93 protein-coding genes (2 of these 93 running past the window's edge) are annotated in these 115,343 nt (G+C 65.6%); 41 read left to right on the top strand and 52 right to left on the bottom strand.

Annotated features, from left to right (window positions below):
- On the top strand, positions 1–239 hold the 3' end of the coding sequence (locus FHS74_RS19240; RefSeq protein WP_184803636.1) for a TonB-dependent receptor. It extends 2,158 nt beyond the left edge of the window; 239 of the gene's 2,397 nt are visible here — the last part of the coding sequence; the start codon falls outside the window, past its left edge; the stop codon is at positions 237–239.
- Positions 240–277: 38 nt separating this feature from the next.
- Here FHS74_RS19240 and FHS74_RS19235 read toward each other — a convergent pair whose 3' ends face one another.
- On the bottom strand, positions 278–1,042 hold the full coding sequence (locus FHS74_RS19235; protein WP_184803634.1) for a hypothetical protein: 765 nt from the start codon (positions 1,040–1,042) through the stop codon (positions 278–280).
- A 260-nt stretch (positions 1,043–1,302) separates the two neighbouring features.
- On the opposite strand from FHS74_RS19235, the gene FHS74_RS19230 reads away from it, so the two are divergent.
- From FHS74_RS19230 to FHS74_RS19220, 3 genes are read left to right on the top strand one after another with little or no spacing between them, the layout of a single operon-like run.
- Positions 1,303–1,533, top strand: a complete 231-nt coding sequence (locus FHS74_RS19230) for a biotin/lipoyl-containing protein (protein WP_184803632.1) — start codon at positions 1,303–1,305, stop codon at positions 1,531–1,533.
- 33 nt (positions 1,534–1,566) lie between these two features.
- Positions 1,567–2,565: a thiamine pyrophosphate-dependent dehydrogenase E1 component subunit alpha gene (locus FHS74_RS19225; RefSeq protein ID WP_184803630.1), complete on the top strand. Its 999-nt coding sequence runs from the start codon at positions 1,567–1,569 to the stop codon at positions 2,563–2,565.
- Entirely contained in the window at positions 2,565–3,554 is a 990-nt protein-coding gene (locus FHS74_RS19220) for an alpha-ketoacid dehydrogenase subunit beta (protein ID WP_184803628.1), read from the top strand. The genes FHS74_RS19225 and FHS74_RS19220 overlap by 1 nt, the downstream gene beginning before the upstream one ends.
- Positions 3,555–3,572: 18 nt before the next feature.
- On the opposite strand, the gene FHS74_RS19215 is transcribed toward FHS74_RS19220, so the two are convergent.
- From FHS74_RS19215 to FHS74_RS19200, 4 genes are read right to left on the bottom strand one after another with little or no spacing between them, the layout of a single operon-like run.
- The gene (locus FHS74_RS19215) at positions 3,573–4,904 is read right to left on the bottom strand and encodes a hypothetical protein (protein WP_211106411.1); all 1,332 of its coding nucleotides are present in this window, start codon (positions 4,902–4,904) and stop codon (positions 3,573–3,575) included.
- A complete protein-coding gene (locus FHS74_RS19210) occupies positions 4,897–6,969 on the bottom strand; it encodes a hydantoinase/oxoprolinase family protein (RefSeq protein WP_184803626.1) in 2,073 nt (690 codons plus the stop codon). The genes FHS74_RS19215 and FHS74_RS19210 overlap by 8 nt, the downstream gene beginning before the upstream one ends.
- A gap of 11 nt (positions 6,970–6,980) precedes the next feature.
- A complete protein-coding gene (locus FHS74_RS19205; RefSeq protein WP_184803624.1) occupies positions 6,981–8,801 on the bottom strand; it encodes a hydantoinase B/oxoprolinase family protein in 1,821 nt (606 codons plus the stop codon).
- 29 nt (positions 8,802–8,830) lie between these two features.
- Positions 8,831–9,061, bottom strand: coding sequence for a hypothetical protein (locus FHS74_RS19200; RefSeq protein ID WP_184803623.1), 231 nt, complete (start codon positions 9,059–9,061; stop codon positions 8,831–8,833).
- A gap of 355 nt (positions 9,062–9,416) precedes the next feature.
- Between FHS74_RS19200 and FHS74_RS19195 the strand changes: the two genes are divergently transcribed.
- The 6 genes from FHS74_RS19195 to FHS74_RS19170 all read left to right on the top strand — a co-directional run bounded on the left by FHS74_RS19195 (position 9,417) and on the right by FHS74_RS19170 (position 16,211).
- Complete coding sequence (locus FHS74_RS19195; protein ID WP_184803620.1) at positions 9,417–11,495, top strand: PQQ-dependent dehydrogenase, methanol/ethanol family; 2,079 nt, start codon at positions 9,417–9,419, stop codon at positions 11,493–11,495.
- 25 nt (positions 11,496–11,520) lie between these two features.
- Complete coding sequence (locus FHS74_RS19190; protein WP_184803618.1) at positions 11,521–11,841, top strand: hypothetical protein; 321 nt, start codon at positions 11,521–11,523, stop codon at positions 11,839–11,841.
- A gap of 36 nt (positions 11,842–11,877) precedes the next feature.
- Positions 11,878–12,363 (top strand): (2Fe-2S)-binding protein, encoded by a 486-nt coding sequence (locus FHS74_RS19185; RefSeq protein ID WP_184803616.1) that lies wholly within the window; start codon positions 11,878–11,880, stop codon positions 12,361–12,363.
- A complete protein-coding gene (locus FHS74_RS19180; protein WP_184803614.1) occupies positions 12,356–14,623 on the top strand; it encodes a xanthine dehydrogenase family protein molybdopterin-binding subunit in 2,268 nt (755 codons plus the stop codon). Before FHS74_RS19185 ends, FHS74_RS19180 begins: the two co-directional genes overlap by 8 nt.
- A gap of 143 nt (positions 14,624–14,766) precedes the next feature.
- Complete coding sequence (locus FHS74_RS19175; RefSeq protein ID WP_184803612.1) at positions 14,767–15,081, top strand: Rieske (2Fe-2S) protein; 315 nt, start codon at positions 14,767–14,769, stop codon at positions 15,079–15,081.
- 143 nt (positions 15,082–15,224) lie between these two features.
- On the top strand, positions 15,225–16,211 hold the full coding sequence (locus FHS74_RS19170) for a helix-turn-helix transcriptional regulator (protein WP_184803610.1): 987 nt from the start codon (positions 15,225–15,227) through the stop codon (positions 16,209–16,211).
- Positions 16,212–16,272: 61 nt separating this feature from the next.
- Here the strand turns inward: FHS74_RS19170 and FHS74_RS19165 are convergent, their stop codons facing one another.
- A complete protein-coding gene (locus FHS74_RS19165) occupies positions 16,273–17,031 on the bottom strand; it encodes a 2-oxo acid dehydrogenase subunit E2 (RefSeq protein ID WP_184803608.1) in 759 nt (252 codons plus the stop codon).
- A gap of 106 nt (positions 17,032–17,137) precedes the next feature.
- Complete coding sequence (locus tag FHS74_RS19160; protein ID WP_184803606.1) at positions 17,138–19,642, bottom strand: TonB-dependent receptor; 2,505 nt, start codon at positions 19,640–19,642, stop codon at positions 17,138–17,140.
- 381 nt (positions 19,643–20,023) lie between these two features.
- On the opposite strand from FHS74_RS19160, the gene FHS74_RS19155 reads away from it, so the two are divergent.
- Both FHS74_RS19155 and FHS74_RS19150 read left to right on the top strand, forming a co-directional pair.
- Positions 20,024–20,341 (top strand): 2Fe-2S iron-sulfur cluster-binding protein, encoded by a 318-nt coding sequence (locus FHS74_RS19155; protein WP_184803604.1) that lies wholly within the window; start codon positions 20,024–20,026, stop codon positions 20,339–20,341.
- 3 nt (positions 20,342–20,344) lie between these two features.
- Positions 20,345–21,577, top strand: a complete 1,233-nt coding sequence (locus tag FHS74_RS19150) for an NAD(P)/FAD-dependent oxidoreductase (protein ID WP_184803602.1) — start codon at positions 20,345–20,347, stop codon at positions 21,575–21,577.
- Here the strand turns inward: FHS74_RS19150 and FHS74_RS19145 are convergent.
- Complete coding sequence (locus tag FHS74_RS19145) at positions 21,564–23,207, bottom strand: AMP-binding protein (RefSeq protein WP_184803600.1); 1,644 nt, start codon at positions 23,205–23,207, stop codon at positions 21,564–21,566. The genes FHS74_RS19150 and FHS74_RS19145 overlap by 14 nt on opposite strands.
- 243 nt (positions 23,208–23,450) lie before the next feature.
- Between FHS74_RS19145 and FHS74_RS19140 the strand changes: the two genes are divergently transcribed.
- The 9 genes from FHS74_RS19140 (at position 23,451) to FHS74_RS19100 (ending at position 32,894) form a co-directional block, all read left to right on the top strand.
- Entirely contained in the window at positions 23,451–24,587 is a 1,137-nt protein-coding gene (locus FHS74_RS19140) for an acyl-CoA dehydrogenase family protein (protein WP_184803598.1), read from the top strand.
- Positions 24,587–25,525, top strand: coding sequence for an acyl-CoA dehydrogenase family protein (locus FHS74_RS19135; protein ID WP_184803596.1), 939 nt, complete (start codon positions 24,587–24,589; stop codon positions 25,523–25,525). The genes FHS74_RS19140 and FHS74_RS19135 overlap by 1 nt, the downstream gene beginning before the upstream one ends.
- On the top strand, positions 25,512–26,327 hold the full coding sequence (locus FHS74_RS19130; protein ID WP_184803594.1) for an enoyl-CoA hydratase/isomerase family protein: 816 nt from the start codon (positions 25,512–25,514) through the stop codon (positions 26,325–26,327). Before FHS74_RS19135 ends, FHS74_RS19130 begins: the two co-directional genes overlap by 14 nt.
- A gap of 117 nt (positions 26,328–26,444) precedes the next feature.
- A complete protein-coding gene (locus tag FHS74_RS19125) occupies positions 26,445–27,530 on the top strand; it encodes an AraC family transcriptional regulator (protein ID WP_184803592.1) in 1,086 nt (361 codons plus the stop codon).
- A gap of 98 nt (positions 27,531–27,628) precedes the next feature.
- Complete coding sequence (locus FHS74_RS19120) at positions 27,629–28,615, top strand: acyl-CoA dehydrogenase family protein (RefSeq protein ID WP_184803590.1); 987 nt, start codon at positions 27,629–27,631, stop codon at positions 28,613–28,615.
- 55 nt (positions 28,616–28,670) lie between these two features.
- Positions 28,671–30,119, top strand: a complete 1,449-nt coding sequence (locus FHS74_RS19115; RefSeq protein ID WP_184803588.1) for an NAD-dependent succinate-semialdehyde dehydrogenase — start codon at positions 28,671–28,673, stop codon at positions 30,117–30,119.
- An 11-nt stretch (positions 30,120–30,130) separates the two neighbouring features.
- Entirely contained in the window at positions 30,131–30,928 is a 798-nt protein-coding gene (locus FHS74_RS19110; protein ID WP_184803586.1) for an enoyl-CoA hydratase/isomerase family protein, read from the top strand.
- On the top strand, positions 30,928–32,085 hold the full coding sequence (locus FHS74_RS19105; protein WP_184803584.1) for an acetyl-CoA C-acetyltransferase: 1,158 nt from the start codon (positions 30,928–30,930) through the stop codon (positions 32,083–32,085). Before FHS74_RS19110 ends, FHS74_RS19105 begins: the two co-directional genes overlap by 1 nt.
- A gap of 47 nt (positions 32,086–32,132) precedes the next feature.
- On the top strand, positions 32,133–32,894 hold the full coding sequence (locus FHS74_RS19100) for an SDR family NAD(P)-dependent oxidoreductase (protein ID WP_184803582.1): 762 nt from the start codon (positions 32,133–32,135) through the stop codon (positions 32,892–32,894).
- A 42-nt stretch (positions 32,895–32,936) separates the two neighbouring features.
- Here FHS74_RS19100 and FHS74_RS19095 read toward each other — a convergent pair whose 3' ends face one another.
- The 6 genes from FHS74_RS19095 to FHS74_RS19070 all read right to left on the bottom strand — a co-directional run bounded on the left by FHS74_RS19095 (position 32,937) and on the right by FHS74_RS19070 (position 38,816).
- Entirely contained in the window at positions 32,937–34,094 is a 1,158-nt protein-coding gene (locus tag FHS74_RS19095) for an acyl-CoA dehydrogenase family protein (protein WP_343066953.1), read from the bottom strand.
- Positions 34,095–34,199: 105 nt separating this feature from the next.
- Complete coding sequence (locus tag FHS74_RS19090; protein ID WP_184803578.1) at positions 34,200–34,475, bottom strand: hypothetical protein; 276 nt, start codon at positions 34,473–34,475, stop codon at positions 34,200–34,202.
- Positions 34,476–34,513: 38 nt separating this feature from the next.
- On the bottom strand, positions 34,514–34,756 hold the full coding sequence (locus tag FHS74_RS19085; protein WP_184803576.1) for a hypothetical protein: 243 nt from the start codon (positions 34,754–34,756) through the stop codon (positions 34,514–34,516).
- Positions 34,757–34,761: 5 nt separating this feature from the next.
- Positions 34,762–35,598, bottom strand: a complete 837-nt coding sequence (locus tag FHS74_RS19080) for an SDR family oxidoreductase (protein WP_184803574.1) — start codon at positions 35,596–35,598, stop codon at positions 34,762–34,764.
- Positions 35,599–35,935: 337 nt separating this feature from the next.
- The gene (locus FHS74_RS19075) at positions 35,936–36,379 is read right to left on the bottom strand and encodes a MarR family winged helix-turn-helix transcriptional regulator (protein ID WP_184803572.1); all 444 of its coding nucleotides are present in this window, start codon (positions 36,377–36,379) and stop codon (positions 35,936–35,938) included.
- A gap of 145 nt (positions 36,380–36,524) precedes the next feature.
- Complete coding sequence (locus FHS74_RS19070; RefSeq protein ID WP_184803570.1) at positions 36,525–38,816, bottom strand: TonB-dependent receptor; 2,292 nt, start codon at positions 38,814–38,816, stop codon at positions 36,525–36,527.
- A gap of 491 nt (positions 38,817–39,307) precedes the next feature.
- Between FHS74_RS19070 and FHS74_RS19065 the strand changes: the two genes are divergently transcribed.
- The 9 genes from FHS74_RS19065 (at position 39,308) to FHS74_RS19025 (ending at position 53,005) form a co-directional block, all read left to right on the top strand.
- Positions 39,308–40,711, top strand: a complete 1,404-nt coding sequence (locus FHS74_RS19065; protein ID WP_184803568.1) for an FAD-binding oxidoreductase — start codon at positions 39,308–39,310, stop codon at positions 40,709–40,711.
- 27 nt (positions 40,712–40,738) lie between these two features.
- On the top strand, positions 40,739–42,007 hold the full coding sequence (locus FHS74_RS19060) for a (Fe-S)-binding protein (protein WP_184803566.1): 1,269 nt from the start codon (positions 40,739–40,741) through the stop codon (positions 42,005–42,007).
- Positions 42,004–43,689 (top strand): FAD-binding oxidoreductase, encoded by a 1,686-nt coding sequence (locus tag FHS74_RS19055; protein ID WP_184803564.1) that lies wholly within the window; start codon positions 42,004–42,006, stop codon positions 43,687–43,689. The genes FHS74_RS19060 and FHS74_RS19055 overlap by 4 nt, the downstream gene beginning before the upstream one ends.
- The gene (locus FHS74_RS19050) at positions 43,686–45,191 is read left to right on the top strand and encodes a class I adenylate-forming enzyme family protein (RefSeq protein ID WP_184803562.1); all 1,506 of its coding nucleotides are present in this window, start codon (positions 43,686–43,688) and stop codon (positions 45,189–45,191) included. The genes FHS74_RS19055 and FHS74_RS19050 overlap by 4 nt, the downstream gene beginning before the upstream one ends.
- Positions 45,192–45,233: 42 nt before the next feature.
- Positions 45,234–46,658: an aldehyde dehydrogenase family protein gene (locus tag FHS74_RS19045; RefSeq protein WP_184803560.1), complete on the top strand. Its 1,425-nt coding sequence runs from the start codon at positions 45,234–45,236 to the stop codon at positions 46,656–46,658.
- 234 nt (positions 46,659–46,892) lie between these two features.
- The gene (locus tag FHS74_RS19040) at positions 46,893–47,252 is read left to right on the top strand and encodes a hypothetical protein (protein ID WP_184803558.1); all 360 of its coding nucleotides are present in this window, start codon (positions 46,893–46,895) and stop codon (positions 47,250–47,252) included.
- Positions 47,253–47,376: 124 nt separating this feature from the next.
- A complete protein-coding gene (locus FHS74_RS19035; RefSeq protein ID WP_184803556.1) occupies positions 47,377–48,648 on the top strand; it encodes a TolC family protein in 1,272 nt (423 codons plus the stop codon).
- Positions 48,645–49,892 carry an efflux RND transporter periplasmic adaptor subunit gene (locus tag FHS74_RS19030; RefSeq protein ID WP_184803554.1) on the top strand — a complete coding sequence of 416 codons (1,248 nt, stop codon included), beginning with the start codon at positions 48,645–48,647 and terminating at the stop codon, positions 49,890–49,892. Before FHS74_RS19035 ends, FHS74_RS19030 begins: the two co-directional genes overlap by 4 nt.
- Positions 49,889–53,005, top strand: coding sequence for an efflux RND transporter permease subunit (locus tag FHS74_RS19025; RefSeq protein WP_184803552.1), 3,117 nt, complete (start codon positions 49,889–49,891; stop codon positions 53,003–53,005). Before FHS74_RS19030 ends, FHS74_RS19025 begins: the two co-directional genes overlap by 4 nt.
- Before the next feature lie 155 nt (positions 53,006–53,160).
- Here the strand turns inward: FHS74_RS19025 and FHS74_RS19020 are convergent, their stop codons facing one another.
- Positions 53,161–54,159 carry an MBL fold metallo-hydrolase gene (locus tag FHS74_RS19020; RefSeq protein WP_184803550.1) on the bottom strand — a complete coding sequence of 333 codons (999 nt, stop codon included), beginning with the start codon at positions 54,157–54,159 and terminating at the stop codon, positions 53,161–53,163.
- A 167-nt stretch (positions 54,160–54,326) separates the two neighbouring features.
- On the opposite strand from FHS74_RS19020, the gene FHS74_RS19015 reads away from it, so the two are divergent.
- Complete coding sequence (locus FHS74_RS19015; RefSeq protein WP_184803548.1) at positions 54,327–55,223, top strand: LysR substrate-binding domain-containing protein; 897 nt, start codon at positions 54,327–54,329, stop codon at positions 55,221–55,223.
- A gap of 64 nt (positions 55,224–55,287) precedes the next feature.
- Here the strand turns inward: FHS74_RS19015 and FHS74_RS19010 are convergent, their stop codons facing one another.
- Positions 55,288–56,322 (bottom strand): GlxA family transcriptional regulator, encoded by a 1,035-nt coding sequence (locus FHS74_RS19010; protein WP_184803546.1) that lies wholly within the window; start codon positions 56,320–56,322, stop codon positions 55,288–55,290.
- A gap of 268 nt (positions 56,323–56,590) precedes the next feature.
- Between FHS74_RS19010 and FHS74_RS19005 the strand changes: the two genes are divergently transcribed.
- The 3 genes from FHS74_RS19005 to FHS74_RS18995 are packed head-to-tail and all read left to right on the top strand — an operon-like array spanning position 56,591 to position 58,304.
- Positions 56,591–57,292: an alpha/beta fold hydrolase gene (locus tag FHS74_RS19005; RefSeq protein WP_184803544.1), complete on the top strand. Its 702-nt coding sequence runs from the start codon at positions 56,591–56,593 to the stop codon at positions 57,290–57,292.
- A gap of 41 nt (positions 57,293–57,333) precedes the next feature.
- Entirely contained in the window at positions 57,334–57,966 is a 633-nt protein-coding gene (locus FHS74_RS19000; RefSeq protein ID WP_184803542.1) for an FMN-dependent NADH-azoreductase, read from the top strand.
- A 26-nt stretch (positions 57,967–57,992) separates the two neighbouring features.
- Positions 57,993–58,304 (top strand): YciI family protein, encoded by a 312-nt coding sequence (locus tag FHS74_RS18995; protein WP_184803540.1) that lies wholly within the window; start codon positions 57,993–57,995, stop codon positions 58,302–58,304.
- A gap of 292 nt (positions 58,305–58,596) precedes the next feature.
- Here the strand turns inward: FHS74_RS18995 and FHS74_RS18990 are convergent, their stop codons facing one another.
- Positions 58,597–60,213, bottom strand: coding sequence for a right-handed parallel beta-helix repeat-containing protein (locus FHS74_RS18990; protein ID WP_184803538.1), 1,617 nt, complete (start codon positions 60,211–60,213; stop codon positions 58,597–58,599).
- A gap of 176 nt (positions 60,214–60,389) precedes the next feature.
- The gene (locus FHS74_RS18985; RefSeq protein WP_211106407.1) at positions 60,390–62,564 is read right to left on the bottom strand and encodes a TonB-dependent receptor; all 2,175 of its coding nucleotides are present in this window, start codon (positions 62,562–62,564) and stop codon (positions 60,390–60,392) included.
- A 267-nt stretch (positions 62,565–62,831) separates the two neighbouring features.
- Here FHS74_RS18985 and FHS74_RS18980 point away from each other — a divergent pair, with 267 nt between their 5' ends.
- Positions 62,832–63,944 carry a substrate-binding domain-containing protein gene (locus FHS74_RS18980; protein ID WP_184803534.1) on the top strand — a complete coding sequence of 371 codons (1,113 nt, stop codon included), beginning with the start codon at positions 62,832–62,834 and terminating at the stop codon, positions 63,942–63,944.
- A 181-nt stretch (positions 63,945–64,125) separates the two neighbouring features.
- On the opposite strand, the gene FHS74_RS18975 is transcribed toward FHS74_RS18980, so the two are convergent.
- The 4 genes from FHS74_RS18975 to FHS74_RS18960 are packed head-to-tail and all read right to left on the bottom strand — an operon-like array spanning position 64,126 to position 68,702.
- Positions 64,126–64,563 (bottom strand): EF-hand domain-containing protein, encoded by a 438-nt coding sequence (locus tag FHS74_RS18975; RefSeq protein WP_184803837.1) that lies wholly within the window; start codon positions 64,561–64,563, stop codon positions 64,126–64,128.
- Between the two features lie 34 nt (positions 64,564–64,597).
- Complete coding sequence (locus FHS74_RS18970; RefSeq protein WP_211106406.1) at positions 64,598–65,527, bottom strand: nuclear transport factor 2 family protein; 930 nt, start codon at positions 65,525–65,527, stop codon at positions 64,598–64,600.
- A 50-nt stretch (positions 65,528–65,577) separates the two neighbouring features.
- Positions 65,578–66,411, bottom strand: coding sequence for a nuclear transport factor 2 family protein (locus FHS74_RS18965; RefSeq protein WP_184803532.1), 834 nt, complete (start codon positions 66,409–66,411; stop codon positions 65,578–65,580).
- A 29-nt stretch (positions 66,412–66,440) separates the two neighbouring features.
- Positions 66,441–68,702 (bottom strand): TonB-dependent receptor domain-containing protein, encoded by a 2,262-nt coding sequence (locus FHS74_RS18960; protein WP_184803530.1) that lies wholly within the window; start codon positions 68,700–68,702, stop codon positions 66,441–66,443.
- Positions 68,703–69,095: 393 nt separating this feature from the next.
- Between FHS74_RS18960 and FHS74_RS18955 the strand changes: the two genes are divergently transcribed.
- Positions 69,096–70,181 carry a LacI family DNA-binding transcriptional regulator gene (locus FHS74_RS18955; RefSeq protein WP_184803528.1) on the top strand — a complete coding sequence of 362 codons (1,086 nt, stop codon included), beginning with the start codon at positions 69,096–69,098 and terminating at the stop codon, positions 70,179–70,181.
- Between the two features lie 2 nt (positions 70,182–70,183).
- On the opposite strand, the gene FHS74_RS18950 is transcribed toward FHS74_RS18955, so the two are convergent.
- On the bottom strand, positions 70,184–71,137 hold the full coding sequence (locus FHS74_RS18950; RefSeq protein WP_184803526.1) for a LysR family transcriptional regulator: 954 nt from the start codon (positions 71,135–71,137) through the stop codon (positions 70,184–70,186).
- A gap of 319 nt (positions 71,138–71,456) precedes the next feature.
- On the opposite strand from FHS74_RS18950, the gene FHS74_RS18945 reads away from it, so the two are divergent.
- Positions 71,457–72,065, top strand: a complete 609-nt coding sequence (locus FHS74_RS18945) for a heme-binding protein (RefSeq protein WP_184803524.1) — start codon at positions 71,457–71,459, stop codon at positions 72,063–72,065.
- 33 nt (positions 72,066–72,098) lie between these two features.
- On the opposite strand, the gene FHS74_RS18940 is transcribed toward FHS74_RS18945, so the two are convergent.
- The 7 genes from FHS74_RS18940 to FHS74_RS18910 form a co-directional block, all read right to left on the bottom strand.
- A complete protein-coding gene (locus tag FHS74_RS18940) occupies positions 72,099–72,947 on the bottom strand; it encodes a hypothetical protein (protein WP_184803522.1) in 849 nt (282 codons plus the stop codon).
- Positions 72,944–73,267, bottom strand: a complete 324-nt coding sequence (gene trxA / locus FHS74_RS18935; protein ID WP_184803520.1) for a thioredoxin — start codon at positions 73,265–73,267, stop codon at positions 72,944–72,946. The genes FHS74_RS18940 and trxA overlap by 4 nt, the downstream gene beginning before the upstream one ends.
- 15 nt (positions 73,268–73,282) lie before the next feature.
- Complete coding sequence (tldD, locus tag FHS74_RS18930; RefSeq protein ID WP_184803518.1) at positions 73,283–74,734, bottom strand: metalloprotease TldD; 1,452 nt, start codon at positions 74,732–74,734, stop codon at positions 73,283–73,285.
- The gene (locus FHS74_RS18925) at positions 74,731–76,089 is read right to left on the bottom strand and encodes a TldD/PmbA family protein (protein ID WP_184803516.1); all 1,359 of its coding nucleotides are present in this window, start codon (positions 76,087–76,089) and stop codon (positions 74,731–74,733) included. Before FHS74_RS18925 ends, tldD begins: the two co-directional genes overlap by 4 nt.
- Positions 76,083–77,858: an ABC transporter ATP-binding protein/permease gene (locus FHS74_RS18920; protein ID WP_184803514.1), complete on the bottom strand. Its 1,776-nt coding sequence runs from the start codon at positions 77,856–77,858 to the stop codon at positions 76,083–76,085. Before FHS74_RS18920 ends, FHS74_RS18925 begins: the two co-directional genes overlap by 7 nt.
- A 25-nt stretch (positions 77,859–77,883) precedes the next feature.
- Entirely contained in the window at positions 77,884–80,148 is a 2,265-nt protein-coding gene (locus FHS74_RS18915; protein WP_184803512.1) for a TonB-dependent siderophore receptor, read from the bottom strand.
- Positions 80,149–80,409: 261 nt separating this feature from the next.
- Positions 80,410–81,348, bottom strand: a complete 939-nt coding sequence (locus FHS74_RS18910) for a LysR family transcriptional regulator (protein ID WP_184803510.1) — start codon at positions 81,346–81,348, stop codon at positions 80,410–80,412.
- A 276-nt stretch (positions 81,349–81,624) separates the two neighbouring features.
- Between FHS74_RS18910 and FHS74_RS18905 the strand changes: the two genes are divergently transcribed.
- Positions 81,625–81,906: a hypothetical protein gene (locus FHS74_RS18905; protein WP_184803508.1), complete on the top strand. Its 282-nt coding sequence runs from the start codon at positions 81,625–81,627 to the stop codon at positions 81,904–81,906.
- Between the two features lie 380 nt (positions 81,907–82,286).
- On the opposite strand, the gene FHS74_RS18900 is transcribed toward FHS74_RS18905, so the two are convergent.
- From FHS74_RS18900 to tagH, 22 genes are all read right to left on the bottom strand, one after another.
- Complete coding sequence (locus FHS74_RS18900; RefSeq protein WP_184803506.1) at positions 82,287–82,742, bottom strand: hypothetical protein; 456 nt, start codon at positions 82,740–82,742, stop codon at positions 82,287–82,289.
- 19 nt (positions 82,743–82,761) lie between these two features.
- A complete protein-coding gene (locus FHS74_RS18895) occupies positions 82,762–83,193 on the bottom strand; it encodes a hypothetical protein (protein WP_184803504.1) in 432 nt (143 codons plus the stop codon).
- Positions 83,194–83,210: 17 nt separating this feature from the next.
- Entirely contained in the window at positions 83,211–84,161 is a 951-nt protein-coding gene (locus FHS74_RS18890) for a hypothetical protein (protein ID WP_184803502.1), read from the bottom strand.
- Between the two features lie 140 nt (positions 84,162–84,301).
- A complete protein-coding gene (locus FHS74_RS18885; RefSeq protein ID WP_184803499.1) occupies positions 84,302–84,802 on the bottom strand; it encodes a hypothetical protein in 501 nt (166 codons plus the stop codon).
- A 51-nt stretch (positions 84,803–84,853) separates the two neighbouring features.
- Positions 84,854–85,765: a hypothetical protein gene (locus FHS74_RS18880; RefSeq protein WP_211106405.1), complete on the bottom strand. Its 912-nt coding sequence runs from the start codon at positions 85,763–85,765 to the stop codon at positions 84,854–84,856.
- A 90-nt stretch (positions 85,766–85,855) separates the two neighbouring features.
- Complete coding sequence (locus FHS74_RS18875; protein ID WP_184803495.1) at positions 85,856–86,332, bottom strand: Hcp family type VI secretion system effector; 477 nt, start codon at positions 86,330–86,332, stop codon at positions 85,856–85,858.
- A 147-nt stretch (positions 86,333–86,479) separates the two neighbouring features.
- A complete protein-coding gene (gene tssH, locus FHS74_RS18870) occupies positions 86,480–89,161 on the bottom strand; it encodes a type VI secretion system ATPase TssH (protein WP_281384671.1) in 2,682 nt (893 codons plus the stop codon).
- 211 nt (positions 89,162–89,372) lie between these two features.
- The gene (tssG, locus tag FHS74_RS18865; protein ID WP_184803491.1) at positions 89,373–90,446 is read right to left on the bottom strand and encodes a type VI secretion system baseplate subunit TssG; all 1,074 of its coding nucleotides are present in this window, start codon (positions 90,444–90,446) and stop codon (positions 89,373–89,375) included.
- The gene (gene tssF, locus FHS74_RS18860; protein WP_184803489.1) at positions 90,443–92,260 is read right to left on the bottom strand and encodes a type VI secretion system baseplate subunit TssF; all 1,818 of its coding nucleotides are present in this window, start codon (positions 92,258–92,260) and stop codon (positions 90,443–90,445) included. The genes tssG and tssF overlap by 4 nt, the downstream gene beginning before the upstream one ends.
- Positions 92,253–92,744 (bottom strand): type VI secretion system baseplate subunit TssE, encoded by a 492-nt coding sequence (tssE, locus tag FHS74_RS18855; RefSeq protein WP_184803482.1) that lies wholly within the window; start codon positions 92,742–92,744, stop codon positions 92,253–92,255. Before tssE ends, tssF begins: the two co-directional genes overlap by 8 nt.
- A 3-nt stretch (positions 92,745–92,747) precedes the next feature.
- Positions 92,748–93,572 (bottom strand): type VI secretion system accessory protein TagJ, encoded by an 825-nt coding sequence (locus FHS74_RS18850; protein WP_184803480.1) that lies wholly within the window; start codon positions 93,570–93,572, stop codon positions 92,748–92,750.
- 14 nt (positions 93,573–93,586) lie between these two features.
- A complete protein-coding gene (gene tssC, locus FHS74_RS18845) occupies positions 93,587–95,038 on the bottom strand; it encodes a type VI secretion system contractile sheath large subunit (RefSeq protein WP_184803478.1) in 1,452 nt (483 codons plus the stop codon).
- Positions 95,038–96,528, bottom strand: a complete 1,491-nt coding sequence (gene tssC, locus FHS74_RS18840) for a type VI secretion system contractile sheath large subunit (protein WP_184803469.1) — start codon at positions 96,526–96,528, stop codon at positions 95,038–95,040. The genes tssC (FHS74_RS18845) and tssC (FHS74_RS18840) overlap by 1 nt, the downstream gene beginning before the upstream one ends.
- Positions 96,528–97,037 carry a type VI secretion system contractile sheath small subunit gene (gene tssB / locus FHS74_RS18835; protein WP_184803449.1) on the bottom strand — a complete coding sequence of 170 codons (510 nt, stop codon included), beginning with the start codon at positions 97,035–97,037 and terminating at the stop codon, positions 96,528–96,530. The genes tssC (FHS74_RS18840) and tssB overlap by 1 nt, the downstream gene beginning before the upstream one ends.
- A gap of 76 nt (positions 97,038–97,113) precedes the next feature.
- Positions 97,114–98,271 (bottom strand): type VI secretion system protein TssA, encoded by a 1,158-nt coding sequence (gene tssA / locus FHS74_RS18830; protein WP_211106404.1) that lies wholly within the window; start codon positions 98,269–98,271, stop codon positions 97,114–97,116.
- Positions 98,268–99,539 (bottom strand): serine/threonine-protein kinase, encoded by a 1,272-nt coding sequence (locus FHS74_RS18825; protein ID WP_184803445.1) that lies wholly within the window; start codon positions 99,537–99,539, stop codon positions 98,268–98,270. Before FHS74_RS18825 ends, tssA begins: the two co-directional genes overlap by 4 nt.
- The gene (gene tagF / locus FHS74_RS18820) at positions 99,536–101,104 is read right to left on the bottom strand and encodes a type VI secretion system-associated protein TagF (RefSeq protein ID WP_184803443.1); all 1,569 of its coding nucleotides are present in this window, start codon (positions 101,102–101,104) and stop codon (positions 99,536–99,538) included. The genes FHS74_RS18825 and tagF overlap by 4 nt, the downstream gene beginning before the upstream one ends.
- Positions 101,086–104,685 carry a type VI secretion system membrane subunit TssM gene (gene tssM / locus FHS74_RS18815; RefSeq protein WP_184803441.1) on the bottom strand — a complete coding sequence of 1,200 codons (3,600 nt, stop codon included), beginning with the start codon at positions 104,683–104,685 and terminating at the stop codon, positions 101,086–101,088. Before tssM ends, tagF begins: the two co-directional genes overlap by 19 nt.
- Positions 104,682–106,052 carry a type IVB secretion system protein IcmH/DotU gene (gene icmH, locus FHS74_RS18810; RefSeq protein ID WP_184803439.1) on the bottom strand — a complete coding sequence of 457 codons (1,371 nt, stop codon included), beginning with the start codon at positions 106,050–106,052 and terminating at the stop codon, positions 104,682–104,684. The genes tssM and icmH overlap by 4 nt, the downstream gene beginning before the upstream one ends.
- Positions 106,052–107,395: a type VI secretion system baseplate subunit TssK gene (tssK, locus tag FHS74_RS18805; protein WP_184803437.1), complete on the bottom strand. Its 1,344-nt coding sequence runs from the start codon at positions 107,393–107,395 to the stop codon at positions 106,052–106,054. The genes icmH and tssK overlap by 1 nt, the downstream gene beginning before the upstream one ends.
- 10 nt (positions 107,396–107,405) lie before the next feature.
- On the bottom strand, positions 107,406–107,966 hold the full coding sequence (tssJ, locus tag FHS74_RS18800) for a type VI secretion system lipoprotein TssJ (RefSeq protein WP_184803435.1): 561 nt from the start codon (positions 107,964–107,966) through the stop codon (positions 107,406–107,408).
- A gap of 75 nt (positions 107,967–108,041) precedes the next feature.
- Complete coding sequence (gene tagH, locus FHS74_RS18795; RefSeq protein WP_184803433.1) at positions 108,042–109,655, bottom strand: type VI secretion system-associated FHA domain protein TagH; 1,614 nt, start codon at positions 109,653–109,655, stop codon at positions 108,042–108,044.
- A 948-nt stretch (positions 109,656–110,603) separates the two neighbouring features.
- On the opposite strand from tagH, the gene tssI reads away from it, so the two are divergent.
- The 3 genes in view from tssI to FHS74_RS18780 are tightly spaced (at most 17 nt apart) and all read left to right on the top strand, a layout consistent with a single transcriptional unit that may run on beyond the window.
- Positions 110,604–113,186: a type VI secretion system tip protein TssI/VgrG gene (gene tssI / locus FHS74_RS18790; RefSeq protein WP_184803431.1), complete on the top strand. Its 2,583-nt coding sequence runs from the start codon at positions 110,604–110,606 to the stop codon at positions 113,184–113,186.
- Positions 113,183–114,001: an ankyrin repeat domain-containing protein gene (locus FHS74_RS18785; RefSeq protein ID WP_184803429.1), complete on the top strand. Its 819-nt coding sequence runs from the start codon at positions 113,183–113,185 to the stop codon at positions 113,999–114,001. Before tssI ends, FHS74_RS18785 begins: the two co-directional genes overlap by 4 nt.
- A 17-nt stretch (positions 114,002–114,018) precedes the next feature.
- Positions 114,019–115,343: the 5' portion of a type VI secretion system Vgr family protein gene (locus FHS74_RS18780; RefSeq protein WP_184803427.1), read on the top strand. 394 nt of this gene lie beyond the right edge of the window; the window shows 1,325 of its 1,719 coding nt (coding positions 1–1,325); its start codon is at positions 114,019–114,021; the stop codon falls past the right edge of the window.

The raw sequence follows: 115,343 nt of genomic DNA, 5'->3' as shown, positions 1-115,343 counted from the left end.
CCAACGCCGCCGGATCGATCGCCCCGGGTACGCGCCTGCCGGGCTACGCATTGGTCAACGCCCGCGTAAGCTGGAGCAACATCCTGGGCAGCGATCTGAGCGGGGCGCTGTTCGCCAAGAACCTGCTGGATCGCGCCTATTTCGTCGGCGGCATGACGCTGGCCTCCGCACTGGGCCAAAACGCGGCGGCCGTGGGCGAGCCCCGCACCTATGGCATCGAGCTGTCGGCGAAGTTCTGAACGCGAGCGGGGCGGCGGTGGAACGCCGCCCCCCCTTTTCAGCCCCGCCCCGGATAGACGGCCATGTCGCCGGCATAGGCGACGCCGCCATCCCAGAAGGTGGTGCCGCTGATCTTACGGAAATAGTGCACGGTCCGGGCGAAGGACCCGGCGTCGGATCGCGGCGCCATGGCGATGCCGCTGGGGCTCTTGCCCTGAGCGCGATCGCTGAACTCCTTCACCGTGAAGGCCAGGTCATCCGTCTGCTGGGCGCAAAGCACCAGCTGGTCGCCCGGGCAAAAGTGGCGCGGCTCGATCTGCAGGGCGGAAAGCTCCCCCCGCTTCATGGCCACATGGCCAGGCACGTTCGTCACCTCGACGCTGTGAACCTCATCGTACCAGGTGTGGTATTCCGCCGCCCGCCCCGCCACGTAGTTGCCGAGAATGACACTGACACCTGAGAAGGGCTCGGCCGGGCGCCAATTGGGGCTGCCTTTCCAGTCCGAATACATGCGGTAGCTGTGGATGCGTTCCGTCCCGTCATCGGCGATCAGGCCGCCATCCCGCGCGTCGGCCAGCAAAGGCCCCAGCGCCGGCAGGTCGATCGCCGGGTTCGGCAGGTCGAAGTCATAGACGCTGAGGAAGCGCCAGGGCTGCGGGATCATGTACATGACCTGCTCCGGCGTCACCTCGAACCGGTCCGCCGACCGGAAGCCGCGCAAGCGCGCCAGGTCCGCCCGATGCGGCCTGTCAAACCAAGCGGCATACTCCCCGCCCCGGTCGGCGGGTACGTTGTGAAGATGGATCGTGGTGTAAAGCGTCATCGGTCCCGTCCCGTTCAGCCGTGAGGCGACAGGCCGGAATGATCATGGGCGCCACCGTCATCCGCAACGCCGCCCCCGCCGCCGCCCTCAATCATCGCTCCGCCGATACGCCGCATCGCGCCCGCGATGAGTGCGCGGGGCCGGTCCCTTCACACCCCCAACGCCGGCCCACGATGTTAAGGATCATGCGGGTTTCGCCACGCACAGCCGCGCCGATCCCCCAGCCATAACAGCCCCCAACGGAAAGGACGTCGTTCACCATGGCCATCGAAATTCTGCTTCCGAAGATCGGTTTCTCCATGTCCGAGGGGCAGATCACGGAATGGTTGGCCGACGACGGCGCGGCGGTGACGGAAGGCCAGGCGATCTTCCTGCTGGAGGCCGACAAGTCGACGAACGAGGTGGAGGCGCCGGCCACCGGAACGCTGCGCATCCTCAAGCCGGCCGGTGAAACCTACGAGGTCGGCACCGTCCTCGGGATGATCGACTGATCGATACCGTCCAAAGAAAGGGTGGGACACGCCATGCAGCAAACTCCCGTATCGAACCGGCCCCTTCCGGGACCGGAGGTGCAGCGCGATATCTATCGGCGCATGGTCCGCATCGAGCGCAACGATGAGGCCATACGCCGGGCCATCAAGCTGGGGCGGCTGCAGATGCCGTATTACTCGGCACGCGGGCAGGAAGTCATCCCCTCAGCGGTGTCGGTCAATCTGAATCAGGATGACACGATCTGCACCATTTACCGCGGCATCCACGACATGGTGGCCAAGGGCATGCCCCTGCGCCCCTTGTGGGCGGAGATCGCCGGCCGCATCGACGGCACCTGCAAGGGCAAGGGCGGGCCCATGCACCTGACACATCCCGAAAGCGGCGTGATGGTGACGACCGGCATCGTCGGCTCCTCCATGCCCATCGCCAACGGCCTGGCCTGGGCGGCGAAGCTGGATGGCAGCCAGCGGGTGGCCATCGCCTATTTCGGCGACGGCGCGTCCAACATCGGCGCCTTCCACGAAAGCCTGAACCTGGCATCCGTCTGGAAACTACCGGTCATCTTCGTCTGCCAGAACAACCGTTTCGCCGAACACACCCGGTATGAGGTCGGCACCTCGGTCGACCGCATCGCCAAACGGGCCATCGGCTATGGCATGCCTGGCGTCACCGTCGACGGCAACGATCCCGTCGACATGTACGCGGCCGCGTTCGAGGCCGTGGAACGGGCCCGCGCCGGCGAAGGCCCCACATTGATCGAAGCGCTGACCTTCCGCTTTTTCGGCCATGTCTTCGGCGACGACGACAAATACATGACGAAGGAAGAGAAGGCGGCGGCCATGGAACGGGATCCCCTGCCGCTCTTCCGCGCCCGCCTGATCGCCGATGGCATCGCCACGGAGGGGGCGCTGGCGGACATGGAAACGGCGATCGCCGCCGAGGTGGACGACGCCATGCAGTTCGGCCTGGCCAGCCCGCTACCGCCTATTGACGAACTGCGCCGCGACGTTTTCGCCACGGAGATCGCGTGATGACCGCAACGACAAAACTGAACGGCATCGCCGCCGTGAACGCCGCCATCGCCCGGGCCATGGCGCAGGATCCCAAGGTCATCGTGCTGGGCGAGGATGTGGCCGACCGCGAGGGCGGCGGTGTCGTCGGCACCACCCGGGGCCTGTCCACCCGCTTCGGTGACGAGCGTGTCAAGTCCACCCCCATTTCCGAGCAAGCCATCATCGGCGCCGCCATCGGTGCCGCCATCGGCGGTTACAAGCCGGTCGCTGAGATCATGCTGATGAATTTCACGACGGTGGCCATGGACATGATCTTCAACCACGCGGCCAAGCTGCGCTTCATGTCGGGTGGCCAGACCAGCGTGCCCCTCACCATCCACACCCTGACCGGCGCCGGCGTCTCGACAGCGGGCCAGCACGCCGATCACCTGGAGGCTTGGTTCGCCCACGCCGCCGGCATCAAGGTCGTGGCACCCTCGACGCCCAGCGATTATTTTGGGCTGATGCTGTCCTGCATCGACGATCCTGATCCCTGCCTGATGATCATGAGCGCCATGACGCTGCGGACGTTTGAAGAGGTGCCGAACGACCTGGCCCCCATCCCGCTGGGCAAGGCCAGGATCGTGGAAGAGGGCGGCGACGTCACCATCGTCGCCTATTCCGCCATGGTGCTGACAGCCCGCAAGGCCACCGAGGCGCTGAAGGCCGAGGGCGTGTCGGTCGAATTGATCGACCTGCGCACGGTAGCGCCCTGGGACCGGGAAACCGTGCTGGCGTCGGTCAGGAAGACCGGCCGCGCCGTGATCGTGCACGAGGCGTTGCGCAACCATGGCGTCGGCGCGGAGATCGCGGCGACCATCCAGGAAGAACTGTTCGGCGCGCTTAAGGCGCCCATCCGCCGCCTGGGTGCGCCCTATTCCCCTGTGCCCTTCTCCAAACCGCTGGAGGCCGCGTACCTCGTCCAACCGGACGACATCGTGGCCGCCGTCCGCTCGGTTCTGGGCTGACGGGCCTTGGACTGACGGTCATGCCACGCTGGCCGGGAAACCGGCCAGCAGGCGGCCGAAATCGTGCCGCTCCCATAGCGTCAGGAAATTGGTCAGCATGTGCAGCTGGGTGCGCGCCACCTCGTTTCCACTGAAACAGGCGGCGTAGCGATCCCACGCCGGATCCAGGGCGGGCAATTCACGCCGGATCAGCGCGGGCGCGTCCATCAGCCAGGCCAAGCCCATGGTGGCGACGTAAAGGAACAGCCGCTCCCTCAGCCGTTCCACGGCATGGGCGCCACCCCCGGCCGCCGCCAATTCCGCCAGGAAAAGGCCAAGCAGCGCATCCAGATGGTTGGCCAGCAGGTCCGGCTCCGCGGCGCTCAACGTACCCCAGAGGGCCAGGGCAACGTGCATCTGCCCCACCCGCCCCCAATCCATCAGGCCGCACCGCAGGTGCCCCGCGGCATCCCGCCAGAACCAGGCGTTGTCCACGTTGCCGTTCCAATGACAGAGCGAGACGAAGGCCGTATCCCCGGCCAGGAAGCGCTTGACCGCGCCCGCGCGCGCCACGGCCTCGGGCATATCATCCGCCAGGCGCGCCAGGAAGACTGGCGCGCGGAGCCGTTCGGGCAGCAGCCTGGGATAGTCCCGCACGAAATCGGCCAGCCGGCCGACGCGGCCCTGCAGGCGGGCGGCATCGTACCGGATGGGGTCGCGGGCGGCTGCCCCCTCCGCATCGTACGGGAACAGCGCCCGAACCTCATCGGCGAGGGCTCCGGCCTGGCCGGCTCCGGCCAGGCGGCCCAGCGCCGTGACGATCGCGGAATAGTGCGCCAGCGGATCGGGCATCAGATAGTCCAGGCACTTTTCGTGATGCCGTTCGATGCCGCCGACCCCGAACGCCACCCGTTCGGTGATCAACAATCCCGTGCCCGACGCCGCCTCATAATCCCCGAACAGGGTGCGAGGCACGGCGATGGGAAAGGCGGGATGCCGCGACAGCTCCGCGAACCGCACCTCCGGCGCCAGCTGGTCCTTGGCGCGATCGCGGATCGGGTCGTCGAAATCACGGGAGAATTTGACGAACAGATCCGTTGGCAGGCCGGCGGCCGGCTTTTCATAAGTCAGCCGCAGGAACAGCTTGCGCCCGGTGCTGCCGCCCGGACAATCCTCCACCGCCGCGATTTGCGTGACGCGATTGTCCGCCGCCAACGCGCCGGCGGCCTGGAAGGCCCCGGTGAGGAAGCCGTCACCCGCGACAAGCAGGGCCTCGGGGTGCGCCGGAATGGCCAGGCCGGTCCGGTCCCCCCTGACCCAATGCCGCTCCGCCTCGCAGCCCAGCGCCGTCGTCGCGGGTCCTTCAGACACGGTTCAATTCATAGTCGCCGGCATCGTCGACGACCGCCCGCCAGCCCGGATAGACCACAATGGTGGTGAAGGTCTCATCGATGATGGCGGGTCCGGCAATCTCATGCCCCGGTTTCAGGTCGCCGCCCTGGAAAACGTCCGTCACCTGGAATCCCCGGCCCAGATTGGCCCGCCGTGTCTTGGCCGGCGTGGGCCGCGCCCGCGGCGCGTCGAAGCCGGCGGCCACGGGGGGCGAGGCGGTGGCCACATGGGAGGCGAGGCGCACGCCGATGACCTCCGGCGTCTCGAACTCCCGGATATGGTTGTATTCGGCCATGTGGCGCTCATTGAAAAGGGCGACAGCCCTTTCCCCAAGCGTGGCGTCGATGAAATCGAGATCGTGCAGGCGCCCGTCGGCCCGCACATCGAAGGTCAACGCGAAATTCTGCCCGGCATAGCGCATGTTCATCTGGTAGTTCGCCACCACCTGGTCCGTCCGGAAGCCGGCGTCGGCGAAATACCGCTCGGCCCGGCCGGCCAGTTCAGCCCACAGCGCCTTCAGCTTAGACAGATCCAGCGCGTCGGCCTTGGCGATACAGGACCGTTCCTCATCAATGCTGGGGTTGGCCACCAAAGTGCCCAAGGCCGAGAAGGTGGGCGACGCCTTGGGCACCAGCACGCGGCCGATGCCCAGATCCTCGGCCTGGATGCCGGCAAAGGCCGGGCCGTTGCCGCCGTAGGCCAGCATGACGAGGTCCTGAGGGGCGATGCCCTTGCCGGCCGTGGTCCGCCGCACGCCCTGGCTCATGTTCGCGTTCACGACGCGCCAGCAGTCGAACGCCGCCGCCTCGGCCGAACAGCCCAGCGCGGCGCCGATCTCGGCGAAGGCCTCTTCCACGCCGGCGCGCGTCAGCCGGAAGCTGCCGCCGGCGAAGCCCTCATCCGTGGACAGGATGCCCAGCATGACCAGCGCGTCGGTGACGGTCGGGCGCGTGCCGCCCCGGCCGTAGCAGATCGGTCCTGGTTCCGATCCGGCCGAGGCCGGCCCCACCTGAAGCGCACCGCCGTTGACGTGGCAGATGGAACCGCCCCCCGCCCCCAGCGTCTCCACCTTCACCATCGGCACGCCGATCAGATAGCGGTGGTGCATGTTCCAGCCCGCCTCCGCCGGCGCGGCACCGTTGAGCACCAGGGACATGTCGTAGGACGTGCCACCCATGTCGACGCACAGCAGGTTGGGATGCCCCTTGGCGGCCCCGACGTGGGCCGACCCCACCACCCCGCCGGCCGGTCCGGAGGCCAGCACGCGGATGGGTGAGCCCGCGATATATTCCTTGGTCATGACGCCGCCGGACGCCTGCATGACCATCATCTGGCGGCGGTAGCCGGCCCCCTTCAGCCGCGTGACCAGGCTTTCCAGGTAAGAGGTCACGCGCGGCGCCACATAGGCGTTCACCACCGTCGTACTGGTCCGGTCATATTCCGGCGACCGCGGCAGCACCTGGTGGGACACGGACACCTGCACGCCCGGCATCTCCTCCGCCACGATTTCCGCCACGCGCTTTTCATGCGCCGGGTTGACGAAGGAGAACAGCAGCGAAACCGCCACGGATTGCACCCCCTGTTTCGCCAGGCGGCGGCAAGCCTCGCGCACCGCGGCGTCGTCCAGCGCCTTGTGGACGGTCCCGTCATGCAGCATGCGCTCGGGCACCGTGAGGCGGCGGCGGCGCGGGGTGATCTGCTTGGGCGGTTCCAGGCGAACGTCCCAGATGTCCTCCTTGAACCCGCGCCGGTACTCGATCTCGTCGCGGAAGCCTTCAGTGGTGATCAGGCCGGTGAGCGCGCCATTCATCTCGATCAGTGTGTTGTCGGCCACCGTCGTGCCGTGAACGATGGCATCGCATTGGCCCAGGAAGTCTGCCAGATCCAGCCCCTCCTTCCCGGCCAGGGCGGCCAAGCCGTTCATAACCCCGACCGAGCGGTCCTCGGGTGTGGAGAGGTTCTTGTGAAGGATGACCTGGCCGCCCTTCAACATCGCGAAGTCGGTGAACGTGCCACCAACGTCGATACCCACGCGATACGTCATGAAATCCCCCTTCACGCCGCAACCGCACGCAGCGCGCGCATCCGGGCCCGCAGCACTTCGGTTGCGACGGCATCAACCGTCAGGTCATAGTCGTCAAGGCGGCCGGTCAGCACGACGCCGTACCGGTCCCGCGCCGCCTCCACGCTGACGTATTCATCCAGCACATCCTCCTTGACCGCCTCCGGATCGCGATCCAGGGCAAGGCCAAAACCGGCGCCACCGCCGTGCTGGTAGGCGATGACGGCGCCGGCCGGCAGTTGCGCCTGGGCCGTCCGCTCGATCTTGTATTCGCGCTCCGTCCCCACCTCGAACCGGTTGCTGTAGGGAATGGCATCATCACCGCCGCACACGCCGCGCAGCGGATGGTCGGCGGAGACCATCCAGGCCATCGCCATGGTCGGCACCAGGACCTGTTTGACGTTCAGGCTGCCGGGCGCACCGCGCCATTGCCCCGCGCCACCGCCATCGGTGGTCATCTCGCGGCCGATGTTGAGGATGGGGAAGCGCACTTCCGCGTCCTCGGCTTCAGACAGGATCAGATTACCCAGGCTGACGGGGCAGGATCCCCAGCCGTCTATCCCCTGGACGGCGGAGACATCCATGGAGCGGCAGTCGACGCCCTGGTCCATCCACATGCCGCCCTTGGCGTCGAAGCCGATGACCGCGTTCGGCATGCCGATCTTGTAGAGCTGCGGAGCGGAGCGCTCCGGCACCACTCGGGATAGGGCCAGGCAGACGGCTTCGGTGATCTCGCACGCCGGATGGAAGGAACCCAGGGCCGCGGGCTTGTTGGCGGGCGGCTGGGCGATGCAACCTTCGGGGATGACGATGTCAATGGCGTCGAACATGCCCTCGTTCTTCACGATGGTGGGATCGACGGCCGCGCATACTTGGATCATGACGTAAGAGCGGCTGTTGGCATAAGTGTTCCAGACACCCACCAGGTTGGGCCGGTCGTCCGTGCCGGTCAGGTCGACCGTCAGCTGGTCGCCCTTCACGGTGCAGGTGACATGCACCTTGACGTCCTTGGTGCCCACGGTGTCGTGATCGATCAGGACGGTGGCCTCGTAACTGCCGTCGGGCCACCGCGCCACCTCTTCCCGCACTCGCCGCTCCGTCTGCTCGATCGACAGGTTGATGGCCGCCTTGACCGTGTCGGAACCGTAGCGGCGGATGAGGGCCTGCAGCGAGCCCGCCGCCTTCTGCACCCCGCCGATCATCGCCGCCAGATCCCCGGCGAAGGTGGCGAAACGGTTGTTGCGTTCCACCATGCGGATCACGTCCATGCGCTTTTCGCCCCGATGCGCCAGCTTCAGGCAAGGAAACGAAACGCCCTCGGTGAATATGTCCGTGGCTTCCAGGGTGAAGCCGCCGGGGTCCTTGCCGCCGGTGTCGCCCTGATGGGCCTGCAGGCTCTGGAACAGGATCAGTTCGCCGTTATCATCGAACACGGGGGCATAGACGCAGTAGTCCGGCAGGTGCCCGCCCCCATGGTCCGGATCGTTGGACAGCAGCACGTCGCCCGGGCCGATGTCGTACTCCTTCAGGTTCATCAGGGCCCAGCGCACCATCATCTGGTTGACGAAGGTGAGGTGCGGCGTGCCGATGGACCCCATCGCCAGCCGGCCGTGCGCATCGACGATCGCCGCGTTGCGCTCATTCGACTGGTTGATGATGGGCGAGGACGCGGCCCGGCCCAGGTAGGTGGCGGCCTCGAAACACACGGTCTCGAAGGCGCCACGGATGATGGCGGCCGTCACCGGATCGACCGTCGCCGTGGTCGGAAGCGGTGGGCGCCGGGCGGCAAGCCTGCGATTCAGTTCATAGGACATGGGGGCGGCCTCATTCTCGGAACGTCTTGTCAATGTTCGGTGACGGGGGGAGCGATGACATGGGGGAGGACTGGCGTGGACGCCTTGTCCCCTTCCCGTCGCGGGGGGCGGCGGCTGGCCCCGTAGACCGTGACGGCCATGCCCACATCCAGCTGCTGACCTTCCAGCATCCGGTCCTCTTGCACCTGGATGTCCGGCGTGTCGCCGGCGGTGCCGGGCACGATCACTCCCGAACCGGCGCGCCCTGGGCCCTGGGGCATCCGTTCCTCCCATAACCCGTGTTCGCGAATTCCGCCTATTTGGTTAGGCGCCGCCGAACCGGCCCGCAAGCGCCGGGGAGCCAAGATGCAGTCCACGGCAATCCTGGATTCACCCCAGGCACAGCTGAGCCCGCGTGGGGATCGCGGCAGCGATATCGCCCGCCTTGGCTGGTCAAACATCCACTGGCGTTGACCGGACGGCGTGAGGCACTTATGATCCACTGTATATCATAAATGTGCTCGCGTTCCATCGACGGCCTATGCCCGGTGGTCGCATCGCCGACAAGGTGGGGTCGGTCCGCAATAACCGGCCCACACGGCGGGGGAAGGAAACCATGACCCGGAGTGAGCGACGGTGACCGGCCGCGCCTTGTTTTCCACGGCGTGCGCCGTGCTGCTTCTAGTCACCAGCCCGTCCGCGCGGAGCGCAACGGCGGACCAGGCCGGAGCGGGGGAGAACTGGACCACCCATGGCGGCGGCGCGGACGAAAGCGGCTACAGCCGCCTCACCGCCCTGACGGCCAAGAACGCGGGTCGGCTCGGGTTGGCCTGGTCTTTCGATCTGCCGGACGAGGTGACGCTGGAGGCGACGCCGCTGGCAGTCGACGGTGTGCTCTATTTCACGGGCAGCCGCTCGGCCGTCTACGCCGTTGATGGGATCAGCGGCCGGTTGGTCTGGAAGTATGATCCCGAGATATGGCGGGTGAACCCGGCCAAGCTGGGCCAGGCCCTTAGCGTCAACCGCGGCGTCGCCTATGACAACGGCAAAGTGTTCGTCGGCGTCCTGGACGGCCGCCTGGTGGCCCTGGACGCGAAAAGCGGCCGGACACTGTGGACCGTCAACACGCTGCCACCCAACACGCTGCACACCATCACCGGGGCGCCGCGCACCTTCAACGGCAAGGTGATCATCGGCAACGGCGGCGCCGACGCCAACGCGCGCGGTTTCGTCTCCGCCTACGACCAGGTCACGGGCGCCTTGGCATGGCGGTTTTACGTGACGCCAGGAAAGCCGGAGGACAACGCCGGCGACCCGGTCATGGAAATGGCGGCGAAGTCCTGGGGGGGCGACTATTGGAAAGTAGGCGGCGGCGGGGGCACCGTGTGGAACGGCATCACCTTCGACCGTGAGCTGAACCGCATTTATCTCGGCACCGGCAACGGCGGCCCCTATGATCCCCGGCAGCGCAGCCCTGGCGGCGGGGACAACCTGTTCCTGGCCTCCATCGTGGCGCTGGACGCCGACACCGGGAAATACCTCTGGCACTATCAGGAGAACCCGGGCGAAAGCTGGGACTACAAGGCCACCGCCAACATGATCATGGCGACCCTGCCCATCGAGGGCAAGCCGCGCAAGGTCCTGATGCAGGCGCCCACCAATGGCTTCTTCTATGTGCTGGACCGGGAAACGGGAAAGCTGATCTCCGCCGACAAGATCGGCAAAGTCACCTGGGCCGACCATATCGATCTCGCCACCGGGCGGCCGGTGGAGGCGCCGAACATCCGGTATGAGACCGGCGAGAGCATCATGTACCCCAGCATGCTGGGGGCCCATAACTGGCAGGACATGGCCTACAGCCCGGCCGCCGGCCTGGTCTACATCCCCTACATGCAGATGGGGGCCCGCTATTCCACCCATCCTCAACCGTCGGACATTCCCATAAGCGGCGTCGCCATCACGCCCCATCTGGCCGACAAGGACGACGGCAAGGGCGCGCTGCTGGCCTGGGATCCTGTGGCGCGGACGGCCCGCTGGAAGGTGGCGCATCCCACCATCTGGAACGGCGGCACCTTGGCCACCGCAGGGGGCCTGGTCTTTCAGGGCACGGCCGACGGCTGGTTCAGCGCTTATGACGCCCGGACGGGCGACCGCTTGTGGAGCTTCGACGCCGGCCTGGGCATCGTCGGCGCCCCCATCAGTTATGCCGCCCGCGGTCGGCAATATGTATCGATCCTGGTGGGGTATGGCGGAACCACCGCCGCCGTCTCCAGCGTCCTCAACGTCGGCTGGAAATACGGCGCCCAGACCCGCCGGCTGTTGACCTTCGCGCTGGATGGGCGGAAGCGGCTGCCGCCGTCACTGGCGCCCGACATGGTGGTCCACGCCGTCGACGACCCCACCCTGGTCATCACCGACAAGGCGGTGGCCAAGGGCCATGCCCTGTCCATCATGTGCCTGGCCTGCCATGGCATGAACATGCAGGGCGCCGGCTCACCCGCACCTGACCTACGGGAATCCGCCATTGCCCTGTCGGAGGACGCGTTCTGGAACGTCGTGCACGATGGCGCGCTGCTGGAACGCGGCATGCCAGCCTTTCCCTCCCTGACCCGGGATCAGGTCCGTTCCCTGCGGGCCTATATCCGCGCCGCCGCGCGCGACGCGCTGAGTAGCCAAGCATCCACCCCACTCACCGGCACCCCCGCCCTTCCATGACCCACAGCCCCCGAAAGGAAGCATCATGAAGACGTCCCTATTCGCCGCGATGGTCGCCGCCGCCCTGCTGATGGCCGGTGCCGCCGGCGCCGCCCCGGCCACCACCACCACGGCTGCCGCCCCCGCCTACTCGACCTCGGAAACCGATATCGGCACCCTGCTGGACAACGCGCAGACCAAGGCCGTGCTGGTGAAGTTCATTCCCGACACCGTGGCCAATCCGCAGTTCGAGCAGGCCCGGGCCATGACCCTGAAGCAGGTCCAGGCCTATGCCCCGGACAAGTTCTCGGACGATCTGCTGGTCAAGATCGACGCTGAATTGGCAAAGGTGACGCCCAAACCCTGAACGCATGCACCCACCCTGATCGAGAAAGGGGCCGGAATGACCGTCATAAGGTTTCGCGTGAACGGCACGGCACGCACGCTGGATGCCCATCCATCGACGCCACTGCTCTGGGTTCTGCGCGATCATCTCGGCCTCACCGGCACCAAATACGGTTGCGGCATTGCCCAGTGCGGCGCCTGCACAGTGCACCTCAACGGGCAGGCGGTGCGGTCCTGCCAGGTGCCTCTGGAAACGCTGCGGGGCGCCGACGTGGTCACCATCGAGGGGCTTTCCCGCGATGGTGACCACGTCCTGCAGAAGCTGTGGGCCGAGATGAACGTGCCCCAGTGTGGCTATTGCCAAGCCGGAATGCTGATGACGGCGGCCGGCCTGCTGAAGACCTCGCCCCACCCGACGGACGCCGAGATCGACAATGCCCTGTCGAACATCTGCCGCTGCGGCACCTATCCCCGCGTGCGGGCGGCGCTGCGGCGGGCGGCCCAGCAGCCGCCGGGAACCGGCGGGAAGGTGAGCCATGGCTGATACCGCGCCTGACACGGCAATGGGGGCGGCGCTCAGCCTCAGCCGCCGCGCCTTTCTTCTGTCCGTGTCCGCCACGGCGGGCGGCATGGCGCTCGGCATCATGCCCCCCGCCGCCAGCGGCGCCGATGGCGCGGGGGCCGAGTTCTCCGCCTGGGTGGTGATCGGCCGCGACGATACCGTCATCATCCGTGTGCCGACACCGGAAATCGGCAACGGCGCCATGACCCAGGTCGCCATGAATGTGACCGAAGAACTGGCCTGCGCCTGGTCCCGGGTCAGGGTCGAGTTCGGCGCCATCCATCGGGACTATCTGGAAAAGGGGGTTTACAGTGCCGGCTTCCTGCCTTTCTTCGCCGGGCACGGGACGGACCGCCAGCGCATGAAGCGAGCGCTGCAACTGGGCGCCAGCGCGCGGGAACGGCTGAAGGTCGCCGCCGCCACCCGCTGGAAAGCCGCTGCGGCCGACATCGATGCCCAGGACGGCGTGCTGACCCATAAGCCGACCGGCCGCCGGCTGCGCTACGGCCAAGTGGCGGCGGAGGCCGCCAGGGTCGAACTGGCGGTCGAGCCGACCCTGAAACCCGAGAGCGACTGGACCTTCCTGGGCAAGGCGTCGCCGGCCAAGCTGAACACCCCTGACATCGTAACGGGCCGTCTGGTGTTCGGCATCGACGTCCGGCAGCCGGGCATGGTGCACGCCGCCCTGCGGCAACCACCGGTGCACGGCGGCAAAGTAAAAAGCGTCGACGCCGACGCCGTGCGCGGCATGCCGGGCGTGCGCGCCGTGGTGATCATCGATCCGGCCAACACCAAGGGGGCGCCGATCAGGCCGAAGGCCACCTTCACCCTGGGTGACACCACGGCGCAATGGGGCGTTGCCGTGATCGCCGATCATTACTGGCAGGCGAAGATGGCCCTGGACGCCCTGCCCGTAGACTGGGACGCCAATCCCGCCGCCGCCGCCTTCGCGACGGTGGAGCATATCCGTGCGGCGGTCGACGCCCGCCTGGACAAGGCGGAGGGCCGCGTCCTGCGCAAAGCCGGCGATGTGGCGGCCACCAGCGGCGCCCGCGTGGTCGACGGCGTCTACGCCACGCCCTATTGCGAAAACGCCGCGATGGAGCCACTGAACGCCACGGCGCTGGTGACGGCCGACGGCGCGGAAGTGTGGTGCCCGACGCAGGACCAGCAGCAGGCCTATTGGGTGGTGATCGATGAGACCGGCCTGCCGCCGGAAAGCGTCAAGCTGCATCAGACCTTCGTCGGCGGCGGCTTCGGCCGGCGGACCCAGGCCGACGACGTGCGCATGGCCGTGGCGGTGGCCAAGGCCTATCCGGGCGTGCCGGTGAAGACCATCTGGTCCCGTGAGGAATGCTTCCGCCAAGGCCGCTATCGCACGCCCATCACCAGCCGCTTCCGGGCGGTGCTGGATGACGGCACCGGCCTTCCGGCGGCGGTGGAAGCGGAGGCCTGCTTCACCGGAAGTCGCCCGACCTTCCACCTGACCATGGGCTTCGATGATGTGCCGTATTTCACCAGCGGCATCGTGCCCAACGTGCTGATCCGATCCAGCGCGCAGCCCGTTCACGTGCTGAACGGGGCTTGGCGTGGCCCCTGCTACAACTCACACGCCTTCATCGTGGAGACCTTCATCGACGAATGCGCCCACGCGGCGGGCGCCGATCCGCTGGACTATCGGCTGCGGCTGGTGAACACGTGGGACCAGTCCTGGAGCGACTGTCTGCGCACCGCCGCCCGGCACGCCGGCTGGGGGCGTCAGCTGCCGCGCGGCGAAGGCCTGGGCATCGCCATTTCCGGTTGGCCCCAGGCGGCGGTGCACGCCATGGGCACCATTGTCTGCACCGTCGCGCATGTCGCAGTCAGCCCGGCGGGCGAGATCCGGGTGAAGAAGATCGATGTCGCTTTCGACTGCGGCCGGGTGGCCAATCGCGACGCCGTCGCCGCGCAGCTGGAGGGGGGCACACTGTTCGGCCTGAACGCCGCCCTGCAGGAGGAACTGACGCTGGTGGACGGCGCCGTCGTGGAGGCCAACTTCGACCAGTACCCCATGCTCCGCCTGGCCGACACGCCGCCCATCGACATCCATTTCGACGCCTTGTCTGGCCATTCCCGGATGGACATCGTCGGAGAAGCGCCGGTGGGCCCGGTCAGCGCCGCGGTGGGCAACGCGATCTTCAGCGCCATCGGCAAGCGGGTACGCGGCACCCCGTTCAGCAGGCATGATCTGCGCTGGATCTGAGCCCTCTTGCTGAGAGTCCCCCAACCAAGCCAGACAAGATCGATCACGCGTACCGTCATTCGCGGGCCGGCGCCTGGATGCTATTCAAAATCACAGGCGCCCGTCCCGGGCGCCGGTGTGCCGGGAGGCAGAAAAAGACCGTCATGACTTCGGAAAGCTTTGTGCGCGCCTTGCCCGCGGACGAGGTGCCCCACGGCGCCAAGAAAGCGGTGGAGATCAACGGAAAATCCATCCTGATCTGTAACTGGAATGGCCAGTTGCATGCCGTTTCCAACATCTGCTCGCACGCGGACGAGAAACTGGAATGCGGACGCCTGGGGAACGGCTGGATCGCCTGCCCCGTCCATGGCGCCCGGTTCGACTTGGCCACCGGCAAGGCCAAGAACCCGCCAGCCAAACAACCCATCCAGGTCTACGCCGCCCGCATCGTCGACGCCTGGATCGAGGTCGATGCCTGATAGTGGGGACGGGTGGCTGTTGACACCCGGTACATATCGCTCAAGCGATTCCACGTTTCTGGACCTGCGATCCAGCTTGTCCGTGAAAGCCATCCTCCTATGATGGGGATCGCCGTAAAGGCTCCCGCAGAAGAAAGGGTAGGATGATGCCCGTCTTGGCTTTCGACATGAATACGGCCAACCATGAAATTCGTCGGCATGAGTTCAGAGGAAAGAACAACGCCGATTATTACGAAGGCGACCTCAAGCCTTTGTCGACACGGGAAGTCGACATGCGCATCGAAAAAAGCGTGGCGGGCGAATACGGCATCTACAAGCTGACCTCCCGCTCCGGCCTCGCTTTCCGCCGATCCTGGTCGCACATCCGCAGTGACAAGACCAACGTGACCGTCTTCTGGTTCGTGCGTCGCGGGCAGGTCATCATCTCCTACCCCGGCGCCAAGCACACCATCAATCCAGATGAATGCACCATCACCCGGTCCTGCCGCCCGTTCTACATGGAGCTGATGCCCGACCAAGGCGGCTGTCTGGAGGTGATGCATGTGGTGGTGCCCGCGCACCGCCTGTACGCCATCATCCCCGACGCGCTGGAGGCCGGAAAGCCCTTTCCCACCTTCAAAGGCGACCTTTTCCTGGCCGAACGGATATTCACCCTGCTGTTTGAGGGCGGCGACCAGATCGACACCGACATCGCCGAACAGCTGGTCCAGCCCCTGCTGACCGGCCTTGGCCGATCGATAGCGCGGGAGGCCGGCGACCTGGGCCACCGTAGCTCCATCGTGGAACGGCGGCTGTCCGACATCACCCTCTACATCAGCCAGCACTTCGCCAACCCGGATCTGAACGCCAAAATGGTCGCGGACCGTTGCGGCATCTCTCTGCGGTATTTCTGCCAGATCCTGAAGAAGAACGGGCTGTCCTTCTCCAACCTCGTCTGGGAGAGGCGGGTGGAAATGGCTCAGGCCTGGCTCCGGGATCCCGCGATGAAGCAGCACCTCGTCTGCGAGATCGCCTACCAGGTCGGCTTCAAGAGCAGCGCCCATTTCAGCCGCATGTTCAAGACCAAGTTCGGCGTGGCGCCGAAGGAATATCGCGAACGCGAACAGGAATTGGCCGCCAAGGTTGCCTGACGCCGTCAGCTCATCGTCACCCGGTCAACAGCCACCCACAATTTCCTTGTCTTCACCAACCTCATGAAAACTCGGGCGCGGCCATCAGCGTGTTGGCGACATGGCGGGTGAAGCGGGCCGCGTCCGCGCCATTGATCACGCGGTGGTCGTAACTGAGCGACAGCGGCAGCATCCGCCGCCAGATCACCGCCCCCCCCTCACCGGGCGCGGGGCGGTCGATGAGGCGGGTCAGGCCCAGGATCGCGACCTCGGGCGCGTTGATGATGGGCGTGAAGGTGGTGCCGCCGATATGCCCCAACGATGTGACGGTGAAACAGCCGCCAGACATGTCGGCCATCGGCAGGCCCTTGGTCCGGGCCCGCTCGGACAGGGTGGACAGTTCCGCCGCGATCTCGGTCACCGGCTTGCGATCACAATCCCGGATCACGGGGACGAAAAGACCGCCGGGGGTGTCGACGGCGACGCCGATGTGCACATATTTCTTGAAAATCAGCGCCTTGCCACCGTTCTCTATTGAGGCGTTGAACTGGGGGTGCGCGGCAAGCGCCGCCGCGACCGCCTTGATCAGCGGCACCAGCAAGGTCAACTTGCGATCGGGATGGTCCCGGTTCCAGGATGTGCGCGCCGCCTCCAGCGCCGTCACATCGGCCTCGTCATTGTGGGTGACGTGGGGTATCGCAACCCAATTCCGCGCCAGGAAGCCACCAGTCAGTTGCTGGACGCGGCTGAGCGGCCGGCGTTCCACAGGACCGAACGCGGCATGGTCCACCTCGGGCCATGGGGGCAGCCCGTCCAGCAAGCCGGTTCTGTTCTCGCCCATCACCCCTATCCTTTCCCAACGCGCCGCCCATCCTGGCGGTATTCCGAAAAAGGCCGGCCAACAGTGCTGGCCGGCCCCCTGTCGTGAAGCGTCCTTAAGCCGCCGGTCAGCGCGAACCGAACGAATACCGGAGGCTGAAGCCGAACACGCGAGGCACCGTCGTGGTGATGCCGGTATAGGACCCATTCGCCGCCGCCGCTGTGGAGGTTAAGTTGGAAACGTTGACCACCTGGTAGGCCGTCGACAGCTGGCCGTTGCTGCGGGTCAGCACCTTCTCCACCCCGGTCAGGTTCTTCGCGAACAAAGACAGCTCCCAGGCGCTGTCGGGCGCGCGGACGCCGAAATAAAGATCCAGCAGCGCATAGGAGCCCAGATCGTCATAACTGTTGGTCGGATCGTTCTGCGATTCACCTTTCCAGCTCAGCAGGCCGCGTACGAAGCCTTGGACGTTGTTGCCGAGCGACTGCGAATACTCCGACTGGAGCGTGCCGCTCCAGGGCGAGGAGGACGAGGAACGGTAGTTGACCTTGCACGAGGAGAGGTTGTTGGCCCCCACCACGGCCCGCAGCTGGGCCAACGTCGGCGCCGCTGTCAGGTTCGTGTCCGGGACTCCGTCACCGTTCAGGTCGTTACACGGCACGACGCCGTTCTGGATCCGGCCATCGGCGTAGTTCAGCGTGCCGGCCAGGAACCAGTTCGGGACGGGGCGATAGGCCAGTTCGGCCTCGACACCATAAACCCGAACCGGCACCGCGCCGGCGAAGTTGAACTGCGACACGTTCTGCACCAGCGCGTTCGAGACGTAGCTGGTATTGATGAAGTACACGCCGTTCCCACCCACCCGGTACGGGTAGTTGTCGAAGTCCTGCAGATAGGCGGCCAGGTTCAGCGTGACCTTCTTGTCGAACCATTCGGATTTCAAGCCGGCCTCATAGGAGGTCGACGTCTCGGGTTTCAGGCTGATGAAGCTCTGTTCCAGCGGCGAAGCGGCGAGATTGAAGTCGCCCACCACGAAGGCGCCGGGACGCCAGGAAGTGCCCACGCTGAGATAGCCCATCAGGTTCTCATCGAAGCGCTGTTTCAGGGAGGCGTTGAAGATGGCGTGGGTATAGTCGGCGTCACGCGTCGCGTAGGGGATTTGCGTGCCGTCCACGGCCAGGGACGAAACATCCTTGTACTGGATGAGGCGGGCGCCGCCGGCCAGTTCCGTGTTGTCCCATAAGTAGGCGGTGAGGTTGCCGTAGAATGAGGTTTCCTCGGTCCGGTCGCGGCTGGCCACTTCGGTGGTGTGCACCATCGAGCCGACGTTCGCGAAATACGGGCTGCCGGCGATAGGATAATAGCCCAGCACCAGCGGGGTATCGCGCGCGACGTCGTTGGGCGTCCGGCTTGTGCGTGTAAAGAAGCCGGCGACATAGTCGAACATGCCGAAGAGGCGTTCCTCGTTCTGTAGGCGCACCTCGTGGCTGGCGTTCTTCTGCTGGGCGTGAACACGTTGGCCGAAGGTCAAATCGGACACCGGCGCGCTATTGACCCCCAGGACGTTCTTGCCGTCGAAAAAGTTCGCGGAATCCCCATTCTCAAAATTATAGAGGTTCTGCTGCATCCAGGAACCGACGTACGTCAGCGTCTGGTCCAGCGCGTGCGCGGTCGCCTGCCAGGTGAAGATGTTGTTGTCCTGCGTCACATCGAAGGGCGCGTCGTAGATCGACTTACGATCGGCGGCGGTGATGAGCACCGGGCTGGCGGCCGCTGTCGACGAGCTTTGACTGAAGGACTCCACCTGCTGGAAGTCGATGGCATGGCTCCAGAGACGCTCATAGGTCGCGTCCAGTTCCAGGAAGTCCGTCGGCGCCGCGGCGATGCTGATGCGGCCGCTCTTGGTCCGGGACTTGGGCTTGGCGCTGTTGTCGAGGCTGGTGACGCTGTTGGCGTCGTTGTCGTCATAGGCGGCGGCGACACGCACGGCCAACTTGTCGGGAATGATGGGAACGTTCAGGGCGCCCTGCCGGTTGAAGCCACCTTCCGTGTTCACCGTCAGGTTCGCATAGCCACCGAATTCCGACAGGTCGGGCTTGTGGGTCGCGATGGTGATGGAGCCGGAGGGCGAGGCCCGGCCGCGTAAGGTCCCCTGGGGACCGCGCAGAACCTCCACCTGAGCCACGTCGTACAGGGAGGCGAAGATGATGGTCGATGAAATCGGCGCGTCGTTCAAATAGAACTCGACCGTCGCGTTGTTCGCGCTAGCCACCACGTCGAAGTCGACACCGCGCATCGTGGCCGCGGCGCCGTAGCCGTTGATGTTCTGCGACATCGTCAGGCCGGGGACGATCTTCTGGACGTCACTGAGATTGGTCACGTTGTACTTTTCAATGGTGTCGACCGTCAGGGCCTGAACGGACAGCGGCACATCCTCAAGGGATTCGAACTTGCGCCGGGCGGTCACCACGATCTCATCGATCTGGTAGGGCCCCTCGGCGGCTTGCGCCTGCGGTTGAGGCGCGGTCGCGGCCTGCGGCGACTGCGGATCATCCGCGGCCCGCGCACTGTTGGCGCAAAGAAGTGCCACCAAACTGACACCGATGCAGGTCCGCCCGAGTTGCCGTTTCATCCCACTTCCCTCCCTCACCGACGGTCATTCTTTGTGAAACCGTATGCGGCGCTCTTGTTGATTATGGAGGAAGACTTGGCCGGCCAATTGGTTTCGGTCAAACCCATTTGCCGTTCCGATTGTTACTTCCGGGCGATATCGCGGCCGCGATTTCGGCCCGATAATCGCCTCGCTCAAACAGGGTCAAGCCGACGTGCACACCCAATGATGGTGACGGTTCCGGCGACATATCGCCGGCCCGATATGTCGGTCCGGACCCGCCGCACCCACCGGACCATACCGTGCCGTGGGACCAGGACGATGCTAGAAGTTCCGTTAGGATGGCGCGACGGGGGGGCCTGTTGCCGACTATGGCTCGTCGCCGAAGATGGAGAGTGCAGATTGCCGACGCTGATCGTCACGACGCTGGATGGAACGGAGCATCGCGTGGAAGGCGTGACCGGCCGGCCGGTCATGGAAATCATTCGGGACAACGGGTTCACGGACATGCTGGCCCTGTGCGGCGGGGCACGGTCCTGCGCCACCTGTCATGTCTATGTCGGCCCCGACCAGTTGGCGCTTCTGCCCGACATGTCGGAGGATGAGAATGAGCTTCTGGACAGTTCCAGCCACCGGAAAATCAATTCGCGGCTGTCCTGCCAGATCGTCTTCAATGGCGCGTTGGATGGACTGCACGTGACGATCGCGCCGGAGGATTGAGGGATGCCCCGCGCCTATGACGTCGTGATCGTCGGTGGTGGGCACGGCGGCGCCCAGGCCGCCGCCCTGCTGCGCCAGTCGGGCTTCGAAGGGACGGTCGCCATCATCGGCGACGAACCGGAGCCGCCCTATGAGCGGCCCCCCCTGTCCAAGGAATACCTCGCGGGCGAGAAGCCGTTCGACCGCATCCTCCTCCGACCACGGGTTTTCTGGAGCGACCGGGGGATCGAGCTCTTGACCGGCACCCGGGTGACCGCGATCGACCCCCTCACGCGAACCGTGGCGGCGAACGGCGACACCATCGGCTATGGCCATCTGATCTGGGCCGCCGGGGGGCAACCACGCCGGCTCAGTTGCGAAGGTCACGCCCTTGCCGGTGTCCTCACCGTGCGCACCAAGGCGGACGCGGACGCCATGAAGGCGGCCATGGACAGGGTGGACGCCGCCGTGGTTGTGGGCGGCGGCTACATCGGCCTGGAGGCCGCCGCCGTCCTGTCCAAGTTCGGCAAGAAAGTCACCGTGCTGGAGGCGCAGTCCCGCGTCCTGGCCCGCGTCGCCGGCGAACCGCTGTCACGCTTCTATGAGGCGGAACACCGGGCCCATGGCGTGGACATCCGGTTGAACGCGCAGTTGCGACGCATCCTGGGTACCGACGGCTCGGTCAGCGGCGCCCAGCTGGCGGACGGCGAGGTCATCCCCTGCCAGCTGGTGGTGGTGGGCATCGGCATCCTGCCGTCGGTCGCCCCCCTGATCGCCGCCGGTGCCGCCGGCACGAACGGCGTGGATGTCGACGCCTATTGCCGGACGTCCCTCCCGGACGTCTACGCCATCGGCGACTGCGCCGCCCATGTGAACATGTACATGGACGGCCAGAGGATCCGGCTGGAGTCCGTCCAGAATGCCAACGACCAGGCGGCAACCGCCGTGAAAGCCATCCTCGGCACCCCCGCCCCCTACACCGCCACGCCCTGGTTCTGGTCCAACCAGTACGATCTGCGCCTGCAGACCCTGGGTCTGTCGACCGGCCACGATGATTTCGTCATCCGGGGAGATCCCGCCACGCGCAGCTTTTCCGTCATCTATTTCCGCGGCGGCCGCATCGTCGCCCTGGACTGCGTCAACGCCACTCGCGACTACGTCCAGGGCCGCAAACTGGTCGAGGCCGGGGCGACCGTGGACCGGGCCCGGATAGCCGACACGACCAACGCGCTGAAGGACCTGCTCACCGCGGCGTGACGGTTTCCATCAGCACGTCGCGTATCGTCTGCTTCAGCACCTTGCCGACCTCGTTCCTGGGCAGGGCGTCCCAGACCACGACCCGCTCGGGAATCTTGAACCGCGCCACGCCGCGCGCTTCAAGGAAGGCGCGCAGACTGGCGACGTCCGGGCCGGGCGCCCACGCCGGAACGACCACGGCGCAGGCGCGCTCCCCGGTCCGGGGATCGGGCAGGCCGACGATGGCGATTTCCCGGACCATCGGGTGGCCCGCCAGCAAATCCTCCACATCCTTGGCTGAAATGTTTTCGCCATTGCGGATGATGATGTCCTTGATCCGGCCGGTGATGACCAGATAGCCACCAGGAATGCGGCGGGCCAAGTCCCCCGTTCGGAAATAACCGTCATCGTCGAAGGCGCCGTCCTCATCGTCTGCGCGGTGATATCCCACCAGCATCTGCGGGCCACGAGCGCGAACCTCGCCCACCTCACCGGCGGACTGGCCGTCGTGGGCATACAAGCGCACGTCCGCGATACCGGCGCGGCCGTCCGTATCGGCGGCATGGGACAGGTCGCCGCGGGCCGTCGCACCCACCGTGGTCACCGGCACCTCGGTCGAGCCATAGACCCGCGTCACCATCGCGGAGCGGAACTGGTCGGCCGCGGCGCGGATCAGCGCGGGAGGAACAGCCGCGCCACCGCAGATGAAAACCTTGAGATGCGGCAACACCTCTCCCGCACGGCGGGCCGCAGCCACCAAATGGTCCAGGAAGGGCGTGGCGCCGGCCATGTGGGTGCAGCCTTCCGCCCGCATCAGGCCCAAGGCGGCGTCCCCGTCCCATTGGTCCATCAATACCGCCCGCGTCCCCAGCAGCAACGGGCACTCGAAGGCGTAGATGGAACCGCCGATATGGCTGATGGGCGAGGGAACCAGGAAAGTGTCCCCGGCCTCCACCCGCCAGTGCCGGCCGATCTGGCGGATCAGGGCGTGGATGGAGTTGTGGCTGTGCATCACGCCCTTGGGCCGGCCGGTCGTGCCCGAGGTGTACAGGATCATGCGCACGGCGTCGGGGTCGAGACGCGGAAACGACCGCTGGCCGACCGTGGTCAGCAGGGACTGATATGGCGTGTGTCCGCCGGCGTCGCCCCGCAGGACGACCACCTCCGGTGGCTTGGGTAGCGCGGACGCGACCCGGGCCAGCATGGCGCGGTAGTCGAAATCCCGAAGCCGCGCGGGAATGAAGACAAGGCGGCTTTCGGAATCCCGCAGCAGGAAGGAAAGATCGGCATCGCGCAGGGCGGGCGGCAGGGGATGGGCCACCATCCCGGCCAAGGTGATGCCCAGGTAGATGGCGGCGGCCTCGTGCCAGTTGGGCAGCATGAACGACACCACCTGGCCAGGCGGAAAGCGATCCATCAGGGCCGCCGCCACCCGCGCCGCGTGGTCGTGCAGCGTCCGGATGTCCAGGCGCGTCTGGCCATCAACGACCACGACGCGATCCGGCATCGCATCCAGGGCCCGCGCCAAGGCGTCGGCCAGGGTGTCGCGGCACCACCACCCCTGGGCATAGGCGTCGGCGGCCATGGCCGCGTTCCACCGGATGGAACGGCCGGCGATCTCCCGGCGCTGATGGCCCGTCGGCAGCGTCATGGCGGCCCCCTTTTGCTTCTCCGCTTCAGGGAATAGGGGCCGGACGCCCGCGCCACAAGCGCCGAGCCGGGCCCCGGACGCCGATATCGCCGGCAGGATGACGCCTGTCGCCCGGCGTCAACATTATGTCGTGGTTCCCGCCGCCCCGCCCTTCTACTGGTTCAGGAACACGGCTTCCCAGAGCACGGGAACCGGGCCGCGCAGGGCCAGTGGCGCGCCCGCCCAAGAAATGGAACCGCACGCATGGACTTCAGCTGGAACGAGGAACAACGGGTGTTCCGTCAAACGGTCCGTGATTTCCTGGCCCGGCATCTGCCGGCCGATTGGGAAAGCCTGGCCCATGGCCCCGGATCGGCCTCGCAAACCGCCTTTTCCCGGAAATTCTGCGCCCATCTGGCCAGCGCGGGCCTGTTGATCCCCCACTGGCCCGCGCGCTGGGGCGGCCGTGATGCCGACCCTTGGACCGCCTTCCTCTTGGCGGAGGAGATGTGGGCGGCCGGAGAACCACGCGGCGGCCAATACATGAACGTGAACTGGATCGGCCCCACCTTGATGCGCTTCGGCACGCCGGAACAGCAGGCGCGCCACATCCCCCCCATGGCGCGGGGCGAAACGCTGTGGTGCCAAGGCTTTTCCGAACCCGAAGCCGGATCGGACCTGGCGTCCCTGCGCACGCGGGCCGAGCCGGTTGACGGGGGCTATCGCATCAACGGCCAGAAAATCTGGACCTCCTACGCCGGGGAGGCCGAAACCTGCTTCCTGCTCGCGCGGACCGCCCCGGGCAAGGGCGGCATCTCCATCTTCCTCATCCCCATGGACACGCCCGGCATCACCGTGCGCCAAATCCCCAGCGTCATCGGCGAGGGCGATATCCATGAGGTCTTCCTGGATGACGTGTGGGTGCCCGCCGACGCCATGCTGGGAACGGAAGGACAGGGGTGGTCCATCGTTGGCGCCGCCCTGTCGCTGGAACGGGTCGGCATTCCCCGGTTCGCGCTGGCCGCCCGCATGCTGGACCGGGCTGTGGGCAAGCTGAAACGGTCGGGCGCCTTCGTCGGCGGCGTGCCTACCCAGGCGGCCAGGGCCAAGGCGGCATGCGACATGTCCAGGCTGTGCGCCTACGGCATCATCGATCGGCGCCGCCACGGCGTCCCCGCGGGCCCCGAAGCCAGCGCCGCCCGCTACGCCACCGTCCTGGCGGAACGGGCCGTCGCCGAGTTCGTCGTGGAACACTGCCCTGACGCGCTGGCCGGAGGCGACCCCATGTTGCTGGCCCATCACCAGCGCGCCATCGTCGCCGGCATCGCGTCGGGTGCTGCGGAAATCCAGCTGAACCTGATCGCCACCGATCTTTTACAGTTACCGAGGGAGCCGCGCTGATGGATTTCCGGCTCAACGATGACCAACTGACCCTTGCCACGGCGCTGGACCGCCTGGCGGATGGATATCGCGAAAAGCCCATCGAGTTCCACGGCTTCGCCCTGAGCGCCGAGGGGTTGGACCAGGATCTCAGCGACGCGGAGTTCTTCGATATCGCCACCTTCCCCGACCTGGGGCCCGTGGCCGCCGCCCTGGCGGTGGAAAGGCTGGCGCGCCTGCCCTACGCGGCGGAAACGGCGCTGTCGATGCTGGTGCGCCCGCATTTGCGCGGCGGCACCCTGCCCCGCCCCTTCGCCCTGGTGGAAAATGGCCAGGCGGGACGCTTCGTCGCGCAAGCCCGGACCCTGCTGATCCGCACGGGCGAAACGTGGGAGATCGCCCACCCGGGTTCCGGCGACGTGACGGCGGTGGAAACGATCTTCGCCTATCCGATGGGCCGGCTGACCGGTTCGGTGGGACGCTTGCCCCTAAGCCCGGCGGAAGCGGCGACAGTGCGGCGCTGGGTGCGTGTCGCCATCGCGGCGGAGGCGGCGGGCCTGATCCAGGCCGCCATTGACAGCACCGTCACCCACCTCAGCGACCGCAAGCAGTTTGGGCGGCCATTGGGCAGCTTCCAGGCATTGCGCCACCGTATGGCGGAATGCGCCGTCCTGGTTGGCGGCCTACACTGGCTGGCCCTGCGCGCCGCCGCCACCGCCGACGACGGCGACGCGGCCCTGGCGGCATTCCAGGCCCAGGATTGCGGGGCGCGCGTCGCCTATGAGCTCCACCAGATGCTGGGCGCCATGGGAATGACACTGGAACACCCGCTGCACCTCTGGACCTATCGCCTCAAGGGGCTGCTGTCGCTGATGGGTGGACGGGAAGCGCAAGCCGGCGCGGTCGGTATCCATTGCTTTCCCTCAGAAACTCAAAGGAACGGTCATGGCGCAGGATGATCCCGGGGCGCCGCTGTTGGTCACCGTGACGGACGGCGTGGCACTGCTGACCCTGAACCGCCCCGAACGGGGCAATTCCTTGAGCCCCGACCTGTTGCTGGCCTTGGAACAGGCATGGCGGCGGGTGGATTCCGACGCCGACATCCGCGTCGCGGTCATCACCGGCGCGGGCGACCGGCATTTCTGCACCGGCGCCGACGTGTCGGCCCTGAAGGTCGGCATGGGCGGCTTGCAGAACCAGCCCTATGCCGTGGCCAATCGCTTCTCCCCCCGCATGTGCCGGTTGGCCAAGCCGGTGGTCTGCGCCGTCAACGGCTTGGTCAATGGCGGCGGACTGCATTTCGTCGCCGACTGCGACATCGTCGTCGCCGGCGCCCACGCCCAATTCATGGACACCCATGTCTCGGTGGGCCAAGTGTCCGCCCTGGAATCGCTGGGCATCGCCCGCCGGGCGGGGCCGGGCGCGGCGCTGCTGATGGCGCTCAGCGGCCGGTCGTATCGCATGACGGCGGACCGGGCGTACGCCCTGGGCATGGTCGACCTGCTGGAACCCGACGCCCCCAGCGCCTTGAAACGGGCGTTGAGCCTTGCCATAGGCATCGCCGCCAATTCTCCACAAGCCACCGCGCTGACCAAACGCGCCATCTGGGCGGCCACCGAACTACCTGATCCGGCCGCGGCCGAGTTCGGCTGGGAATTGCTGAAGTCGCACTGGAGCCACCCCGACTTCACCGAAGGTCCCATCGCTTTTCAAGAAAAGCGCCAGCCCGACTGGAACCCTGATCCCAACGCCCGCCGTTGAACTTGCCTGTGGATGCACTGCCCCCCGGGCCCGATTGCCAGCCCCGCCCCCTGTCGCCATCATGGTCCGACAGCGGCCACGGAGCATGCTCAGGGAAGGGCCGGGAAGGGGAGATCGATGGAAACCCACGCGACGGGAGAAGAGCCCGCTGGCACGAGGGCGCGCGCGCCAGAAGCCCGGTTCGACGCCCTGAATTCCCAATCCTTGCGGTTCCTGCCCGACTTGGTGCGTGACCTGGGCGGCGATCCCACTGCCCTGTTCCGCAAGGCCCGCATCAGCCCGCAGGTAGTGGATCGCCGCGACTCCACCATCGCCTACCGGTCCTTCGTGCAGATGCTGGAACTAGCGGCGGCGGACCTGAAACGCCCTGATTTCGGGATGCTTCTGGCCCAGCGCCAGAGCGGGCACAAGGTCATGGGGCCCATCGGCATCGTCATGAAGAACTCCGCCACCGTGGGCCAGGCGCTGGGTTATTGCGCCAAGCACATCCACGCCTATTGCCTGGCGACACGCGTGCGCTTCGAACCAGACCGGCGCCAGCACATCCTGTTCGTGCGGCTGGAGGTCCTGCTGGATGGGTTGCCGCAACGAACGCAAGCGGTGGAGCACGCCCTGTTGCTGGCGCACCGGAACATCATCGAGATCTCCGGCGGCCGGGCCGCGGTACGGCAGGTCCGTTTCCAGCACGAACCGCACTCCAGCCCGGCCAGGTACCGGGAGCATTTCGGTTGCGACGTCCGCTTCGGCCAGCCATCGGATGGCATCCAGGTGACGGAGGACGATCTTCTCTGCCCCGTGCAGGAAGCGGATGAACAGATCTATGAGATGGCGACCTCCTACATCGACAGCCACTTCCCCCAAGGCGCGCCACCGACCCACGCCCTGGTACGCGAATTGATCCGCCGTCACCTGGCCGATGAGAATTGCCGCAACGAATTCATCGCCGCCGAACTCTGCATGCACGCCCGCACGCTGCAGCGTCGCCTGAAGGACGAGGGCACCACGTTCGAGGATCTGAAGGATGAGGTGCGCCGGGGAATGGCGCTGCATTACCTGCTGAACAGCGGCCTGCCCCTAGCCCATGTCGCGGAAAAGCTGGGATATGCCGACACGTCGGTGCTGACGCGCAGCTGCAACCGCTGGTTCGGCACATCCCCTCACCTGCTGCGCCAGCAGGACCGCACCGGTTCCGTGGCCCACTGAACAGCCGGTGTCGCCTGCTGTCGACCCTTCGTCACCTAAAGCGAAGGGGGCCGGGCGTATGATCCCACCAGCGAAATCAAGGAAGGCTGCATCGCATCATGGACGCGAGCGAGCGGTATCATCCCGCCCCGGACCAGCGCGCCCTGGTGGGTGCCCTGGGCGACACGCTGGCGGACCTACTGCCCCTGGCCCGCCTACACGGCACGCCGGAAGCGAACGGGGGGGAGGAAAGCGCCGCCGCCTGGTCCGCCCTCCAGGAGCTGGGCCTGTTCGGCATCGCCCTGGCCGAGGATCGAGGCGGCAGCGGATTGGGCGCCGTGGAAGAGGCGCTGATCGCCCGGGAACTGGGGACGCGCCTGGCAGCACCCACCATCTTTGCCACCCTCGGCGCCGCCCATGCGCGCGGGCTCGACGGCCTGCAGGAGAAGCGGATCACGACCGGATATCGGCGCGACGATCATCTTGTTTTCATCGCGGATCGGAACGCGTCCCTGGTGCTGCTGCGCGACGGCGACGCCAGCCGGATCGTTCCGGTTCCGGGTGAAGGCCAGCTGCTGGACGGACAGCATTGGCTGGCCGAGATACGCCAGGCCGCGATCCCGGAAGCGGCCGTCGCGATCTTCGACGATGCAGGCGTGCTGCGTCTGCGGCTGAACGATGCCGCCGCCTTGGCCGGCATGGCGCAACTGGCGACCGACATGGCAGTGGACTACGCCAAGCTGCGCACACAGTTCGGCCGCCCCATCGGCAGCTTCCAGGCCGTGAAGCACCATTGCGCCAACATGGCCATCGCCGCGCGCACCGCCGGCGACCTCATCGGCTTCGCCGCTGTGGCGCTGGATGACGGGCGACCCGACGCCGCCTTCCAGGTTGAAAGCGCCCTGCTGACCGCCGGGTCCGCCGCCATCGGCAACGCCGGCCTGAACATCCAGATCCATGGCGGCATGGGCTTCAGCGATGAGGCCGATCCGCATCTGGTGCTGAAACGGGCGCGGCTGCAACTGGCCCTCGCGGGCGGGCTGGAGGCGGCGAACCATCGCCTGGCGGCCTTGCCCCCAATGCCGGGCGCGCCCGGTCACATGTGACCCAAAAAAGCGGCCCAAGCCCTCCCCGCCTTATCGCCCCGGAGCCTTATCCCCAATGACTTGGAATTTGCGTGATCCCGACCTGCTGCGCGAGGCCTGCCTGATCGCGGGCCGCTGGGTCGGCCAGGGGGCCATCCCGGTGCGGGATCCGGCCACCGGCGGCGTTCTTGCCCATGTGCCGGATTGCGACGGTGAAAGGGTGGATGCCGCCATCGTGGCGGCGGCAGACGCCTTGCCCGCCTGGCGGGCCCGCACCGCCGCCGACCGGGCTCGCATCCTGCGGCACTGGTTCGATCTGGTGACGGCGGCACGGGAGGATCTGGCGCTGATCCTGACCAGCGAGCAAGGCAAGCCCTTGGCCGAAGCCCGGGGAGAGATCGGCTATGCCGCCGCCTACATCGAATGGTTCGCCGAAGAAGCGCGGCGCCTTTACGGTGAGGTCATACCCAGCCCCCGCGCCGATGCCCGCATCATCGTGCTGCGGCAACCGGTGGGCGTGGTTGCCGCCATCACTCCCTGGAATTTCCCGGCCGCGATGGTGACGCGCAAGGTGGCCCCGGCCCTGGCGGCCGGCTGCACCTTGGTCCTGAAGCCGGCGAGCCAGACACCCCTGACCGCCTTGGCCCTGGCGGTGCTGGCCGAAAGGGCCGGGCTGCCGGCCGGGGTCCTGAACGTCGTCACCGGCGCGGCGCGCGTCGTTGGGGCGACGCTGACGGCCAGCCCCCTGGTGCGCAAGTTGAGTTTCACTGGCTCCACCGCTGTCGGGAAGCACCTGATGGCCCAATGCGCCCCCACCATGAAGCGGCTGTCGATGGAACTGGGCGGCAACGCGCCCTTCATCGTCTTCGACGACGCGGACATCGACGCGGCCGTGTCAGGCGCCATCGCCTCCAAATACCGCAACAGCGGCCAAACCTGCGTCTGCGTGAACCGCTTCCTGGTCCAGCGGGGTATCGCCGATCGCTTCGCCGAGAAGCTGGCGGCGGCGGCCAGCGCACTGGCCGTCGGCGACGGGCGGCGGGACGGCACAGCCCAAGGGCCACTGATCGACCAGACCGCCGTGGCCAAGGTCGAGGAACATATCGCCGACGCGCTGGCCCGAGGGGCCACCCTGTTGACCGGCGGCCGGCGTCACGCGTTGGGCGGTGGCTTCTTCGAGCCGACGGTACTGTCGGGCTGCACACCGGACATGCTGGTGGCATCGGAAGAGACGTTCGGCCCCCTCGCCGCCCTATTCGCCTTTGACACCGAGGATGAGGCCATACGGCTGGCCAATGACACGGAGGTCGGCTTGGCCGGCTATTTCTACACCCGTGACCACGCGCGGATTTGGCGGGTGGCCGAGGCGCTGGAGGTCGGCATGGTCGGCATCAACAGCGGGATGATCTCAACCGAGGTCGCCCCCTTCGGCGGCATCAAGCAATCGGGAATGGGGCGAGAGGGCTCCCGTCATGGGATCGAGGATTACACCGAATTGAAATACCTGTGCGTGGCCGGGCTTTAGGGGAGGATTCCATGACACAACCGTTGCTGTTTGAACAAAAAGGCCCCGTCGCCCACCTGACTTTGAACCGGCCGGACGTGGGCAACGCCATCGACGTGCCTTTGGCGCGGGCGCTGATGGAAACCGCCATCCGATGTGACGAGGACGACACCATCCGTTGCGTGACCTTGCGCGGCGCGGGGCGCTGCTTCTGCGTCGGCGGCGATATCGCGGGTTTTTCCCAAGCCGGCAACGCGTTGCCCGGCCTGCTGAAGGAATTGACGGCCTATGTCCACATGGCCGTCAGCCGCTTCGCCCGCATGCCCAAGCCGCTGCTAACCATCGTCAATGGCGCCGCCGCCGGCGCGGGCATGAGCTTGTCGTTGCTGGGCGACATCGTGCTGATGGCGGCATCGGCCCGCTTGACCCCCGCCTATGGCGGGGTCGGCCTGTCCCCCGACGGCGGCCTCAGCTGGGTGCTGCCGCGCCTGGTCGGCCTGCGGCGGGCGCAGGAGATCATGCTGGGCAACCGCGCGATCGAAGCTCGCGAGGCCGAGGCCATCGGCCTGGTGACCCGGGCCGTGGCCGATGCGGACCTTGCGGACGAAAGCGCGGCGATGGTCGCCCGGCTGGCCGCAGCGGCGACGGGAGCAGCCGGGCGGACACGCGTCCTGCTGCGCGACAGCTTTGACACCAGCCTGGAGCGCCATCTGGAGGCGGAGTCTCGCGCCATGGCCGATACCGCCAAGTCGGCGGAGGCGCAGGAAGGTGTCGCTGCCTTCCTGGCCAAACGCAAACCCGTGTTTCACGCCCTTGAAGGAGAGCTTTGATGCCTGAGGCCTATATCGTGGCGGCCGTGCGCACCCCGGGTGGACGCCGTGGCGGGAAGCTGGCCAGCTGGCACCCGGCTGACCTGGGCGGCCTGGCCCTGTCCCAGGTGGTGCATCGCGCCGGCATCGATCCGGCGGCGGTGGACGACGTCGTTTTCGGCTGCGTCAGCCAAATCGGGGAACAGAGCTTCCACATCGGGCGCAATGCCGTCCTGGCGTCCAGCCTGCCCATCAGCGTGCCGGCCGTGTCCATCGACCGCCAATGCGGATCATCGCAGCAGGCCATTCATTTCGCGGCCCAGGCCGTACTGTCCGGCACCCAGGACGTGGTCATCGCCGCCGGCGTGGAAAGCATGACCCGCGTGCCCATGGGCACGCCCACGCGGCTGGCCGAGGAGGCGGGCCTGGGAGGGCCCTGGCCATCGACCATCCGCGACCGCTTCCGCGTGGACGGCTTCAGCCAGTTCACCGGCGCCCAGATGATCGCCGACAAATACGGCCTGAGCCGCGAGACGATGGACCGCTTCGCCCTGTCGAGCCACCAGAAGGCGGCGGCGGCCATCGCCGCGAACGCCTTCGCGGACGAATTGCTGCCCGTGCCCATCCCGAGCGGCGTGCACACCCAGGACGAGGGGGTCCGCCCCGACGCCTCTTACGAGGCCATCGCCGGCCTGAAGACCCTGGTTCCCGGCGGTACGCTGACGGCCGGTAACGCCAGCCAGATGTGCGACGGGGCGGCCGCCGTGCTGGTGGTGGGGGAGCGGGCGTTGAAGGACCATAGGCTGACCCCGCTGGCCCGCATCCACACGCTGACAGTTGTGGCGGGCGACCCGGTCACCATGCTGGAGGAACCGATACCCGGAACGGCAAAGGCCCTGGCCCGCGCCGGGCTTTCAATGGCGGACATCGACCTGTTTGAAGTCAACGAGGCCTTCGCCTCCGTCGTCCTGGCCTGGCAGCAGGCAACCGGCGCCGACCCGGCGCGGGTCAATGTCAACGGTGGGGCCATCGCCCTGGGCCATCCCCTGGGCGCCACGGGGGCCAAGCTGATGACGACGCTGGTCCACGCGTTGCGCGCGCGGCGCGGCCGCTATGGCCTGCAGGCCATGTGCGAGGGCGGTGGCATCGCCAACGTCACCATCGTGGAGGCCCTTTGACCGTCCCCTCCCATTTCCCGGCCCCGTAGAATTTGGAGCGTATCGACATGCAGATCACAGGACTGGCCGCCATCGTCTCCGGCGGCGCTTCCGGCCTTGGGGCCGCGACGGCGGCCATGCTGGCGCGCAACGGCGCCAAGGTCACTCTGTTCGACCTGAACATCGAGGCCGGCCGACAAACGGCGGCGGCCCTCGGCGGCCACTTCATCGCGGTGGACGTCACCGACGACGCCCAAGTGGCCGCGGCCGTGGCGGAGGCGGAAGAGCACAACGGCAAGGCCCGCATCCTGGTCAATTGCGCCGGCGTCGCCCCACCCGCCAAGACGGTGAACCGCGAGGGACAGCCCCATTCGCTGGATGTGTTCCGCAAAGTCATCGCCATCAACCTGATCGGCAGCTTCAACACCCTGTCCAAGGTCGCGGCACGCTTGGCCGACGCGGAACCGCTCGGCGAAGAACGTGGCGTGCTGATCAACACCGCCAGCGTCGCCGCCTATGACGGGCAGATCGGCCAGGCGGCCTACGCGGCGTCTAAGGGCGGCGTGGTCGGGATGACCTTGCCGATCGCCCGGGATCTGGCGCCCCTGGGCATCCGGGTCATGGCCATCGCCCCCGGCATCTTCATGACGCCCATGCTCGCCGGCCTGCCGGTCGCAGCCCAGGAATCACTGGGCAAGCAGACCCCCTTCCCCAGCCGCCTGGGCCATCCGGACGAATACGCCCAACTGGTGGAAAGCATCATCCGAAACCCGATGCTGAACGGGGAGGTCATACGCCTGGACGGCGCCATCCGGCTGGCACCGAAATAAGAGGTGGCGGACCGTTCGATGCCTGGCCGAACGGTCGCCTATTCAACGTGGTCCCTTGGGTAGGCCCAGCAGCCGTTCACCGATGATGTTGCGCTGGATCTCGGCCGTGCCGCCGGCAATGGTCTCGGAGAAGGCGTCCAGGTAGGCATGGGCCAAGCCATGGGCTCCCACGACCCCAGGCGCGTCCAGGCCATATAGATCCATAGCGGCGGCCGTCACCCGCTGGGCGAATTCGGCGAAACCCACGCGCACCATCGATCCGCCGGCGTCCGGCACGGAATCCGCGGACTCCAAGGCCAGACGGTAGGCCATGGCCCGTAACGCCGCACCCTCGGCCCGCAGTTGCGCCAAGCGGGCCCGCAGTGCCGCGCGATCCACGTCGCAATCCGTCAGCAGCCGCTCCACCGTCAACGTCAAGCCGATCAACAGGGCCAGGCTGGCCGTGCCGCGTTCAAACGCCAGGGTCGACATGGCCGTCGCCCAGCCGTTGCCGACACCGCCAACGACGTTGCTCAACGGAATGCGGACGTCGTCATAGAAAACCTCACAGTATTTGCGGGGACCCGCCATGGTGCGGATGGGCCGGACGGTGATACCAGGCGTGTCCATCGGGCAGATGACCCAGGTCAGGCCGGCCGATGGTTTGTCACCGGCGCCGGTGCGCACCAGCAGTTCCTGGAAATCCGCGATGTCGGCGAAACTGGTCCATATCTTCTGGCCGTTGACGATCAGGTGATCACCTTCGATCCGTGCCTTCGCCTTGATGCCTGCCAGGTCGGAACCGGCGCCGGGTTCAGAAAATCCCTGGCACCAGATGACCTGCCCTTTCAGGATGGGCGGCAAGTGGCGGGCTTTCTGGTCCGGCGTGCCACAAGCCATCAACGTCGGGCCCGCATGGTTCAGGCCCACGAAAGAGGCGTCCAGCGGGCTGGGCGCGCCGGCGCGGGCGTATTCCTCGTACCAGATGATCTGCTCCAGCACGGACGCCCCACGACCGCCGAAATCCCCTGGCCAGGATATGCCGGCCCATCCACCCTCGGCCTGGCGACGTTGCCAGGCCAGAACGAAGGCGCGCTGCTCCGGACCGTCCGCCGGCGGCGGTTCTGTCGGAACATTGCCAGCCAACCAGCGGCGCGCCGCCAGCCTGAATTCAGAAGCGGTTGCGTACAAGGGGGGGCCCTTTGCGGAAAATAATCTCACGCCAACAGGGTATTGGATGGCGTCGCCGTCGTCTGCGGCCCGGGGCGACAAGGTCTGTACAGTTGGTGACAAGGCCGCACCGGGGACAGCGGCCGGGGGAATCCCTCAGGAGCGGCGGCGGGGCCCACCGGGGCGGCGCAGGTTTAGGAAAAGCGCAGCCATGGCCGCCCCCGCGCCCACGAAAGGCGCGCCTATGAACCAGATCATGAAGAACGCGTACTGCGACATCCCAATGAGCAGCAGGAACAACGCCAGCGCGGCGATGGCCCCGAGGGCGGCCAAGGCCATGGACCAGCTGACGACGGACAGGGACACGATGGAAGGATCACCATCTTCCATCGGTTCCAGATCGCTATTTCCACCATCCCCATCGTCCGCCATGCCACCCCCTGCCGATACCCCCTGAACCGCCGGGCCTTCTAACGGCGCTCGCCGGATAGCCGCAGATCGGCGTAAGGGGAATGATCGATCCCGACCTGGAAGTTCGTGGCCACCACCAGCCCCGCGCGATGCGCCGCGTGCCGGGCCCACGAACCCGCGCCGGCCAGTCCGGCCCCGTCCAAGCCGGCACGATCCAGCAAGGGCGGCATGACCAGCGCGCTGATGGAAAATGAGGTCACAAGCGCCAACAGCCCCGGCAGGATGGAATTCGCCCTCATCATGCCTTTCACCCTCCCCGTTGGCGCATGAACGCGACACCCCCGCCGTCCACCCGAAGATCGCACCCGGTGATGAACGACGCCTCATCACTTGCCAGGAAGCGCGCGGCCATGGCGATGTCCGTCGCGCGTCCCGGCCGCCCGGCCGGTGTCGCCTCGGCGAATTGCCGTGTGCCCGGCGTTTCGGCCAGTTCCCTGCGACCCATGGGGGTGAGGATGACCCCGGGCGAAATTGAAACGATGCGCGCGCCCCGCCGCGCCCACGCCACCGAATGACGCTCGACCAGGCGGATCACCGCCCATTTGCTGAGCGTGTAGCTGAGGCCCGCGGCACCGGCGGCGCCACCGGTCCCCATGTCGTCGATGGCCGCCATCGTCCGATCGAGAAAGCCGGCAGCCAGCGGATCATCCAAAAGAGCCGAAATATCGCGCGGAGGCGCCGCCATATGGCCGGCCATGGACGCGACGACGATGGCAACCGAGCCCAGCGACAAGATCGGTTCCATCCCGCGTAACAGTCTCTCCGTCGCCACCAGGTTTACGGTCATGATGGTACGGGCGTCCGCCTGCGCGGGCGATAGACCCGCGGTGTGAATCAGCGTCACCGGCGAACCGGTGCCGAGCGCGCCCATCATATCCGCCAGCAGCGCCTCATCCCCCAGATCGCCGGCGTGGGTGGCCAGGACCGTATAGCCCTCCTCCCGCAGATCGCCCGCCAAGGCCTCGAGCCTCGTCGCGTCCACATCGGTCAGCACTAGGTCCTGGGTCGCACCGAACAGCCGGGCGCACGCTTGCCCCATGCCGCCGGCGGAACCGGTGATCAAGACCCTGCGTCGGCTCTGCATGACATCCCCTTCTTCCGCGCCCGGTACCCACACCATCCGCCATGATCCCCCGCCGCGCACACCAGGAAGGCTGCCGCGCACCTCCGAGAACCACGTCGGATTATACGGTACGGAAGGAAGGTCGTCCGGGGCTCCGCGCGACAAGCTTTCCACAATTGGCGACATGATGCCGTCGGTTGTCGGGCTGGTAGGTCTCCCGGCCGCCGCTGTCGGGGGCGGGACTGCCCGACCCCGGATGATCATCGACTTTCCACCGCGCTCTCGAACGCCAACTCAAAATGGGCACGACCCGACGATGACTACAATCCCGAGGACAAATGGTTGAACCTCGTCACGGTTACGGTTCGCCCCAGTCAAGATTGAGGGCGATGCGCAAGACCTCGAGGCGATCGCTGCCGATTATTGCCGACAGGCGCGCCTCCAGATGTTCCATGGCCTCAAGTACCAGATGAACGCTTCTATCATTTTCCGGGTTCAGACTGAGAAGCACACCGCGCTTGTCGTCGGGGTCTTCGCTTGAAATGATGGCACCTTGGCTTACAAGTTCGCTCACCATTTTACTCACGGCCTGCCGGCTGATCCCCAGATTCGCGGCCAACTGGTTGGGCTTCTTCACGCCCATGGCCACGTTGGCGATCAACATCGTTTGGGATCTAGGGTGCGCTTTCGTACCGTGCTCATCAAAATATTTTCTGATTCCTTCATCGAACCAGTAAAGAGCCTTCAGTATCTGAAGGATTATCGGTGGTCTCTTCGAGAAGACTTCCGGTCCGTCCGTCATTATCCACAATCTTTCAAGCGTCCATCGGATCGCAATCCACCACTTCTTTTGCGAGCCAGCGGATGCGACCGGCGGCGGACAAGCGCCATCGACAAGGACATCCGCTGGTGCGCAATCTATAGTCAGTTCAAAAAGCGAACCAGGGTCAATATTTGACGGTGGCGCGTAGACCGTAGGTGCGTGGCGCCCTGATGTTGGCATAGTTCAGGCCATTGCCGAACGCCTGGTTGGGCTGCAGGCTGCTGGCGACCACCGCCTGGTTTTCGATGTTGTTGATGTACGCGGTGACGGACCATCGATCATCGGCCGCGTTGTAGGTCAGCCTGGCGTTGGACATGTGGTAGCCGCCCTGCACCTGCTTGGACAGGTAATCGTAGGACGTGTCGTAAGAGGCGGACAGATAGACGTCGGCCGCCGCCGTCAGGCCGGAACCATCGGCGAAGGCGAACTCATGTTCATAGCCAAGGTTGGCCGTCCAGCGCGGGGCGTTGGTCGCGGGCTTGCCGCTGCAATTCACCGAGTAGATGGCTGACGGCGCCACGGGCGCGGGGGAGGCACCCGCCGAGGCGTTGGTGTACGCGCACCCCACGGAGGGAGGGGCGCCGAAGGTCGAGAAATAGCTGTAGGTGAAGCTGGTGTAACGGCTATCGGTGTATTGCACAGTGGCCGTCAGCAGATCCTGCGCCGTGGCCTTCCACCGGCCCTCAACTTCAAAACCCCGGATCCGTGACCGGCCGACATTTTGCGTCACGAAGATGGGCGCGTACGGATTGCTGGATGAGCCCGTGACCGTCGGCGCCAGATAGTTGATCTGTTGATCGCGGTATTCGTAGTCGAAGGCTTCGACGTTGATCTGCACCGTGTTGTCCAGGAAGCGGTTCTTCATGCCCACGCTGTAGGCGGTGAGATGCTCCGGGTTGTAGGTGTCCGGCCCGACACTGGCGTAGAAACCGCCCGCTTTGAAACCGGTGCCGATATTGGCGTATAGCAGGGACTGGGGCGCCAGATCGTAGTCAACCCCCACCTTCCAGGTCGCGGCGTTCCAGATGCGGTCGTCGGCGCGCGACACCAGGTCGGGCTTCAGGGGGGAAAAGACCGACGTGCCGAATTGGCTGTCCTGGCTTTTTTCCTCATGCGTGAAGCGACCGCCGCCGGTCAAGCGCAGACGATCGGTCACCGCGTAAGTCAACTGGCCGAAGGCCGCCATGGTCTCATCAGTCAACTTGCTGTCCACGATCGATTCCGTGACCCAGCTATTATAGTCTTGATTGGCCGCAACATCCTCCGTGAAATAATAGACGCCGGCCAGCCAAGTAAGGGGGGACGATTCACGGGAGGAGAGGCGCGCCTCGATGGATTTCTGCTTTCCGTCCGACGTGACCCGCGTGGAGCCGGGTGCGTAGGTCAGATAATCCTCCTCCACTTGACGGTAGGCGGGGATGATGGTCAGGGTCGCGAAGCTGAAATCGTGGGTGATCTCCGCGTGGGTTCCCCAGAACTGGTTATCGACAAAGCCGTCCGTCTTGGCGTTGCTGATCAAGGGGTTGTACGCGGAGACGGCGGGCAGGCCGGCGTAGTAGGCGGCCACCGACCGGCTGTCGGCCGGACCTATCCAGGGATTGTCGCTATCGACGAAGGGGTACTGCACGAATGCCGATCCCTTGCCCCCGCGATGGTAATAGTCACCGGAGAGGCGCACCCGCCAGTCCTCGGTCGGCTCCAGCAGCAGTTGCAGACGCCCGGCCTGGCCTTTGTCGTCATTATACCCATCGGAAAGGTAGCCCTTGCGGTCGATGACCATGCCGGAGGCACGTAAGGCGGCCTTGTCGCTGAGCGGCACGTTGACATAAGCGTCGCCCTTGCGCAGGTCGTAGTTGCCGATCTCCAGGGTGGCCGCCGCCGACAGTTTGTCCAGCTGCGGTGTTTCAGGCAGCACGTTGAGGGCGCCGCCCGACGCATTGCGCCCATAAAGCGTGCCTTGGGGGCCTTTCAGCACTTCCACCCGCTGGACGTCATAGAAGACACCGTTGGCGCCAGCCGGGCGCGAGATGTAGACTCCGTCGAGGTTGAACGCCACGGACTGTTCGGCGTAGGCGTTGGACGCGAAGGTGCCCACGCCGCGCAGGTAAATCTGGGGCACGCCGCCGACCGCGGGGGCGATCACCACGGACGGCACGCTGCGCGTCAAGTCGGACACGTCAGCCACACCGCTGTCCCTCAGCGCCGTTCCCGCCAAAGCGGACACCGCGATGGGCGCGTTCTGCAGGCTTTGCTCCCGCCGCTCCGCCGTGACCACGATCTCATCCAACTGGGTGGTGGGGCCGTTCGCCGGCGTTGCGGTGGATGGCACGCCAGCGGATTGGGCCACTGCGTCCAGATTTGAGCAGGCGAGTGCGATGGCGACGCCCGACGTCGCGAGGCGCGTAAGCTTGCGCATGTTTCCTCCCTGATGCGGCTTCTATTGGCCAGTCCCCGGGCATAGGACGTCCTGTGCCGGAAACGTCCGGCGCGCCACCATGTGGCGTGCTGGAGCGATCTCAGGCATACCAGATTGTCAACTAAGATGACAAGCTTCTGGTCCGCTTCCGCCAGTGGATCGTATCGATGGATATGTATTGAAATTTTCAATATAGGGCTGTGACTCAGCATACCGCGCTGTATATGGTGAAAAATCTTATCTTATTCGCGCTTGCCTTTGCATTAGAGAACTCCGCGACGCCGAACCATAAAGTAAACTAAGTTGACAAAAATGGCGACTGGGCCTTAAGATCCGCGCCATCGGATGGCCCCGCCGCCCCCGGAGGATGATGATGCAGGGCGGATGTGAGGCTCCGGCAAAACCGGGAGGATACGGGATTGAAGGCAGAATCGCCTGTGGCGCCGCCGCCAGCACCAGCCGCGCCGATCAGGAGAGTTTCCGCGCCAACCATGGCAGCGCCGATCGCCGCCTATGCGGGCGCGCACGCGACCGGTAGCGAAGCGGAACCGCTGGCGGTGCATAAGCCCCAAGACGTTGAACAAATTCAGGCGCTGATCAAGCGCTGCCGGGCCGCCAAAACCCCCATCACCACCTTCAGTTCATCAGGACCTGGACGCAGACGGGGGGCCACCTCTTCCAGGAAGTCAGTGTTCCTGGACCTGTCGGCGATGAAACGCGTCTTCCATATCGACGCCCAGGATGCGGTTGCCGTCATTGAACCAGGCGTCACCTTCGCGGAACTGGATGCGGCCCTGGCGCCGCATGGGCTCAGAACTTTCAAGCCCTTGGCCCCCCGCCCCGGTAAATCGGTGATCGCCAGTTATCTGGAACGCGAGCCCATCCTCAACGTCAAAGAGCAATGGGACGTCCTTGACCCGCTCGGCGCGGCTGAAGTCGTTTTCGGCACGGGAGAGACCTTCCACACGGGAAGTGCCGCCGCCCCCGGGACCATGGATGAGCATTGGCGGGCCGGCATGCGCTACCTGACAGCCATGGGGCCGGTCGGCACCGACTTCATGCGTGTACTGCAAGGCGCCCAAGGCACTTTGGGCGTGGTTACCTGGGCCGCCGTCTTTTGCGAACGGCGGCCGACCATTGAGAAAAGCTATTTCATCGGCGCGGAAGAAATCGAGCCGTTGATCCAGATCTGCTCCGAGTTGAATTATCGCCGCCTGGGCGGGGCGATGTTCATCATGGATAGGAGTGAAATGGCCTTGCTCATGGTGGATGCGGCCAATTCCTATCAAGACGTCGCCGATCAGCTTCCCGCCTGGGTCCTGTTTGTGAGCCTCGCCGCCGCCGCGGAGTTCCCCCAGGACCAGATTTCGTATGAGGCGGCAGACCTGGCGGCCATCGCGGCGAAACAGGACTTGATGCCCGTGACCAGCCTCCGCGGGGTCGCGGCGGACGATGTCAGAACCCGGCTGGAAACGTCGTCCTCGCACGATCACCGGGCGGCGGCGGGGCGGGCCTACCGCGAACTCTTCTTCCTGACCCAAATCGACCGGGCACCGGGCTTCATCGCCAGGGTCAAGGCGCGCGTCCAGTCTGGCGCCAGCACCCCGATGCGCCTGGGCGTCTACCTGCAGCCGCGGCTGCAAGGGCGCAATTGCCATCTGGAATTCACGCTGGGTTACGGTGCTGCGGCCCCCAGGGTCGCCCAAATGGCCGCGTTGACCGCGACCGCCTTGGCTGAAGAGTGCGCGAAAGCCGGCGGCCTTTTCAGTCGGCCCTATGCGCCGTGGACCAAGATGGCGTTCGAAAACCACCAAGCCCTGGTGCCCTTCCTTCGACATACCAAGCAGATGTTCGATCCCGACGGCATCCTCAATCCAGGCCGCCTCTGCTTCTGACGCGCCTCAGCCGAATTGAGACAGAAAATGCAGCATCTTCAAGAACGTGCCGGATATCTGGAGGCCTGCACCCGGTGCTCCGGTTGCAAATGGGTCCCCAATATCGAGAGCGACGAGTTCGCGCAGATTTGCCCCAGCGTCCACTATGGAAAGTTCCATCCCTATAGCGGGGGTGGAAAGATGATCAACGCGTATGCTTTGTTAAAGGGTCTCATCAACTACGATGATGCGCTCATCGACACCATCTATTCATGCTCGAATTGTGGTGGGTGCGATGTGGCGTGCAAGGCCAACTTTGGCGACGCGTACGAGCCGCTGGCCGCCCTTTATGCGCTGAGGCAGCAGGTCGTCGCCGATGGTCAGCTACCGGAACCGCTCAAGCGGTTGCTAGCCAACCTTCGGGCGACGGGCAACCGCTTTGGATATCCGCCCGCTTCGCGCGGGCGATGGTGCGCGACGGTGGACGTCAAGCGGTGGCCCGACCAAGCTGCCGACACGGTGCTGTATGTTGGCGACTTGGCGTTCGACGAGGGGGCCTGGCCGCAACTCCGCGACGTGATCCGGCGGCTGGGGGCGGCGGGTGTCGATGTGGCCATCGCCGGTGAGAACGAAGTCGATCTTGGCGGACTGGCGTTCGATATCGGTGACGGCGGGCAGGCCCGGGATTTGGCGGAGGCTTTCCTGCGCCAAGTGCAAGGGTGCCCGCCTCGGCGCCTCATCATCTGCGATGACCAGGCGTTCGCGGCTGTCAGGAACGTCTTTCCCCGGCTGGGCCTCGTCATGCCAAATGTCGAAACCCTGCATCTCACGGAATGGCTCAGCGGGAATTTCACCGGCGCCGCCCGGGAGAGGCAGCGGGTAACCTACCACGATTCCTGCCGCCTGGGGCGCCTTGGCGAGGCCGTCCAACCCTGGCGGGGGAACTGGGAGGTGCATGAGCATTACCTCAAGGTCAGGACCCCCCCGGTCCATACCAACTTCGGGGCCGGCGTCTATGACGCGCCCCGGCATCTACTGACCGCGGTGAACGCCGAAATCGTCGAGATGCCGCGCAACCGGGAGTCGGCGTTCTGCTGCGGCAATGGTGGCGGGGCCAAGGAGTTCAATCCTGATTTCGCCCGCAGCGCAGGCCGGGAGCGCCTGCGTGAGGCCTGCTCGACCGGGGCGGAGCTGCTGATCAGCAGCTGCGGCGGCTGCGTGGGTCATTTGAAGCAGATCGCGGAGGAAGACGGCCTCGGCATCGGCGTCATCAGCCTCATGGACTATCTGCGCCAGCGTAGCGGGGAACAGCAATGAGCACGATCAACGAAGCGCTGGGCGCCTTCCGCGCCATCGTCGGCCAGGAGTTCGCGCGGGCCGACGTGGCGACCCTGAGCAACTATTGCTGGAACGGCGGGGTTGGGGCTGTGCCCGGCCCGAAGTTCAAGGCGTGGCCGGCCGCCGTCGTCATGCCGCAGTCGACCGAGGAGGTGGCCGCCGTCGTCAAGGCCTGCGTCAGGTTCGGTCTAAACTATCGCGCGGTCAGCACCGGCAACGGCGCGATGTACGTGAACCAGAAGCCCGGCGGCATCGTCATTGATCTTGCCCGCATGAACCGCATCGTGAAAATCGATCCCCTGAACCAGATGGCGGTGATCGAGCCTTACGCGACGGCGGGCCGCCTGCAGGCGGCGGCCATGCGGCACGGCCTCACATGTCATATCATCGGGGCCGGACCGGGCCATTCACCGCTGGCCTCCGCCACATCCATGCTGGGCATCGGCATCACCGGCGCCAGCACGGGGCAAAACGCCCGCAATCTGCTTGCGCTGGAGTGGGTGACCCCAGAAGGCGAGATCGTCCGCATCGGTTCTGACGGCGCCGACAATTGGTTCAGTGAGGAAGGGCCCGGCATCGGCTTCCGCGGCATGGTGCGGGGATATGTGGGCGCTCATGGCGCTTTGGGCGTCTTCACCCGCATCGGGTACAAGCTCTATCCCTGGACGGGCGGACCCAAACTGCAGAAAACAGGGGTCTTCCCGCAGACGGGATGGCCCATCGGTGAAAACTTCCGCTTCTATGCCCCGGTTTGGGATACGGCGGAGCAACAGGCCGCCGCCACGTTTCGCCTGAACCAGGCGGGCGTCTGCTTCGCCATGCTGCGCATGCCGCCGGCGCACGTGGCCCTTTCCTTAAGCCGGGACACGATTGATCACGCCCAAGCCCACCGAACCGGCACCTTGCCGGAAATCGCCTGCGGCGAAACGCGGTTCTGCTGGCAAATCCTGACCATGGGCCATTCCACCGCACAGGTCGCGTTCCAGGAAAAGACCGTCCGCCATATCGTCTCGGCCACGGGAGGCAGGTTCCTGGAGGTGGCGCCCGAGCATGCCGAGATATTGGCGCGCGGCCTGGTGACATCCCAATACGTGGCCCGGGTGTCCCGCATCGCGGTCGCGGCGACCAGCTACGGCGTCGCCGAGTCCTGGAACCTATGGCCCGAGGCGGTGCGCGCCGCCGAGACGCTCGTGGCTGCCAGCCGCAAGGCTGGTGAGGCGTGCACCGAAGGGACGGAGGGGCATTGGGCCTGGCCCACGGAAAGCCGCCAGCTTTGGACGGAAAGCGTGCTTTCCAGCTCCCCCGACGAGAAGGGGTACGCGGCGACCCTATCGGCATTCATCCGCTCCATCCATGAGATGCAGAAGAACAAGATGGGCGTCGCGGCCTTCATCGCCGGCCCGGTGGTGGATCTGTTCGGGCAGAGATACAGCCGCGCCAATTCCTGGATGCGCCGCATCAAGGTCCGCTTCGATCCCGGAAACCACGCGGACGACACTTTCTATATCCCATCAAAGCAATCAATCGTTTCCAAGCTCTGGCCGGTCATTTCAAAAATCCTGTTCACGCGCTTTGGCGAAAAGCTGTTGGCCGGTGCGATGCGGGGCGCGGCAAAGGCGACATTCCAGGGCAAATCCGCACGGCCCGGGGGCGCCCCATGACCGCGCAGGGCACGATCGCCCCGCTGCTGGCGCGGGCGTCGGCGCGGTTCGGCGGGCGCGTGGCCCTCAGCTTCCTGGGCGGCGCCTCCCATACCTTCGACCAGACCGATGAACTGGCGGGCCGTGTCGCGTCCGGCTTGGCGGCGAAGGGGGTGGCGCGGGGCGACCGCGTCCTACTGCATTTGCCCAACAGCATCGAATGGGTCGCGGTCTATCACGCCATCGCGCGATTGGGGGCGGTCATCGTGCCGGCCAATGCCATGGCGACCGTCGTTGAATTGCGCTACATGGCGCAGGATGCCCAGGTGGCCGGTATCGTGACCTCCGCGGCCAACGCCGCGGCCTTAAGGGCTGAGGAAGCGCCCTTCGTGGTGGGTTGTGGCGCCGATGCCGATGGGGATGGCTTCCTCAGCCTGGCGCGGGCCGCGTATCGCCCGCCTGCCAAGGTCGCCCCCGATGACCTGTTCACGATCTGCTATACCTCGGGCACCACCGGACGGCCGAAAGGGGTGATGCTCAGCCACGGCAACGTCTTCCAAAGCATGGCGGGCACGGCGACGTTCCATGTCAGGCATGGCGGCGACGTGGCGTTCTCCGCCCTGCCATTCCCCCACGTCTACGGCAACATCGTGCTCAACGCCGTTTTCCTGACCGGGATGCGCCTGATCGCGGCCGCCCGTTTCGACGCCGGGGAAGCGTTGCGCACGATCAGCCGGGACGGGGTGACCCTCTTCGAGGGGGTGCCGACCATGTATTATCAACTGCTGGCGCACCCCGATCTCACCACCGCCAACCTCACCAGCCTCTCGCGGTGCACGGTCGGCGGTCAGACCATGCCCCTGGCGAAGCAGCAAGCGGTGATGGCCCGGCTTGGCTGCCCGCTTCTGGAATTGTGGGGCATGACCGAGCTTGCCGGCCCGGCAACGACCCATTCGCCTTGGTGGGTGCCGCGTCCCGGCACGGTTGGCCTGCCCTTGCCCGGTGTCCAGGTTCGGATCGCCAGCCTGTCGGCCCCGTCCATCGACCTGCCGCCCGGGGAGGATGGCGAGGTCTTCGTGCGCGGGCCGCTCACCACCCGGGGGTATTGGAAGCGTCCCGAGGCGACGGCGGAGGTGCTCGACCGGTCGGGGTGGCTGGCCACCGGTGACATCGGGCACCTGGACGCGGACGGCTACCTCACGGTGGTGGACCGGAAGAAGGACATGATCCTGACCGCCGGCTACAACGTGTATCCGGCCGAATTGGAACGGGTCATCGCCTTGCACCCCGGGGTCAAGATGGTGGCGGTCGTCGGCGTTCCCGATGAGGACAAGGGCGAGGTGGCGCATGCCTTCGTCGTCCCCATGGACGACAAGGCCCCGGACGCTGACGAACTGCTGGCCCACTGCCGGCTGCATCTGGCGGCCTACAAGGTGCCGCGCCGGGTCAGCTTCGTGGACGACCTTCCCAAGACGGGCACCGGAAAGATCATGCGCGGCGCGCTTCGAGCGCCGACCGCCTGAGCGGCCAACTGACAGACAAACCAACCAATAGGGAGAACGTCGATGAAGGTCGATTTCGATCGCGATTACGCCATGACCATTGCCGGTCAGCCTGTCCTCAGCCAGCGCGGCCTGGAATTGGTCAACCCAGCGACGGAGGAGGTGATCGCGCGGGTCCCCGACGCCGACCGCGAGCAGTTGGAGGCCGCGGTCGCGGCCGCCGCCCGCGCCTATCCCGCATGGTCGGCGCGCCCCTGGGAGGAACGGCAGGCCCTGGTGAAGACGATCGGTGACGTCATTGAGGCCCATGCCGAGGATTTCATGCGTCTGCTGACCCGGGAACAAGGAAAGGCACGCGCGGGGGCGGAGTGGGAGGTCGGCGGTTCCATCATCTGGTGCCATGAAATCGCCAAGCAGGCCTTGGCGCCCAAGGTGGTCGAGGAGGATGGGGGCCGTAAGGTGGAGACGCGAAGGGTACCGCTGGGGGTGGTGGGCGCGATCACCCCTTGGAACTTTCCGCTGCTGCTCGCCATCTGGAAGATCGCCCCCGCCCTGCTCGCGGGGAACACGATGGTTCTCAAACCGTCGCCCTATACCCCCCTATGCACACTCAAACTGGGGGAACTCTTGCGGTCGGTACTGCCTGAGGGCGTTCTGAATATCGTGTCCGGGGGCAATGAGTTGGGCGCGTGGATCACGGCCCACGAGGGCATCCGCAAGATCAGCTTCACCGGGTCGACATCGACCGGAAAGTTGATCATGAAGGCGGCGGCCGGCAACCTGAAACGACTGACCTTGGAATTGGGGGGCAACGACCCAGCCATGGTCCTGCCGGACGTCGATGTCAAGGCGACGGCCCAGAAGCTGTTCTGGGCGGCCTTCCAGAATAGCGCCCAATTCTGCGTGGCGGCGAAGCGCCTCTATATTCACGAGGCCATCTATGACGAGATGGCGGCAGCGCTGGTCGAAGTCGCCCGCACCATCAAGGTGGGCGACGGCGCACACCCGGAAACCGACCTGGGCCCTATCCAGAACAGGATGCAATACGAGAAGCTGAAGGTTCTGTTGGATGACGCCCACGCCACCGGCCTCCGTTTCCTTCTGGGCGGCGAGGTCCCAGAGGGAAAGGGCTACTTCGTTCCGATCACGATCATCGACAACCCGCCAGATACGGCGCGCGTCGTTACCGAGGAGGCGTTCGGGCCGATCCTGCCCTTGCTCAAGTTCAATGACCTCGACGAGGTGGTGGCTCGGGCCAATGATACGGAATACGGGCTGGCGGCGTCGATTTGGAGCAAGGACATCGGTATGGCTCAGAAGCTAGCCGCCCGCATCGAAGCGGGCACCGTGTGGATCAACGAGATTCACAGCTTCTCGCCCCATGTGGAATTCGGCGGGCACAAGCAGTCGGGCTTGGGCATCGAAAATTCACTCGATGGATTGGCCGAGTACACGAATGTCCAGACGATAGTGACCAATGGATTGTGAATTGATGATCTGGATATCCCTTTTTTTCGGCATTCGCCGATGCTGGGATATCGGGTCAAAGTGTACAGAGACGGTTATCCCCGGACAGTCACCCCTCGTGTGAGGTTCAGGCGGCCCTCGGTCGCACATGACGCATTGCATTCCTGGTCAACGCGGCCTACCTCTAGCCACATGTCACGCCGACGGCCTTCTTCTTCGCTGACCACAAGCAGCCTGCCGGGCCACCGGTCGGGGATGCTGGCGGCGTGCCTGCGCGGCATGGTGATGGTCTTCTGCTTGCTGGCCTTCCTGGGCGGCACCACGGTCCAAGCCATGCCCCTCGAGCTGTCGCTGGCCCCCCACACGGCCGTGACCATGCCCGATGATTGTCCCATGGCACAGTCGGCCGGTGTAGCGGCCAAGGACCGGCCCTGCCATGGCCTGAACGCCACCTGCCTCAAGCAGATGGGCTGCCTCGGTGTCTCAATGCTGCCCGACCGGTTCGGCCAGCCGGCGGGACCGGCAGTCTTCGGCGTGGTCCTGTTCTGGCCGTTAGCGGCGGTCCGGGCCGGCCTGTCCATCGCGCCCGAGCCCTTCCCTCCCATCAGCGCGTGACCGGGACGCCGTGAAGGCGTCTCCCCGCGGGCGTTTCGTGGCCTGGAGCCACCGCCGCCCAAGGTCCGTCCGCGCCGCCGGCATCGCATGCCGGCCCTGATACCCTTTCGGGAAGGGAATCCTCATGACCCGATACACCCATGCCCGCACGGCGACCGCCGTGACGGCGCTGTCCCTGCTGCTCGCCTTCACTCCACCCGCCCACGCCGCATCCGCCCCCGACACCCCCATGCTGGGCGCCGACCTGGACGGCCTGCTGGATGCCGGCCGCCATCTGAATCCATCCCTCCAGGCCGCGGCACTGGAAACCGCTGCGGCCGATGCCGACGCGTCGGCCGCCGGCGCGCTGGAGGACCCGACCTTCCGCATCAACTCCGATGAGGTCGACCGCACCAGCGGCCCCCGCATCAACAAGACCTATATCACGGTGGAGCAGGAGTTCCCCCTGTGGGGCAAGCGCGACCTGCGCCGCAGCGCCGCCCTAGCGGCGGTGGACGCGGCCCGGGGCCGGGAACGGGCGGTGGGCCTGGAGCTGGAGGAGCGCATCAAGGACGCCTACGCCCTCTACGCCGCCGCCTCGGCCGCCCTGGCGGTCAACGGCGACGTGCGGCACCTGGACCGCCAGATGGCTCGCAACGCGGCCGACCGCTACGCCCAGGGGCTGGGCAGCCAGGGCGACGCCCTGATGGCGGCGGCCGAAGCGGCCCGCACGGAGGTGGAGGCCGCCCGCCTTGCGGCTGACCGGACGGCCACCGCCGCCCGCCTGAACGCCCTGCTGGCCCGACCGGCCGACACACCGCTGGCCCCGGCCGGCAGCGCCCGTCCGCTGCCGGCGTCCACCCCACCGCTGACGATCCTGGCCGAACGGGCCCAGGCCGACAATCCCCGTCTGGCCGCCGGCCTGGCGGAGGTGCGCGGTGCCGAGGAGGAACGCCGCCTGGCCGCCAAGGCCTGGTATCCCGACCTGACCCTGGGCGTCGGCGCCATCCAACGCGACAATGGCCCCACCGGCTACACCGCCACCATCGGCTTCAAGATCCCCCTGCAGACGGAGCCGAAGCGGGCCAAGGAGCGGCAGGCCGCGGCCAAGGCCAACGCCAGCCGGCAGAGTCTGGCCGCCACGGCGGCGGACATCGAGGGCGATCTGGCCGACGCCCTGGCGACCCTGAACGCCGCCCGCCAGCAAGCCGGAATCTACCGCGCGCAACTGCTGCCGGACTTGGGCGGCGCCCATGAGGCAACGCTCGCCGCCTATGGCCGGGGACAAGGCAGCTTGGCCGCCGTGCTGGAGGCGGAACATCGCCTGCACCAAACCCGGCTGGAGCTGCTGCGCATCGAGGTGGAGGGGCAGAAGGCGCTCGCCGCCCTGGAACGCCTGGTGGGAGGACCGCTATGAACCGCATCCGCGTCGCCTTGGGCCTGAGCCTGGCCCTCCTCATCACTCCCGTGGCCTATGGCCAGCCCCAACCAGCGGCAACAGCCGGTAGCAAAGGGAAAATCCTCTACTACCGTAACCCCATGGGGCTGCCCGACACCTCGCCCGTGCCCAAAAAGGATGGCATGGGCATGGACTACTTGCCGGTCTATGCCGACGGGGCCGACCCCGCGGGCACAGTGCGGATCACATCCGGCAAGCTGCAGACCCTGGGCGTCAGGACCGCCCTGGTGGAGGAGGTGCCGGTCCTGGTGGGATCGGTGCGGGCTACCGGCACCGTCGCGCTGGATGAGCGGCGCCAGGTGGTTGTGACCACCCGGGCCGAAGGCTGGGTGGAGACGCTGGCCGTGGCGGCCACCGGTGAGACCGTGCGTCGGGGACAAGTGCTGGCGCAACTCTACGCCCCCGACCTGCTGACGGCGGAAAAGGAATATTTGTTGGCGCAGTCGCTGGCCGCTGATGGCCATGCCGACGTGGGCCATGGCCGGCCCGCCGACCTGGTGGCCGCCGCATTGTCACGCCTGAAGGCGCTGGACATCCCGGCGGAGGAGATCGCGCGGCTGCAGCGCAGTGGCGAAGCCGCCCGCCAGATCGCGATCAGGGCGCCGGCGGACGGTGTCGTCATCGACAAGCCGGTGGTGGCGGGCATGCGGGTGGCGCCGGGCGAGCCGCTTTACCGCCTGGCCGACCTGTCCACCGTCTGGCTGGTGGCCGAGGTACCGGAGCGCGAGGTGGGGCTGATCCGGCCCGGCCAGGCGGCCCGCGCCACCCTGACGGCCTATCCCGGCCGCCGCTTCGACGGGGTTGTGGACTTCATCTATCCCAGCTTGTCGCGGGAAACGCGGACGGCGCGGGTGCGCATCGTCCTGCCCAACCGCGACCGCGCCCTGCTGGCCGACATGTACGCCAGCGTGACCATCGACACACCCCACACCGGTGGCGACGGCGCCACGCTGCTGGTGGTGCCGGAGTCCGCCGTCCTGGACGGCGGCGCCCACCAGACGGTGCTGCTGGACCTGGGCGACGGGCGCTTCCAGCCGCGCGCCGTCCATCTGGGCGCCCGGGGCGATGGCAAGGTTGAGGTGCGCGAGGGTTTGCGGACGGGCGACCGGGTGGTGATCGGCGCCAATTTCCTGATCGACGCGGAAAGCAACCTGAAGGCGGCCCTGCAGGCCTTCATGACCAGCAAGGACGCCCAGCCATGATCGCCCGCCTGATCGACTGGTCGGCCGCCAACAAGGTGCTGGTGCTGGCCGCCACGCTGTTCATCGCCCTGCTGGGTGCCTGGTCCTTGCGGCACACGCCGCTGGACGCCCTGCCCGACCTGTCCGACACCCAGGTCATCGTCTATACCGACTACCCGGGCCAGGCGCCGCAAGTGGTGGAGGACCAGGTCACCTACCCCCTGTCAACCGCCCTGCTGGCCGTGCCCCGGTCCAAGGTGGTGCGTGGCTTTTCCAACTTCGGCGTCTCCTTCGTCTATGTCGTGTTCGAGGAAGGGACGGACCTCTACTGGGCCCGCTCCCGGGTGCTGGAATATCTGAACGTCGCGCAAAAGCGCCTGCCAGCCGGGGTGGCCCCCTCCCTGGGGCCGGACGCCAGCGGCGTGGGCTGGGTCTACCAATACGTGGTCCAGGGTGCCGGCCACACCTTGGCTGAGTTGCGCGGCATCCAGGATTGGCTGGTGCGCTATCAGCTGGCCAAGGCGGACGGCGTGGCCGAGGTGGCGGCCCTGGGCGGGTTCGAGCGCCAGTACCAGGTGGTGGTCGATCCCATCAGGCTGCGTGCCTACGGCATTCCCCTGTCGGCGGTGTCGGAGGCCGTGCGCGCCAGCAACCGCGATGTGGGCGGCCGCACGCTGGAAATGGCGGAGACGGAATACATGGTGCGGGGCCGCGGCTATCTGCGCGACGCCGGCGACCTGGAGCGGGTGGTGCTGAAGGCCGACCCGGCCGGGGCGGCGCCCGTGCTGCTACGCGACGTGGCCCGGGTGGAACTGGGGCCGGATGAGCGGCGCGGCATCGCCGAACTGGACGGCCAGGGAGAGGCTGTCGGCGGCATCGTGGTCAAGCGCGACGGCGCTGACGCCCTGACCACCATCGCCAGCACCAAGCGACGGCTGGCGGAACTGCTGCCCGCGTTGCCGGAAGGCGTCACCCTCAAGGCGGTGTATGACCGGTCGGACCTCATCGGCCGGGCCATCGAGACGCTGAAGCATACCTTGCTGGAGGAAAGCCTGATCGTGGCGGCGGTCTGCGTGCTGTTCCTGTTCCATGTGCGCAGCGCCCTGGTCGCCATCATCACCCTGCCCATCGGCATCCTGGCCGCCTTCGCCATCATGCGGCCGCTGGGCATCGGCGCCAACATCATGAGCCTGGGCGGCATCGCCATCGCCCTGGGCGCCATGGTGGACGCCGCCATCGTCATGATCGAGAACGCGCACAAGCATGTGGAGCGGCTGGCGCCGGGCGAACCCCGGGCCCCCGCCCTGCTGGCGGCGGCGCGGGAGGTGGGACCGTCGCTGTTCTTCAGCCTGCTGGTCATCGTCGCCTCCTTCCTGCCGGTGTTCACCCTGGAGGCGCAGGAGGGACGGCTGTTCAAGCCCTTGGCCTACACCAAAACCTTCGCCATGGCCGGCGGCGCCCTGCTGTCGGTCACCCTGGTCCCGGTGCTGATGCTGTTCTTCGTGCGCGGCCGCATTGTGCCGGAGGCGCGCAACCCCCTGAACCGGGCGCTGATCGCGGCCTACCGGCCCCTGATCCGGTTGGTGCTGCGCTGGCCCCAGGTAACGGTGGTGGCGGCCATCGTGGCCCTGGCGGCGACGGCTTGGCCAGTGTCGCGCCTGGGCTCGGAATTCATGCCCGACCTGAACGAGGGCACGCTGCTGTTCATGCCCGTGACCCTGCCCGGCATCTCCGTCACCAAGGCGGCGGAACTGCTGCAGACCCAGGATCGTATCCTGAAATCCTTCCCCGAGGTGGCGTCCGTCTACGGCAAAGCCGGCCGGGCGGCCACCGCGACCGATCCCGCCCCGCTGGAGATGAGCGAGACGGTGGTGACCCTGAAGCCGCGGGCCGAATGGCGGCCGGGCCTGACCCTGGACGATCTGGTTCAAGAGATGGACAAGGCGCTGCAACTGCCCGGCGTCAGCAACGCCTGGACCATGCCCATCAAGGCCCGCATCGACATGCTGTCCACGGGTATCCGTACACCGGTCGGCGTCAAGGTCTTCGGCCCCGACCTGGCGGTGCTGGAACGGCTGACGACCGCGGTGGAGACGGCCGTGCGCGGCGTGCCCGGCACCACCAGCGCCTATGCCGAGCGTCTGGGCGGCGGCCACTACCTGGAGATCACCCCCGACCGTGACCGCATCGCCCGCTACGGCCTCGGCATCGACGCCGTGCAGCAGGTGGTGGCCACGGCCCTCGGGGGCGAGACCGTCACCACCACGGTGGAGGGCCGGGAGCGCTATGGCGTCATCGTCCGCTATCCCCGCGACCTGCGGGACGATCCGCAGGCCATCGCCACCCAGGTGCTGGTCCCCACCCCCAACGGCGCCATGGTGCCCCTGGGCGACCTGGCCAGCGTGGCCATCACCCAAGGCCCACCCTCCATCCGGACGGAGAACGCCCAGTTGGTCGGCTATGTCTATGTCGACATGCATGGTCGCGACGTCGGCGGCTATGTGGCCGAGGCGGCCCGGGCCGTGGCGACCCAGGTGCCTCTGCCGCCCGGCTATCGCCTGGAGTGGAGCGGGCAGTTCGAGTACCTGCAGCGTGCCAAGGCGAAGCTTGCCCTGGTCATCCCCGCCACGCTGGGTGTCATTTTCATGCTGCTGTACCTGAACTTCGGCCGCCTGGCGGAAACCCTGATCGTCATGCTGTCGGTGCCCTTCGCCCTGGTGGGCGGGGCCTGGCTGGTGTGGGCGCTGGGCTACAATCTCAGCGTCGCGGTCGCCGTGGGATTCATAGCGCTGGCCGGCGTGGCGGCGGAGACGGGGGTCGTGATGCTGATCTACCTGGACCACGCCTGGTCGGCCGCCCTAGCCCAAAGGGCGCAGGAAGGCGCCCCAGCATCCCCGGCCGATCTGCGCGCCGCCATCCTGGAGGGGGCGGTGGAACGGGTGCGGCCCAAGATGATGACGGTGGTGGCCATCATGGCGGGCCTTCTGCCCATCCTGTGGAGCGGCGGCGCCGGGTCGGAGGTCATGCGCCGCATCGCCGTGCCCATGGTGGGCGGCATGGTTTCCTCAACCGTCCTGACCTTGCTGGTGATCCCGGCGCTGTACGCCCTGGTGAAACGACGCGTGGCCAGGTGATGGGCTCCCGGGCGCGTGGGCCATCCGCGCGCCCGGATTGCCACCCGGCGGGGTGGACTTGCCCCTTGAAAATTCGCCATACCTTTGAATGATCGCGCAATATTTACGGAAGCCCGCGCCCGCATGCGGAATGGAACGCGGCGGGGTTTTCCGGGTTACGGGGCGGGATTCCACATGATGGGCATCAGTCGATAGCCATCGTCCTCGCGCGTCAGATGCCCCAGCGAGGGGAAAGGAAAGTGGAAGCCATGCACCAGGAGCCGTTCCGCCACAATCCGATCATACAGTTTTCGCCGTGATTGTTCCGCCATCACCGGGTCCACGTCCGTGAACCCGTGCCAACCAGGATGGCGGATGAACAAGGCGGGATGCGTGGTCACGTCCCCCTGAATGATCACCTTGTCGCTCCCGGACGCGACGATGAAGGACGAATGGCCTGGCGTGTGCCCGTGAGTGGCCATCGATGTGACGCCGGGAGCGACCTCCATTTCAGGAGCGAACTTCTTCACGCTGTCACCGAGAATTCCGAATATGCGGCGGGCACGTTCGAAGTTCGCCACCATGGCTTCCGATGCATCCGGCGCCATATTCCCGCTATTCATCCAGAAAGCATATTCGGCGGCCGGTACCCAAATCTCGGATTTCGGGAAGGCTGGCTTGCCATCGGCGGTCACCAGGCCGCCGATGTGATCGGCATGGAAATGCGTGATGAGGACCCGATCCACAGAACCCGCATCGTAGCCGGCCACAGCCAGGTTGGTGTGAAACTGACCACCGACGCCGTTGCTCTGCTTGAAAGCCGCTTCCCCAAGTCCCGTATCGATCACGATCAGCTTTCCGCTGCTCTTAAGGACAACGGGTGTGAAGGTGAGTGTGATGGGGTCGGTCGGAAAAAAAGCCTGCTGCAAGGCCTGGGCGACATCCTCCGGGGATCTATTCATAACGAAATCCTGACGACGGGGGAAACTGGTCGCACCATCGGTGATCGACAGTAATTCGATCTCGCCAATATTCTGACGGTAGATGCCGGTCCGGGCTCTTCTTGCTCCGGAAGGCGATCCATCGCTTGCCGCCGCATAACTCGCCGTCCCCGATGCGACGGCTGCGGCAGTGGCGGTTCCAGCAAGGAACGTGCGGCGTGAAAAATCGCTCATTTGGTTGGGTCCGTCTGTTGTGCGCCTCGGCCCGCACGGGGCCGGAGTATCGCGCTTCGTTCGGCCTCTGCCGAGAGCGGGATTTTGCAGACTTACGTTCGTAAGAATTAGATATAAAAAGCATAAAACAATTATATCTGTAGATTATGAATATGGGGGTGCAGCCGGTGAATCGTGATGACCTGACCGATCTGAACGCCTTCGTCGCGGTTGCGGAGGAAAAAAGCTTCACGCGGGCCGCGACGCGGCTTGGCACGTCACAGCCGGCGTTGAGCAACACGTTGCGAAGACTTGAAGCGCGATTGGGCGTCCGTTTGCTGACCCGGACCACGCGAAGCGTCACCCTGACCCCGGCGGGTGAAGAGTTCCTGCAGGGATTGAAACCCGCCTTCGCCGCGATCAATCTCAGCCTTGAGGCCATCGGCTCTCTGCGGCAAAGCCCAAAAGGCAAGATCAGGATCACCGCCCCCCGGCACGCCGCCATCAGCCTGCTGTGGCCGATGCTTCGGAGTTTCGTGAAGGATTACCCGGACATCGAAGTGGACGTTAACATCGACGCGGCGGCACGCGATCTGACAGGCGACAGGTTCGATGCCGGCATCAGGTTGGGCGAGTTGGTCGCTCAAAACATGGTTGCGGTAAGAATCGGCCCGGATCTGCGCTTGGCGATCGTCGCCTCCCCTGGCTACTTTGCCCAACGGGGTATCCCCATCACGCCCCATGATCTGCTGCGGCAGACCTGCATCAACTTTCGTCTGCCTGCCTCTGGCGAATTGTACGCATGGCAATTTAAAAAGGCGGACCAAGAGGTAAAGGTTCGCGTCCCAGGACAATTGTCGTTCAACGATCCTGACATGATCCTTGCCGCGGCGTTGGATGGACGTGGCATTGCCTGCCTCATCGAAGATCATGCGCACGCGATGATACGCGATGGCCGCCTGGTCCGCGTGCTGGAGGATTGGTGCCCTTTATTCCCGGGCTACCACATTTACTACCCAACCCAGAAAAACAACTCAGCCGCTTTTCGGATTTTGATTGAGCGATTGCGTTTTCGGGGCCGATAAGTCGAAAGGCCGCCGCGCCAACGAGCCTCCCAATCGGTGATTCCGCGTCCAAAATCTTCGCTGCTCAGGCCGATGCCTGGGCGGGAACCCCGACCTCCGCCGTCCTGCCCGCCGACCAACGCCGGTAATCGGCTGGCGTCATCCCGGTGAGTTGGACGAAGGCCCGCCGGAAGACGCTCTCCTCGCCATAACCGCAGGCAAGGGCGATCTGCTTGACGCTGGCGCCGGGTGTTTCCAGCAGAACGCAGGCCGTCTCGATCCTCACCCGGGTGATGAATTCCTTGGGCGATTCGTCGGTCAACTCCTTCAGTCTCCGGTGCAGCGTTCGTCCACTCAGGCCCAGGGCGCGGGCCAGCCCCTCGGCCGTCAGTCCGGGGCTGGCATGGCGGACGATCTGCTCGGCGCGCAGAAGCAACGGATCGGTGTTGTTGATGAAGCCGCGAGGGGCATAGATCATTTGTGGCAACGGTAGGCTGTCGGCAACCGAGATGTCCGCGGCCAACTTGGCGATCTCGGCACCCGCCAGGCGCCGGATGACATGCAGGCCGAGATCGACCCAGGACAGCGGCCCGCCGGTGGTGACAACGCCGTCCTGCTCCTCCAACGCCGTGCCCCAAACCGGGCGGGCCTTGGGAAATCGACGCTTAAAGGCATGGTGCAACCACCAGGTGGTCGTACAGCGCCGGCCATCGAGCAAACCCGCCTCGCCCAGCACGAAGGTGCCAGCACAGGCCGCGCCGACCAAGGCGCCTTGCCGATGCAGCGCCCTCATCCACTCCGCGCCCTGTGCGATCGACTTGGATGCGGGCGGAAGCCCGTCCGGACCGAGAGCCATGCCGGTGGCCAGGACCGCGTCGTACCGGTCAAGGTCTTCGAATGCGCCATCGACCGGGATCAACCTGCCCTGCGGATCGCGCAGGGGCTTGCCGTCCGCGCTGACGATGGTGGTTTTGAACAAGGGATCGGCTCGGTCCGGCAATCCGGCCGCGACCCCTGCGGGTGGCGCGCGCAGTCCCTGGTTGGTGATCCAGAAAAGATCGGACAGGCCAGCGATCGCGGATAGAAGGCTGCCGTCAACGGCGAGGATCGCAATACGCATGACCGGTTCCTTGTCCCTCGGCAGGAGTGGCGAGTGGTTTGGCGAATTTTGCACGAACTCTGTCCAGTTTGCCATCTTATGGCATCGGCGGGACGGGGATAGGATTTTCCCATCCCCCGCCTCGACTGGCCCGATCATGAAGCCCTCCCGCGACAGACACCCTTCTCCCCCTTTTGGAACGAAACGAGCCGGCTCGCCGGCCGCATGGTTGCGGCGCCTCGCCACCGCGCTGGGACTGACATTGGCGCTGGCCGGAGGCGAGGCAGCGATGGCATCGACCACGCCCCCCCTGCGCAACATCGTGCTGGTGCATGGCGCGTTTACCGACGGGTCCAGCTGGTACCCGGTCATCTCCCGGCTGCAGGCCATGGGCTACCATGTCACCGCGGTTCAGAATCCGCTGACCTCGCTGGCAGACGATGTGTCCGCCACCGAGAAGGTCCTGCGCCGGCAGACCGGCGGCGTGCTGCTGGTCGGTCATTCCTGGGGCGGAGCCGTCATTACCCAGGCCGGGGGCGCCGCCAACGTCAAAGGCCTGGTCTATCTCTCCGCGCTGGCGCCCGACAGCGGTGAGTCAGTGTCCGATCTGCTGCAGACGCTGGGCGCTCCGATGGAAGGCTTCACGCCGGATGCGGATGGCCTGATCTGGTTGGATGACCCCGCGCGCTTCCACCAGGTTATGGCCGCGGACCTGCCGATGGAAAAAGCGCGCGCCCTGGCGGCGATCCAGCAGCCCATTGCGACTGTGGGCTTTGCAGCAAAAATCCGGAAGGCGGCTTGGCGCGAAAAGCCGAGCTGGTACCTGCGGACGACCCAGGATGAAGCGCTTCCCCCCGCCATACAGCAGGCTATCGCGCAACGCATCGGCGCGAAGACCGTGTCCATCGCCTCCAGCCATATGTCCCTGCTGTCCCACCCCGATCAGGTGGCCCGTCTAATCGACGGGGCCGCCAGGGAAGCCGCGCGATAGCGCCGGCAACCTCCACATCATTCCTGCAAAACGAGGCAAAAATGAAGATCCTGCATATCGATTCCAGCATTCTGGAGAGCGCTTCCCTGACCAGGGAGCTGTCGGCCGCCGTGGTCGACGAAATCCGCACCCGTAACCCGGGGGCCGAGGTGGCGCGTCGTGACGTGGTGGCGGACGAAATCCGTCATCTGGACGGTGCGATCGCCGCTGGCTTCCGGCCGACCGGCTTCGGCGATTTCGATGACGCCACCCTGAAGCAGCATGGCGTTTCCGAAACGCTGGTGACGGAATTCCTGGCCAGCGACGTGCTGGTGATTGGCGCTCCTATGTACAACTTCTCCGTACCCAGCCAGTTGAAGGCTTGGATGGACCGGATTGCCCAGGCGGGACGGACGTTCAAGTACACTGAGAAGGGCCCAGTCGGCTTGGCTGGTGGCAAGCAGGTCATCGTCGTTTCGGCCCGCGGCGGCTTCTACGCCGAGGGCCCGCTGGCTCGCATGGATTTCCAGGAAAGCTATCTGCGCGCCTATTTCGGGTTCCTTGGCATCACCGACGTCCATGTCATCAGGGCCGAGGGGGCGTCGAAGGGCGAAGCGCTCCGTTCCGAAGGGCTCCAGCGTGCCAAGGTGGCGATTGCTGGCGTGGTCGCCGGCCTGCACCCGGCCGCCGCATAACCAAACACGCCAACGGAGTTCAGATCATGTTGTTTTCAATCACAGTTTCCTACACCCGCCCCCTCGATGAGGTCAAAGAGCATCTCGATGCCCACAAGGAGTGGCTGGTTCGCCACATCAAGGCCGGCGCGATCCTCGTCGCCGGTCCGCTCCAGCAGGGACAGGGCGGGTTCATTCTCGCCCATGCGCAGGACGGGTCGGAAATCGCGACCATGATCGCAGACGATCCGCTTGATCGCCACGGGGTCGCAAGTTTCGACATTCAGGCCTGCGATCCCGTGTTGCGCGCCGCCGGCTTTTCCGAGCAGTGGGCACCCGGCGCCAAAGCCTTTCCATAATAGCCTGAACAAGCCCGCGAAGTGGAAGCTTCGCGGGGGAATTGGCGCCGGGTCAAATGTGCCGTTTTTTTCAGTCGCACGTAGACTGGACGCCGATCGGCGCAATATCCGTTTTATTCTGCTGAAGTCGGCGTTGGCACCACCCAGGAAGGTTGGCTGTACTTGGCCATCGTCATCGACCTGTTCAGTTGCCAGGTCGATGGTTGAGCGTTGTGGGCCGCTGCCGGCTTGGATGTATCCGGGATTGCGGTGTTTGAGCGCAATCCCGGATACCATCGCGCTTCGCACCGCCTCACATACGAGCCGGCGCCACCGCGACGACGATATCGCCTTCGTATCGGCCCGACTTGATGGGGGTTTCCTTGCCCCCCACACTCAGAACGACCCGCATGCCCTTCGGGGCGAGAAGGCGGGCGGCTTGTCCGATTGAAAGCCCGGTAAGATAGGACGTCTTACCCACGACCCAGGTCGCGTTTCGCTCCAGCGAGACATGCAGGGGCAGTGTCTCGGGCGTGGCGCCGAACACATTGCTCACGTCCCCGATGGTGCGGAATGAGGCCTGCGTCGGCGCGATGCCACTGGTCGGCGACGCGGTACCCGTGGTGATGGCGCCCTCCAGTTCAGCGTCCACAAGCGTCACCACCAGGGCACCCGTGTCGCGCATGGCATGGATGACATCCCCGACCAGCTTGGTCTTGCGGATCTCCACGACCACATCGCCACTGTACGTGGGCCGAGGGGGGGCATCGGCAGGCGGTGCCGCCCCGGGGGGCGGGCCGCCAGCCCCGCTCATCATCTCCTTCATGATCGGGTCGTCGTTCGGCATCGTCTGCAGCAGGACGCCGTTGCCGGGACGCAGGTCGGCGGCGTCGATGACGATGTGCGTGCCCCGGCCCTTCACCTCGATGGCGGTTGATCCGGTGTTGAAGACGCTGTGGTCCTCTATCGTCACGGTCCCACCGCCGGTGCCCTGGTGCATCATGACGCCGAAGCGCCTTGAATTGACCACGGTCCCCTTGGTGAACGTCGCCGATCCCGGGCCGCCGACGACCAATCCATAGTCGGGCACATTGAAGACGCAATGTTCGAAAAGGTCATGGGCCTCGCCATTGGCATAGGCGCCGTAACCACTCTCCGCCACCTCGATCAGGCTGTCACGGGCGATCAGCCGCGTGGGGCCGTCACCATCCGTGGCCAACGCGCCCCAGGCCTGCGCATGGATGTGGGTGCGGTTGTAAATGGCGGTGGCCTTCCCCTCGACATTGGTCGCCCGGACGTTGCCGCTGATGCCCAGGCCATAGGGCACCTCCATCATCTTTCCCGGCAGGATGGAGGGGACGTAGCCCGGCGGCAGGACGCCGTCCATGGTCTGGATGTCGGAGTCATTCACGGTCACCGTGGCGTTGCCGTCCGCCAATATGGCCGTCCGGATGACGCCCCGGGTGACGATGCGCGCGTTGTTGACGGTAAGCTTGGCGTCACCGTTGGCGAGGATGGCGGCACCATAGCCCACGGAATCATCGCCGCCATTCTCGCTCAGGTGGATGGTGGCGTTGTCCACGGTGTAGACCGATGCGCCGGTGACGATGATGCCGTTGAACGCCGGATCGCGCGAGATGAGCTTGATGTCGCGCGCGACGGTATCCGTCGTGACGCCGCCGCCCAGCGCCGCGGTGACCGACTTGTCGGGAACCGGCCGGCCCCCATCGACATAGAGGCCGGCGCGAAACCGGTACTGGGCATCCCCCAGCATCGAGGGCACCACAATTGCCGTGGTGGGCGTCAGGACGATCCGGCCGCTATAGGTCCCGGGCTGGATCGGCGTGCCGATGCCATCGACCGTCATCGTCAGGCTGCGCCCGGCGGACGCGACCGGAAGGGCGTCCGCCGTGATCACCAGGGTCGACATCACGGTCGTTTCCGAGACGACCAAGCCTTTGGCCCCATCGGCGGCCGTCGCCATACCGGTGGCCATGGCTATGATGAGAAGGGCCAACGCCGCGCCGGCGCCCGGGACCCGTGTTCCGCATCGCTTGCTTGCTGTCATTTCATTTTCCGCTTCAGGAGCATAACGGGAGACGGGCGTCAGAAATGCCCGTTCAGGACCAGACCAAAGGTTCGGGGGTCGTTCAGGACGCCGTAGCGGTTGACCGGCCCGGCGGTGTTCGCCTGTTCCAGCACCGCCCGGTTGGTGATGTTGTTGACATAGGCGCTGACGCTGACACCCCAGTCCGGCCGGCTATAGGTCAGCCGGGCATTGAACAGGGCATACGCGCCCTGCCGGGAATGGGTGAAGGAGATGAGATCGGCGTCGTAGGCGGACTTGTACTGGGTATCGACATGGGTCGTGATCGTGTCGCCACCGTCGATGTCGAACGTGTGCTCATACCCACCGTTCAGCGTCCACCTCGGGGTTCGGGGCAGGCTGCGGCCCCCCAGGTCGGTATAGCTGCAGACCCCCGCCGATGTGCACGAGGTGGCGAGCGTGACATCGCTGAACTCACTGCCTTCATAGCTGACGCTGGCGGTGATCAGATCGGCGTGGCTGGCGCGGAACTGGGTTTCCAGTTCCGTGCCCCAGACCTTGGTCGTTCCGGGCACGTTGGATGTGGTGATCTGGTCCGTCGACGCACCACCGACAGACACGATGTAGTCGAGCTGATAACCGCCATAGCGGTAGTAATAGGCGCTGGCGTTGAGTTGAAGGCGGTCATCAAAGAAGCGGTTCTTCGATCCGACCTCAAACGCCTTGATCGTCTCGGGGCCGAAGGTCGCGCCGTTCTCATCGACACCACCGGAGCGGAAACCGGTGGAATACTGGGCGTAAAGCATCGAGGCGCGGTCGAGCTGGTATTCCAAGGCCCCCTTGTAGGTGACCTTGGCATAGCCCTTCGAATGGAGCGTGCCGGTGGTCAGGCTTTCCAGAACGCCGGTGCTGCCGTCCACCGTGCCATCATCCAAGCGCTTGTCATAATGGTCTTGGGTGTAGCGAACGCCGCCGGTCAGGCTCAAATCGTCCGTCAAAGGAACGCTGGCTTGCCCGAACGCGGCCCGCGAAGAGTCTTTGTTGATCGCATAATATGTCGCTGAATCAATATGGTAGACGTATTTCGTCTCGCCTGAGTAATCCTGGTTCAACGCATAGGCGCCGGCCACCCATTTAATCGCCGCCCCCTCGTTGCTGGTAAGGCGCAGTTCATAGCTTTCCTGGTCCAGCGGCTGGTCGTCATATTCCAGCCCGCCAGCGAACGCCTGGAGATAATGGCGGCGATAACGCTGTATTCCGGTCAGCGCCGTCAGTGTCGCGAAGCCCAGGTCATAATTCGCCTCGGCCCTGTATTGCTTGTTTCGCACCCGGTAATAGGGCTGGCAATTCGGGGAGCAGAACACCGGATCACCGGTGAAGACGACGGCGAAGCTGTCATAGGGCGCGGAATACCACGGATTGTCGCGAACCGCGGAAATCAGGACGTTGCCCGGCCCCCGGCTGTCCGTGAAAAACTCCTCCGCGCTGACGAGCAAGCTGAAACGGTCGTTGGGCTTCCACAGCGCCTTTCCCCGCAGGACCTTGTCGTCGCGATCACTGAGACCGTTCGTCAGGTAGCCGCTATGCTGTTCAAGATCGCCGACGATGCGAATGGCGAGCGTCGGCCCCAACGGCGCGTTCAGCACCGCTTGGCTCTGCACGGTGTCGTAGTTGCCGAAGCCGACGGTGACGTCGCCCGAATACCCATCAAGGTCGGGATTCTTGGTGATCACGTTGACGGTGCCGCCATTGGCGTTGCGACCGTAAAGCGTGCCCTGCGGTCCCCGCAGCACTTCGATCCGGTCCAGATCGGCGAAGGCGCCGCTGATCAGGTCGGGCTGTTGCTGATAGATGCCGTCCTCATTGACGGAGACCGGCGAGCTTCCCCCCACCCCGCGGGAGCCGATGCCCCGGATGTAGAAGCTGGCGCCTGTGTTCGATTTCTGGACCTGCACCGCCGGAACGTCCTCAACCGCCTTGGCAAGGTCAACGGTCCCCGTCTGGGCCAGATCCGCGCCCGTCTTCACGGCGATGGAGATCGGCGTGCGTTGAATGTTGGAGACACGGCGTTCCGCCGTGACGATGATTTCCTCCAACGCGGAGGCTGAATTCGCCTCCTGACCGCCGCCAGCCATCGGCGGCGTCGCCTCTTGAGCCGTCGCGAAAGCCGGCACGAGGGCGGCACCCGACGTCGCGACCAAGAGGCCGATGGCCAACGGCAAATTCCTTTGCATGTCATTCCCCCCGTATGACGCCAGCTCTAATCGCGGCTGGCTTGAAAGGGCGGCCCGAATGACCGCCTGCCGGCTACGAATTGCACGCGCGTGCATGCGGGAACAAAACCATTTATCCGATATCAGATATCGGCCTCGCTGCCGCCGGATGGAGAGGAGGGGGGATATGACGCCCATACCAGGCGCCGGGGACACCCTCGCCCTCCGGGGGACGATTGGGGTAGCCTGAGAGACCCCAACCTGCCCACCCGTTGGAACCGGTCCCCAGTGTCGTCCACTCCACGCCCCCTCCCCCTTCCCGCAGCCCTTGCGAACGATGGTGGTCGCCAGCAGGCCGCAACGGCGATTGACGTCGCCCGCCTGGCCGGCGTCTCCCAATCCGCCGTGTCGCGCACCTTCACCAAGGGGGCCAGCGTCTCCAAGACCACGCGTGCGGCGGTCATGGCGGCGGCGGCGCAGCTAGGCTACCGGCCCAACCTGATCGCACGGTCACTGATCACCGGCCGATCCAACATCGTGGGCGTGGTCATGGCCCACTTCGACAACCAGTTCTTTCCGCCGCTTCTCCAGGCCCTGTCCTTCGAGTTGGGGAAACTTGGCTATCATCTGCTGCTGTTCCTGATCCCGGCGGGCGCCGATTTCGAGCCGGTGCTGGACGATATCCTGCGCCATCGCGTGGAGGCGCTCATCATGACCTCCGTCGCCCTGTCAGAATCGCGGGCGGAGCTTTGTCGGGCCGCCGGCCTGAAGGTGCTGCAGTTGAATAGCCGGACGGATAGCCCCGACATCGCCAGCATCACCGGCGACAACGCCGGTGGGGCAGCGACCATCGCCGCCTATCTGGCGGCAAGCCAGCACCGCCGCTATGCCATGATCACCGGAATGGACGACAATTCGGCCAGCCGTGACCGTGAGGCCGCCTATACCCGCTGGCTGGAGAGCCATGGCTTGGGGGCGCCCACGCGCATCCGGGGCGACTACAGCCTGGAAGGGGCGGCCGCGGCGGCGCGCACGCTGTTCAGCGGAACGACGCGGCCGGACGCCGTGTTCTGCGTCAACGACCACACCGCCCTGGCCGTACTGGGCGTGGCCCGCGCGGAGTTCGGACTGGAGCCCGGACGCGACGTGTCGATCATCGGCTTCGATGACGCGCCCATTGCGGCGTGGCCGGAATACCGACTGACCACCTATTCCCAGCCCCTGGCGGCTTTGGTCGACGCCACCACCCAGGCACTTGCCAGCCTGCTCGACGGCACGGGCGCCCCTGCGGAGCAGGTGGTGGTGACGGGGCAATTGGTGGTGCGGGCCAGCGCCCGCCGGCCGGCCACGGGCATCATCCGCGATGGCGACGGGCGGGAGATTTGGGTTCCGGGATCATGAAAGGGGCCCGGCGTCGACAGTGCCAACGGCGCCGGTGACATCGGAGGTTTCCGTCCAAAGCCACGCACGCCACCGCCTGGTTGGCGGTGGCGTGGTCCTCATCCGTAAGCCGGCCCTCACGGGGTCTTGTCCGCGAGCGACGTCACCCGCGAAGGCTGAACCCGCCTTCGCGGGATCTGCCCTATGGGTTTGACCGGGGTGGCGCCGGGGGTGGATTGGCGCCCTGTCGCGCAGACATCATCTTGTCGAATTGCTTGAATTCCTCGACCGTCAGCGTGCCGTCCCCGTTAAGGTCGATACCCGGCGGCGCCGGATTCTTCTGGTAGTCATCCAGGGTCACATAGCCGCGGCCCTTCTCGAACATGTTGAACGAGCTGATGGGCAGCCCCTTCGCCAGCCATTCCTCACGCGACATCTTGCCATCGCCGTTGGTATCGACCTCCTTGGCGAACGCGGTCATGTCCGGGTTCTTCGACGCGTCCCCGGCCAGCCCGCCCGGAGGCGCCCCGGCCGGAGATGTCGATGCGGCACCGTCCTGCCCGTCGTCGGCGCCAGCGTCCTGGATCCAGCTGCCGAGCAGCAGGAGTCCGCAGGCCGCCGCCATCACTTGCTTTTTCATCTTAACCTCCCATGTCTGCCGCTACCGAGCCGGTTCACCAATGCGGAAGTTCCTGCTCGCAGTTGCAGTTGTTGTAGGTCTCGCCGAAGGTGTAATAGGGGCGTGGCAGGTTCGGCCAAATCACCGCCGCGCGCTGCGGGCTATAGGCTGGATAGCTATAGAGCGGCTTGCGGAAGCCCGGCGGCAACTTGAAGTCGGAGCGTTCGCCCGCTTCGCCGCCCAAGGCCTTGAGAGGCTTACCCAGGGCGAGGTCACCCAACTGGGCGTTTAGCTGGGCGACCATCGTGTCCGGCAAACCGGGGACGAAGTCGTAGGCCATCTGAAGATGCCAAATTTTCCAGACGCCGTCCTCTTTGACGAAGTCGCCGCCATACTTTTCAAAGAACATCATCGACTGCAAATGGATCTTGCCGTCCTGGTACAAAGGCATCACGCCAATGCCGGGCGAATACCATGCCCCCTGGGCGGTTTTGCCATCGCCGGCGATTTCGATCACCGGCGTGGTGGAGGTGTGCATCACCCATTCGGCGCCGGCCCCGAAATTGGCGGGAACTTTTCCGACCTTGGGATCGATCGCCGACAGCTTGTCGAGGGCAGCCTCGGCATCGCCGCGGCTTTTCATGCCATAGGCGTTACGGATGACATCCAGGCCGTACATGACCCACGCCGGGCTACCGAAGGTCGCCGTGGCGGCGAACTTGCCGTCGGATCGCACCCAGTAATTATCAAGCTCCTCAAGGTTGCGCCCCGCCGCGTGCATGAATTCGTGCCGGCTCATCAAGCTCTGGATCGCGATCGTGTCGACCGCGCGCTCGCCGTCGGAGATCATCGATCGCCCCTCGGCCACCGCGGCGTCGGACTTCAGTGGCGCGAAGTCCATTCGCGGCTGTGTCTCCGCTGACATCGCGATGGTAGTGACGAACGCCGCGCAGGTCGCGGCGCAAATGGACAGACGGATTTTCATGAAGTCATTCCCTAGGTTTCGAATGGGGGAAGTATTTGTCGACCCATGGCTTATTTGCCGGCGGCCGCCTTGACCGGCGGGCCGTAGCTGAAGGTTTCGCTGAAAGTGCGATAGGGCACGGGGATCAGCGGCTTCTCGCCCCGCACCTCGGTCAGGGCATAGCCTTTGTACCGTTCCATGGGGATATCGAAGGGTGGAGCCTCCGGATCCTGCCACGGCAGCACCTCGCCGGGTTCAAGCGCGATCTTGGGTGCGGAGCCCGGCTTGGTCCAATCGCCTCCCGGCTGGGTGGCGATGTCGGTGAAGACGTTGAAGTGCCAGATCTTCCAGACGCCATCCTCCTTGATGAAGTCGATGGCGTAGCGTTCCCACATGTAGTTGGCGTCGGGTTGGCCCAGCGGCGTCTGTGACACTTGGCCAATGGTGTACCAGAGCCCCTTCGCGGTCCGGCCATCATCCGCCACGACCACCAGGGGCGTGGTCAAGGTGTGCATCATGGAGGTGCCGATGAGCAGGTTGTCCGGCGTGTCCTTGATTTCCGGGTGGCGGCGGCTAAGGGCCGCCAAATCCTTACCGGCCTGCTTCTTGAACCAGTCGACATAGGAACGCTTGATCGATGGCAAGCCGACCCAGAAGCCGACATTGGTGCCGAAGCTGACATCCGCCTGATGATGGGCGAACAACTCATCCAGTTCTCGCTGATGCTCGCCAGCTGAATAGTACCATTCGTGCCGGCTCATCAGGTCCTGGACTTGCTGGATGTCCCACAGGACCTGAACCTGGTGGGCGGTGGGGTCCGGCGTGGCGGCCCGCGTGGGTGCAGCGCCGAGCACGGCCCCGGCGAGGACGGACATGGAAAGGGCGATGGCGCGGGTGATGCGCATGAGATGTCCCTTTTTTATGAGATGGCGGGTCAGAACTTGGCGCTGGCGGTGAAGCCGAAGGTGCGCGGCGTGGTGACCAGCAGGCGGCTGTTGGGAAAGGCGGCCGTGACCTGGGCCCTGTCCTCAATGTTGTGGACGAAGGCGCCGATGGTGTAGCGGTCATCGGGAAAGACGTAGCTGACATAGGCGTCACTGCGGGAATAGCCGGGCTGCCAGTGATGGGGAAAGCTGAGGCTGGTGGTGGTGACATAGCCGGTGGACAGCTTGCTTTCCCCCCGCACGGTCAGTAGCCCGCCAGCCAGGTCCCAGCTGTGCTCATACCCGATCACGCCGCTCCACGTCGGCGCGCTGGCCACCTGGGTGCCGCTGATGTCCGACACGGCGGCGACGTTGCCGTAACGGGCGTGCATGTACGCGATGGACAGCGTGATCTCGTCATGCGGGGTCAGACGGTATTTGGCCTCCAGGTCGGCGCCGTAGCTGGTGCCGGTGTCGGCGTTGGCCACCGGCTGGGTGAACTGGCCGGGGGGCGAGGCCAGGGTGCAGGCGCTGGTGCCGCAAAGGCCGTGGGCGTTGGCGTAGGTCAGCGCCGTGCTTGCCCCATACTGGGACAGCAAAAGGCTGTAGAGGGTGTTGATGTCCTGGCCCGCGCCGAACAGCGGATACTGCAACTGATAGTTTTTGTAGTCGTAATAATAGGCTTCGGCGTTGACCTCCAGCCGGTTGTCCAGGAAGCGGTTCTTGGCGCCCACCTCATAAGCCGTCAGTTTTTCCGGCTCGTAGGTTTGCGGTGGCAGCTGGCTGGTGTTGTAGCCGCCGGCTTTGAAGCCCGTGGCCACCTGGGCATAGACCATGCTGTCAGCCGTCAGGTCGTATTCGACGCCCGCCTTGTAGGTGACGCCGCTATCCTTCTCGTCCGGCGTGGTCAGCAGGCCGCTGTCGTAATAGGTGGAGGTGCCCGGCAGGGTGTAGCTGGAGCGGATGCCGTAGGCGTAGCCCTTCTTGTCGTCGGTGTAGCGTAGGCCGGCCGTCAGCCGCAGACTGTCGGTCACGGGGTATGTCGCCTGCCCGAAGACGGAGTAGGAGGTCGTGGGCGGGTTGTGGTAGTAGGCGGTATAGCCGGTGGTGGAGGTGGTGCCGGCGGAGGGTGCCACCAGGTTCAGGTTGGTGGACCGCAGGCCATAGGCGCCCACCTGCCACTTGACGGCGCTGTCCGAAGGCGAGGCCAGACGGATTTCCCCGGTGTACTGCTTTTCCTGATAGTCGCCGACGGCGCGCGACCCGCTGATCAGGTCGGTGAAGATGTAGCGGTCACTGTAGGAATAGGCTGGGATGACAGTCAGCGTCGCCCAGTCGAAATCATAGTCCATCTGAACGGATGTGGTAAGGAAGCGGTAGTTCAGCCGATCCTCGAACCCCTCCTCCGCCGTCCAGGGGTGGCCTGCCTCGAAATTCGATACCGATACGGTGGTGGCGCCCAGACCGGTGATGTGCTGATAGTCGACAACGCCCAACAGCGACAGGGCGGGGGTGGGCTTCCACAGGCCCTTGAGACGTAGACCGGTGACATCGGTGGCGCCGCCGCCGTTGCTGTAGTAGCCGTCCTTGGTCTCACGCAGGGCGGCCAAACGGACGGCCAGCGTCTCATCCACCGGCACGTTCACGGCGGCGTCGACATGGCGCAGGCCATAGTCGCCCACCTGCAGGTTGACCGCGCCCCCATACTCCTGGACCGGGGAATTGCTGATGACGTTGATGGTGCCGCCCACGGCGTTGCGACCGTAGAGGGTGCCCTGGGGTCCCCGCAGCACCTCCACCCGGCTGATGTCGTACAGGCCGGCGCCCAGTTGTTCGTTACGGCCGGTGTAGACATTGTCGAAGAAGACGGCGATGTCGGTATCGATGGAATTGGGGTCGCCGTTGGTGCCGACGCCACGGATATAGACCTGGCTGCCCTGGGCACCCGCTTGGACCTGCACGGCCGGAATGTCCTGCAGGGCGCTGTCGACGGAGCTACGCGCCTTGCTGGCCAGTTCGTCGCCCGAAATGGCGGTGATGGCGATGGGGATTTTCTGCAGGTTTTCCGCCCGGCGCTGGGCGGTCACGACGATCTCCTCCAGCTCGCCCGTGCCGGTGGCCGGCGCCACGCCCAAGGGCGGTTCGCCGGGCGGTGGCGCCCCCTGCGGGCGGGCCGCCGGCTGGCCCTCATGCGTGGTCGCCGGGCGGGCCTGTTCCTGGGCGTGGACGCTGGGGCCGCAGATCAGCCACAGGGCGGACGCCCCCAGCAGCACATGGCGCCTATGGCCGGCGCTTCCACGTCGGACTGAAGTCCTGTTGTCAAGGTGACGCAACCCTACCTCCCCTGTTGTGTGGCGGTTTCGGGTGCGGGTTTTGTCCAAGGGCAGGCGTTAAGCGCGGCCGGGTGTTGGCGCCAGAGTTTCATCCCATGTCCCCTCCCGACGCGCGCAGACCGGCATCCTTGCCCGCAAGAACGGACCGCCGTTGTTGATGTCGCGCGTTGTTTTTTTCACCTTATCAGCATTGCACGCGCGTGCAACAGCAAAGTGCATCCGTATGCAAAATCGGCTTTGGACAAGACAAGGTTATTAAAGATAAGCACAATGTCGTGACGCGCCGGGCTTCCCCCCCGCCGGCCGTACCGGATTTTTGAAGGCGATCCTCTTATGGAATCAGTGGCCCCCCGCACCTCCTCCGCCCGGTCCCGCCCCGCCACGGCGGAAGATGTCGCCCGCCTGGCCGGCGTGTCACGCTCGGCCGTGTCGCGGACTTTCACCGAGGGCGCCAGCGTGTCAGAGGCCACGCGTCAGCGCGTGGTGGAGGCGGCGCGGGCCCTCAAATACCGGCCCAACCTGATGGCGCGATCGCTGATGACCAACCGGTCCTTCATGGTGGGCGTGGCGGTCAGCCACCTGGACAACCAGTTCTATCCCGAGGTGGTGGAACAGTTATCCGATCAGCTGGGTGCCATCGGCTATCGCGTGCTGTTGTTCATCACCCATGGCAACACTGAGTTGGATCCCATGCTGGACGAGTTGCTGCGCTATCGCGTGGACGCGTTGATCCTGGCGTCCAGCAGCCTGTCGTCCGCCCTGGCGGAGGAATGCCGTCAGGGTGGCGTGCCGGTCATCATGTTCAACAACACCGACCTCGCCAACCGGACGCCGGCGGTGGCTGGCGACAACACCCATGGCGCCGCCATGGCCGCCGACTTCCTGTGGGCGGCGGGTCACCGTCGCTTCGGCTTCATCGCCGGCATCGAGGAAAGCTCCACCAGCCGGGAGCGGGAGGCCGGGTTCAAGGATGCCCTGCGCCGGCATGGTGCCGACCGGCCAATGCGGGCCTGCGGGCACTTCACTTTCGATGGCGCCATGGCGGCGACACGGCAGCTGCTCTCGGCCCCCACCCCGCCGGAGGCCCTGTTCTGCACCAACGACCATATGGCGCTGGCCGCCATCGAGGTCGCCCGCTCGGAATTTGGCCTGACGCCCGGCCGCGAGCTGTCCATCGTCGGCTTCGACGATGTCGCCATCGCCGCCTGGCCGGGCTTCCAGCTGACGACATATTCCCAACCCGTGGCCCACATGGTGGCCCGCACGGTGGGCTTGGTGAAGGACGCTCTGGCCGGCACGAAGGACGGCCAATGCCACCATATCATCCAGGGGGACCTGATCGTGCGCGCCTCCGCCCGCCGCCCGGCGACCGGCATCGTGCGCACCCCGGAGGGGCAGGAGATTTGGCGACGGGCTTGAGCCTACTCCGCCGCCTGAACCACCCGACTGGCATTGTCGCGGGGGGCCAGCGCCTGGGCCTGGGCCTTGACGCGGTCCACCACCCAGCGCAGCGCAGCGTCCTGGGCGCCGGCCTTATGCCATTGCGCCACCAGGCGCAGGGATGGCAGGGCGACGGGCAACGGCAGGATGCGCAGGGGTAGATGGCGGGCCTGCTGTTCCGCCAGCCGCCGTTGCACCGTGGCGATACGGTCGGTACCCACCACCAGCGCCGGCACCGCGGCGAAGGACGGCGCCACCACTTCCACCCGCCGCTTGCGGGCGTCCTGACGCAGGACCCGTTCGTCGAACGCCGGCTGGCGGGTGGCGCCGATCTCCGTCACCACATGGCCCATGGCGTAATAGCGCTCGGCGTCGATAGGCCGACGCAGGCGGGGGTTGCCGGCGCAGCCCACCACCACATACTCATCTTCAAACAGCAGGGTGGCGGGATGGTTTTCGGAGGCCGCCGCTTCCTGCCCAATCAGGAGATCCACCCTCCCCCGCTCAAGCTGCGCCTGTGGCTTGTCATCGAGCGGCAACACGGTGAAGGTAAGCCCCGGCGCCGCCGCCGCGATGACCTGCAATGCCTCCGCCAACAGCACCGTCAGCACGTAATCGGACGCCATAATGGTCAGGTCGCGTTCGCAGGTGGCGGCATCGAAGTCCGGCGGGGTGGCAATGGTGGTCTTGATCTGATGCAGCACCTCGCGCACCGGCGCCACCAAGGCACGGGCGCGGGCGGTGGGAACCAGGTGCCGGCCGGCGCTGACCAGCAACTCGTCCCCGAAGTAGTCGCGCAGGCGGTTCAGGGTGCCGCTCATGGCGGATTGGCTGAGGCATAGCCGCTCACCGGCGGCGGAAACGTTGCATTCGGCCAACAGCGCATCCAGCGCCACCAGCAGGTTCAGGTCCAACCGTTCGAATCGCATCACCATCCTCCCAGGTTCCGGCCGTCGCCCGCCTTAAACCGGATCATTCCTCATTTTGCATACGTATGCAATAGGGGCGATTCCGCCGGATGGCGCCTCGATACTTGGTATTGAAAAAATGGCGAAGCGCGGGGCCGGGGCCATGATTACAGTCCCCCTGATCCATCACCCAGAACGACCATGGCCAAGATGCCCGCCTGGAAACGGCCGGGAAGTGGCACCTACCGACATGACCAGAATTTCCGGGGATGGGGGAGCCTCCGCCCACGCCGGTAGCGGCCGCGAAAACGACCAAGACGATCCAAGACGATAAGGACTCTTCGAAATGAAAATAACGACGGCCGCCATGGCGGCGCTGGGCGTGTTCATAGCCGTCCAAGCCGGTGCCCAGGATCAAGAGCCCGCAAGCTCGCGATCCAGAGACACCGCCTTGTCCGCACCTTACAACGGCCCCATGATGGGACCTCGGCCGGGCGAGCCTACCCCGCCGCCGCCGCCCGGGCCACGCCCCCCCGACGTCGTTGCCCGCGGCCCCTCCATCGAATTGGCGCTTGAGGCCGCCAAGGCGGTCGTCACCTCCTGCAAAGGCTACCAAGTGGGCATTGCCGTCCTTGATGCCGCAGGCCTGCCCAAACTCTATTATGTCCCCGACGGAACGGCCGGCAGTCACGCCTATACGGGCTTCCGCAAGGCGAACTCCGCACTGTTGATTGGCGCGCCCAGCGAACAAATCACCACCAGAATAGCCACCGACAAAGGTCTCGCCGACAAGGTCGCGGCCAGCACCAACTACGCCTCGTGGGCCGGTGGTTTACCGATCATGGTGAACGGCGAAGTGATTGGCGCGATCGGCGTATCCGGCGCCGAACCCAGTGAAAAGGACGAGGCCTGTGCGCGCGATGGCCTGAGGGAAATTCAAAGTCGTCTCAAATGAGAAGAGACGCCATAAAGCGAAGCGGGCCTCCCCTCAAACCTGGCCGGCGACGACGCCATCCCTGAACAGCGATGTCAGATAGTTGATCGCCTCGCCCCAACGCTCAGAGGTGCCCGCATTCGCCCGGTTCAAATGGGCTTCGAACCGGCGCGCCAAATCGGGTTCGCGCGCCATGAACAGTACCGGGTATTCCGGCGTCTCCCCCGCCGCGCGGACAGACTCCTGTTCCCGCCAAATCTCCCGGAGAACCCTTTCCTTATTGGCCTCATCGGCGTCAGACCACTCCGGATCCGGCACCAGTTCGCTCAGAATCCCCCAGCTGCGGAACATCTGGACCAATATGCTGGGGGAGTCGCGCAGCGGCCAGGCCGCCGCCTCCCAAACTGAATATTGCAATTTACGTCGATCCCCCGCCGGGAGCCCTTCTTCCGACAGGGCGACCAGTTCCTTGCGGATGTTCGCCCATTCGGGGCGCGGGACCGCCTCCCCGGCCAAAAGCCTTTGGTGCAGTTTGGACAAACGCCCGGTGATGTCCGACGGGTCGATATCCTCCCGCGGAGGTGACATCATCATCAGCAGGAAATCATGCAACGGCGGGGCGAGATCCGCCCCCGGCGTAATGGCCAAAACCAAGTCCCGCCAAGCCGCGACGGCGACCTCATTGAAGGCATAGGCTGGCATGATATCCAGCAACAATACCAGGGCCGGGGGCAGACCGTAGAACTCCGAAAATTCTTCCCATTCCATGGACAGCAAAGCCGTCAGGGATTTGGCATTCCGTCGGCCGCTGAAGTGGCCCTCCGCGACCAGCGCGTCGATAGCGTCGACCAGCCTCTGCTTCAAATCGGGGCGACCGTGGAACGCGGGATGGTTCACGATCATAATTTTTGCTCGATGATGGCCGTCAGCTGCGTGCGCGAGAGGGTGCCGACGCGGCGATGGATCTCTTCCCCGCCTTTGAACAGGATCAGCACGGGGATGGTCTGCACACCGAAGCGGGTGGCCACATCCGGCTCCGCCTCAATGTCCACCTTGTAGACATCCATCGTGCCGTCAAAATCGGCGGCGACCTCGTCAAGTATCGGCGCGAGGGCGCGACAGGGCCCACACCACGGCGCCCAGAAATCCACCAGGACGGGGCTTTCGGAGCCGAGAACCCTCGAGTCAAATTCCGCAGTATTCACGCTAGTCGCTTTTTTCATTTTGATTCCTCCAGGTCACACACTGCCGCTTACAACCATTTCATCAATGCGCAGGGTCGGCTGCCCCACGCTAACGCTCACTGTCTGGCCAGCTTTGCCGCAGGTCGCGATTCCCTCATCCAGCGCCCAGTCATGGCCAACGGCACGTATGTGGCGAAGCGCCTCATGCCCGACGCCGACGAGGGTCACCCCCTTCACCGGGGCGGTGATCTTGCCGTCCTCGATGAGGTAGGCCTCGACCGCCGTGAAATTGAAACGGCCGCTGGTGATGTCCACCTGCCCGCCCCCCATACGGGGGGCGTAGATGCCGCGTCCCACCGACGCGACAATGTCATTCGGGTCCTCCTGGCCGGCCAGCAGGAAGGTGTTGGTCATCCGCGGCATGGGGAGATGCGCGTAGGACTGGCGCCGCGCGTTTCCCGTCGGCGTCATGGTCATGAGGCGGGCGTTCAGGCGGTCCTGCATCAGCCCCGTCAGCACGCCGTTCTCGATGAGGGCGGTCTTTTGCCCAGGCGTTCCTTCATCATCGACGCCCATGCTGCCCAGCCGGCCAGGCAGCGACCCGTCATCCAGAACCGTCACCGTGTCCGGCGCGATACGCTCGCCCATGCGGCCAGCGAAGGCGGAAAGCCCCTTGCGGTGATGATCGCCCTCAAGGCCGTGGCCCACCGCTTCATGAAAAAGGACACCGGCATAGCCCGGCCCCAGCACCACCGGCATCACCCCCCCTGGCGCCGGCCGGGCATCCAGGTTGACGGTGGCGACACGGACGGCCTGGGACACGACCGACCCCACGGCCTCATCCGTCAGGCCTTCCAGCCCATACCGTCCACCGACGCCCGCGCTCCCCTGGGCGCGCGTCCCGGCGCGCTCCAGCACGACATGGATGAACAGCCGCGTCACGGGACGCGCGTCGGCCACCAGCTGCCCGTCGGTATTGGCGATCAGCACCACCCGGTGCGCCGACGATAGCGATGCGTTGACCTGGCGGACGGCGGGATGCGCCGCCCTGGCCAGCATATCCACCTTCTCCAGCAACTGGACCCAGGGCAACAGGTCGGCGGACGCCAAGGGGTCCTTCCGCGAGTAAAGCCCATGGTCCGTCAACTGCGGAACAAGCCGCACCTGGGGGGCCGCCGCAGTTCCGCCGCCCAATCGGGTCAGAGCCTGGACCGTCTGGTGGGCGGACCTGATGGCTTCCGGACGGAGATCACTGGTATGCGCGAAGGAAACCCGATCCCCCAGCACGGCACGGGAGCCGAGCCCCTGACCGATGGAAAAGCTGCCCGCCGAAACCTTGCCATTGTCCAGCCGCCACTCGCGCGACTTGGTGCTTTCGAAGAACATATCGGCGAAGTCGGCACCCGCCGCCAACTGCTCCAAGGCGCGCGACAGCTCAACTTCGTCCAACTGATTGGGCTGAAGGATTAGACGCCGGGCCCAATCCATGTGCGGCGGATTGATCATGCCCGTCCTCCGATGTGCATCGCGTCAACCAAAATGGAGCCCGTGCGAAAGGAGCCGAAACGTTCGACGTCATCGCCGACGTGGGTGATCCCCCGTAGCATCGTGCGCATATCTCCGCTCAGGGTGATGCCGGCGACGGGGAACCGCTGGACGCCGTCCTCGACCCAATATCCTTCAACCGCCCGGCTCCAATGCCCCGTTGTCGGGTCGGTGTGTCCGCCGGTGATCGCGGTAACCAGCAAGCCGGTGCCCAGATGGCGCCGCATCGCCGGGCCATCGCCGCCGGGACGGCGGCTGGAAAGCGTCAGGTTATACGGGCCGCTGGCGTTGCCCGTCGTCCGCATCCCCAAACGCCGGGCATTCAAGCTATTCAGGAAGTAACCGCCGACCACGCCGGCATCGAGGATCAGGCGGCGGCTGCCGGCGACGCCTTCCGCGTCGTAAGCACCGCTGGCCAGGCCCCATGGCTCAAACGGATCCTCGATCAGGTCAAGATGGTCAGCCGCGACCAAGTCCCCCAGCGCACCGGCCAGAAAGCTGGCGCGCCGGTACTGGGCGGTGCCCATCAGTGCGCCGACCAGATCCTCGATCAGCACCTGTGCGGTGCGGGGACTGAATAGAACCGGCCCGGTGGCGGAGGGCACCGTCCGCGCCCCCAGCTGCCCGGTGGCTCCCCGCAGGGCACGCTCCGCCAGCCAGTCCGCCCCGCGAAGATCGCTACGCCGGCGGGCCATGGACTGCGCATAGTCACGCGCCATGGCGCCGTCCCGCGCCGCCAACGCCGTACACCAGCGCACATGATGGGAGGTGAGGCTCGCGCGGGAGAATCCGGATGAGGTGACCATCACCGACAACATCTCGGAGCAATTGAGCCCCACTTCCGACGTCCGCAATTCCGTTCCCGCCGGCTTTTCGACGGCACGCAACGCGCGCTCTATGTCCGACGCCTCCTCGGCCATGGCCGCGGCATCGTCGCTGACCGGCTCGTACCGCAGCGGCTGGCCAACATCATGGGCAAGGTCGGCGGCATCCGCCAAGCCGTTGTCGGCATCCGGCTGCGCCCATTGCATGATGCTTGCCGCCTCCTGCACCAGGCGCTGGATGGCGTCGGCGTCAAAGGTGGTCGTGGACGCCGACCCGACCCGGCCCTCCCTGAATACCGTCAGGTTGAGGGAGCGATGGCCACTCCGCACGGCCGTTTCCAGCCGGCCGTCCCGTAAGCCGAGCTGAAGCCCGCCGCTGGAGGCGGCGCTGGCGCTGGCTTCCCGTCCGCCAGCGCGCAGGGCCAATTCCACGGCCTGCTGGCTGGCCGCGCGCAGGTCCGCCTCGCTGTCGCTGATATAGGCGCTTAACATACGGTTTCCTCTTCGGGATCCAGCGCGGACTGTGTCGCCCCCTCCGCCGCCAACCGCAGGCAGTGGGTATGGAACGGCTTCAGGCGCTCATCATGAACGACGCTGATCAGGGTGACGGACGGCAGGCGCTCAAGCAGGGTGGCGTAAAAATGCAGCGCGTTCGCGGGGTCCAAAGCGCTGGTGGCTTCGTCAAGGACGAGGCGGTCCGGCCGGTAAAGCAGGATGCGGACCAGGGCCAACCTCTGCTGCTCCCCCGGGGAGAGCTGGTCGGCCCAGGATCGGGATCCGTGAAGCCGCTGGGCATGCTTCTCCAGCCCGACGACACTGAGCAGGGAGATGACCTGATCATCGTCGTACTGCTCCGGCGAGGCGGGAAAACAGATGGCGTTCTTCAGGGTTCCCATAGGCAGATAGAGGCGCTGGGGGACGAACATCGTCAGGCCCTGGGATGGCACATGAACCACCCCGGCACCATCCGGCCACAAGCCGGCGATGGCCCTCATGGTGGAACTTTTACCTATTCCCGATGGGCCCACTATCACCCAGCGCTGACCTGGCAGGATCGTCCAATCCCCAATGGTCAGGGACGCGTTGTTATAGAAGTCCAGCCGGAGATCGCGGGCGGAGATAGTGCCACCACCGTTCCTTATTATTTGGATACCGGTGGCATCCTTCCGCTCCAACATCTGGTCGAAAGCCCAGATACGGTTGACGTTGGCGATTTGTTGGGCGAATGACTGGAAAGCTTGATAGAAGAATGAAAGGGAAGATGTCATTTGGCGGAATGCATCCTGGGCTGCCATAATCCCGCCAAAGGTCAACGTACCGGCAAAGTATTTTGGAATTGTCAGAAACACGGGAAGTAATTTCCCAATGCTATCGAATATGTGCCCCGTCGCGTTGATGCCCATCTGGGCCAGAATCAGTCGATGATAATTCTTCTTGATACGGTCGAATGCTTCGCGCAGGGACTGCACCTCTGTCGGCGCGGCATCCAGGAAGGCGATTTGTTCCGCATTGCGGCGAATGTAGATCAAGCCGAAGCGGAAATCGGCCTCCACCTGTTGCTGGCGCATGGTGCGGGAAATCAGGGGCCGGCCGACCCAGATGATGGCCCCGGTGGTCAGCACCGTGTACAGCAGGGAATACCATAGCATGTCGCCGGGTATGGAGATGTGGTACCCCGCAATCAGGAACCGTATCGGCGCCGCCACGCTCCAAAGCACAGAACCAAAACTGATGCCGGCTGTTATGGAACCAAAAAATCCTACTACTATGGCCATTACGCTATTTGTGAATTCCTTGATGTCCTCGGCTATTCTCTGGTCCGGGTTGTCAATCAATGCGGCCCTTTCCATGGAATAGAACCCATTGTTCTTCATCCAGCGCGCCACGTATTCCGTGGTCAGGAAGGTCCGCCATCTCATTGAGAACATGCCGTAGAAGTATACCTCAAGGACGAGGACCATGGCCGAGCAGCCGTTGATCAGAAAAAACTCGATGATCTGAGGCAGGAACAGATCCACCTGTTTATTTTGGACGACATCATAGAACGAGCGCTGCCAACTGTTTGCCTGTACTGACATATAAATGACGATGTACTTGCTTCCCAAAAGGAAAGCGGTGCCAAACCAGGCAAACATCCAGTCCGAGGATAACCAGTATGATGTCAGCAGCTTGAGAAAGTGACGTATCCGTACCTCGGTGCTGACGCTGGGAAGCCCGGCCTGTGGCCGGGCTTCCTTCACTGTATGGTTCGACGTGCTCATTCAGGCGTCACTCGATATCGGTGAGTTAGAAGAACTTGTAGGACAAGGTGGCATGCCAGGTGCATGATTCCAGAACAGGAATGTAGCTGTCGACAGTCGACACACCGTAGTTACGGCGGTCGAACAGGTTTTTGACACCCACATTGAGCTGCCAAGATTTATAGGCGCCAATGACATTAATATCGAACTGCTTGGCGTCCGGGACTTTTTCCGTCCCGCTGTTATTCAGATAGGAACCGGAGTTTCCATACAGCCCGCCCGACAGGGTCAGATTCAAGTCTTCGCCTACCGGCTGGGTATAGGACGTATAGAGGCTGTACTTGACGCGCGGCTGGCCCGCCACATAGGCACCAAGCTTGCGGGTCAACTGATCAAACTTGCTGTAGGTGAAAGTGGAAACGACCGTCCAGCCGGGCAGGATCGTGCCGCGCAAATCGAGATCGACGCCTTTGCTTTCCTGGCCTTGGGTGGAGATGTAATAGCCGGGATGGGCCGGATCGGAAATCACGACGTTGCTTTGCTGCAGGCGGAAGACCGACGCCACCAATTCCAACTTCTGATCCATCATGGACAGCTTCAAGCCGCCCTCAAGGTTCTTGGAAGTGATGTCGGGCAGCCGGTTCTTTGTATAATCCAGGGAAAAATTCGGGATGTAACCAAGCGCATAGTTACCGAACAACGACAAATCAGCGGTTATGTCGTACACCGCGCCAAAGCTTGGTACTGACGATGAGGCGGAGTACTCGCTGACTGGTTGCTTTGGAATGTGGCTGGTGCTATCGAACGAATTCTGACGCACCCCGCCTATCAGGTGTGCCGCCCCCCATGTCATGATATCCTGAAAGTAAAACGCCCGTTCATTATAGTCCAGGCTGTAGGACGTTTCGTCGATGGACGGTATGGGTTTGACCACACCGGTCGTCAAACTGAAGGGGAAGAAACTCGACTTCGAAGAATCCAGCGCATCGTCATGCGTCTGAACGAAACTATAACCAATGTTGATGTTGTGATTGATGACAAGCGTATCGAATTTCAGCCTGGCATAGTCATCCAGCGACCAGGTCCTGTTGCGTTGCTCGTCATGCCCATTGTTAATCAGCAGGGTCGTGGGCGCCAGTACGGCGAAGGGCGCGTACAGCCCGAAGCTGAGGTCCTGGTTCTGGTATTGCCCGCGGCTGACGATGGTGAGCCAGTCGGTCGCCTTGTGTTCAACCGAATAGGTGACTTCCTTGTCACTTGCGTTGAAGCCGGCGTCGGCGGGGCCTATGGGCTGCGTTCTCACCGGGGCGATCTGCCCCTTATACATGTAGGTATAGGGGTTCACGCCGGTATTTTGCTCGTAGATCTGGGCGCTCAGGATCGCGTCGGTCTTCCCGTCCTTGTAGCGCAAGCTGGGGGCCACCAGGTAATTCGTGTCCCCCCGGTAATGCTGCACGTTGCGGTCGGCGTCGGCGCCAGACAGGATGAGGCGGCCGCTTATCTTCTCGTCATCGCTCAGCGCGTCGGAGGCGTCGATCGTGCCCTTGCGTGTCTGATAGCTGCCATATTCCAGCGAAGCGTTCAGCAAGGGATCCGCCGTCGGCTTCTTGGTCACCAAGTTGACGGTGCCACCCAGGCTGTAGGAGCCATTCAGCAGCGCGTCCGGCCCCTTCAGAATTTCGACGCGCTCCAATCCCGCCACCGGTTGCGACGCCCCCGCGATGGAACTGTTGCCGACGGAGGAAGAGAGGCCGTTGGTCAAGCCGGTGCTGCCAAAGCCGCGGACGCTGTAGCTGGTGCCGCCTTGGACGGTGGCGAAGTTCGGGATGACGCCACCAGCGTCGCGAAGCGCGTCCGTCACGCTCTGCGCCTGCTGATCTTCCATCAGCTTGCTGGAAATGACCGTCGTGTTGCGGGCCTGCTCGCGCAGGGACGCGCCGCTGCGGCTGGAGGTGGAAGCGTCGCGGACCAGCAGGCTGGTTTCGGCCTCGTCGCGGTGCGCCATGACGACGATGAAGCTGATGATGGTGGGGCCGTCTTTGCCATCGATCAGAACCAGGCGGGTGCCCGCGATGGCCTTTTCAATGGCATCGTTCTCGTCCTTGGCGCCGACCACGGCCACGGACGCCAAACCGCGGACGGCATCCGGGTCATAGTCGATGTGACGTCCGGCTTGCCGCTCAATCTCCTTCAGCGCTTGTTCCATTGGCATCGACGGCACGCTGATGCTCACATTCTGCGCCACCGCCGGCAACGCCGTGACAAGGGTCGCAATGGCCGAAACACCGGCCAACAGGTCCCAGCTCTTCATTCCCCTGCTCCTGTTCTGTCAGCCGCCAGCGTTGCCGGAATCACAAGTGATTCCTGACTACAGTCTTATGCATGCTGAATATTATTGTTGTTATGACGTTCGATTCCTTAAGGAATCGTGCACGTCTGCCCGAATTCATTTTCTTGACGTCCCGCCAATCGCCTCTGTTTCAGGGGCCGTCAGCGGTGGCTTCGTGAGAAGCTGTAAATTAGGTTGGGGGAATGTGGGCACATTGACAAATCAGTTCTGGCAATGCCCGTATTACTTTAACTTATGAAGGGCGAAGTGCGACGCTTCGTCATGTATGACGGATACCAGCCACCGCATGAGCGGTTCCTGGTCCCGATGGGGATGCCATTGCATCGTGATGGAGGTGTATTCTTCCGGGAAAGGCGCTGGCAGGACCTTGAGCGGCATTATGCTGGCGAAGAATTGCGCGAACCTCGAGATGGTCGTGACGATCAAATCGGTGCCAATCACGATATTGGGCAGCATCGCATAACGGGCAGTGCGGACGGCCACGTCACGGCGATCCAGAAGGTCCAATGCCTCGGCATTCAAATGGCCCAATATTTCCATCGAATTGAACATCGCCGCGTGCCGGCCTGACAAGTAAGTCTCCCGGCCTATGTTATTGTCGATAGCGCGATTATCTTTCCAAACCATACAAGAGAGCCCTTCATAAAATAAATGGGCCTTCAACAGATTATTTGATTCAAGATTTTCAGGAACAATCACCAGGTCTATATCTTTCTCGAGCAAAATTTCGGCATTCACATACTGGAATGTGGCAAGGTGGATATCCACGCCCGGCGCTTCTTTCTGAAGGCGCCGAATAACCCGCGGTAGGAAGGTGATCTCCACCATGTCGGGCGCCGCTATGTGGACGGTCCTCCGGTCCGTCGCCGGATCAAAGCTTAGGGTCGTGCCGAACACGCCCTCCGCCTCCCTCAGCAGATGGCGCACACGAGGGCGCAGGGCCTCCGCCAGCGCCGTCATTTGCCTCAGGCCATTATTGTATACGACGAGCTCATCACTGAAATGTTCCCGCAGCTTCTTAAGGGCAAGACTCATCGCCGGTTGACTGATGTGCATACGGGTAGCGGCCTCCGTGATTGAGGCCGTGTTCAGAATAGCGTCAAGTGCATAGAACTGATTTAAGTTACTTCTTCTTAGAAAACTCACCTCTTCGTTAACCATACCCCCACCTCCCCCAACTAAATATTTTAGACAGACCGCGCCATCGTCCCGGGAAAGGGACAAATTCCGTCATCACTACACATATGCGGTTCACATTTAGCAAGGACCAAGTCGTCATTGACACACGTATGCGCCAATGCGCCATATGGTCCGAAAAGCGCACCCTTCCATTGGCAAACGGGCTGTTTGGTCTCAAGGGTTTATGGCGCAATGCCCCCAAGCCCGGCGCTCGCTGTCCAGGGCGTCGCGACTTGGCTTGGTCACGGACACGGCCCAGTGCGAAGCGCGATCATTGATCCGCCGCCGCCCCGTAAACCCAAAAGGGCTATGATTAATATACCCGGCGTCAATTCCGCCGTTCCCCATTATTCCGGAGGCGCCCTGGCAAAGCCGCATGACGGCACCGACCAGTTCTTTGACGTCTTGGGCATGGGCGACAGCCCCCTGTTCGGCCGGCCGCGACTGACCGCAGGCAACATCCAGGGCATCTTGGTCGAGAATGCTTTCATCGTCGTCAAGCCCGCGAAGCCGCCCTGCGGCAGGCGCGGGATAAGCTGAGGGCCGGTGAGGGCGTCCTCTGGCCACAGTCTGAGGGGGGGGCCGCCACGCGGTGGAGGGAGTCCCGGAACGCACCGGCACGGATGACGCCAGGCGCCTTCAACCTTTTCACCCAGTCGGCATCCGTCAGCGGCGCCTTGGACGTTTTGGGGGGCGACCACCGGCGGGGGGAAGGTCTGGCCCCCAGGTGGACTAACAGCGCCACGCCACGCTGGCCGCCGCCTCACCTCAGAGGCCCCCTTCAGGGACACGGGTGACCCTGCTCGCGGCCTTAGGCGGCGGTTGGTGGAACACGGGCGGCCGTCGGCCGTCAAAACGACGACCCCGGTGCCCTGGAGCCGGGCTCAACCAGGACCTGGAATTCATTGGATGGAGAGGTTTTATTTCCTACGGCAGCGGACCGGCCAAATAGCGGTTCCGATCTGGCACAAGCCTCCAAACGCAGTGGAAAAGATCACCATGATTTCCCGACCTTGACCACCCACGGGATCGCCATCGGGCTGCGTCATCGCCAGGAGCAAGGCGATGACGGCAGCGATCACCTCCGCACACAGCACCAGTGTCAGTAGCCCGCGGATCAGATTCTGTGATTGTGCCGGAACGCGCGCCCAGAAGATCAACCGAAAACCGAAGACGAGCAACCAGCTGAACAGGAACCCCACCAGCCCCACGCCGTCCATAGCCTCCATGGGATCGGCCTGCGCCCGGATCTTGAGCGCGCCATCCAGGCCGATGGCCAGGAAGGTGATGGCCACCGCCGCCAATGCCAGATGGAGCAGATAACCCGGCGACGGGCGGCGCCAAGCGGTGATGGATCGGGTGTACGTTGTCATCATTGCGGCATCGCTTTACCCACTATTCTTTGCGATAGCGAAGCAACCAGACAACGGTTCCGATCTGGCACAAGCCCCCAAATACGGTGAAAAAGATCACCATGATTTCCCGACCTTGGCCACCCACGGGATCGCCATCGGGCTGCGTCATCGCCAGGAGCAAGGCGATGACGGCAGCGATCACCTCCGCACACAGCACCAGTGTCAGTAGCGTGCGGATCAGATTCTGTGATTGTGCCGGAACGCGTCCCCAGAAGATCAGCCGGAACGCATACAGCAAAAACCAGACGAACAGCATGACCGGCAGGCCAACCGGATTGATGATACTGAACGCGTCGGCATGAGCCCGGATTTGCAGCGAGCCCGCCAAACTGGTCGCGACGAACACCATTCCAGCAAGCGCGAAGCCCAGCGACGCGTAATACCCTGGCGTCGGTTTACGCCAAGCCGGCACTCGGGACGTGTCCATAATCATCGATGCACCGAAACGCTGTGAACCTGAAGGCGGCGGGCAATTTCATGCAGTGCCGACTCATCGCCCAATATCTCTTCCCTTATCAACAAAAAGCCGGAGCCAACCCCAGCCGCACGGGGGGCAACCTCCAGTGACATGGCCGCATGGATTTGCTTGGCACGAATTTGTGTCCGTAAATTGGCGCGTTCGGCGATTTGCGCATATCGCTCCGCCCGCGAGCCGTTGGCGGTCCTGGCGGCCAGAGTCTCGGCAGTCCGGGCGGTCGTCATGTCCGCCTGCAATAGCTCCCGCGCCTCAGCCAGTTCTTTCAAGGCCTTCGGCCCACCGACAACGATATCCGGCAGGGTCATGACCGTGGCCACAATACGCCAGGCTTCTGTTTGCTTCTTGAAGTCCTCAGCGCTCTCATCGCTACCCGCCAGTTCCATGGCGTATGCGGTGCCGTCCATGCCAAGCAGCATGGCGCCACCGATGAGGCCGGCGATGCCCAAGGCCCCCAGCCCTGTGGGTATGAGGGCCAACGAGGCGACAACACACAGCACGTCCAGCGCCACGCCAACACCGTCATCGCGGTGCGAAGTGAACATGCGGTCGATGACGCGGCCCATCGCTTGGCCCATGGCCAAGTTGGCTTGGCTCTCGGCCAACGCCGCCTTGCCCTGCGCCTCCATGCAGCGCTCGATGAAGCCTTTCACCCGGTGCCAGAAATCAGGTGGTGGCAGATGCTTCGCCGGCGGGGTGGGAATGTGGCTCCACTGGAAGACAAAGACGTCGCCGAAGCCGCCGGCGTCCCGCGTCGGCCCGCGCAGGGGGTAGACATAGCCGTTGGTGGCCCAGGAAATTCCCACGCCCGGCCCGCAGACCTTGTCGACATAGGCGCACAGACAAGCTGCGGCCTCGGTTTCGTTGCGATAGGGACCCCAATCGCTGCTCAGGACGACCGCCATGGCGTTTCACCCATTCTTGTATTTTCGTAGGAGGCGGCATCTACCGCCGTCGACTGTCTTCCGGATGCAGATATTCGCCGAGACTGGGCGGCGATGGGCACTCCGCGCCCTCTCATGCCCAAATCTCCGCTTTCCCGTCCCTATCGCTCAGGGCCGTATTTCTCTTGAACGGAGTAACCATTCAGGAAATCGTCTCGGCTTGGCGCGGTCGGGCAGGATTTATCTTTAGGAACAAAAAAATAGTAAGGATGCCGGTCTTCAATTTTAAAACACTCCCGGTAACCATTCGCAGATGCCCAGATGCCACCAAGAAAGTAACCGCCAAATAACGTCAAAAAAAATAACGCCACCGATATTTTCACAATCCATAGCTCTATGGGGTTTGGTCGTTTGAATTTCCTAAAAATGGCCACGAACATTGCAATTCTGAGACCATATATGAATGGACCGGCGAAAAAAACAAACGCATGCTTATTAAATATTATGTATTTGTGCTCCTCGTGAAATTTTCCTATACCCGGCAAATCCCCAGAAATGGAAAAAACTGAAAATATCAGCCACAATTCAAATACATATAAATACCATGTTCTCATGGAGATATTATTTGGTGATCTATTTTGGGAAATGCTTGCGGCAATCATGTCATGAATTCCTAAACATTCCTGGCGAAGATATCAAATACGATTGTAAAATTATCGCGCCACTAAATTTAATCGCCGGACATCCTCCAGAGATTGCCATAGGCGGTAAATATTGATCGTCACTCCATACGCCTGAATAGCGGACTGATAAGCATCGGATACGGTCTTATCAACAGACCTGATGGCATGGTCGAATGCGGACACCGTACTGTACGCTTGTGCCTTCATCTTTTCTTCCCATGCCGTCGCAGCTTCGACGAGGCGTTCCGTGAGGCGGTACTCCCTGTCCCACTCCGACAATTTCATGGAAGCGTAGAATCCGACACCTACCGTGATGGCATAGACAATGACGACAGGCGCCGCAGCCGCGCCCAAGGCTACCACGACCGCGCCGGCAGCAACGCCTACCCCGATCCCGATGGCCGTTGATACGACCGCCTGGAGCACATCACTGGCAACGTGCACCAGCAGACGGGAAAGGCAGAAATGATCCGCCTGCACTTCCTTGACGATATCTATGGCGACAAAGGCGATGATGGCGACACGCGTCGCCTTAACGCCATCCTTGATCAACTCATGTCCGCCAACGACGAAACAGGATACCTTCGGGTTCTCCAACGCGTATCGCGTGCCGTTCAGAATGGGCCGCGCCCCGGCATATCCTTTGAAAATGATGTAGCGCTTTCCATCCAACGCCGTCTTGACGTACGCCATCCCCAGAACCCCTAGCAGCTTTATCTGCTGAGCGGCCTGCTTCCCCGATTGCGCAAGCTGTACCAATGAGACAGCGTCGGTGTCGTGGTGTTCCTTCAGCCCGTCATTGAACTCCGTGGCCCTTCTTAGATCCTCTTTCAGATCCAGCAGCTTTTCTAATTCAAAAACCCAAAGTTCATGATCGTCGTGTAGCACACGGCTGGCTTGGGTGTTGATCTTGGAATAGCGCTGAGGGTCCATGATGCTCATCTTCCCGGGTGCGGAGCGTCGGCTTCACCAATATTCGGATGCTGAATACCATCCTGGATGGGCGACTTCGCCCATCCAGGATGGCGCCGATCAAGCCGACTTGGTGGTGGCCAAGTCGTAAGAGGCGATGATCGGGGACTGCGGGTTGTGCTGGCTGTCGTAGGGGGTGTACTTCATCTCCACCTTGGTGAAGTTCAGCACGATCTGCTCTTCCGGCCGGTCGCTGGACGCGGAGATGTTGTAGGAGGAGATCAGGGTGTTGGTCAGGGTGAACTCGATATAGGTGTCGCCCGGGTTGCCGCTGGTGACGATGTGGATCTTGGCGGTCACGCCCGAACGGCCGCTGCATGCCTGGGAGAACAGCTTCACCGAGGAGCTGTCACTGGTCTTGGTCAGCACGACCTCACGCACCGACGGCTCTGACCCTTCGCGATTGGCGGTGGCACCGGCCAGCGTGTTCATGGACCGGGTGACACCCCACTGCAGGGTCTTGATGTCGGTCCACTGCTGGTGGTTCTGCTGGGTGGCGTCGCCGGCGATGCCGTCGATCTGCAGGTAAATGGGCATTCGTGGTTCTCCTCACTTCATGGACTTTGGTTGAACGCGGGTCTGCGTCTGTGCACCGGGCCTGCCTGCGGCAAGCGGCCGGTACGGGGGAATGGTGCGCCGGGGTGATCCCTGGCGGCTCTCGTCCGCGGCGCGACCTTGGCGGCTCTAGTCCGCCGCGGACTCCACCATCGGCCTCCCGGCCGACTCCACCATTGGCCTCTCGGCCAGTGGCACCGTTTGGATGTCGATCCGGAAATCACCGGCCTCGTCATCCCAATCGACGGTCGCGGCGGCGACGGCGCGCCGCGCGGCCAAGGTTTCCAGAAGGCGCTTCGACAGCGCCGGCATCAGGCTGCGCGACAGCACATGGTCGATGGCGCGGGCGCCCACGTCGCTTTCGCCGCAACGGGCCACCAGCCGCTCAATGACCGCGCTGGACACCGACAAGGCGGCGCCATAGGTCTGGTCGACCCGCTGGCGCAGGCGGTCCAGCTGCAGGCCCACGATGTCGCGCAGGCGCTCGGCCGTCAGCGGCAGGTAGGGCACCACCGTGACCCGGCCCAGGAAGGCCGCCTTGTAGTGCTTCAACAGTTCCGGGTGCAGCGCGGCGCTCAGGCCGGCCAGGTCCGGCAGGGTCTCGCGGTCGGCGGCCAGCGCCGTCAGCAGGTCGGCTCCGGCGTTGGACGCCATCAGGATGGTGGTGTTGCGGAAGTCGATGTCACGGCCTTCGCCGTCACGGAGCACGCCCTTGTCGAACACCTGGTAGAAGATGTCCTGCACGCCGGGGTGCGCCTTCTCCATCTCGTCCAGCAGCAGCACGCCGTAGGGCCGGCGGCGCACCGCCTCCGTCAGGATGCCGCCCTCGCCATAGCCGACATATCCCGGGGGCGAGCCCATGAGGAGGGAGACCTTATGCTCCTCCTTGAACTCCGACATGTTGATGACGGTCAGGCTCTGCTCCCCGCCATACATCATGTCGGCGAGCGCCAGCGCCGTCTCCGTCTTGCCGACACCGCTGGGGCCTGCCAGCAGGAAGATGGCGGGCGGTTTGCGCGGGTCGGCGATGCCGGCACGGGCGGTGTGCAGCACGTCCGCGATCAGGTGCAGGGCGTCATCCTGCCCCACCACCCGCTGACCCAGACGCCATTCCAGGCCCAGCACCGTCTCGATCTCGCTGGACAGCATGCGGCCCACGGGAATACCGGTCCAGCGCGCCACCACCTCCGCCACCGCCTGCGCCGTGACGTCGTGATGCATCAGCGGCCGCTCCCCCTGGAAATCCGCCAGGTCCTGGTGCAGGCGGGCGTGCCGGCCGCGCAGGGCCGCCACGTCGGTGTCACCGCCGGGCATACCCCCCATCTTGGTTTCAAGCGCGCCGCGCACGCCGACGATCTCATCGATCAGCCGCCGCTCCTCCGCCCAGCGCCAGTTCAGATCTTCCTGCCGCAGCCGGGCGTCGGCCAGGCGGTTGTCCAGCACGGTGACGGTCGCGTCGTGGTCGGCGCCCAGCGCCGTCTCGCGCAACAGCGAGGCCTTCTCCGCCTCCAACCCCTCGGCCTCGCGCATCACGGCGTCCAGCGCCTCCGGCCGCCCGGCCTGGCTCATGGCCACCATGGCGGATGCCGTATCCAGCACGCTGACGCACTTGTCGGGCAGCTGGCGGCCGGTGATGTAGCGGTGCGACAGATGCACGGCCGCCCGCACCGCCGCGTCCAGGATGCGGACGCCATGGTGCTTTTCCAGCGTGGGGACCAGGCCCCGCATCATGGCGATGGCCGTGGCCTCGTCCGGCTCATCCACCTTCACCGGCTGGAAACGACGGACCAGGGCCGCGTCCCGTTCGATATAGCGCTTGTATTCCGCCCAGGTGGTGGCGGCCACCATGCGCAAGGCGCCGCGCGCCAGATCGGGCTTCAGCAGGTTGGCGGCATCGCCCTGCCCCGCCTGGCCGCCAGCGCCGATCAGGGTGTGCGCCTCGTCCACGAACAGGATGATGGGCTTGAGGGCGGCCTTCACCTCATCGATCACACCCTTCAGGCGGTTCTCGAACTCCCCCTTCACCCCGGCGCCGGCCTGCAGCAAGCCCAGATCCAGGGTGCGGATCGTAACCTCGCGCAGGGCCGGCGGCACCTCGCCCGCGGCGATACGTAGCGCCAGGCTTTCCACCACCGCCGTCTTGCCCACGCCGGCCTCGCCCACCAGGATGGGGTTGTTCTGGCGCCGGCGGGTCAGGATGTCGATCACCTGCCGTACCTCGGCATCCCGGCCGGTGATGGGGTCGATGCGGCCCTGGGCCGCCTCCGCCGTCAGGTCGATGGTGTAGGCATCCAGGTTGGGCGTGCGTCCGCCGGGCTTGGCGGCCCGCGACGCATCGCCCGTGGCGCCGGCGGCCGGCATTTCCGCCTCGATCAGGGCGTCGAGCGCCTGGGGATCGATGGCCTCCAGCGCCGCCGCCAAGTCGCCGAAGGCCAGCGCGCCGTTCTTGTCCGCCACCAGGGCGGCCAGCAAATGCAAGGGCGACACGGTGCCATCCTTGAAACGCAGGGTGGCCAGGAACCAGGCCTCGCGCAACAGCGACACAACGCGGGGCGAGAAGGCGGGCGCCCGACTGCTGCCTGTGCGGCAGCGGGCCAGGCCACGGTCCAACGCGCGCTCCAGCGCCTCCGCCGCCAGGCCCACCTTGGGCAGGGCCGGACACAGGCCCGTGTCCGGCCGGTCCAGCAAGGCGTGCAGCCAGTGCTCGATCTCGATCTCATAGTGGGTTTTGGCCATGGCACCGCCAGCTGCGGCTTCAAGCGCCCGCCGGGCCACAGCGTCCAACCCATCGACCAACGTCCTTAGATCCATCGAATCCATATCAAGACCCGCGCTTTTGGTTGACGTATTCCTCGATCCCACCGCCCGCCCCAGGCCCGCCGATGGCACGACTGAAAAATAAAACTGGAAACCAAATTGGAACTTACCCAATAGTAATAATATCTAATGCGCCGACAGTTATTTTGCCGTTTACGTAACATTACATTAATACAAATCCCCTTTTCAGATTTTATATTATAACTTATCTCCAATCAATGTCTTTTGTACTGATAACCGCGTCATCCGGATCGGTCAACATGGGCAGCGAAGCCAGCCAGCTGTCGTAACCCAGGCGAGGCCCCGTCCCCTCCCGCCCGTCGAGGGCGCAGGGCGGTACCTCCTCCCGGTGCAGTACCAGTTTCACGTCGAATCCCAGCTCCGGCCCGGTATAGAGGCGCGCCAGTTCCACCAGGCGCCGCAAACCGGGGCGGCCGGGTAGATGGTCCATGAACTGGCGCCGCGTCAGCGGGCCCAGGATGATGCGGAACTGGCCCTGCACATCCCACATGCGGGCCCCGGCGACGGCGTCCACGCCCAACCGGTTGTAGGTCGGAGTCTTATCGCCGCCTTTCCCTGCACTGAGGCGAAGGCGGGTCTGTTCCTCCGCCGGGATGGCGACCCAGCGGCCGGCGAACTGTTCCACCTTCACCGGTAGGCCGCACGCGTCGGCCAACAGGCGTTCCAGCGAGATGGCCGCCCGCGGCTGCTGGCTGAACAGGCCGGCGTAGAACACGGCCACCTCGTCCCGCACCGACAGCCGCCCACGTAGGTGACCGGTCCCGAAGCCGGCGATGCCGAACAGGGCGGAGGTGGCGGCATCGCCACCCTCAAGCCCGCGATGTTCATAGAGCGCCGGCAGGCGGTAGCGTCGCCAGGCCCGGAACAGCAGGGTGGCAATGCGGTCGTTGAACAGGTCAAGAAAGGCGGCGAAGCCGGGTGTGCGGTCGCGCAGGCTGCGGATAGCCGTCTCGGTATAGGCCTGTGGCAGGGCCGAGACCGGCCCCGTTAGGGTCATGACGTTCAGGTCCAGCCGTGCCGGCTCCGCCCCCGCGTCCGCCAAACGCGGCAGGTGCAGGCGCTGGATCTCATGCGCCGGGAAACACAGCGACTGGTTGGCGGCGAAGCGGATGGGCAGCTCATCCTCCTCCGCCCCACCGAACTGCCGTTCCAGCAGCTGGATGGCGCGGAACAGATCAAAGCGGAAGGGCTCCTGCCGCAGCAGGTCGATCAGCGCCGGCGGTCCCATCAGGGGCGGGGTGGGCACGATGGCGTTCATGCCGTCACCTTCGCCCCGATGCGGGCGCCCCAGCGGGCCAGCGCCTCGCTGCGCCCCTTGGCCCGCACCGTCAGCCGGGTGAAGGAATTGATCGAGGTATAAAGGGCGAAGAAGCGCTCCAACACCGCCGCCGGCAGGTAGACGCCCATGGCGCCCGCCCGTTCCGGATCCATCACCAGGTCAATATCCACCCCCCGGCACAGGGCGGCGAAGTCGGCCTGCGGCGCCCGCGCCGTGGCCCGGCGATAACCAATGGCGGTGACGGCCTCGACGATGGCCCGCGTCTCCGGCGTGTCCTTGAGGTCATAGAGCTTCAGCAACTCCCGCAGGGCCGCTGCCCCACCCTGGCCGTCCATCAGTGACAGGTGGTTGAGGTTAAGGTGGGAGATCAGGCGCCAGCGGGCACCGTTGCCGGTGTCTGGCCGCACCACGGCCGTGGGCGGGGTCAGGCAGGTCACGGCGCCCACCGGCCCACCCTCGCTGAGGTGCAGGCGGGGATGGCCGCCGCCAAAGGGCAGTTGCGCCGGCAGGTCACGATTGAAGCACAGCGTTTCCACGCTGACCGTCCAGTCGGGCGGGGCATTGGGGTTGAGGCCCAGATCAACCAGGGAGATGTACATCTCGCTGCTGCGGTCGCGCCCGCCCCGGGGGCGGCGCATGGCATGCCAGAAATGCTGGCGCCGGGCGGGGTCGGCGCCGTGGTGGTTGCCGTACAGCGGCAGGAATTCGGCCTTCTCCCCCCGGGGCGAGGAAGCGCGCACCCGCTCGATGGCGTAGATCTCGCGCGCCTCCGGCCGGCGGGCGTCGGCCTGCACCAGATACTCCGTGGCATCATGGCCCAGGATGATGGGCTCCGCCGACTGGCGGAACAGGTTGACCACCGGCGCGCACCCCAGCGCGAACGCCTGGGGTCGCACCAGCCGCTCCCCTTCCGGCCAGACACGATCGAGATAGAGGTAGACCTCCATATGCTGGCCGACGCCCCGCAAGGACCGGGCGCTGAGGCCGCGCAGATCGACGAACAGGAACTTCTCTGGAAAGGCGAACAGCTCGCTCAGCAGGCGGTAGCCCAGAAAGGACTGCGCGCCATAGGGTACCATGCCGTCCTCGGGCTCGAATCCCACCGGCGTCAGATGGTCGGGGTCCAGCTCCACCGGGTTGGGGTCGTTCACATCCTCCACCACCGCCATGCCGACGACGTTGTTCAGCAGCAGTTCGTGCAGGGTGTAGGCCAGTTCCGGGGGGCCGGAGAGGAACAGGCGGAGGCGATCCACGCCCAGGTCGGTCAGGCTCTGGCCCGGGGCGGTGCAACTGATCTTAAGGCGCAGCACCGACTTGGCCTGGCGCGTGGCCGCCACCAGCGGGGCCGCCGCCGGCAGTGCCGCGAGGCTGGCCGCCGTCACCTCCACCGGCCAGATCTCGGCCGGCATGGTGGTCTGGAAGCGGCAGGGCTCCCCCCGCACCGCCTCCGTCTCCAGCGCGGCGCCGCGCGGGACGGTGAAGCTGCCCGTCAGTTCCGGCGCCGCCTTCATCTGCACGATGGCCATGGCGGGCAGCGGCGTCACGTAGTGGGGGTAGAGCGTGCCCAGCAGCGCGTCGGTCAGTTCCGGGAAGTCGTCGTCCAGCTTCTGCCGCACCCGCGCCGTCAGGTAGGCGAAGGATTCGATCAGGCGGGCGACGTGGGGGTCGTCCACCGTGGTGGGGCTGATGCGCAGGTTGCCCGCCACCTTGGGATGCTCACCCGCGAAGCGGGTCGCCGCCCGCCGGATGGCCGCAAGTTCCTGGTTGTAGAAGGACAGGAAGGTGTCAGGCATGGGGGTCGCCCTTGATCAGGAAGGTCTGGCTGACGGGGTCCAGCACGGATTCGAAGACGATGGGCTCCGGCGCCGGATCCAGGCGGATGACCGCCTCCACCCGGAAGCGCAAGGTGCGGTCCAGGGTGCGACCGCCGTTCAGCAGGGTGACGGCCACGCCGGACAGCCGCGGCTCAAACTCGCGGATGGCGACTTCCAGCGCGCGGCCGAAAGCGGTTTGGCGCTCGGTCGCCGCCATGTTCAACGCGGTGAAGTCAGGAATGCCGTACTGCAGGGCGGAGCGCGCGACCTCCCCCACCTCAGGCCCCAGCTTGCCAGGCCGGCGGCGGGTGTTCAGCATGGCCTCCAGATCCCGGCGGATGGAGTTCTTCAGCTGTGACAGGGCGGCGTTCCAGCCGGTACCACGCGCGGTCGGGCCTTCCACCGGCTGCAGCAACCGGTCGAGGACGGACGGCACGATGGTCATGGGCTGGGGCGCTGGCATGGCTTACGCGGCCTCCACATCCGTCCGCGCCGCGTCGAAGCGCACGGTCGTGAGGTCGGCGGCACCGACCGCCTCCTCCCCCACGAGGAAGCAGCGCTGGCCCCGGCCCAGGACGGCACCATCCCGCTCCACCCAGTCGGTCAGGCGGCCCAGGCGGTGCTGGTCGGTCAGGCCATCGCCACCGCCGCCGGCGTAGATCATGGGCAGGTGGAGGCTGCCGGCGGTGCCGTCGCGTAAACTCAGGCGCAGGGGCCGCCACACCAGGTCAGACAGGCGCTTGGCCGGGGCCAAGTCCAGGCCCAGCACATCGGCCAAATCCACCCAGAAGTATTTGCCGTCGGCGCTCAGCACCTCCAGCAGGCCGCCACAGGCATCGTCCAGGTCGCGGAAGTCGGCGAAGGCCGCGCCCTTGTGCTGGCCGGCGTGGGCCCGGCGCAGGGCTTCCGCCTCCGCCAGGACCTGGGCCGCCCCCTGCCCGTCCCCGGCGCGAGCCTTCACGCCCGCCTCCAGATGCAGGCGGGCGGCCGGCGACACCTCCGTCAGGAAGTCCGGCGGACGGCCGGCGCGGTACCAGTCCTGACGGGCCGTTTCCCCCCGGATCAGCTGACGCAGCAGCGACACCGGAACCATGGAGCCCGGGTCCTGGTTCAGGACCACCGACAGCTGGTTGTCCGCGCGTTCCAGCTGGCCCGCCACGCACAGCAGCTCGGCCAGCAGATAGCGGGCGCCTGTATCGGTCGGCGCCTTCTGCACGTGGGCGGTGGCGGCCGACAGGGCACCGGCCAGGTCGGCGGCCTCAAGGGCGATGGAGATAGCGTCTTGCTTCATGCCGGAACCCTCCGTCAGGCCTGGGGACCGACGAGTTCCGTGACCAGGCGGAAGCTGGTCTGGACATCGTCGAGCTGGAAATGCGGTTTCAGGTGGATGACGCAGCCGAAGGCGCCCGGCCGGCCGGCGATGTCACGGACCTGCACCTCGGCCTCGCGCAGGGGATAGCGGGCCTTGAAGGAGGTGCTGGCGTCGTCGTTGGCCAGGCAGTAGCCCCGCAGCCAGTCGCGCAGGTGGTTCTCGAAATCGTGCGCGGTGGCGAAGGATCCCAGCTTGTCCCGGCCGATCATCTTGATGTAGTGCGCGAAGCGGGAGGCGCAGAGCACGTACTGCAGCATGGCCGACAGCCGGGCGTTGGACGTGGCCGTGGCCCGGTCATAGACCTTGGGCGCATGCAGCGACTGACAGCTGTAGAAGACGCAGGCGTCGGCGTAGCTGACCCGCGACAGGGGCACGACGCCCAGGTCGCTCAGCTGCTTTTCCTGCCGGTCGGACAGATAGACATCCAGCGGCGCCGCCGGCGCGCTGGCGCCACCCAAGGTCGGGAAGGTGTGGCCAGGGAAACGGTCCACCAGGCCGCCGCCGGCCAGGTCATCCGGCGCGCCCCGGATGTCCGCGAACCAGCCGTACTGGTGAAAGGCGCGCATGACCACGGTGGCGAAGGCGAAGGCGGCGTTGCCCCACAGATAGTCACCCGCCCCGGGCCGACCGGCCCGTTCGGCGAAGCGGAAGCCATCGACCCGGTTGGGATCGTGGCGATAGGGCGGGCGCATCATCACCCGCGGCAGGGCGATGCCGATGAAGCGCGCGTCCTCCGCCTCGCGCAGGGCCCGCCAGCGGATGAACTCATGCCCCTCGAAGGAGCGGGAAAGGTCCACGTCGCTGGCCATGTCGCCGAAGCTGTCCAGCCCGAACAGGGCGGGCGAGCAACTGGTGACGAAGGGGCAGAAGGCCGCGGCCGCCACGGCGGCGATGGCCTTCAGCGTGCCGACGTCGTCCGTCGGGTGGTCGGCGTCGCGCTGGTGCTGAACCGCGTAGTCACCGATCAGCAGGCCGAACGGCTCCCCGCCCGGCGTGCCGAATTCGTCGCTGTACACCTTCGCGAACAGCTGGCTCTGGTCGAACTCGATGGCGCGCTCGAAGTCGCGGCACAGTTCGCGCCATGAGACGTCCAGCACCCGGATCTTGATGGCCCGGGTGGAAGCCGAGGCGTCCACGAGTTGAAGCAGCCCGCGCCATGACGCCTCCAACTGCTGGAAACGGGGATGGTGCAGGATGGCGTTGACCTGGGCCGTGAGCAGGGCGTCGATCGCCGCGATCAGCTGGTCGATGACCAGGCGCTTGTCGGGATGGCGGCTGAGGTCCAGCCGCCAAGCCGTGGGCGCGTCCGGCCGGACTGGCCGGCCTTCCGTCGCGTCGATCTGTCGCTCCACCCCCGGGGCTGCCGCCTCAAGGGTCTGTTGCATCAAAGCTTGCTCGGTATCCGTGCCACCATGCGGAGCGAAGTCGTCAGCTCCTCCATCTGCAGCCAGGGGCGGAGCCAGGCGATGGCGTTATAGGAGCCGGGCTTGCCCGGGATTTCCTTCACCGTGATCTTCGCCTCGCGCAGCGGATAGGCCGCCTTCATCTCCTGGCCGGCGCCCTCGTTGGCGTTGACATAGTTGTTGATCCAGCGGTTCAGCCAGGCCTCGCAATCCTCGACTTCCAGGAAGGAGCCGATCTTGTCGCGCGCCATCACCTTCAGGTAGTGGGCGAAGCGGGACGTGGCCATCATGTAAGGCAGGCGCGCGGAGATGGCGGCGTTGGCCGTGGCGTCCGGGCGGTCATACTTCTTGGGCTTCTGCACCGTCTGCGCGCCAAAGAACACGGCGTAGTCGGTGTTCTTGTAGTGGCACAGCGGCAGGAAACCCAGCTTGCCCAGCTCGGCGTCGCGGCGGTCGGTGATGCCGATTTCCGTGGGGCATTTCTGGTCTGGGTCGCCGTCGTCGCTGACGAAGACATGGGTGGGCAGGGTTTCCACCTTGCCGCCGCCCTCGGCCCCGCGGATGGCGGTGCACCAGCCGTACTTGGCGAAGGCCTCGGTGGCGCGCGAGCCCAGCACGTAGGCCGCGTTCATCCAGCAATATTCGTTGTGTTCCAGCGCCAGCGACTTGCCGGCGGGGTCCAACGGCGTCTCTTCGAAATTGAAGTCGTCGACGCTGAGCGTGGCGGCGCCATACGGCAGGCGGGCCAGCACCCGCGGCAGGGTCAGGGTGACGAAGCGGCTGTCCTCGCTGTCGCGGAAGCTGCGCCACTGGGCGTATTCCGCCGTTTCGAAGATCTTCTCCAGATCGCGCGGCTTGGCCAGATCCTGATAGTCCTGGAAGCCGAACAGCTTGGGGCTGGCGGCGGAGATGAAGGGGGCGAAGGCGGCGGCGGAGATGCTGGACAGGCTGGACAGCATCTGCACGTCTTCGGGATGGTTGGAGAATTCGAAATCCCCAATCAGCATGCCATAGGGCTCCCCGCCTGGCGTGCCGAACTCGTTCTCATAGAGCTTCTTGAACAGCTCGCTCTGGTCGAACTCCACCGCCTTGGACAGATCCTTCATGAGTTCGCGCTTGCGCACGTTCAACACGCGGATCTTAAGGTTGGCGCTGGTCTCGGTGTTCATCACCAGGTGATGCAGGCCGCGCCAGCTGCCCTCCAGTTTCAGGAAGTCCGGATGGTGCATGATGGCCGCCAGCTGCTTGGACAGCTTGGCATCGATGGCGTTCACCGCCGCGGTCAGCGTCTGGGTGAGGTTGCGGCTGTAGGTGACGGAGCCGCCCAGCGCCTCTTCCGTCAGCGTGCGCAGCAGTTCCTGCACGCGGGCGGGCTCGGTCTGCCGGGTGGCGCCGATGGCCTGGTCCAGCAGGGAAACGCCGTCGAGGGTGCCGGCGGCGGCGTCGCGGGATACGGTCAGGGTGTCGGTCATCACTTCACCTCCTCGGCGGCGACCCCCAGCTGCTGCGAAAGCCTCCGCAGCTGGGAGTCATCCTGAAGAATGGATTCCAGCAGGTCTTCCAGCTGGGTCGAGCGGTCGGCCTTGGTCAGCAGGTCGCGCAGCTGGTTGCGCGTCTCCAGCAGCTTGCGCAGCGCCGGCACCTGCATGACGATCTGCCCAGGCTCCATGTCCTCCAGCGAGGAGAACTTCAGTTCCACGGCCAGCTCGCTGTCGTCATCCTCCAGTTCATTGCGCACCCGCAACGATAGGGACGGCTTCATGCGCGCCAGGATTTCGTTGAAGTTGTCGCGGTCGATCTGGATGAACTTGCGGTCCTTCAGCGGCTTCAAATCCTCCGTCGGATCGCCGGAGAAATCGCCGAGCACGCCGACCACGAAGGGCAGCTCCTTCTCGACCATCGCCCCATCGGTTTCGACCTCGTATTTGATATGCACGCGCGGCTTGCGAACCCGCTCGAGCTTGTCATGAACGCTGGCCATCTACCTTCTCCTACCCATGGGTTGCTGTCTGTCGTCTAGGGTTCGCCCCGGATTTAAATCACTGCTTATCAACATTTTACTGACCGTTGTTCGGGTTAGGTCTTATGCCGGCCGTGGTCAGTAGGGTGTTGCGCGCGCCCGCGTCCGCCAGCAGTTCCGCCAGCAACTCGGGCAGCGGCATTCGGCCACGCCGCACCAGATCCTCGATGGTGTAGGACAGGGGCGAGTGCGGCTCCGTCCGGCGGAAGTACTGGCCGATCTCCGCCAGCAGGGTCAGCGCCTCCTCCCGGCTGCTGATGCCCTTGGCCGGGCGGTGGGGCCCGCCCTGCACGGGGGCCTCCGCCTCGACGACAGGCGCGCCGCTGGCGGACTGCAGGATGACGTCGGGCACGGCGGCCTCCTCCACCTCTTCCTTGGCCGACAGGCCGGTCAGGAACACCACCGCGTCCTCCACCTCCTCCAGGATGTGGGCGATGGTGGACGTCGGCGGCGCGTCGGCACCCACCCGCTCGGTCAACAGCCGATCGAGGTCGCGGAAGACACGGCGGCAGGCGCGGACATCGGCCAGCAGCGCCCGGTTGCGGGCGGCCGGCTGGCGGCTCATGCGCTGCGACAGGGCGTCCAGCGTGGGCGGCGGCGTCCGGCCCGAACGAGAGCGGGTGTCCGGCGTCTGGCTGGCGCGCTGGGCCAGGGCGTAGTGCCAATAGGCGAAGGGCTCGCCCCCGTCGTCGCGCAGCAGCGGCACCTTACGGATGGGCTGGATCAAGGTGCCCTCGGCCCCGTGGCCGTTCAGCCCACCGATGGGGGCCAGGCGGACGGCGAAGCCGTCCTCATCCGGCTGGGGGTGCACGCCGTCCCAGTGCCCGTCGAGCAGGCCCGCCAGCAGGCGGAAGCCATCGGCCAGGCCGGCGAAGCCGTCCAATCGCACGGCAGCCTCCGTCAGCCAGACGGCGATTTCCACGTCCTTGGTGCGCTGGGCCAGGACGGTGCGCGCCAGATCATGGATGCGCTGCCATTCCGCCAGCGAGGACTGGGCCTCATCCTCCGAATCCGCCCGCCGCTCGATGGCGCGGGCCGTGGCGCGCAGGTCCTTCAGCTGGAAATAGACGGCGTCGCCGCCGGCGTGTGTGCGCAGATCGGGGCCACAGGGCTGATCCCCCGGCAGGGGAGCCAGCAGGCCGGCGATATCCAGGACGGCGCCAGATACGGGAATCGGGGTGACGGTATCCATCATGCCCTCCCACGCGACGTCCACAGCCGTCCCCACAATCCCTTGCGGGCCGGGTTGGCGTTGGCATCCAGGGCACGCAGCAGGGCCGTCAAGTCGGCGGGCCGGCGCTTGGGATCGGGCTGCAGCATCGCCTGCACCAGGCCGCGCAGGCGGTCGGGCACGGCATCCAGCGGTGGTACTTGGCGGCGGGCAGCCGCGGCCTCCTCCACCGTCTGACCCATGGGCAGCTTTTCCCCCCGGGCGGCGGCCAGGATGACCAGGCCCAGGCTGTAGATGTCGGACGCGACCCCGATGCCGCCGCCGTGCATACCCAGCTGCTCAGGCGAGGCGAAGGAGAACTTGCCGGCGAAATCCAGCCCGTCGCGGGGGGTCACGCCGCCGCGCATCTCCCGGGCCACGCCGAAATCGATCAGCTTGGCCGCGGCCGGGTTGTCACCCGGCAGCAGGATGTTGTCGGGTGAGACGTCACGGTGCACCAGGCCCGCCGCATGGACCGCCGACAGCCCGGCCGCCAGGCGGCGCAGCAACGCCTCCAGCGCCGAGAGGCCCATGGGGCCCCGCCGCAGGAAGTGGGACAGCGACTGGCCGTCGATATACTCCAGCACCAGCATGGAGCGACCGTCGGTATCGCGGAACAGACCGGCGCAGTTCACCACCGCGTCGTGGCGAATGCGTTGCAGCAGCCGGCCTTCCTCATGGAACAGGCCCACGATCTTAGCGTCGTCCCGGTACTCCGGAATGATGACCTTGATGGCGTGGTCCGTCTTCAGGTCGCGGTGGCGCACCCGATAGATCTCACCCATGCCGCCCCGGGCCAGCAGGGTGCGGACGATGAAGGTGTTCAGCATGGTGCTGCCCGGCGCGACCGACCAGCCGGTGGGATCGGGCTTGGCCGGGGCGGCGGGTGCCGCCGGGCCATCCTCCCACGGGCGCTGCGCCGCCTGGATGTGGCGGTCCAGGGCGTTGCGGGCGCTGCCCAGCAGATCCAGCGACGCCACCTCGTCCAGGCCGGCGCGGTGCGCCTCGGCCCGAATGGCGGCGATGAAGCCGGTGACCCGGTTCTCCACCACCTCACGCGTGGGCACCACCGGGGTGGCGTCCGGGGTCACCATCACCTCGGTCAACTCCGCCGGGGCGAAGCGGGTCAGCTCGTCCGGCGTCTCGGGAGTGAGCAACAGCGAGGTCAGCTCGTCCGGCTGGTGCGGCGCGTCCGCCTCCGGGCTGGCAGGCACGGCGGACACCGTCGGGGTCAGGATGGCGGCTTGGGTCATTCGGCACCCCCTTGCCGCGCGTCCTGCGGCGCTAGCGCCTCCGCCGGGGCGGCGGTCCGCAGGGCGGCCTCGGCCACGGGATGGTCCGCCTCCGGCACGTCGACGATGACAGCCGTCAGGTTGTCGGGCGCGCCGCTGACCAGGATGTTCTCTATCAGGGCGTCCACCGTTTCGCGGGGCGGCAGGCCGCGCAGCAGGTTGGCGATCTCCGCGTCGTTCAGAACCTTGGTGATGCCGTCGCTGCACAGCAGGAAACGGTCGCCGGGCTGGACGGTGTCCTGCACCATGTCGATCTCCAGCGTGTCGGCGGCGCCCACGGCGCGGGTGACCAGCATGGTGGCGCGCTGCTGGTGGTTGACGCCGGCGGCGACATGGTCGGTCGTCAGCTGGTGCAACCGGCCATCGCGCAGCAGGTAGATACGGCTGTCGCCGACCCACAGGCAGTTGAAGCGGTTGGCGTAGATCAGCAGCACCACGGCGGTGGAGGCGATGAGCGCCTGGTCGCCCAGGGTGGCGGCCTGGGCCCGCAGCTTGTCATTGGCCTCCAGCAACGCCTCGCGCACCTCATCCACGAAGCCGCCATAGGACAGGGGCGGCAGCACCTCATCCAGGACCTTGACGGTCAGGGCGCTGGCCACCTCCCCCGCCGAGTGGCCGCCCAGACCGTCCGCCACGCACCACAGTCCCAGATCCGGCCGCAGCAGCAGGGCGTCCTGGTTGATGGTGCGGCGGGTGCCGGGGTGGGTGCGGCCGTGGCCAGGCAGGGCCACGACCGGCCGCAACAACAGGATGGGCAGTTCCTCATCCGCCAGGTGCAGCGACGTGTCCGCCGGCCGTTCCCAGCCCCAACGCTCCCACCGGCCATCCAGGAAGGCGGCGTAATTCTGCGGCGCCGGCAGGCCGGGGGAGATCAGCAGCGACGACGCCACCTTGTCAGACCCCGTCGTCCACCACAGGCTGAAGCGGTTGTTGAAGCCGATCAGCACCTGGTCCAGCAGTTCGGCATAGGCGCCGCCCAGCGCACCGCGGCCGTTGGCCGTCCCGTTGTTGGCGAGGCCGACACGGAAAGCGCTGCTTTCCGCCGGCCCCCGGGTGGTGTCATAGGGCGGCGCGCCCAGCACGCGGGCGGCGTTGTCAAAGGTGTCGAAGTTGAAATCGTCGTCCAGCGAGGTCAGCGCCAGATCCTCCACCCGGTCGAACCACGACCGGCCGCTTTCGATCAGGCGGATGGGGGCGACGCAGCCCGGCAGCGGCGCCGCCAGCACCAGGGGGAAGTAACGGCCCACGCGGTCGACGCTGGGCATCAGTACGCCGGCGATGGCCGTGTCGCCGCAAACCCCCGGCCCCAGGACGAAGCGCCAGACCGGCGTGTCCAGGTAGCTGGGCAGCCAGGCCTCGCCCATCTGCCGTTGGCTCGTGGCCAGCGACGCCTGCAACCATTCGTCCAGCGGACGCACGATCGCGGGATCCAGTCGCCGGGAGACGAAGTCGCCCCGGGCCGGGATCTTGCCGAAGAAGCCCGGCTCGCGAGCCGAGACGGCGCTATTCAGAAAGAGACTGGACAACGGAACGCCCTCAGTTCTTTGAGGATGAAGGGGTTGAGCGCGGTGCTGGACTTCATCTCGAAGCCCGCGTTATGGGCGCCGGCGGTGAAGTTGACCCGCAGGTTGTCGCTGCCCAGCGCCGTGACCGTGCCCTGGTCCACCAGATGGAACAGCGACCAGGGGCCGGTCTTCATCAGGCTCTGCGGCAAGCCGTCGGTCACCTCGAACACCACGCGGCTGACGGCGTTGGGGTCGTTGTCCGGCCATTGCAGGGAGGCCGGCCATTGCGGCCCGTGCTGGTATTCGATCTGCTGGCCGCCGCTGGCGAACAGCACGCCGGTGGCCTTCGGGTCCAGGGTCACCGGCGTCACCTGCAGGGCGACGCGGGGCTGCTGGCCGCCATCGGGAAAGAAGGCGTCGCGGATCTGGGCGGCGTTCTGGAAAGAGGCCAGGACGCTGTCGGGGATGCCCAGGCCGGTGTCGCCCACCTTGCTCCACCGCCACTTGGCGCCCGATGTATCGACCAGGGTGCGCAGATGAGCGTTGAAGAAGTTGTCGAGCATGCCGCCGGGGGCGAACAGCCGGGTGAAGTCCCCCACCGAGATTTCCTTGGCGCTGTCCTTGGCGAAGGGATAGCGGTCCTTGACGGCGCGGGTGCAGAAGCCACCGACCTCGCCGCCCCACATGTTGGTCAGCTGCGCGCGCGCGCCGCCCACCGACTGTTCGGACGCGCTGCCGGTGATGGTGCCGATCCAGCCGGACACCGGGCGCGGCATCTGTGGCGCCTGGCTGTTCAGCATCTGGATAGGCCCACCGGCCCCGCCGTGGGAGGTGCGGGTGTAGAGCGCCATCCGGCCGTTGCCCGGCCCGCTGGCGACGTTGCTCAGCTCCTGATAAGCCTCGCCCAGCAGACGGACCAGATCCTCAGCCCGCGCCGGCGCGCCGTTCTGGGGCGTGACGAAGTCGGCTATGGGCTGGAAGTGCTGCGCCACGGCCACGGCGCCGGCCGGTTCGTCCGGCACGGATGCCGCCACCGGCACCGGGGCGCCGCCGGGAAGGGTCACCGCCTTGGGGGCGGCCGGCAGCGGCACGATCTGGGTTTCCGCCGCCACGTCCTTCAGCAGCTTCAGCAGTGGCATGTCGGGGCTGGACACCAGGTTCAGCAGGGCGATGGTCTGCTGCATGTCCGCCAGGGGCACGATGCGCAGGTCGCCCAGCATGGTGTCCCACTGCTGGATATAGTCGGCGTAGTACAGCTGCGTAACCCGGTTGCGCAGATCCTCCGTCTGGGCGGCCTGGGCGGTGCCGGCGGCGGGCTTGTCACCCATGACCCAGCTTTGCCCCTGCACCTCGGTGATGACCGCCGACAGCGCCGGCAGGAAGGCCTTGTAGCCCTCAGGCGTGTACAGGCCGGGGATGCCCTCGGTCAGCGGCTTGCCGGAGATGCGGGTGAAGACATGGTCGGCCGTGGCGCCGGCATGGTCGACGGGGCGCCACTGCGGCAACTGGCTGACCCCCTCATGCTGGCGCACCAGGGCATAGACCCGCTCCGCCGGCGCCAGCTTCTCCAGGCTGCGGCGCGACTGGGCGATCAGGCTGGCATCCAGGGGGATGGGCGTCAGGCTGCCACCACCCAGCAGGGCGTCCAGATGGCGGGACAGGTCGTCGCGCAAGCCCTTGTTCGCCTCGCCCGGCCAGGTCGCCGCCCAGTCGGCCACCATCCACTGCCGCACGGCGGCGGCGTCCATGGGTCCGCGGCTGCCCAGCATCAGATAGATCTTCAGCGCGCCGGCCACGAAATCGTCATCGTCCCCGTGCGCCCGGATCTGGTTCTGCAGCCGCACCAGCAGGCGGGGCAGCATCAGGCCGTTCAGGGCCCGGTCATAGACGGCGGCGTGCACGGTCTTCAGCTTGTCGCCCTGGTAGAGGCCAAAGGTCAGCCAGTGACTGGCCACGCCCTCGTTGTTTTCCAGGCCGGTGGGCAGGTTGCGCAGGATGTTCAGCGGCTTGACGACCCGGGGCAGGTCCTCGTCCGTCACGTTCTGGCTGGGGATGCCGGCCGCCGCCTTGTCATAGGCGCGCAGGCCGTCGTCGATCAGGGCCACCTGGCGCTTGTTTTCCTGGTAGCCGGTGCTCCAGGCATAGGCCAGCACGGCCAGGATGACGGCCGCCGTGGCGTAGGTGGCGATACGCAGGCGCCGGCGGCGCTGTTCCACCCTGGGGTTCAGGCTGACGACCGCCGCCTCGGCGAAGATCACCTGATTGAACAGCCGGGTCAGGAAATAGCTGCGACCCTGGCGATTGTTGGCCGGCATGCGCACCGGATCCAGCCCGAAGGTGGCGGCGATGGTGGCCATGGTCCGGTCGATGGGCATGCCCACCTGGACGCTGCTGGTGAAATAGCTGCCGCGCAGCAGGGGCCGCGTCTCATAGGGGCTTGACCGGAAGATCTCCGTCAGGATCTCCAGCAGGGCGTCGCTGAGGCTGGCCACCTGGTTGGGGAAGTTGAACACGAGGCCACGGCGCTCGATGTCCGCCTCCTGCTGCACCCGTTCCAGCAGCCGCTCGTTCAGGCGAATGACCAGACCATCCAGTTCCTGCGGGAACAGGTCGACCACCCCGGCGCTGTCGGCGGCGCCATCGTCCAGGGGGAAGGTCATGCCCCAGACCTGCTCACGCTCCGACTTGCCCAGATTGTCGAAGTACTCGACGAAGCCGGGCACCAGATCGACCTTGGTGAACAGCATGTAGACGGGGATGCGCAGGCCGAAGCGGTCGTACAGCTCATTCAGGCGCAAGCGGATGGCGCGGGCATGATTCAGCCGCTCCGTCGGGTCCGGGGCCATCAGGTCGGCCAGGCTCATCACCACGATGGCGCCGTTCACCGGCTGGCGGGGACGATAGCTTTTCAGCAGGTCCAGGAAGCCCAGCCAGGCGGCCTGGTCCTGGTGCGGGTCGCTGTCCTGGGTGGTGTAGCGGCCGGCCGTGTCCAGCAGGATGGCCTCGTCCGTGAACCACCAGTCGCAGTTACGGGTGCCGCCGATGCCCTTCAACGGGTCGCGGCCGATGGTGGTGGACAGCGGGAAGTTCAGGCCGGAGGTCAGCAGGGCCGAGGTCTTGCCCGAGCCCGGCGGCCCGACCATGATGTACCAGGGCAGCTGGTAGAGATAGCCGCGTCCCATGCCCTTGCGGCCGGACTTCTTGCGCAGCTGGCTCAGCGCCTCCTGCAGGCGGTCGCGCAGCAGGCGCAGTTCCTCGGCCGAATTGACGTCGGCGCTGCGGCGGCGCTCATCGGCGCTGGCGTCGGTCAGGTCGTTGACCATGCGCCGGTCGGTCTGCCGGGCCCTCAGGTTGACCTGCAGGTTGAAGGCGGCCCAGGTGGCGAAGACGGCACAGCAGGCGATCAGGCGCACCAGGTCGCTTTCCAGCGGCCGGTGGGTGCCCACCGCCACCAGGGCGCCGAAGAACCAGATGACCAGGGCGAAGCCGATGGCCCACACCAGGGACCATACCCAGCGGGCACGGAACGGCTGCGCCAGGGCGGACAGCAGGGGCTGGGCGAAGGAGGCGCTGGCGGGCATGTTCAGGGGCGGGACGCTCATTGCGCGGTTCCCTCGTTAGGCGTCACGGCAGTGGCGGGAGGGGCGGACGATGCCGCCGCCGCTGGCGTGCTCAGGATCACGTCGATGCGGCGGTTGGCTTCGCGGCCGGCATCCTGATCGTTGGTGGCGATCGGCTGGGTGTCGGCCATGCCCTGGGCCTTGACGCGCGATTTGTCCGCCAAGTGGGGGATGATGACGGCGGCGACGGCGTCGGCCCGGGCCTGCGACAAATGCCAGTTCGACGGGAACCGGATGGTGCGGATGGGAATATTGTCGGTATGCCCCGTGATCAGCACATTGCCCGGCCGGGTGTTCAACGCCTCGCCGATGCGGTTCAGCAACGCCACGTAGCTGTCGTTCACCTCGCTGCTGCCCGAGGCGAACATGCCGGCGTTGCGGATGCGCACGACGGTGTCGGTGCCCTGCCCCACGACGGTCACCAGGCCCTGGGCGATCTCCGGCGCCAGGAAGGCGCGCAGCTGGTCGATGTCCTTGGCCTTAGGTTGCACCGGGGCCGTGGGCTGGGCGATGCTGACGCTGGGCTGCCCCACCGGCGGCAGGCCCGCCATCTTCTCCAGCGTCGCGTCGGAACTACCGTTCAGGGCGAAGCTGAAGCCGGTGGCCATCACCGTGATCAGGATCAGGGTGGCCGCCATGACGGTCCAGAACTCGATGCTGGGCAGCAGCGGGCGGAAAGGCGCCTCCACCCCGCGCCAATGCACCGACAGGTCACGCTCCACGTCGCCACGCCGCTGCATCAGGGTGCGGTAGAGGTTGTCGCGGATGCGGGCATGCTCCAGCGCGCCCTGGGGCAGGATGCGCAGCCGGCCCTCGAAGCCCAGCGACAGGCACAGGTACATCAGCTCCAGCACCTGCAGGTTGGCGCCCGGGTCCTTCAGCAGATGGTTCAGCAGATCGTAGAACCGTTCCCCACCCGTCACGTCGATGTGGAAGCTGATGACCATGCCGGCCCGGGCCCAGGTGCTGCTGGCGCCCCACGGGGTGTTCAGCACAATGTCGTCGATGGTGGCGCACAGGGCGTAATGGGCGGCGCGCGCCGCCTCGTTGCCGACGCCGGTGGCCTGGGCGCGCTTCTCAAAGGCCCTGATCTCGTCGGCGACGCGCTCGCGCAGTTCCTCGATGTTGGACTGGCCGCTGGATGTGCGCAGGCGCCGGGCCAGCGTCAGGATGGGGCCGGCGGCGGCCACCAGGGGGTTAAGGCCACCCAGCGTCAGATCGACCGTGTCTTCCGGCGCGTAGTCGGTGGGCGGCGCCACCACCTGCATCGGCGCCGGACGGCGGCCGCCGGGCGTAGGCTTGACGATGGTCGGCTCGTGCGCCGTCTGGCCGTAGCTGGGATAGGACATCACGCACCCCCCTTGATGGCCCAAAGCTCCATTTCGATCTGCGCGAAATCACCCGCTAGGTGCAGGGCGATGCCGCCGGATTTCTGAAGCTGCTTGAAATGTTGGCTGCTGCGGTCCAGCTCGAAGAACACCTGCCCGCTGCGATAGGGCAGCTGGCGGGGGGCCACCGGCAGGGGCCGGACGTTGATGCCGGGCAGGGCCACGTTCACCAGCTGGGCGATCTGCTCAACCGGCCCGATCTTCACCTGGTTGGGGAAGACGCGGCGCAGGTGTTCCACCGGCATATCGGCCGTCACCGCCAACACGAAGGTGGCGTTGAACAGCAGCGCGCGGTCGACGATGACGCCCACCTTGATGCCGTGGCGACGGGCCTGCAGCGGAATGGACACCGCCGACTGCTCTAGCACCGCGCTCAGGGAGGCGCGCAAGTCGGAAAAGACCGGGCGGAAGCTGTTCTGCAGATCCTCGTGCCGGTATTCCGGGAAGATCGCGGCGCGCTTGGCCTCGGTGGTGAAGGTCGCCAGCTCCCCCGCGATCTCCACACACAGGCGGTAGAACCGCTCAGGGTGCAGCATCGGGGCGGTGGCCGCGTAGTGGCGCAGCAGCGGCTCGTACCGGTTGACCGTCTGCAACAGCAGGAAGTCGGCGATCTCCGCCGCCCCTTTGGCCGACGGACCCGACAGGCGCCCGGCCAGAGCCTCCGCCCGATGCTGGATCAGGGCCTGCAGTTCCGTCAGGTATGCGGCCAGCGGCGCCTGCGAGGCGACGGCGGTGACGGGCGCGATGAACTGTTCGTCCAGGATGACGGCCCGGTCGGACCGCACCTCCACCACCCGGGCGATGGCGATCTTCTCATAGCCCGCCAGCGGCTGGGTTTCCGGCGCCAGGCGCAGGCGCAGGCGCGCCACGTCCATGGTGGCCGCCTGGTCGCTGCCCAGGTTCGCGTCCTCCGCCTCGTACCGCGCCGGCACGAAACGGGTGATGGCATCCTCGCTATTGGTCAGCCCGACCTCCGCCCCGCCGGGCTGGCGCACGGGCAGCGTCAGGTAGATGACGCAGTTCTTGGTGGTGTCGAACAGTTCCAGCGGCGGGGGGTGGTCCGCCTCATCCGGGATGGAGAAGGGCGTGCCGTCCGGCAGGATGCCCCGGGCCGAGACGATGGCGAACTTGCCGATGCCCAGCAGCTCCCGGTTGATGGTCAGCTCGCTCAGGCCCCAGGCGAAGGGGGCCAGCGGCTCGGTACGCGCATGCAGCAGACGTTCCACATGCCGGTCGGCCTGCTGGAAATGCTGGACCCGCAGGAACATGCCCTCGGTCCAGACCACGCGGTTGGCGGACATCATGACCGGGGCCTCACTTGGCCACGGCGCGCTGGGGCGTGTCGCCCTGGGCCACGCTGGGCCCCGGGCCGACGGCGGGATCGCGCTTCACCACCAGGCCGTTGGCGCCAACGGTGATGTTCAGCGTGACCGGACCCGTGTCGGGCAGGGCGACGATCTCCCGCCAGTTGGCCTGGTCGATGGCGCGGTAGGCGGCGACGATGCCAACATAGTGCACCTTGTCGTTCTGCGGCAGGGTCACCTGCCGCTTGTCGCCCGGCTGCAACACGAACTCGTCGCGGCCCAGCTGGTCCGGGCCCAGCGCCTGGGCATCGTGCTGGATCAGCTGGATGGGGGCGGCGATGGTGAACTTGTCCTTCGACGCCAGCTGGTAAAGGCGGGTGACGATGGGCGACGGCCGGCCCAGCGTATCGGGGTTGGCGTCGGGGCCAACGTTGATGGAAACCGGCACGGTGGTGCGCGCCGGCGGCGGCGGGGGCGGCTCATGGGAACATCCCGCCAGCAACAGGACGGTGGTGGCCGCAAGAGCGGCCAGGGGGGCGATGCGACGGTTGGTGGTCGTGGGGAAAAGCATCGTCTGGGATACCCTGTTGGTCTGGGCGGTCTCGGGGCTGGGGACGATCCCCAGGAGAGCTGGCACGGGGAAGGGTCAGATGTTCCTGAACTGCTGGGTGTAGGCGGCGGAGAACTTGCTGCCGAGCGGTGGGCCCGAAGACTGTTCACCGATCATCCGCTGGTGGATCTGCTCGTACCGTTCCCAGCAGCGGGCCTTGTGCACCTGTGGCAGCACGGAGGTGCTGACGTCGGACTTGATGGTGTCGGGCGACAGTTGCTCCAGCACGTCGCCCACCACCGTCTTCATGCCGGCGATCAGCGCCACCTCATGGGCCTTGATGTCGCGCAGGCTTTCGCGGATGGCCTCGGGCGCGTCCATGAAGCCCATGACCCGCCGGCCGATCAGCACGGCCAGCGTGCCCTCCAGGTTGGCGGAGAACTTCAGCGGGTTGTTCTCCTTGGCGCGCAACAGCGTGTGCTCGATGCGGAACTCGGACTTCAGGAAGGCCCGCAGCTCCAGCAGCTCGCGCAAGCCGCCGACGGCCTCACGCAACGCAACGCCCATCTTGTGCATCAGCGCCGGGGCGTCGGCCGTGTCCACCGCGTCCAGCGGCAGGCCCACGCCGGCCAGGAACGCCTCGAACACATCGGTGGGAATCTGGGCGGCCGCCGGAGTTGGGGCCGCCGCGGCCGGTGCCGGCGCGACGGGCTGGGGTGCAACGGCCTGCGCCGCCGGCGCGGGTTGGGGGATGACCGGGGCAGGCGCCGGCATGGCGACGGTGGCCGCATTGACCGCGCCCGCGACCGGAGCTGGGGCCGGCTGGGGCCGTGCCTGGACGGTGGGCGGATTGATGGGCAGGATGGTGGCGCCGCCGTTGACCGCTGCCGACGCGGCCCCCGTGAGGCGGGCCATGGCCCGGCCGTCGCGGGCCCCGGTGAACGCCTCGGTCATCAGTTGGGCGGCGGTGGAGACCGACCCCAGTTCATCCTGCGGGGAGACGGCGCCGTCCCCCGCTTCCGCCTGCCAATCGACGGGAATGACGGGATGCTTGACCTCCGGCGCCTCGAAATAGGCGCCGGTGCCGGTATGCGCCGCCGCCAGGGACGGGGCCAAGGCGAGGACGCCGCCAAAGGCGGGTTCCACCTCCCCTTCCCGCTCGCCCAACATGTCGGTCAGCTGCAATTCGCCGACGCTGTCGCCAGCCAGAACCTGCGTCAAGGAAGCGCCATAGCCGGTGCGGCCGTTCAGGCCCCCTCCGTTCGGACCATCCCCATTTAGACCAGCCAGAGTGTAATCAATCTCGGGATCGGACAGCGTGCCGCCGGTCAGCGGAGTAGCAATGGAGGCCACACCGTCCTGCCCACCCCCTAGCGTCGCGGGCACCTGCTCCTCGATTTCCAAGCGCAGGGTGCAGGGCCCAAGGTTGATCACATCCCCGTCATTGACGGGCTGGGCGTTGCCTCGGCCCAGCGGCGTGGCCGCCCCGCCGACATAGACGCCGTTGGTACTGGTATCGATGACGAAATAAGTCTGCCCACGCAGCTCTATCCGGCAATGCTGCTTGGAAAGGTGGCGTTGGGGGTCGATGACCACCCAGTCGTTTTCCACACCACGGCCTATGGTGAAACTGCTGCCGGCGCAGACACGGGTTTCACCTTCGGATATCGAACAGTCACCGGCCACAAGGACCCGCAAGACAAGGGCCATCTGATCCTCGCTGGGCAAGGGCACCCTCGAACCGACGTCATGCGAGAGGTCGGTCAGGCGTCCAATCTTTTAACGATAAAATTACCAAACAGCGCACGTTGATATAATTCGGACGATAGTTCCGTCGAGTCCTCAGAATCGATTCTCATCGTCTTATCCAATAAGAGGTAGACTGGCGGATTAAACACGACGAAAATCAGTCGTATGGCATATCTTTAAAGTGTGGTCCAAATAAAATTCCGACATTTCATGGCGCAAGCAACCCTCGGAATTCATTTAATAAACCAACCCTAGCCATCATAATGCCATATATCCTGGAACGGCCTAGCTGAAGGGGATATATGACTGCAGGGCCGAGGCCTTATACCCACAAGCAAAACAGGGCCCGGCGTCGCGAAAGCCAGCTTTGGCATGTTCGGCCCACCCCAATAACGTGTTAACACGTTCGGGATTATATGGATAAATGATTGTTTTTATTGGAATTTATCCATATTCACGCCAGGCGGCCTGACAAGCCCGGCTACCATCAGGACAGAAAGGCGTCTCCAGTTTATACCGTAAGAATGTACTCAATAGGTGATAGATATTTATACCTTAATTCTGAACAGAATATAATATAATTTCCATAATTATGTAATAGACGTGGAATTTTAAGGGCATATTAACATGAAAGATCCGACTGTTAATCCATCATTAAAAATAAATGCCGTCCAATTTATTGCCACATTTACCACACCAAAGATGGCGGGACGGCGGACACCCTTGACGCCCCACCCACGGCCCATAGTTCTCTGTCGCGGTGAGGTTACTAAAGAGCGGCGGCACCGTTTTGAAAGCATGCCAAGGAAGCAGAACATTCAGGTGGGGCCGCCATAGACGGTGTCGCCGAAACCCGCTGTGGCTGAGGACGTTCGGCGCGCACTTGTCCGCCGGGCATACGAGGAGCTGATGGACGGTTACACCCAAGCGGACCGGTTATTGGGGATGGACAGCCCCCTGGGGCCCGACCAGCTGCTGCTGGAGGCGCTGGAGGGGATGGAGGGTGTCTCGGTGCCCTTCGAGTTCCGGGCCACCGTGCGCGCCATGGACGACAACCTGGACCCCGCCGCGCTGATCGCGCAGAGCGTGGACCTCAAGCTGCGCCTGGAGGACGGCGTCTACCGCACCTTCAACGGCGTCGTCGCCTCCCTCACCGGCGGCCATGCCGCCTCGCGCGGGCAGCGCCACTACACCCTGCGCATCGTGCCCCGCCTGTGGTTCCTGACCCGCACCAGCGATTGCCGCATCTTCCAGAACAAGACCACCCTGGACATCCTGGAGACCATCTTCGCGGAACTGGGCGTCACCCAGTACGACTTCTCCGGTGTCTCCGCCCCGCCGGCGCGCGAATATTGCGTGCAGTATCGCGAGACCGACTTCAACTTCGTCTCCCGCCTGATGGAGGAGGACGGCCTCTATTACTTCTTCCGTCACGAGCCGGGGAAGCACACCTTCGTCCTCGGCTCCCAGACCTCCGCCTACCAGACGGGCGATGAGCCCCTGATCCCCTTCAGCGCCGCCTCCGCCCACAGCAACCACATCACCGAATGGCACCGCAGCCACGCCTACCAGGCCAGCGCCTGGGCCATGGGCGACTACAACTTCCAGACCAGCAAGCTGGACCTGAAGCAGACCGTCCCCACCGTCTCCACCTACAGCCAGGACCCCGAGCACGAGCATTTCGACTATCCCGGCCTGCACGACACCGCCGGCGACGGCCAGCGACGGGCCAAGCTCGCCATGCAGGCCGAGGAGGTCGGGCGTGAGACCGTGCAGGCCGCCGGCGATTGCCGATCCATGGCCCCTTGCGGACGCTTCCAGCTGACCGACCATCCCGTGGCGGCGGAGAACGGCGCCTATGTGGTGCTGAGCATCACCCACCGCGCCAGCGACCTCAGTTATGAAAGCGCGGGGGCCGGCCATTCCGGCTACACCAACCGCTTCAGCTGCCTGCCCGCCGCCACCCCCTACGTGCCCCAGCGCACCGCCACCCGCCCCGCCATCGCCGGCCTGCAGACGGCCGTCGTCGTGGGACCCAAGGGCCAGGAGATCTACACAGACAAGCACGGCCGGGTGAAGGTCCAGTTCTTCTGGGACCGCCGCGGCCAGTCCAACGAGGCCAGCTCATGCTGGGTCCGCGTCGCCCAGGGATGGGCCGGCCGCGGCTTCGGCGCCCAGACCATCCCCCGCATGGGCATGGAGGTCGTCGTCGCCTTCCTGGAAGGCAACCCGGACCGCCCCGTCATCCTGGGCTCCGTCCCCAATTCAGAGACCACCGCCCCCCTGGGCCTCCCCGCCCAGCAGACCCAGACAACCTTCCGCACCGCCAGCAGCCCCGGCGGCGGTGGCTTCAACCTCTTCACCCTGGAGGACAAGGCAGGCTCAGAGGAGATCGCCTTCCACTCCCAGAAAGACCTCTCCATGGTCGTCCAGAACAACGCGTTCGAGACGGTGACCAAGGCATCGGTGCGGCAGGCGCGGCAGCTGATCGCGCTCAAGGTGGGCAACAGCACCGTGCAGTTGACGCCGGAGCACGTCATCCTGTCCAGCAACGGCAGCGTCGCCGTGTTGGACAAGGACGGCATCCGCTACAACGGCGGCAAAATCTGGCTGAACATGAAGGAGCCGCAGGACGCGCAGTCCGAGGTGTCCAACCCCGCCACCGCCGCCCGCCTTGCCAACTGCGCCGCCCTGGCCAACGCCCGCGACAATGCCATACTGGCGAACCACACCTACGGCAGCGATCCGACCATGCCGCCCGGATACCGCATGCTCGACCCGGACACACCGCAGGGCAAGGCGGAGTTGGCGAAACTCGGCGTCGGAAAGGCCGACCTTTCACCCACCAACACCACATTCCGCGCCCAGATTTTCGCCAAAGACGGGGCCGATGGCACACATTACACCGTCGCCTACCGTGGTACGCAGACTTTGGAAGACTGGAAAAACAACTTCCAACAGGGCCTTGGGGAACAGTCAAAAGAATATGACCAAGCCACTTATCTGGCTAAGAAAGTTGATCGCACCTCAGGCGGTAAGGTCTCCTTTACTGGTCACTCCCTGGGCGGTGGTATGGCGTCCGCCGCATCCGTCATCACTGGCAAACCTGCAGTCACCTTCAATTCCGCTGGCTTGAGCGCACGCACGGTGGGCGGCTACCCATCACCGGCGGCCCCTGTGGATGCCTATTACAACGATGGTGATCCGTTGTCCGGCATTCAGGACCATCGTGAGGCGGCTTTGAGCGGAATCACGGCCGGCGCAATCGTGGCAGAGCCAATGGCGGGTGTCCCCTTGGCCAGTTACACCCTCAGCCGAGAGGCCAAGGGCGACCCGATCCTTCCCCGAGCCTACGGCACCCGGCATGAACTGCCCAATGTGCCGCCACCGGGTGCGGGTTTCTTCGCCCGGAACAATCCCAAGGCCGCCCATGGCATGGACTATGTCATCCGGGGCCTCGATGCGAAACGACAGGAATGTGGCTGTTTATGAAACGATCGTCTTGGCCAGTTCTGGTGGCATGCGTCCTTGGCGTTGCCCTCGCCGCCCGAGGCACTCTTTTTTTCTTGAACCCCTCTCACGGTGGGACGATGGCGACGAACCCCTTGGTCTTCTTTCCGGACCGTTTCAGCGACCCAGCGGCCCGGCGCTTCGCTGAAGCCATTGCCGCCGGCAAGGTCGATGCCGCTCTGGCGGCCGCTCGTGACGCACCGGGCGGTGTGAACACGGTCGGCAGGGATGGCGTCACCGGCCTGATGATGGCGGTCGAGCGACATGACCAAGCCATGGCGCAAGCTCTTCTGAAAGCCGGCGCTAATCCCAACGGCGCGCCGGGGTTAGCGCCACTGCACACAGCCGCTGGGATTCACGACCTTCCCATGGTCAAACTGTTGTTGGCCGCCGGCGCCGATCCCAATGCCACGCTGGATGACCAGACGCCGCTCTATGTCGCCGGCTTGATGGGCGATGTCCCCGTGGCACAGGCTTTACTGGACGCTGGAGCGGACATCAGTAAGGCCGATGAGCTGGGCAACACTCCTTTGCTAACTGCCGCAGGCACAGACCATTGGCGAACGGTGGCTTTCCTGTTGGACCATGGCGCGTCGTTTTGGGCGGACGCCGGCGGCATGACCGTGGCCGATTTTGCCACCGCCTCCCGTATCCTGCCCAACAACCCCGATGGCGAAGCCCTGCCCCAAGTGATCGGAAGACTTAAGGCCGCCGGCTATCCCTGGCCACCGCCCAACGTGGCCCAGGTGCGCGCCCTGAAGGCGGAGGGCAAATGGCCGCCGCCGGGCAAGCATTGAGGTGGGAGGAAAGAGCGATGGACGGTTACACCCAAGCGGACCGGTTATTGGGGCTGGACAGCCCCCTGGGCCCCGACCAGCTGCTGCTGGAGGCGCTGGAGGGGATGGAGGGTGTCTCGGTGCCCTTCGAGTTCCGGGCCACCGTGCGCGCCATGGACGACAACCTGGACCCCGCCGCGCTGATCGCGCAGAGCGTGGACCTCAAGCTGCGCCTGGAGGACGGCGTCTACCGCACCTTCAACGGCGTCGTCGCCTCCCTCACCGGCGGCCATGCCGCCTCGCGCGGACAGCGCCACTACACCCTACGCATCGTGCCCCGCCTGTGGTTCCTGACCCGCACCAGCGATTGCCGCATCTTCCAGAACAAGACCACCCTGGACATCCTGGAGACCATCTTCGCGGAACTGGGCGTCACCCAGTACGACTTCTCCGGTGTCTCCGCCCCGCCGGCGCGCGAATATTGCGTGCAGTATCGCGAGACCGACTTCAACTTCGTCTCCCGCCTGATGGAGGAGGACGGCCTCTATTACTTCTTCCGTCACGAGCCGGGGAAGCACACCTTCGTCCTCGGCTCCCAGACCTCCGCCTACCAGACGGGCGATGAGCCCCTGATCCCCTTCAGCGCCACCTCCGCCCACAGCAACCACATCACCGAATGGCACCGCAGCCACGCCTACCAGGCCAGCGCCTGGGCCATGGGCGACTACAACTTCCAGACCAGCAAGCTGGACCTGAAGCAGACCGTCCCCACCGTCTCCACCTACAGCCAGGACCCCGAGCACGAGCATTTCGACTATCCCGGCCTGCACGACACCGCCGGCGACGGCCAGCGACGGGCCAAGCTCGCCATGCAGGCCGAAGAGGTCGGGCGTGAGACCGTGCAGGCCGCCGGCGATTGCCGATCCATGGCCCCCTGCGGACGCTTCCAGCTGACCGACCATCCCGTGGCGGCGGAGAACGGCGCCTATGTGGTGCTGAGCATCACCCACCGCGCCAGCGACCTCAGTTATGAAAGCGCGGGGGCCGGCCATTCCGGCTACACCAACCGCTTCAGCTGCCTGCCCGCCGCCACCCCCTACGTGCCCCAGCGCGCCGCCACCCGCCCCGCCATCGCCGGCCTGCAGACGGCCGTCGTCGTGGGACCCAAGGGCCAGGAGATCTACACAGACAAGCACGGCCGGGTGAAGGTCCAGTTCTTCTGGGACCGCCGCGGCCAGTCCAACGAGGCCAGCTCATGCTGGGTCCGCGTCGCCCAGGGATGGGCCGGCCGCGGCTTCGGCGCCCAGACCATCCCCCGCATGGGCATGGAGGTCGTCGTCGCCTTCCTGGAAGGCAACCCGGA

It is taken from the genome of Nitrospirillum iridis (assembly GCF_014205765.1).
In the GTDB taxonomy this organism is placed as follows: Bacteria; Pseudomonadota; Alphaproteobacteria; order Azospirillales; family Azospirillaceae; genus Nitrospirillum; species Nitrospirillum iridis.
This window is presented reverse-complemented; position numbering and strand designations above follow the sequence as displayed.

Coding starts and splice junctions, on each gene's coding strand:
- icmH (WP_184803439.1), bottom strand. CDS start 106,052: ATGTCCTATCCCAGCTACGGCCAGACGGCGCACGAGCCGACCATCGTC.
- FHS74_RS18890 (WP_184803502.1), bottom strand. CDS start 84,161: ATGGCGGTCGTCCTGAGCAGCGATTGGGGTCCCTATCGCAACGAAACC.
- FHS74_RS19045 (WP_184803560.1), top strand. CDS start 45,234: ATGAAGGTCGATTTCGATCGCGATTACGCCATGACCATTGCCGGTCAG.
- FHS74_RS18900 (WP_184803506.1), bottom strand. CDS start 82,742: ATGATGACAACGTACACCCGATCCATCACCGCTTGGCGCCGCCCGTCG.
- FHS74_RS19100 (WP_184803582.1), top strand. CDS start 32,133: ATGCAGATCACAGGACTGGCCGCCATCGTCTCCGGCGGCGCTTCCGGC.
- tssF (WP_184803489.1), bottom strand. CDS start 92,260: ATGCCTGACACCTTCCTGTCCTTCTACAACCAGGAACTTGCGGCCATC.
- FHS74_RS19020 (WP_184803550.1), bottom strand. CDS start 54,159: ATGAGCGATTTTTCACGCCGCACGTTCCTTGCTGGAACCGCCACTGCC.
- FHS74_RS19225 (WP_184803630.1), top strand. CDS start 1,567: ATGCAGCAAACTCCCGTATCGAACCGGCCCCTTCCGGGACCGGAGGTG.
- FHS74_RS18875 (WP_184803495.1), bottom strand. CDS start 86,332: ATGCCCATTTACCTGCAGATCGACGGCATCGCCGGCGACGCCACCCAG.
- tssC (WP_184803469.1), bottom strand. CDS start 96,528: ATGACCGACACCCTGACCGTATCCCGCGACGCCGCCGCCGGCACCCTC.
- FHS74_RS19115 (WP_184803588.1), top strand. CDS start 28,671: ATGACTTGGAATTTGCGTGATCCCGACCTGCTGCGCGAGGCCTGCCTG.
- tldD (WP_184803518.1), bottom strand. CDS start 74,734: ATGATCAATCCGCCGCACATGGATTGGGCCCGGCGTCTAATCCTTCAG.
- FHS74_RS19060 (WP_184803566.1), top strand. CDS start 40,739: ATGCAGCATCTTCAAGAACGTGCCGGATATCTGGAGGCCTGCACCCGG.
- FHS74_RS19235 (WP_184803634.1), bottom strand. CDS start 1,042: ATGACGCTTTACACCACGATCCATCTTCACAACGTACCCGCCGACCGG.
- FHS74_RS18920 (WP_184803514.1), bottom strand. CDS start 77,858: ATGAGCACGTCGAACCATACAGTGAAGGAAGCCCGGCCACAGGCCGGG.
- FHS74_RS18950 (WP_184803526.1), bottom strand. CDS start 71,137: ATGGTGATGCGATTCGAACGGTTGGACCTGAACCTGCTGGTGGCGCTG.
- FHS74_RS19185 (WP_184803616.1), top strand. CDS start 11,878: ATGACCGTCATAAGGTTTCGCGTGAACGGCACGGCACGCACGCTGGAT.
- FHS74_RS19005 (WP_184803544.1), top strand. CDS start 56,591: ATGGCATCGACCACGCCCCCCCTGCGCAACATCGTGCTGGTGCATGGC.
- FHS74_RS18995 (WP_184803540.1), top strand. CDS start 57,993: ATGTTGTTTTCAATCACAGTTTCCTACACCCGCCCCCTCGATGAGGTC.
- FHS74_RS19070 (WP_184803570.1), bottom strand. CDS start 38,816: ATGCGCAAGCTTACGCGCCTCGCGACGTCGGGCGTCGCCATCGCACTC.
- FHS74_RS19165 (WP_184803608.1), bottom strand. CDS start 17,031: ATGGGCGAGAACAGAACCGGCTTGCTGGACGGGCTGCCCCCATGGCCC.
- tssE (WP_184803482.1), bottom strand. CDS start 92,744: ATGCCAGCGCCCCAGCCCATGACCATCGTGCCGTCCGTCCTCGACCGG.
- FHS74_RS18825 (WP_184803445.1), bottom strand. CDS start 99,539: ATGACCCAAGCCGCCATCCTGACCCCGACGGTGTCCGCCGTGCCTGCC.
- FHS74_RS19105 (WP_184803584.1), top strand. CDS start 30,928: ATGCCTGAGGCCTATATCGTGGCGGCCGTGCGCACCCCGGGTGGACGC.
- FHS74_RS19205 (WP_184803624.1), bottom strand. CDS start 8,801: ATGTCCTATGAACTGAATCGCAGGCTTGCCGCCCGGCGCCCACCGCTT.
- FHS74_RS19180 (WP_184803614.1), top strand. CDS start 12,356: ATGGCTGATACCGCGCCTGACACGGCAATGGGGGCGGCGCTCAGCCTC.
- FHS74_RS19050 (WP_184803562.1), top strand. CDS start 43,686: ATGACCGCGCAGGGCACGATCGCCCCGCTGCTGGCGCGGGCGTCGGCG.
- FHS74_RS18945 (WP_184803524.1), top strand. CDS start 71,457: ATGAAAATAACGACGGCCGCCATGGCGGCGCTGGGCGTGTTCATAGCC.
- tssA (WP_211106404.1), bottom strand. CDS start 98,271: ATGATGGATACCGTCACCCCGATTCCCGTATCTGGCGCCGTCCTGGAT.
- FHS74_RS19025 (WP_184803552.1), top strand. CDS start 49,889: ATGATCGCCCGCCTGATCGACTGGTCGGCCGCCAACAAGGTGCTGGTG.
- FHS74_RS19190 (WP_184803618.1), top strand. CDS start 11,521: ATGAAGACGTCCCTATTCGCCGCGATGGTCGCCGCCGCCCTGCTGATG.
- FHS74_RS19170 (WP_184803610.1), top strand. CDS start 15,225: ATGATGCCCGTCTTGGCTTTCGACATGAATACGGCCAACCATGAAATT.
- tssI (WP_184803431.1), top strand. CDS start 110,604: ATGGACGGTTACACCCAAGCGGACCGGTTATTGGGGATGGACAGCCCC.
- FHS74_RS19110 (WP_184803586.1), top strand. CDS start 30,131: ATGACACAACCGTTGCTGTTTGAACAAAAAGGCCCCGTCGCCCACCTG.
- FHS74_RS18850 (WP_184803480.1), bottom strand. CDS start 93,572: ATGAAGCAAGACGCTATCTCCATCGCCCTTGAGGCCGCCGACCTGGCC.
- FHS74_RS19150 (WP_184803602.1), top strand. CDS start 20,345: ATGCCCCGCGCCTATGACGTCGTGATCGTCGGTGGTGGGCACGGCGGC.
- FHS74_RS19055 (WP_184803564.1), top strand. CDS start 42,004: ATGAGCACGATCAACGAAGCGCTGGGCGCCTTCCGCGCCATCGTCGGC.
- FHS74_RS18985 (WP_211106407.1), bottom strand. CDS start 62,564: ATGCAAAGGAATTTGCCGTTGGCCATCGGCCTCTTGGTCGCGACGTCG.
- FHS74_RS18965 (WP_184803532.1), bottom strand. CDS start 66,411: ATGCGCATCACCCGCGCCATCGCCCTTTCCATGTCCGTCCTCGCCGGG.
- FHS74_RS19130 (WP_184803594.1), top strand. CDS start 25,512: ATGGCGCAGGATGATCCCGGGGCGCCGCTGTTGGTCACCGTGACGGAC.
- FHS74_RS19220 (WP_184803628.1), top strand. CDS start 2,565: ATGACCGCAACGACAAAACTGAACGGCATCGCCGCCGTGAACGCCGCC.
- FHS74_RS19085 (WP_184803576.1), bottom strand. CDS start 34,756: ATGATGAGGGCGAATTCCATCCTGCCGGGGCTGTTGGCGCTTGTGACC.
- FHS74_RS18990 (WP_184803538.1), bottom strand. CDS start 60,213: ATGTCGACCCTGGTGATCACGGCGGACGCCCTTCCGGTCGCGTCCGCC.
- tssG (WP_184803491.1), bottom strand. CDS start 90,446: ATGAACGCCATCGTGCCCACCCCGCCCCTGATGGGACCGCCGGCGCTG.
- trxA (WP_184803520.1), bottom strand. CDS start 73,267: ATGAAAAAAGCGACTAGCGTGAATACTGCGGAATTTGACTCGAGGGTT.
- FHS74_RS18975 (WP_184803837.1), bottom strand. CDS start 64,563: ATGAAAAAGCAAGTGATGGCGGCGGCCTGCGGACTCCTGCTGCTCGGC.
- FHS74_RS19125 (WP_184803592.1), top strand. CDS start 26,445: ATGGAAACCCACGCGACGGGAGAAGAGCCCGCTGGCACGAGGGCGCGC.
- FHS74_RS19065 (WP_184803568.1), top strand. CDS start 39,308: ATGGCAGCGCCGATCGCCGCCTATGCGGGCGCGCACGCGACCGGTAGC.
- FHS74_RS18880 (WP_211106405.1), bottom strand. CDS start 85,765: ATGAGCATCATGGACCCTCAGCGCTATTCCAAGATCAACACCCAAGCC.
- FHS74_RS18910 (WP_184803510.1), bottom strand. CDS start 81,348: ATGGTTAACGAAGAGGTGAGTTTTCTAAGAAGAAGTAACTTAAATCAG.
- FHS74_RS18925 (WP_184803516.1), bottom strand. CDS start 76,089: ATGTTAAGCGCCTATATCAGCGACAGCGAGGCGGACCTGCGCGCGGCC.
- FHS74_RS19090 (WP_184803578.1), bottom strand. CDS start 34,475: ATGGCGGACGATGGGGATGGTGGAAATAGCGATCTGGAACCGATGGAA.
- tssK (WP_184803437.1), bottom strand. CDS start 107,395: ATGATGTCCGCCAACCGCGTGGTCTGGACCGAGGGCATGTTCCTGCGG.
- FHS74_RS19120 (WP_184803590.1), top strand. CDS start 27,629: ATGGACGCGAGCGAGCGGTATCATCCCGCCCCGGACCAGCGCGCCCTG.
- FHS74_RS18940 (WP_184803522.1), bottom strand. CDS start 72,947: ATGATCGTGAACCATCCCGCGTTCCACGGTCGCCCCGATTTGAAGCAG.
- FHS74_RS19140 (WP_184803598.1), top strand. CDS start 23,451: ATGGACTTCAGCTGGAACGAGGAACAACGGGTGTTCCGTCAAACGGTC.
- FHS74_RS19135 (WP_184803596.1), top strand. CDS start 24,587: ATGGATTTCCGGCTCAACGATGACCAACTGACCCTTGCCACGGCGCTG.
- tssC (WP_184803478.1), bottom strand. CDS start 95,038: ATGCAACAGACCCTTGAGGCGGCAGCCCCGGGGGTGGAGCGACAGATC.
- tssJ (WP_184803435.1), bottom strand. CDS start 107,966: ATGCTTTTCCCCACGACCACCAACCGTCGCATCGCCCCCCTGGCCGCT.
- FHS74_RS19145 (WP_184803600.1), bottom strand. CDS start 23,207: ATGACGCTGCCGACGGGCCATCAGCGCCGGGAGATCGCCGGCCGTTCC.
- FHS74_RS19175 (WP_184803612.1), top strand. CDS start 14,767: ATGACTTCGGAAAGCTTTGTGCGCGCCTTGCCCGCGGACGAGGTGCCC.
- FHS74_RS19040 (WP_184803558.1), top strand. CDS start 46,893: ATGCTGGCGGCGTGCCTGCGCGGCATGGTGATGGTCTTCTGCTTGCTG.
- tssM (WP_184803441.1), bottom strand. CDS start 104,685: ATGAGCGTCCCGCCCCTGAACATGCCCGCCAGCGCCTCCTTCGCCCAG.
- FHS74_RS19160 (WP_184803606.1), bottom strand. CDS start 19,642: ATGAAACGGCAACTCGGGCGGACCTGCATCGGTGTCAGTTTGGTGGCA.
- FHS74_RS19230 (WP_184803632.1), top strand. CDS start 1,303: ATGGCCATCGAAATTCTGCTTCCGAAGATCGGTTTCTCCATGTCCGAG.
- tssB (WP_184803449.1), bottom strand. CDS start 97,037: ATGGCCAGCGTTCATGACAAGCTCGAGCGGGTTCGCAAGCCGCGCGTG.
- FHS74_RS18785 (WP_184803429.1), top strand. CDS start 113,183: ATGAAACGATCGTCTTGGCCAGTTCTGGTGGCATGCGTCCTTGGCGTT.
- FHS74_RS19000 (WP_184803542.1), top strand. CDS start 57,334: ATGAAGATCCTGCATATCGATTCCAGCATTCTGGAGAGCGCTTCCCTG.
- FHS74_RS18955 (WP_184803528.1), top strand. CDS start 69,096: ATGGAATCAGTGGCCCCCCGCACCTCCTCCGCCCGGTCCCGCCCCGCC.
- FHS74_RS19030 (WP_184803554.1), top strand. CDS start 48,645: ATGAACCGCATCCGCGTCGCCTTGGGCCTGAGCCTGGCCCTCCTCATC.
- FHS74_RS18970 (WP_211106406.1), bottom strand. CDS start 65,527: ATGAAAATCCGTCTGTCCATTTGCGCCGCGACCTGCGCGGCGTTCGTC.
- FHS74_RS19080 (WP_184803574.1), bottom strand. CDS start 35,598: ATGCAGAGCCGACGCAGGGTCTTGATCACCGGTTCCGCCGGCGGCATG.
- FHS74_RS18915 (WP_184803512.1), bottom strand. CDS start 80,148: ATGAAGAGCTGGGACCTGTTGGCCGGTGTTTCGGCCATTGCGACCCTT.
- FHS74_RS18885 (WP_184803499.1), bottom strand. CDS start 84,802: ATGATTGCCGCAAGCATTTCCCAAAATAGATCACCAAATAATATCTCC.
- FHS74_RS19035 (WP_184803556.1), top strand. CDS start 47,377: ATGACCCGATACACCCATGCCCGCACGGCGACCGCCGTGACGGCGCTG.
- FHS74_RS19075 (WP_184803572.1), bottom strand. CDS start 36,379: ATGACGGACGGACCGGAAGTCTTCTCGAAGAGACCACCGATAATCCTT.
- tssH (WP_281384671.1), bottom strand. CDS start 89,161: ATGGATCTAAGGACGTTGGTCGATGGGTTGGACGCTGTGGCCCGGCGG.
- FHS74_RS19010 (WP_184803546.1), bottom strand. CDS start 56,322: ATGCGTATTGCGATCCTCGCCGTTGACGGCAGCCTTCTATCCGCGATC.
- tagH (WP_184803433.1), bottom strand. CDS start 109,655: ATGGCCCTTGTCTTGCGGGTCCTTGTGGCCGGTGACTGTTCGATATCC.
- FHS74_RS19210 (WP_184803626.1), bottom strand. CDS start 6,969: ATGACGTATCGCGTGGGTATCGACGTTGGTGGCACGTTCACCGACTTC.
- FHS74_RS19200 (WP_184803623.1), bottom strand. CDS start 9,061: ATGCCCCAGGGCCCAGGGCGCGCCGGTTCGGGAGTGATCGTGCCCGGC.